Origin of the sequence: Nonomuraea spiralis (assembly GCF_014648435.1) — a bacterium.
Taxonomy (GTDB): Bacteria; Actinomycetota; Actinomycetes; order Streptosporangiales; family Streptosporangiaceae; genus Nonomuraea; species Nonomuraea spiralis.
In genome coordinates, this window is sequence record NZ_BMRC01000032.1 from 1 (window position 1) to 103,464 (window position 103,464).

At 71.8% G+C, this 103,464-nt stretch carries 86 protein-coding genes; 42 read left to right on the top strand and 44 right to left on the bottom strand.

Translation table 11 applies throughout. From position 1 onward, the window contains the following. Positions 1 to 294 (bottom strand): DUF3105 domain-containing protein (locus tag IEZ27_RS44735; protein WP_189652818.1); only part of this gene is annotated, 294 nt, incomplete at its 3' end. Positions 295 to 375: 81 nt separating this feature from the next. Then, the gene (locus IEZ27_RS44740; RefSeq protein WP_189652819.1) at positions 376 to 816 is read right to left on the bottom strand and encodes a hypothetical protein; all 441 of its coding nucleotides are present in this window, start codon (positions 814 to 816) and stop codon (positions 376 to 378) included. A gap of 40 nt (positions 817 to 856) precedes the next feature. Between IEZ27_RS44740 and IEZ27_RS44745 the strand changes: the two genes are divergently transcribed. Beyond that, positions 857 to 1,342, top strand: a complete 486-nt coding sequence (locus tag IEZ27_RS44745; RefSeq protein WP_189652820.1) for an HXXEE domain-containing protein — start codon at positions 857 to 859, stop codon at positions 1,340 to 1,342. A gap of 51 nt (positions 1,343 to 1,393) precedes the next feature. On the opposite strand, the gene IEZ27_RS44750 is transcribed toward IEZ27_RS44745, so the two are convergent. Continuing rightward, entirely contained in the window at positions 1,394 to 2,329 is a 936-nt protein-coding gene (locus IEZ27_RS44750; protein ID WP_189652821.1) for a M56 family metallopeptidase, read from the bottom strand. After that, on the bottom strand, positions 2,326 to 2,682 hold the full coding sequence (locus IEZ27_RS44755) for a BlaI/MecI/CopY family transcriptional regulator (protein ID WP_189652822.1): 357 nt from the start codon (positions 2,680 to 2,682) through the stop codon (positions 2,326 to 2,328). The genes IEZ27_RS44750 and IEZ27_RS44755 overlap by 4 nt, the downstream gene beginning before the upstream one ends. Positions 2,683 to 2,829: 147 nt before the next feature. On the opposite strand from IEZ27_RS44755, the gene IEZ27_RS44760 reads away from it, so the two are divergent. Beyond that, entirely contained in the window at positions 2,830 to 3,450 is a 621-nt protein-coding gene (locus tag IEZ27_RS44760) for a YczE/YyaS/YitT family protein (protein ID WP_229824909.1), read from the top strand. Between the two features lie 3 nt (positions 3,451 to 3,453). Here the strand turns inward: IEZ27_RS44760 and IEZ27_RS44765 are convergent, their stop codons facing one another. Next, positions 3,454 to 4,056, bottom strand: coding sequence for a hypothetical protein (locus tag IEZ27_RS44765; RefSeq protein WP_189652823.1), 603 nt, complete (start codon positions 4,054 to 4,056; stop codon positions 3,454 to 3,456). Positions 4,057 to 4,119: 63 nt separating this feature from the next. Then, on the bottom strand, positions 4,120 to 4,290 hold the full coding sequence (locus IEZ27_RS44770) for a hypothetical protein (protein ID WP_185845174.1): 171 nt from the start codon (positions 4,288 to 4,290) through the stop codon (positions 4,120 to 4,122). 209 nt (positions 4,291 to 4,499) lie between these two features. On the opposite strand from IEZ27_RS44770, the gene IEZ27_RS44775 reads away from it, so the two are divergent. Both IEZ27_RS44775 and IEZ27_RS44780 read left to right on the top strand, forming a co-directional pair. After that, positions 4,500 to 5,060: an RNA polymerase sigma factor gene (locus tag IEZ27_RS44775; protein WP_125645509.1), complete on the top strand. Its 561-nt coding sequence runs from the start codon at positions 4,500 to 4,502 to the stop codon at positions 5,058 to 5,060. Further along, the gene (locus IEZ27_RS44780) at positions 5,057 to 5,734 is read left to right on the top strand and encodes a hypothetical protein (RefSeq protein ID WP_189652824.1); all 678 of its coding nucleotides are present in this window, start codon (positions 5,057 to 5,059) and stop codon (positions 5,732 to 5,734) included. The genes IEZ27_RS44775 and IEZ27_RS44780 overlap by 4 nt, the downstream gene beginning before the upstream one ends. 286 nt (positions 5,735 to 6,020) lie before the next feature. On the opposite strand, the gene glpK is transcribed toward IEZ27_RS44780, so the two are convergent. Together glpK and IEZ27_RS44790 are read right to left on the bottom strand one after the other, a co-directional pair. Further along, positions 6,021 to 7,532 carry a glycerol kinase GlpK gene (gene glpK / locus IEZ27_RS44785; protein WP_189652825.1) on the bottom strand — a complete coding sequence of 504 codons (1,512 nt, stop codon included), beginning with the start codon at positions 7,530 to 7,532 and terminating at the stop codon, positions 6,021 to 6,023. 21 nt (positions 7,533 to 7,553) lie between these two features. Beyond that, complete coding sequence (locus IEZ27_RS44790) at positions 7,554 to 8,399, bottom strand: MIP/aquaporin family protein (RefSeq protein WP_189652826.1); 846 nt, start codon at positions 8,397 to 8,399, stop codon at positions 7,554 to 7,556. A 70-nt stretch (positions 8,400 to 8,469) separates the two neighbouring features. Here IEZ27_RS44790 and IEZ27_RS44795 point away from each other — a divergent pair, with 70 nt between their 5' ends. After that, positions 8,470 to 10,152, top strand: coding sequence for a glycerol-3-phosphate dehydrogenase/oxidase (locus IEZ27_RS44795; protein ID WP_229824910.1), 1,683 nt, complete (start codon positions 8,470 to 8,472; stop codon positions 10,150 to 10,152). 17 nt (positions 10,153 to 10,169) lie between these two features. Here the strand turns inward: IEZ27_RS44795 and IEZ27_RS44800 are convergent, their stop codons facing one another. The 3 genes from IEZ27_RS44800 to IEZ27_RS44810 all read right to left on the bottom strand — a co-directional run bounded on the left by IEZ27_RS44800 (position 10,170) and on the right by IEZ27_RS44810 (position 13,747). After that, positions 10,170 to 11,156 carry a S66 family peptidase gene (locus tag IEZ27_RS44800; protein ID WP_229824911.1) on the bottom strand — a complete coding sequence of 329 codons (987 nt, stop codon included), beginning with the start codon at positions 11,154 to 11,156 and terminating at the stop codon, positions 10,170 to 10,172. After that, entirely contained in the window at positions 11,157 to 12,314 is a 1,158-nt protein-coding gene (locus IEZ27_RS44805; protein WP_189652828.1) for a ThiF family adenylyltransferase, read from the bottom strand. 152 nt (positions 12,315 to 12,466) lie between these two features. Next, positions 12,467 to 13,747 (bottom strand): MFS transporter, encoded by a 1,281-nt coding sequence (locus IEZ27_RS44810; RefSeq protein ID WP_189652829.1) that lies wholly within the window; start codon positions 13,745 to 13,747, stop codon positions 12,467 to 12,469. A 145-nt stretch (positions 13,748 to 13,892) separates the two neighbouring features. Between IEZ27_RS44810 and IEZ27_RS44815 the strand changes: the two genes are divergently transcribed. Then, on the top strand, positions 13,893 to 14,411 hold the full coding sequence (locus IEZ27_RS44815) for a hypothetical protein (RefSeq protein ID WP_189652830.1): 519 nt from the start codon (positions 13,893 to 13,895) through the stop codon (positions 14,409 to 14,411). A 78-nt stretch (positions 14,412 to 14,489) separates the two neighbouring features. Here the strand turns inward: IEZ27_RS44815 and IEZ27_RS44820 are convergent, their stop codons facing one another. The 5 genes from IEZ27_RS44820 to IEZ27_RS44840 are packed head-to-tail and all read right to left on the bottom strand — an operon-like array spanning position 14,490 to position 18,211. Then, positions 14,490 to 15,215 (bottom strand): sensor histidine kinase, encoded by a 726-nt coding sequence (locus tag IEZ27_RS44820; RefSeq protein ID WP_189652831.1) that lies wholly within the window; start codon positions 15,213 to 15,215, stop codon positions 14,490 to 14,492. Beyond that, positions 15,212 to 16,051 carry a hypothetical protein gene (locus IEZ27_RS44825; RefSeq protein ID WP_189652832.1) on the bottom strand — a complete coding sequence of 280 codons (840 nt, stop codon included), beginning with the start codon at positions 16,049 to 16,051 and terminating at the stop codon, positions 15,212 to 15,214. The genes IEZ27_RS44820 and IEZ27_RS44825 overlap by 4 nt, the downstream gene beginning before the upstream one ends. Next, positions 16,048 to 16,887 (bottom strand): ABC transporter ATP-binding protein, encoded by an 840-nt coding sequence (locus tag IEZ27_RS44830; RefSeq protein WP_189652833.1) that lies wholly within the window; start codon positions 16,885 to 16,887, stop codon positions 16,048 to 16,050. The genes IEZ27_RS44825 and IEZ27_RS44830 overlap by 4 nt, the downstream gene beginning before the upstream one ends. Continuing rightward, positions 16,884 to 17,687, bottom strand: coding sequence for a zf-HC2 domain-containing protein (locus IEZ27_RS44835; RefSeq protein ID WP_189652834.1), 804 nt, complete (start codon positions 17,685 to 17,687; stop codon positions 16,884 to 16,886). Before IEZ27_RS44835 ends, IEZ27_RS44830 begins: the two co-directional genes overlap by 4 nt. Further along, entirely contained in the window at positions 17,684 to 18,211 is a 528-nt protein-coding gene (locus tag IEZ27_RS44840; protein WP_229824912.1) for an RNA polymerase sigma factor, read from the bottom strand. Before IEZ27_RS44840 ends, IEZ27_RS44835 begins: the two co-directional genes overlap by 4 nt. 94 nt (positions 18,212 to 18,305) lie before the next feature. Here IEZ27_RS44840 and IEZ27_RS44845 point away from each other — a divergent pair, with 94 nt between their 5' ends. Then, positions 18,306 to 19,277, top strand: coding sequence for a nucleoside hydrolase (locus tag IEZ27_RS44845; RefSeq protein ID WP_229824913.1), 972 nt, complete (start codon positions 18,306 to 18,308; stop codon positions 19,275 to 19,277). On the opposite strand, the gene IEZ27_RS44850 is transcribed toward IEZ27_RS44845, so the two are convergent. From IEZ27_RS44850 to IEZ27_RS44875, 6 genes are all read right to left on the bottom strand, one after another. Next, positions 19,228 to 20,151, bottom strand: coding sequence for an ABC transporter ATP-binding protein (locus IEZ27_RS44850; protein WP_189652837.1), 924 nt, complete (start codon positions 20,149 to 20,151; stop codon positions 19,228 to 19,230). The genes IEZ27_RS44845 and IEZ27_RS44850 overlap by 50 nt on opposite strands. Then, the gene (locus IEZ27_RS44855) at positions 20,151 to 21,092 is read right to left on the bottom strand and encodes an ABC transporter ATP-binding protein (protein ID WP_189652838.1); all 942 of its coding nucleotides are present in this window, start codon (positions 21,090 to 21,092) and stop codon (positions 20,151 to 20,153) included. The genes IEZ27_RS44850 and IEZ27_RS44855 overlap by 1 nt, the downstream gene beginning before the upstream one ends. After that, a complete protein-coding gene (locus tag IEZ27_RS44860; protein ID WP_125645478.1) occupies positions 21,089 to 22,054 on the bottom strand; it encodes an ABC transporter permease in 966 nt (321 codons plus the stop codon). The genes IEZ27_RS44855 and IEZ27_RS44860 overlap by 4 nt, the downstream gene beginning before the upstream one ends. Further along, positions 22,051 to 22,968: an ABC transporter permease gene (locus IEZ27_RS44865; RefSeq protein WP_125645476.1), complete on the bottom strand. Its 918-nt coding sequence runs from the start codon at positions 22,966 to 22,968 to the stop codon at positions 22,051 to 22,053. Before IEZ27_RS44865 ends, IEZ27_RS44860 begins: the two co-directional genes overlap by 4 nt. A gap of 34 nt (positions 22,969 to 23,002) precedes the next feature. Beyond that, positions 23,003 to 24,640 (bottom strand): ABC transporter substrate-binding protein, encoded by a 1,638-nt coding sequence (locus IEZ27_RS44870; RefSeq protein ID WP_229824914.1) that lies wholly within the window; start codon positions 24,638 to 24,640, stop codon positions 23,003 to 23,005. A gap of 78 nt (positions 24,641 to 24,718) precedes the next feature. Next, the gene (locus IEZ27_RS44875) at positions 24,719 to 27,238 is read right to left on the bottom strand and encodes a collagenase (protein ID WP_229824915.1); all 2,520 of its coding nucleotides are present in this window, start codon (positions 27,236 to 27,238) and stop codon (positions 24,719 to 24,721) included. Positions 27,239 to 27,392: 154 nt separating this feature from the next. On the opposite strand from IEZ27_RS44875, the gene IEZ27_RS44880 reads away from it, so the two are divergent. Continuing rightward, positions 27,393 to 28,349, top strand: coding sequence for a LysR family transcriptional regulator (locus IEZ27_RS44880; RefSeq protein ID WP_189652840.1), 957 nt, complete (start codon positions 27,393 to 27,395; stop codon positions 28,347 to 28,349). Between the two features lie 8 nt (positions 28,350 to 28,357). Here the strand turns inward: IEZ27_RS44880 and IEZ27_RS44885 are convergent, their stop codons facing one another. From IEZ27_RS44885 to IEZ27_RS44900, 4 genes are read right to left on the bottom strand one after another with little or no spacing between them, the layout of a single operon-like run. Further along, positions 28,358 to 31,354: an alpha-mannosidase gene (locus IEZ27_RS44885; RefSeq protein WP_189652841.1), complete on the bottom strand. Its 2,997-nt coding sequence runs from the start codon at positions 31,352 to 31,354 to the stop codon at positions 28,358 to 28,360. Positions 31,355 to 31,378: 24 nt separating this feature from the next. After that, positions 31,379 to 32,257, bottom strand: coding sequence for a carbohydrate ABC transporter permease (locus IEZ27_RS44890; protein WP_125645468.1), 879 nt, complete (start codon positions 32,255 to 32,257; stop codon positions 31,379 to 31,381). Position 32,258: 1 nt separating this feature from the next. Beyond that, on the bottom strand, positions 32,259 to 33,131 hold the full coding sequence (locus IEZ27_RS44895; protein WP_125645466.1) for a carbohydrate ABC transporter permease: 873 nt from the start codon (positions 33,129 to 33,131) through the stop codon (positions 32,259 to 32,261). Positions 33,132 to 33,138: 7 nt separating this feature from the next. Then, positions 33,139 to 34,428: an ABC transporter substrate-binding protein gene (locus tag IEZ27_RS44900; protein ID WP_189652842.1), complete on the bottom strand. Its 1,290-nt coding sequence runs from the start codon at positions 34,426 to 34,428 to the stop codon at positions 33,139 to 33,141. 99 nt (positions 34,429 to 34,527) lie between these two features. Between IEZ27_RS44900 and IEZ27_RS44905 the strand changes: the two genes are divergently transcribed. The 3 genes from IEZ27_RS44905 (at position 34,528) to IEZ27_RS44915 (ending at position 39,311) form a co-directional block, all read left to right on the top strand. Next, a complete protein-coding gene (locus tag IEZ27_RS44905) occupies positions 34,528 to 35,553 on the top strand; it encodes a LacI family DNA-binding transcriptional regulator (RefSeq protein ID WP_189652843.1) in 1,026 nt (341 codons plus the stop codon). A 105-nt stretch (positions 35,554 to 35,658) separates the two neighbouring features. Next, positions 35,659 to 36,894, top strand: a complete 1,236-nt coding sequence (locus IEZ27_RS44910) for a glycoside hydrolase 5 family protein (RefSeq protein ID WP_189652844.1) — start codon at positions 35,659 to 35,661, stop codon at positions 36,892 to 36,894. Between the two features lie 14 nt (positions 36,895 to 36,908). Continuing rightward, on the top strand, positions 36,909 to 39,311 hold the full coding sequence (locus IEZ27_RS44915; RefSeq protein WP_189652845.1) for an endo-beta-N-acetylglucosaminidase: 2,403 nt from the start codon (positions 36,909 to 36,911) through the stop codon (positions 39,309 to 39,311). Positions 39,312 to 39,351: 40 nt separating this feature from the next. Here the strand turns inward: IEZ27_RS44915 and IEZ27_RS44920 are convergent, their stop codons facing one another. The 4 genes from IEZ27_RS44920 to IEZ27_RS44935 form a co-directional block, all read right to left on the bottom strand. After that, a complete protein-coding gene (locus IEZ27_RS44920) occupies positions 39,352 to 41,343 on the bottom strand; it encodes an ABC transporter ATP-binding protein (protein WP_189652846.1) in 1,992 nt (663 codons plus the stop codon). Between the two features lie 12 nt (positions 41,344 to 41,355). After that, positions 41,356 to 42,264, bottom strand: a complete 909-nt coding sequence (locus IEZ27_RS44925; protein ID WP_189652847.1) for an ABC transporter permease — start codon at positions 42,262 to 42,264, stop codon at positions 41,356 to 41,358. Further along, entirely contained in the window at positions 42,261 to 43,223 is a 963-nt protein-coding gene (locus IEZ27_RS44930; RefSeq protein ID WP_125645453.1) for an ABC transporter permease, read from the bottom strand. The genes IEZ27_RS44925 and IEZ27_RS44930 overlap by 4 nt, the downstream gene beginning before the upstream one ends. A 67-nt stretch (positions 43,224 to 43,290) precedes the next feature. After that, the gene (locus tag IEZ27_RS44935) at positions 43,291 to 45,102 is read right to left on the bottom strand and encodes a peptide ABC transporter substrate-binding protein (protein WP_189652848.1); all 1,812 of its coding nucleotides are present in this window, start codon (positions 45,100 to 45,102) and stop codon (positions 43,291 to 43,293) included. A 220-nt stretch (positions 45,103 to 45,322) separates the two neighbouring features. Between IEZ27_RS44935 and IEZ27_RS44940 the strand changes: the two genes are divergently transcribed. The 15 genes from IEZ27_RS44940 to IEZ27_RS45010 all read left to right on the top strand — a co-directional run bounded on the left by IEZ27_RS44940 (position 45,323) and on the right by IEZ27_RS45010 (position 68,591). Next, on the top strand, positions 45,323 to 46,471 hold the full coding sequence (locus IEZ27_RS44940) for an ROK family transcriptional regulator (protein ID WP_189652849.1): 1,149 nt from the start codon (positions 45,323 to 45,325) through the stop codon (positions 46,469 to 46,471). Positions 46,472 to 46,489: 18 nt separating this feature from the next. After that, complete coding sequence (locus IEZ27_RS44945) at positions 46,490 to 47,956, top strand: M81 family metallopeptidase (RefSeq protein WP_189652850.1); 1,467 nt, start codon at positions 46,490 to 46,492, stop codon at positions 47,954 to 47,956. A 121-nt stretch (positions 47,957 to 48,077) separates the two neighbouring features. Next, positions 48,078 to 49,868 (top strand): S1 family peptidase, encoded by a 1,791-nt coding sequence (locus IEZ27_RS44950; protein ID WP_189652851.1) that lies wholly within the window; start codon positions 48,078 to 48,080, stop codon positions 49,866 to 49,868. A 136-nt stretch (positions 49,869 to 50,004) separates the two neighbouring features. Beyond that, positions 50,005 to 50,394 (top strand): VOC family protein, encoded by a 390-nt coding sequence (locus IEZ27_RS44955; protein ID WP_125645443.1) that lies wholly within the window; start codon positions 50,005 to 50,007, stop codon positions 50,392 to 50,394. Between the two features lie 213 nt (positions 50,395 to 50,607). Continuing rightward, complete coding sequence (locus tag IEZ27_RS44960) at positions 50,608 to 50,814, top strand: cold-shock protein (RefSeq protein ID WP_055509312.1); 207 nt, start codon at positions 50,608 to 50,610, stop codon at positions 50,812 to 50,814. A gap of 179 nt (positions 50,815 to 50,993) precedes the next feature. Further along, complete coding sequence (gene asnB, locus IEZ27_RS44965) at positions 50,994 to 52,808, top strand: asparagine synthase (glutamine-hydrolyzing) (protein WP_189652852.1); 1,815 nt, start codon at positions 50,994 to 50,996, stop codon at positions 52,806 to 52,808. Between the two features lie 16 nt (positions 52,809 to 52,824). Then, a complete protein-coding gene (locus tag IEZ27_RS44970) occupies positions 52,825 to 53,718 on the top strand; it encodes an SseB family protein (protein ID WP_189652853.1) in 894 nt (297 codons plus the stop codon). Next, a complete protein-coding gene (locus tag IEZ27_RS44975; RefSeq protein WP_229824916.1) occupies positions 53,685 to 54,119 on the top strand; it encodes a hypothetical protein in 435 nt (144 codons plus the stop codon). Before IEZ27_RS44970 ends, IEZ27_RS44975 begins: the two co-directional genes overlap by 34 nt. 97 nt (positions 54,120 to 54,216) lie before the next feature. Next, complete coding sequence (locus IEZ27_RS44980; protein ID WP_189652854.1) at positions 54,217 to 54,612, top strand: YbaB/EbfC family nucleoid-associated protein; 396 nt, start codon at positions 54,217 to 54,219, stop codon at positions 54,610 to 54,612. Continuing rightward, a complete protein-coding gene (locus IEZ27_RS44985; RefSeq protein ID WP_189652855.1) occupies positions 54,609 to 54,965 on the top strand; it encodes a hypothetical protein in 357 nt (118 codons plus the stop codon). The genes IEZ27_RS44980 and IEZ27_RS44985 overlap by 4 nt, the downstream gene beginning before the upstream one ends. Continuing rightward, complete coding sequence (locus IEZ27_RS44990) at positions 54,962 to 65,341, top strand: WXG100-like domain-containing protein (protein WP_189652856.1); 10,380 nt, start codon at positions 54,962 to 54,964, stop codon at positions 65,339 to 65,341. The genes IEZ27_RS44985 and IEZ27_RS44990 overlap by 4 nt, the downstream gene beginning before the upstream one ends. A gap of 52 nt (positions 65,342 to 65,393) precedes the next feature. Continuing rightward, positions 65,394 to 65,918, top strand: a complete 525-nt coding sequence (locus IEZ27_RS44995) for a hypothetical protein (protein WP_189652857.1) — start codon at positions 65,394 to 65,396, stop codon at positions 65,916 to 65,918. Continuing rightward, the gene (locus IEZ27_RS45000; protein WP_189652858.1) at positions 65,911 to 66,462 is read left to right on the top strand and encodes a hypothetical protein; all 552 of its coding nucleotides are present in this window, start codon (positions 65,911 to 65,913) and stop codon (positions 66,460 to 66,462) included. Before IEZ27_RS44995 ends, IEZ27_RS45000 begins: the two co-directional genes overlap by 8 nt. Positions 66,463 to 66,583: 121 nt before the next feature. Continuing rightward, positions 66,584 to 67,699: a family 2 encapsulin nanocompartment cargo protein terpene cyclase gene (locus IEZ27_RS45005; protein ID WP_189652859.1), complete on the top strand. Its 1,116-nt coding sequence runs from the start codon at positions 66,584 to 66,586 to the stop codon at positions 67,697 to 67,699. A gap of 37 nt (positions 67,700 to 67,736) precedes the next feature. Further along, complete coding sequence (locus IEZ27_RS45010; protein ID WP_125645425.1) at positions 67,737 to 68,591, top strand: geranyl diphosphate 2-C-methyltransferase; 855 nt, start codon at positions 67,737 to 67,739, stop codon at positions 68,589 to 68,591. A 1-nt stretch (position 68,592) separates the two neighbouring features. On the opposite strand, the gene IEZ27_RS45015 is transcribed toward IEZ27_RS45010, so the two are convergent. From IEZ27_RS45015 to IEZ27_RS45030, 4 genes are all read right to left on the bottom strand, one after another. Beyond that, entirely contained in the window at positions 68,593 to 69,399 is an 807-nt protein-coding gene (locus IEZ27_RS45015) for an MBL fold metallo-hydrolase (protein WP_189652860.1), read from the bottom strand. A gap of 41 nt (positions 69,400 to 69,440) precedes the next feature. After that, a complete protein-coding gene (locus IEZ27_RS45020; RefSeq protein WP_189652861.1) occupies positions 69,441 to 70,631 on the bottom strand; it encodes a 4-hydroxybenzoate 3-monooxygenase in 1,191 nt (396 codons plus the stop codon). Between the two features lie 69 nt (positions 70,632 to 70,700). Then, entirely contained in the window at positions 70,701 to 71,882 is a 1,182-nt protein-coding gene (locus IEZ27_RS45025) for a cytochrome P450 (protein WP_189652862.1), read from the bottom strand. A 14-nt stretch (positions 71,883 to 71,896) separates the two neighbouring features. After that, the gene (locus tag IEZ27_RS45030; protein ID WP_189652863.1) at positions 71,897 to 73,348 is read right to left on the bottom strand and encodes an MFS transporter; all 1,452 of its coding nucleotides are present in this window, start codon (positions 73,346 to 73,348) and stop codon (positions 71,897 to 71,899) included. Positions 73,349 to 73,474: 126 nt separating this feature from the next. Between IEZ27_RS45030 and IEZ27_RS45035 the strand changes: the two genes are divergently transcribed. The 6 genes from IEZ27_RS45035 (at position 73,475) to IEZ27_RS45060 (ending at position 79,378) form a co-directional block, all read left to right on the top strand. Next, positions 73,475 to 74,212, top strand: a complete 738-nt coding sequence (locus IEZ27_RS45035) for a TetR/AcrR family transcriptional regulator (RefSeq protein ID WP_189652864.1) — start codon at positions 73,475 to 73,477, stop codon at positions 74,210 to 74,212. A gap of 37 nt (positions 74,213 to 74,249) precedes the next feature. Continuing rightward, positions 74,250 to 74,609: an arsenate reductase family protein gene (locus tag IEZ27_RS45040; protein WP_189652865.1), complete on the top strand. Its 360-nt coding sequence runs from the start codon at positions 74,250 to 74,252 to the stop codon at positions 74,607 to 74,609. A 105-nt stretch (positions 74,610 to 74,714) separates the two neighbouring features. Continuing rightward, positions 74,715 to 76,088: a CBM96 family carbohydrate-binding protein gene (locus IEZ27_RS45045; RefSeq protein WP_229824917.1), complete on the top strand. Its 1,374-nt coding sequence runs from the start codon at positions 74,715 to 74,717 to the stop codon at positions 76,086 to 76,088. A 1-nt stretch (position 76,089) separates the two neighbouring features. After that, on the top strand, positions 76,090 to 77,292 hold the full coding sequence (locus IEZ27_RS45050) for an MFS transporter (RefSeq protein WP_189652866.1): 1,203 nt from the start codon (positions 76,090 to 76,092) through the stop codon (positions 77,290 to 77,292). Beyond that, positions 77,289 to 78,299, top strand: coding sequence for a TolB family protein (locus IEZ27_RS45055; RefSeq protein WP_189652867.1), 1,011 nt, complete (start codon positions 77,289 to 77,291; stop codon positions 78,297 to 78,299). Before IEZ27_RS45050 ends, IEZ27_RS45055 begins: the two co-directional genes overlap by 4 nt. A gap of 23 nt (positions 78,300 to 78,322) precedes the next feature. Then, on the top strand, positions 78,323 to 79,378 hold the full coding sequence (locus tag IEZ27_RS45060; RefSeq protein ID WP_308427353.1) for an aldo/keto reductase: 1,056 nt from the start codon (positions 78,323 to 78,325) through the stop codon (positions 79,376 to 79,378). On the opposite strand, the gene IEZ27_RS45065 is transcribed toward IEZ27_RS45060, so the two are convergent. Both IEZ27_RS45065 and IEZ27_RS45070 read right to left on the bottom strand, forming a co-directional pair. Next, positions 79,375 to 80,247, bottom strand: coding sequence for a patatin-like phospholipase family protein (locus IEZ27_RS45065; RefSeq protein ID WP_189652868.1), 873 nt, complete (start codon positions 80,245 to 80,247; stop codon positions 79,375 to 79,377). The two genes, IEZ27_RS45060 and IEZ27_RS45065, sit on opposite strands and share 4 nt — an antisense overlap. 59 nt (positions 80,248 to 80,306) lie before the next feature. Then, complete coding sequence (locus tag IEZ27_RS45070) at positions 80,307 to 81,146, bottom strand: NmrA family NAD(P)-binding protein (RefSeq protein ID WP_189652869.1); 840 nt, start codon at positions 81,144 to 81,146, stop codon at positions 80,307 to 80,309. A gap of 255 nt (positions 81,147 to 81,401) precedes the next feature. Here IEZ27_RS45070 and IEZ27_RS45075 point away from each other — a divergent pair, with 255 nt between their 5' ends. From IEZ27_RS45075 to IEZ27_RS45090, 4 genes are all read left to right on the top strand, one after another. Continuing rightward, positions 81,402 to 82,097, top strand: coding sequence for a response regulator transcription factor (locus IEZ27_RS45075; RefSeq protein ID WP_189652870.1), 696 nt, complete (start codon positions 81,402 to 81,404; stop codon positions 82,095 to 82,097). An 89-nt stretch (positions 82,098 to 82,186) separates the two neighbouring features. Continuing rightward, positions 82,187 to 82,783 (top strand): NADPH-dependent FMN reductase, encoded by a 597-nt coding sequence (locus IEZ27_RS45080; protein ID WP_189652871.1) that lies wholly within the window; start codon positions 82,187 to 82,189, stop codon positions 82,781 to 82,783. Between the two features lie 11 nt (positions 82,784 to 82,794). Then, the gene (locus IEZ27_RS45085; RefSeq protein ID WP_189652872.1) at positions 82,795 to 83,787 is read left to right on the top strand and encodes an ATP-binding cassette domain-containing protein; all 993 of its coding nucleotides are present in this window, start codon (positions 82,795 to 82,797) and stop codon (positions 83,785 to 83,787) included. Continuing rightward, positions 83,784 to 84,626: an ABC transporter permease gene (locus IEZ27_RS45090; protein ID WP_189652873.1), complete on the top strand. Its 843-nt coding sequence runs from the start codon at positions 83,784 to 83,786 to the stop codon at positions 84,624 to 84,626. The genes IEZ27_RS45085 and IEZ27_RS45090 overlap by 4 nt, the downstream gene beginning before the upstream one ends. A gap of 90 nt (positions 84,627 to 84,716) precedes the next feature. Here the strand turns inward: IEZ27_RS45090 and IEZ27_RS45095 are convergent, their stop codons facing one another. From IEZ27_RS45095 to IEZ27_RS45115, 5 genes are all read right to left on the bottom strand, one after another. After that, on the bottom strand, positions 84,717 to 84,908 hold the full coding sequence (locus tag IEZ27_RS45095; RefSeq protein WP_189652874.1) for a hypothetical protein: 192 nt from the start codon (positions 84,906 to 84,908) through the stop codon (positions 84,717 to 84,719). A gap of 161 nt (positions 84,909 to 85,069) precedes the next feature. Continuing rightward, positions 85,070 to 85,393: a hypothetical protein gene (locus tag IEZ27_RS45100; protein ID WP_189652875.1), complete on the bottom strand. Its 324-nt coding sequence runs from the start codon at positions 85,391 to 85,393 to the stop codon at positions 85,070 to 85,072. Next, entirely contained in the window at positions 85,390 to 85,536 is a 147-nt protein-coding gene (locus tag IEZ27_RS45105) for a hypothetical protein (RefSeq protein ID WP_189652876.1), read from the bottom strand. Before IEZ27_RS45105 ends, IEZ27_RS45100 begins: the two co-directional genes overlap by 4 nt. Before the next feature lie 90 nt (positions 85,537 to 85,626). Continuing rightward, the gene (locus tag IEZ27_RS45110) at positions 85,627 to 88,959 is read right to left on the bottom strand and encodes an ATP-binding protein (RefSeq protein ID WP_189652877.1); all 3,333 of its coding nucleotides are present in this window, start codon (positions 88,957 to 88,959) and stop codon (positions 85,627 to 85,629) included. 48 nt (positions 88,960 to 89,007) lie between these two features. Beyond that, a complete protein-coding gene (locus IEZ27_RS45115; RefSeq protein WP_189652878.1) occupies positions 89,008 to 90,204 on the bottom strand; it encodes a cytochrome P450 in 1,197 nt (398 codons plus the stop codon). Between the two features lie 139 nt (positions 90,205 to 90,343). On the opposite strand from IEZ27_RS45115, the gene IEZ27_RS45120 reads away from it, so the two are divergent. The 3 genes from IEZ27_RS45120 (at position 90,344) to IEZ27_RS45130 (ending at position 93,749) form a co-directional block, all read left to right on the top strand. Further along, positions 90,344 to 91,861, top strand: a complete 1,518-nt coding sequence (locus IEZ27_RS45120) for an FAD-dependent monooxygenase (protein ID WP_229824918.1) — start codon at positions 90,344 to 90,346, stop codon at positions 91,859 to 91,861. A 32-nt stretch (positions 91,862 to 91,893) separates the two neighbouring features. Continuing rightward, a complete protein-coding gene (locus IEZ27_RS45125) occupies positions 91,894 to 92,853 on the top strand; it encodes an NAD-dependent epimerase/dehydratase family protein (protein ID WP_189652880.1) in 960 nt (319 codons plus the stop codon). 146 nt (positions 92,854 to 92,999) lie between these two features. Continuing rightward, a complete protein-coding gene (locus tag IEZ27_RS45130; protein ID WP_189652881.1) occupies positions 93,000 to 93,749 on the top strand; it encodes a sulfite exporter TauE/SafE family protein in 750 nt (249 codons plus the stop codon). A gap of 26 nt (positions 93,750 to 93,775) precedes the next feature. Here the strand turns inward: IEZ27_RS45130 and IEZ27_RS45135 are convergent, their stop codons facing one another. Continuing rightward, the gene (locus tag IEZ27_RS45135) at positions 93,776 to 94,495 is read right to left on the bottom strand and encodes a hypothetical protein (protein ID WP_189652882.1); all 720 of its coding nucleotides are present in this window, start codon (positions 94,493 to 94,495) and stop codon (positions 93,776 to 93,778) included. 206 nt (positions 94,496 to 94,701) lie between these two features. Here IEZ27_RS45135 and IEZ27_RS45140 point away from each other — a divergent pair, with 206 nt between their 5' ends. Beyond that, positions 94,702 to 96,267 (top strand): cellulase family glycosylhydrolase, encoded by a 1,566-nt coding sequence (locus tag IEZ27_RS45140; protein ID WP_189652883.1) that lies wholly within the window; start codon positions 94,702 to 94,704, stop codon positions 96,265 to 96,267. A 64-nt stretch (positions 96,268 to 96,331) separates the two neighbouring features. Here IEZ27_RS45140 and IEZ27_RS45145 read toward each other — a convergent pair whose 3' ends face one another. Beyond that, positions 96,332 to 96,910 (bottom strand): TetR/AcrR family transcriptional regulator, encoded by a 579-nt coding sequence (locus IEZ27_RS45145; protein WP_189652884.1) that lies wholly within the window; start codon positions 96,908 to 96,910, stop codon positions 96,332 to 96,334. 145 nt (positions 96,911 to 97,055) lie between these two features. Here IEZ27_RS45145 and IEZ27_RS45150 point away from each other — a divergent pair, with 145 nt between their 5' ends. Together IEZ27_RS45150 and IEZ27_RS55180 are read left to right on the top strand one after the other, a co-directional pair. Continuing rightward, positions 97,056 to 98,585 carry an MDR family MFS transporter gene (locus IEZ27_RS45150; RefSeq protein ID WP_221762635.1) on the top strand — a complete coding sequence of 510 codons (1,530 nt, stop codon included), beginning with the start codon at positions 97,056 to 97,058 and terminating at the stop codon, positions 98,583 to 98,585. 173 nt (positions 98,586 to 98,758) lie between these two features. After that, positions 98,759 to 101,662 carry an ATP-binding protein gene (locus IEZ27_RS55180; RefSeq protein ID WP_189652885.1) on the top strand — a complete coding sequence of 968 codons (2,904 nt, stop codon included), beginning with the start codon at positions 98,759 to 98,761 and terminating at the stop codon, positions 101,660 to 101,662. On the opposite strand, the gene IEZ27_RS45160 is transcribed toward IEZ27_RS55180, so the two are convergent. Continuing rightward, positions 101,659 to 103,464: M28 family peptidase (locus IEZ27_RS45160; RefSeq protein WP_229824919.1), on the bottom strand; the 1,806-nt coding region annotated here is incomplete at its 5' end. The two genes, IEZ27_RS55180 and IEZ27_RS45160, sit on opposite strands and share 4 nt — an antisense overlap.

Sequence of the window (103,464 nt, forward strand, 5' to 3'; positions counted from 1 at the left end):
GATGCCGCAGTTCTGCCACTCCGGCGCGTGGTCACCGCCGACCGGCGGGGCCTGCGGGTAGCTGACCGCCTTGTCGGTGTGAACGCGGCTGCTCACGTTGATCGCCTGGACCTCGTCCAGGGACCGGCCGGCCCGGTCGGCCAGCACGAACGCCGTGCCCGCCGCGGCCACCCCGGCCGCCACCACCACCGAGGCGCTGATCATGACGACCCGGCGCCGGCGCTCCGCGCGCCGCTGCTCGGCCTGCAGCGCGGAGAGCCGCTCCTTGAGCGTGCCCTCGGCGTTCTTGCCCATCCGCCTACCTCCGACCACGTGCTTCTCGCGTACGTAACTTCTACAGCACGTAGAATATGGGAGCCATAAGTACGCGTCCCATCAGCGATCGGCCGCCGCGACCTCCCGGTACAGGTAGCCGGTCGCGATCGCGGTGATCTCGCCTTCCAGATCCGCGGCTTGCACGGGATCGCCGCTGAACCGGTGGACGAGCGACTCGATCATGGCGATCACGAACCGCGCCCGGCGTTCGGGATCGCCCGGCGACAGGTCCGGGTCGGCGCGCAGCAGCCGCGTCACGGCGGCCACCGCCTCGCCCTCGACCTGCCGGAAGCGGGCGAGCAACTCCTGCGGCCGCGGCGCCTGCTCGAACAGCACCTGGTGCAGCCGGGGATCCTCGGCGTGCATGCGCACCAGCGCCCGGGTCAGCTCCGGCACCCACCGGCTCGCCGGCCGCGGCTCGGCCAGCACCTCGGCGATCCGGTCCGTCGTCCCGGACGCGTAGCCGTGCCGGCTGAAAACGCGAGCTGAGGAATTCCTCATATTCTAGCCGCTCCTTCACCAAACCCCCGGGAGGTATCCCATGACGATGTCCGACGCCCGCCCGACGACCCCGCCCGTCCTCGCGGTCCTGCCGTTCCTGCTGCCGTACGGCGTCTACGTCCTGCACACCGTCGAGGAGCTGCCGGGCTTCGCCGACTGGGCCACCCGGCACTTCGGGCCGGAGACCACGAGCAACTTCGTCTTGTACCACGTCCCGCTGATGTTGCTGGTGCTGGTCTGCTCCTGGCTGGCCATCCGCCAGGAACGGCACGGGGCCTGGGTGGTGCTGGCCACCGCCTTCCAGTGGCAGTTCGCCGTCAACGCGCTGTTCCACCTGAGCACGTGGATCATCCTCGGCGAGTACTCGCCGGGCGCGGTCACCGCCGCCGTGGTGTCCCTCCCGGCCACCGCCTGCTACCTGGTGTGGTTACGGCGCACCGACCGGGTCAGCCCGCGCCAGATCGCCCTGGCCCTGGTCATCGGCACCCTCATCGCGGCCGCCGCGATCGGCTTCCTGTTCCTGTGAGGCCCGCGCGGCTTCCTGTGCCGCCCACGCGGCCGGCTCGGCGGCACATGCCTAGAGCGTGACGCACACCACCGGCGCGACCAGCACCGCCAGCGGCCCGCTCAGTTGCAGGACGGCCGCCGCGTAGACCACCGCCGGCACCCATCCGGGCCGGCCGCGACCGTCGAGCAGGCGCTGCAACCGCTCCACCACACCGGCGTCGGCCAGGGCGAACGTGCCGCTCGCCGCCGGGCCGGTGCCGCCGGCCGCCATGCGGACCAGGGCGCGGGCCAGCGGCAGCTCCCCGTGCGCCCGGCAGGCGTGGTCGTCGGCGATCATCTCCAGCAGCACGGCCACCGCCTGCCGCGCCGTACGGGCCGAGGGCAGCCAGGAGAACGCGTGCGACAGCGCCACGAAGGGCAACATCGCCAGGTGATGCCGCCCGCGCGCGTGGGCCCGCTCGTGCCGCAGGACGGCCTCCAGCTCGGCCGGGGTCAGCGTGTCGAGCGTGCCCTTGCTCAGCACGATGCGCCGCCGCCGGCCCGGTACGCAGTAGGCCAGTTGCCCGTCCACAGGCAACACGAAGGCGTCGTACGCCGGAAGGTGGTCGGCCACCAGGTCGATCAGCAGCCGTTGCCGACGCCGTTCCTGGACGGTCCGCCTGACGACGCGCGCTGTGTGGACGGTCAGCCAGCTCAGCAGGCCCACCGACCAGGCCAGCGCCAGCAGGTGCACCGGGCCGAGACCGTCCAGCCCGTGGCCGCCGGCGATCTGGCGTACGAGGGTGTGCATGCCGTGCGGGAACACCGCGGCCAGCGGCGCGACGGCGGCCACCAGCCCGAGGCCGACCGCCCCCAGCCCGGCCCCCAGCCCGATGGCCTGCCACAGGACGAGCGCCGCGCGTGGGCAGCGGTGTGCCCACGACGCTCCGGCCAGCGCGCGGGCGGCGCGGTCGCCCAGCGTCAGCGGCAGCAGGGCCACGCCCGCGGCGACGAACCAGGCGATCACCGCGTGGATCCGCTCTGCCCCTCCAGCGCCTCGCGCAGGGCGGCGGCCACCTCGGGCGTCACCGTGCCGACGAACCGCTGCACGGCCGCGACCACGTCGCCCGCCTCGTCGAGCGCCGCCCGCATGGTCTCGGCGACGAGCACGTCCTTGCTCGCGGTCGCCTTGTACAGGTGGGCCCGGCCGACGCGCTCGCGGGAGACCATGCCCTTGTTCGTCAGGCGCATCAGCACGGTCAGCACCGTCGTGACGGCGGGACGGGACGGCAGACCGGCCGCCAGATCGTGCGCGAACACGCCCTGTGGCTGCCGCCACAGAGCTTCCATGATCGACCGTTCGAGGTTGCCGAGCTGCATCTCACCCTCCTCGCGCCTTCTACCCCAGGTAGAAGGCTACTGCCTGCGGACGCGGGCTCGGCAACCGTCAGGAGCGGGCCTCGCTGCCCCTGGACATCTACGGCGTCATGGCCGACATGAGCCTGCCGGAGCTACACCGGCAGTCTGGTGCGGCGCTGGGTGACGTACGGCGCCGGCATCTACCTGTTGACCCTGGGGGTGAGCCCGGCCATCAGGGCCGGCATCGGCATCTCCCCGCAGAGCAGCCTCACCCGCACGATGACCCTGGTGTTCCCCTCGGTCAGCCAGGGGACGTTCAACTTCGTCCTCGAACTCCTGATGCTGGGGCTGACGTATCTCGTCCTGCCGAGGGACTTCAAGCTCAGGAACTTCCTGGCGCTGATCCCGGCCCTGGTCCTGGCCACGTTCCTCGACCTGAACCTGATGCTGACGAGCTGGATCGTGCTCGACGCGGACGTCGCCAAGTTCCTCCTCCTGGTGCTCGCGGACGCGACCCTGGCGTTCGGCCTGTTCCTGATGATCCGCGCCAATCTGGTGCTCATGCCGATCGACATGTTCGTCAACACGGTCTTCAGGCGGACGGGCTGCAAGTGGGGCAACATCAAGACGGTCTTCGACTGCACGCCGCTGGTCGTCTCGGCGGCGATCGGCCTGATCTTCCTCGGCGCCCCGAACTTCATCCGTGAGGGCACCATCATCAACGGCATCCTCGTCGGGCAGTACATCAAGCTGTACTTCTTCCTGTTCAAGAAGTTCTCCCGGAGCTGACGCTCATCCGCCGGCGGCGGGCCGCGCGAGACGTTCCAGGACCGGCCGGCGGCGGTGGCCGGGGATCCGGCAGGCGTCCATCGCGCGGCCTAGCAGCGCGCGGTCGAACCCGTGCGCGCCCAGGTGGGCGATGAGCGGATCGGACCGGTCCGGCCGGTCCCGCAGGAGTTCCGTGGCCAGCCGGAGCTCCAGCCGGACCGCCGGCACCTGGTGGGAGCCGCAGGCGATCAGCACGTGATGCCGCCACGGCCCGGCGCCGACGCATTCCAGGGCGTCGGAGTCGGTCTGCCGCTCGACGGTGCTGAGCTCCACCTCGACCCCGTTCACCACGTACCTGGTGAAGAACTGGGCGGATGCGGGCATCCATGACGCGGCATGCGGGCACGGGAACGACGACAGCGCCGCGGCGAAGGCCCGCAGATCGTCCCGGTCGGCCAGCAGGATGTCGATGTCCCCGGCGGGCAGCGGCACGCCCTGGAGGAGCGCGGCGGCCGTGCCGCACACCCGGTAGGGCACGCGGGTGCCGGCGGCTTCGAGCGCGTCGAGCGTCATGGCCAGTGTGGCGGTCGCGTCCGCCCGGTCGAGTGATCTGGTGTCGTGGCCCATGCCGGTCAACATAGTGATCGCGCGGGCGCTCGCGTCAGGGGTCGGGGAGAGCCGGATCCGGCGCTAGTCCTTGTCCCGTTCGTGCAGGAACTGGGCGATGGAGACCCAGGAGTCGGCGAGGCGTTCGAGCCGTTCCATGAGCGCCAGGTCCGTGATCGTCTCCGCGTTGTAGAGGAGACGGGCGGCGTTCGCGATGGCGATGTCCACCGTGGTGGTGACGTCTGGCTGGTTCACCGTGTGTTCCGTCCGTCTTGCTGCTCGGGGGTGGCCGGCGGCTTGGCGCGGCATGAGGAGCATAGGCCACGGTCACGCCGGGTGTCCTCCCGGTTTCGGCTCCCCCTCGTCTGTACGGACCCGCGGCCGGCCGTCCGTCCGGCGGCTCTCATAACGTTTTCCCGGCCACTTACCAAGAAGGGATGTAATCGACGAAGGGAGCACGGCCGGTGCGTCTCAGACAGGCGGGCATCGCTACGGACACGGACGCCTTCGAAGCGTTCTACCGACGCCATGTCGACGCGGTCACCTCGTTCCTCGCGCGCCGGGTCGACGACCCGCACACGGTCGCCGACCTGGTGGCCGAGGTGTTCGTCGCGGTGCTCGACTCCGCCCACACCTACCGGCCCGGCCGCGGCAGCGAGATCGCCTGGCTGTACGGCGTGGCCCGCAACGCCCTCTCGGCAGAGCGGCGGCGGGCGTTCAAGGAGACGAGACTGGCCGGTCGGGTCGGCGGACGAAGACCGCTCGACTCCGACGACATGACCGACCTCGTGGCCAGGATCGATGCCGAGAACCTGGCCAGACGGGCCTTCCTGGCCATGGCCGGACTGCCCGACGGTGATCGCGCGATGCTCGAACTGGTCGTCATCGACCAGCTCACGATCGGCGAGGCGGCCACCGCCCTGGGCATCCGGCAGGGAGCCGCCCGCGCCAGGTTACATCGCGCCCGCCACGCGCTCAGAGACACACCGGAGATGGCTCCCTTCGTCCTGGAAGGAATCCGATGAACTTCAGGGAGAACGTGCTGATGGAACTCAAGGCCGAGATCGAGGCCCGCAACGGGGTGCGACGCCGTACCAGGCGGCGGCTGTTCATGGGAGCGGCGGTGGCCGCCGTCGCGGCCGCGGCGGCCGTCGTCACGCCGTTCCTCAACGGCTCGGACGCCCCGGCGTACGCGGTCACCAAGAACACCGACGGCACGATCACGTTGAAGATCAACGAGCTCAGGGACCCCGTCCAGGTGGAGAAGGACCTGGCGGCGGCCGGCCTGGCCGCGGACGTCTCGTACCTCAAGCCCGGCACCCGCTGCGCCCCCGACCGCGGGATCACCGACTCCGGCCCCACCTTCACCAAGGAAGAGCTTGAGAGCAAGGACCCCGCGGTCCACAAGCGGATCAGGGAGGCGATCGAGAACTCCCCCAACGCGAAGGCGCTCCAGATGCGCGACGGCCAGGTCCGGATCAACCCGCGGCACATCAAGCCGGGTCAGACCGCCGTCATGGAGTTCATCGAGAACGGCGACCGGACCTCGGGGCCGGAGCAGCCCAGGGCCCTGTGGGAGTTCGGCGGATACCTGGTCAACGGGCCGGCCAAGCCCTGCAAGGTCGTGGACGACCCGTCCTGGGACAAGCTTCCCGACCCCAAGGAGCACCCCGAGGCGTACCCGCCGGCCGGTAGCTGAGCGATCGTGACGCCGTGACCGCCATACCGCGGATGGCGGTCACGGGCCCGGGACGGCGGGCTGAAGGGGAACGAAAGCGTATCCATAGCGGCGTCGCCTAGCGTCGTGACGGTCGCCGCGCGGTAGCCGGGGCGGCTGAACCGCCGGCCCGGGGCGGTGGACGGGGGTGCGGACGGGATGGCCGGCCACTGGGGCGCCGGCTTCTCCGAGGTGCCGAAGGACGCCGGCGACGGCTCGGCCCGGCGGCCCCTCGGTGCGCTGCGGCCCGGGGGTCCGCCGGGGGCGGTCAGGTCTCCCAGTCGAGAGTGCGGCTCACCGCGCGTTTCCAGCCCGCGTACCCCTTCTCGCGCTGCTCGTCGTTCCACTCCGGTTCCCAGCGCCGGTCCTCGGCCCAGTTGGCGCGCAGTGCGTCGGTGTCCTTCCAGTAGCCGACGGCCAGCCCGGCGGCGTACGCGGCGCCGAGCGCGGTGGTCTCGGCCACCACGGGACGGCTGACAGGCACGCCCAGGATGTCCGACTGGAGCTGCATGCACAGGTTGTTCGAGGTGACGCCGCCGTCGACCTTCAGCACGTCCAGCACCACTCCGGAGTCCTGCTGCATGGCCTCCACGACGTCCCTGCTCTGGTAGCAGATGGCCTCCAGCGTGGCCCGCGCGAGATGGGCATCCCGGTTGTAGCGGGACAGGCCGACGATCGCGCCGCGCGCGTCCGGCCGCCAGTACGGCGCGAACAACCCCGAGAACGCCGGGACGAAGTAGACCCCGCCGTTGTCGGCCACCTGCCTGGCCAGGTCCTCGCTCTGGGCGGAGGTGCGGATGATGTGCAATTGGTCGCGCAGCCACTGCACGGCCGACCCGGTCACGGCGATCGAGCCCTCCAGCGCGAACACGGCCGGCTGGCCGGCGAACTTGTAGGCGACGGTGGTGAGCAGGCCGCGCTCGGAGCGTACGAGCTCGGTGCCGGTGTTGAGGAGCATGAAGTTGCCGGTGCCGTAGGTGTTCTTGGCCTCGCCCGGCGAGAAGCAGACCTGGCCGACGGTGGCCGCCTGCTGGTCCCCGAGGATCCCGGTGATGGGCACCTCGCCGCCGAAGGGGCCGTACGCGGTGGTGCTGCCGTACGAGGGCGGCTCCGAGGACGGGCGGATCTCCGGCAACATCTCGCGCGGGATGCCGAAGAAGGACAGCAGTTCGTCGTCCCACTCCAGCGTCTCCAGGTCCATGAGCATCGTGCGGCTGGCGTTGGTCACGTCGGTGATGTGCACGCCGCCGCGCGCGCCGCCGGTGAGGTTCCACAGGGTCCAGGTGTCGGTGTTGCCGAAGACGGCCTCGCCGCGCCCGGCCGCCTGGCGTACGCCGTCGACGTTCTCCAGGATCCACTGGATCTTGCCGCCCGAGAAGTACGCGTCCGGCCGCAGGCCCGTCTTCCTGCGGATGACCTCGCCGCGGCCGTCCCGCTCGAGCTGGGCGGCGATCTTGTTGCTCCTGGTGTCCTGCCACACGATCGCGTTGCAGTACGGGCGGCCGGTGCGCGGGTTCCACACGACCGTGGTCTCGCGCTGGTTGGTGATGCCCACGGCGGCCAGGTCGGTGTCGTGCAGGCCGGTGCGCTGGAGCGCGGTCTCGATCACCGCCGAGGTCCTGGTCGAGATCTCGATCGGGTTGTGCTCCACCCAGCCCGCCCTGGGGAGGATCTGCTCGTGTTCGAGCTGGAACTTGCACACTTCCAGGCCGTTGTGGTTGAAGATCATGAAACGGGTGCTGGTGGTGCCCTGGTCGACGGCCCCCACGAAATCGGGCATGGTCGTTCTCCTCCGTTCGGGTCAGACGCGGCCCGCGTCCTCGATGTCGGGCTCGGGCTCGGGGAGGAACCGGGCGATCATCAGCTGGTAGAGCCCGGCGCCGGTCAGGCCGCCGATCAGGGGGCCGATGACGGGCACCCAGAAGTACAGGTCTCCGTACTGGTCCCGCCAGGCGCCGGAGTAGCCGGTCAGGAAGCTGGCCAGGCGCGGCCCGAAGTCGCGGGCGGGGTTGATCGCGTAGCCGGCGTCGGCGCCCCAGGCCATGCCGATGGCGACGATGAGCAGGCCGATGACCACCGGGCTGAGGTTGGCGCTGGGCGCGAGGTTGTGCGAGTCGGACAGGGCGTACAGGACGAACATCAGGATGGCGGTGCCGATGATCTGGTCGCGGAACCCGCCCCACATGCCCACCGGCAGCGTGCCGTTGCCGGGCAGGGTGGAGAAGACGATCTGGGTCTTCAGGGTGTGCTCGGGGTCCGTCATGTTCAAGACCTCGGTGTAGTTCCAGCGCACCAGCAGCGCACCGACGAACGCCCCCGCCGTCTGCGCCAGCGAGTACGGCACCACCTTTGCCCACGGGAACCCGCGGAAGGTCGCGAACGCCAGCGTGACGGCCGGGTTGAGGTGCGCGCCGGTGATCCGGCCCGCGACGTAGACGCCGAGCGCGACGCCGATGCCCCACGCCCAGGCGATGCTGTCGTGGTCGCCGACGCCGGCCGCGACCACCTGCGCGACCACGCCCACTCCGAACAGGATGAGCACCATCGTCCCGGCGAACTCGGCGATGAGCTCGCCGGTCAGTTCCAGCCGTTTGAGACGTTCGACCACTGCTGCCCCCGCTTTCGTGGTGTCGGCGTTGTGTGCCATTCCCCGAACCGGGAAACGTATACGGATCGTGAGCGTTTGCACACAAAGTGTTTTCGGGGGACGAATGAACATGACCGGGGCGATGGACGCCAGGAATCGGCAGGCCGCCATCGACCGGCTGGCCGGGCAGTCCTTCGACGTACTCGTGATCGGCGGCGGCGTGACCGGGGCGGGCGCCGCGCTCGACGCCGCCTCCCGCGGGCTGCGCGTCGCGCTCGTGGAGAGCCGCGACCTGGCGGCCGGCACGTCGAGCAGGTCCAGCAAGCTGATCCACGGTGGGCTGCGCTACCTGGAGCAGTTCGACTTCAAGCTGGTCCGCGAGGCGTTGAAGGAGCGCGACCTGCTGGTCTCGCGGCTGGCGCCGCACCTGGTCAAGCCGGTCACGTTCCTGTATCCGCTGCAGCACGGGCTCATCGAGCGGCCGTACGTGGGGGCCGGGCTGACGCTGTACGACACGCTGGAGGGCATGCGCCGTCCGATGCCGCGGCACCGGTACCTGTCGGTCAAGGAGTCACGCCGGATGGCCCCCGGGCTCCGCGCCGACGCGGTGTCCGGCAGCATGATCTACTTCGACGCGCAGGTGGACGACGCCCGTTTCACCCTCGCACTGGCCCGTACGGCCGTCGCGCACGGCGCCGTGGTCGCGACCCGGGCGCGGGTCACCGAGATGCTGCGCGACCAGGGCAGCGAACGGGTCGTCGGCGCGCGCGTGCACGACGAGGAGACCGGCCGCGACCTCGACGTCAAGGCCGACTCCGTGGTGGTGTGCGCGGGCGTGTGGACCGACCCGGTCAACGCGCTGCCCGGCTCCGCCCCGGCCGGGTTCAAGGTCAGGATGTCGAAGGGCGTGCACGTCATGGTGCCGGGCGAGGCCATCGCCTCCTCGACCGGCATGATCATCCCGACCGAGAAGAGCGTTCTGTTCATCATCCCGTGGACGCGGCGGCGCTGGATCGTCGGCACCACCGACACCGACTACGAGGGCGACCGGGAGGAGCCGGTGGCCACCGGCGAGGACATCGACTACATCCTCGGCCACGCCAACGCGGTGCTGGCCCGGCCGCTGACCCGCGACGACGTGGTGGGCGTCTACGTGGGGCTGCGCCCGCTGGTGGCGGCCGACGAGAGCTCGGCGACCACCAAGCTGTCCCGCGAGCACGTCGTGGACGTGCCGATGCCGGGACTGGCCACGATCGCCGGGGGCAAGTTCACCACGTACCGGGTCATGGCCAAGGACGTGATCGACGCCGCGCTGGAGGGCTTCGACGTGCCGGAGTCGGTCACCGACCGGCTGCCGCTGATCGGCGCGGACGGGCTGCCGGCGGTGAAGGCGTCCGTACGGCGCCTGGTCCAGGACCACGACGTGGACGCCGACGTCGTGAACCATCTCGTCCACCGCTACGGCACGCTCGCGCTGGAGGTGCTGGCCCTGGTCGACGAGGACCACTCGCTCGGCGAGCCGCTGGTGGAGGGGTGCCCGTGGGTCAAGGCCGAGGTCGTGTACGCCGTCACGCACGAGGGCGCCCTGCACGCCGAGGACGTCCTGTCGCGGCGGACCCGGATGCTGATCGAGGCGATCCCGCCCGCGCTCGACGCGGCCCCCGTGGTGGCGCGGCTGATGGCGGGGCTGCTCGGCTGGGACGAGGGCCGCGTTGAGGCGGAGGTGGCCCGCTGCCGGACCCTGATCGAGGCCGAGCTCAAGGCGCTGGCCGAGGCCACGGCCCCGCGCGAGGAGGCCGTCGCCGCGTCCTGACGGCCACTCGCCGCAGGTCAGTGCTGGAGGATGGTCAGCGACGGTTCGGGGGTGACCGTCAGGCGGGCCCGCCCGCCGATCGGGAACGTGGCCAGCGGGTGGGTGTGGCCGACGTCCACGTTGGCCAGGACGGGCACGCCGCCGAGCGCCGGCTGGTCGGCGACGATCCGCTCCAGCAGGGCCCGGGTCATGCGGCTGGCCTGCTGGAACCGTCCGATCACCAGCCCGCGCACACCCTCCGCGCCCGGGAGCTGGAGCAGCGAGGTGAGGTTACGGGCGAAGGTCGCCGGATGCGACTCCAGGTCGTCCTCGACGATCAGCAGCGCACCGTCGAGCGAGGGCATGTACGGCGTGCCCTGCAACAGGTTGAGCGTGCACAGGTTGCCGCCGACGACGTGCCCCTCGGCCGCGCCGGGCCGCAGCGCCCACCACCCGTCACCGGGGATCGGCTCACGCTTGTCCTGGTCGAGGAACCACAGGTCGTCGGTCCAGTACGCGGCCGCCGACAACTCGACCGGCGCGGTGCCGAACAACACCGAGGTGAACCACTCCAGGGTCTGCTCGAAGTGGTCCCGCATCCCGAACGTCGACCAGTGGGGCCCCGAGTACGTGACCAGCCCGGCGCGGGCGAGGGCCGCGTTCTGCAGGGCGGTGATGTCGGAGTAGCCGCACAGGATCTTCGGGTTGGCCCGGATCAGCTCCCAGTCCAGGTACGGCAGGAGCTGGTTGCAGTTGTAGCCGCCGATGACCGTCAGGACCGCCGCCACGGACGGATCGGCGAAGGCGTCGTGCAGGTCGGCGACCCGGGAGGCGATGGGGCTGGAGTCGAAGGCGTCCCGTTCGTCCACGTGGCGGCCGTAGGTGAGGGTCAGGCCGAGGTCGGCGAAGCGGGCGTCGATGAGGGCGGTGTGGTCGTGCTCCACGACCATCGCGCGCGAGCAGGCCGGCGCGACCACGCGGACGGTGTCGCCCGCCCTGAGCTTCGGAGGGAAGATCACATCCATCTAGCGAAGCATAGGCGAGCCGGCCTCCGCCTCCTGCCACACCTCGAACGAGGCCAGGTCGGCGCCGTCGCCGCAGACCGGGCACCCGTCCGGGTCGCGCGGCCACTGCGACATGACCTCCAGCTCCCCGGTCTCGAAGTGCACGTCGAGCTGCCTGCCGAGGGCGATCGGCTCGGCATGGCCGGTGACCAGCCGGACCGCCTCGCCGCTGATCAGCGACGCGACCAGGGCGATGTGCGGGGCGAACGCGATGGTCACCCGGCCGTGCTCGACCCGCAGCGCCCCGGCGAGCTGCGACAGGTAGCTCGGGTCGGCCCGCGAGTAGTACAGGTGCAGGCAGTCCATGCACCCCGTCCGGTGCGGCCGGACCGAGAACAACCGCCCCCGGGTGACGAACGAGCCCCCGCAGACGTACGGCACGCCCTCCTTGACGCAGCCCGCGTTCACCCGCCGCTGGGCGACGAACGGCGGCTCGTCGATCGCGCAGATCGCCACGTCGGCGCCCCGGACGAGCTGGGCGACGTCCGCGGCCGACTCGATCCTGCGCTGCACGGCGGTGAACTCGACGTCGGGGTTCACCTCCTTGGCCACCCGCGCGGCGACGGCGGTCTTGTACGAGCCGAGGTCGCTCTCCCGGTAGAGGAACTGCCGGTTCAGGTTGCCCAGCTCGACCCGGTCGTAGTCCACGGCCGTGATCCTGCCGAAGCCGGCCGCGAGCAGCATGGGCAGGATGTAGGAGCCGCCGCCGCCCAGCCCGAACAGCACGCAGTGCGCCACGCGCAGCCTGTCCTGCGGCTGCTCGCGGGCGGCGGACAGGCCGGCGTAGTGGCTGAAGTAGTTGACGTTGCCCTGGTAGCGGCCCTCGTCGTAGGGGGTGGGGCGGGCGTACTCAAGGAAGCCGCGCCCGTCCAGGTCGCGTACGGCGGTGAGCACGTCGTCCACGCCGATGCCCGGGTGCGCCCGGCCGACCTCCTCGGCGACCTCGCCGAGCGGCCGGGTGCCGTCGAGCGCCTCGACGAGGGTCCAGAGTTGCCCGTACGGGTCGGTGAAGTCCACGGTGACGCCGGCCTGGGCGCCGATGCGGAAACGTGTGCCGTCCAGGCGGTACACGGGGTAAATGGGCTTGACGCGAATGTGTCTGTCCAGAGAGATGGTCATCGTCGTTCGTCCTTGTTCGCCGTCGGTTCGGAAATGGCCGGACGGGCATCCGGGGGGCGGCCGTTCCCCCCGGATGCCCGGAAACTGTCTGCCGCTCAACGCGGGTCTACCGTCGGACTCAGAAAACGATCCAGCTCACCTCGACCGGCGCGTCAGTGCCCAGGTCGCTCATCTCGTACGTCATGTGATTCACCTCCCTTCGCGAATGCCCGGACCGGCCCGGAGACGAGGCCGGCCACACCCGCCGCGGCCACGAGCACGGCCCCGAGGAGGAACACCGTCCTCGGTCCGGCCGCGGAAGCCATGAGTCCCGCGAGCAGCGCGCCCACGGGGAAGATCCCGAACGAGGCCACCAGCAGCGCCCCGGACACCCGCCCGCGGACCGCCGCGGGCAGCGTGGTGTGCACGACGGTGATCAGCAGCACGTTGCCCGCCGCGTTGGCCGCGCCCGCGCCGAGGAAGAGCGCCGCGGGCCACACCTGGCCCCCGACCAGGCCGACCGCGCCGAGCAGCGCGGCCTGCGGCAACATCAGCAGGACCGCCGCGCGCACCGGGTTACGCGGGGCGCGCAGTACGCCCGCCGCGACGCTGCCCGCGAGCGCGCCGAGCCCGAAGGCGCCCAGCACGATCCCGTACGCGGTGGAGAACGTCGCCGGCGCGCTCTCGTGCAGCAGCGCAGGCAGCCCGACCTCCAGGATCCCGGCGAACCCGAGATTGCCGACGGCGGCCACCGTCAGGATGACCCTGAACAGCGGGAACCCGCGTACGACGGCCCACATCCCGGCTCCGCTGCGGCCCTGCTCCCGGCGTGCCAGGTCCGGGCGCGGGCGGACGAACCAGAGGGTCGCGACCGACACCACGAAGGAGGCCGCGTCCACGGCGAGCGCGGGCCCCGGGCCCAGCCGGGCGACGAACACGCCCGCGACCACCGGCCCGGTCAGCGCGACGGCCTGCGCGGTCGCGTAGTTGCGGCTGTTGGCCGTCTGGACCCGCGACTCCTCGACGACGTCGGGGATGACGGCGAAGTTCGCCGGCAGGAAGGCGCCCCCGGCCAGGCCGAGCACCGCCGTGGCCGCGCCCAGCGCCCACAGCCGGTCCTCGCCGTTCCAGGCGAGGGCGCACAGCAGGCCGGCGGCCGGGGCACGGACGACGTCGGCCGCCAGCATGACCGGCCTGGGCGTCCAGCGGTCCGCGACCGGGCCGCCGAGCAGCAGGCCGAGCAGCCGGAAGACGCCGTAGACCGTCAGCACCGTTCCCAGGGCCGCGCTGCCGTGCCGCGGCAACACGATTCCCGGAAGGGCGACGACGAAGAACTGGTCGCCGAAACCGGAGAATCCCTGCCCGGCGACGAGCAAGGCCAAGGAGGACACCGGGGAACGGCGCCGCCCGCTGCCGCGCTCGGCGGGAATCGAGTACTTCGACGACTGGCTCACGAAATGTAGGGCGTTCCATCATGTTCCGGGGCCGTTCCACCGACTGTCACGGGATCGGCCCTTTGGGGTGCGCGGACGTCCGGGCGGCGCGCCGGATGTGGGGAACTCCGGGGTGAGGTCCGTCCTGGCGCCTAGGGTGTTTGCCATGGTCAAGTGGCTTGTACTCCTGCTGGCTTGCGCGTTGACCGGGTGCGCCGGTCCCGTCGGGACGGCCGGGCGCACGTCCTCGCCGGCCCCGCCGGCCGCGTCCGGGCCGGCGAGCACGGCGCCCGAAGGCGCGGGCGCCGCCGGGGCCCCGGACAGCGCCGCCGAGGCCCCGGACAGCGCCGACGGCGACCGGTTCAGCGCGTGCGCGGACGCGCGGTGCGAGGTCAGTCTCGCGGCGGGCGACGTGCTGCGGTTCGGGCGGCGCTACGGGATCTCCCGGTTCGCCGTCGAAAGCGTCCGGGGCGACAAGGTCACGTGGGAGGCGAACTTCACCTCCGGCGGGAACATGAGCACCCAGGGCGAGCAGGGCGGCTCGTCCAGCTGCCGGTTCGACGGCTCCCGTGGCTGCTCGGGATACATCCGGGGTGTCACCACGCTCACCCTGAACGACGTCATCCTGCGTTTCCTGTCCTTCGACGAAGGTCGCGCCGTCGTACGGGTGACGCCGAAACAATGAGCGCCGGGCGGCGTGCCCACGATGCGGCCCGATCGCGCTGACCGGCCTCGGCCTGCACCAGGCGACCGGGGACGAGCTCTACGACTCGCCGGGCAGCGTGCTGATCGGGATCCTGCTGGTCGCGATGCAGGCCATGTCCGCGGTCGAGGAAGGGCGGGGGCGGGGGACGCGGGCGGGTGGGTGCGGGTCCTGGAGCATCGCCCTGATCTCCTGGCCGATCGTGTCCATGGCGGCGCTCAGGTCGCGCAGCAGCCGGTCGGCCACGGCCGGGTCGGTGCGCAGGCCGGAGGTGGCCCGGTCGACCGTCCCGGCCAGGTCGCGCAGGGCCGTGCCGAGCCCTTCGTGCAGGTCGCGGTGGAGGCGGCGGCGTTCCTCGTCGCGGATGGCCAGCACCCGTTCCCTGGTACGGCGCAGGTCGGCGGCCACCGCCACGGCGTGGGCGGCGTCGGCGACGTACGGGGTGATCGCGTCGAGCGTCCGCGGGTCGGCGGGCGGGCCGATCAGCAGGCGGCCCACCGTACGACCGTGCCACGTCAGCGGTACGTCGTGGACCGCCGTACGCGGATCGCCCGCGGTGATCCGGGAGCCGGCCACCTCCACGGCGACGCCGTCGGCCGGCAGGCCCTCGCGTACCAGCTCGACCACGGCGGCCAGCGCGGCCTGCGGGCCGGTCGAGGAGATGGCCTCCTGAAGGCGCCGCCCCAGCGCCTCCGGCCCGCCGGCCGGGCGCCATCCCCGTACACAGGCGCCGTACAGGCGGGCGAGCAGGCGGCGCACCCGTGCCGGCGTGGTGGGGGTGCTCACGGCAGTTGCCGGAGGCCGGCCACCGTCGCGAGCACGACCAGCGCGGCGCCGAGCCCGAGCCAGACCCAGCGCCGCCGGGAGTCGCGGGTCATCGCCAGCGCCCCGGCGCCCAGGCCGAGCGCCAGCAGGTAGAGCGCGTGCCAGGCGGGCGACCCGAAGATGAACCCCACACCCTCCAGGTACGGCGGCGGCCCCCAGAGGGCGAACTCGACGTAGAAACCCAGCAGGGTCAGCGACGAGTCCACCGGCTCCACGACCCGGCTGACCGTGACCAGTACGAGCATCACCAGGACCGGCGCCCCCGGCCAGGGCAGCCATCGGGCCACGGCCACCCCCAGCAGGCAGGCGCCGAGCACGCACAACGGCCCCGCGCCGATCTCATAGACGCTCGGGAACCGCTCCAGCTCCACGTCCGCGAGCGTGTAGACGCCTGCCAGGATCGCCTGGACCGCGCAGGCCAGCAGGAACGGCCCCAGCCCGGCCAGGCAGGAGGCCGCCGTGCGCAGTTCGCGGCCGACGGGCGTGGCGGCCAGCATCTCGTCCGCGCCCGCACGCCTGGAGGCCGAGGCGGTGAGCGCCGCCGCGAAGAAGACCGGCACTCCCCAGGGGAGCACGAGCCCGTTGGTGAGCGCGCTGTAGGCGGGTCGCGGCGCCCATTCCAGGGTGGCGAGGGTGAGCAGGTACAGGGCGAGCCCTGTGATCGCGAGCGGGTGCAGCATCAGCCGCAGGGCCTCGGCCGCCGCGAGCGCGCGCAGCGGCCGTACGGAGGCGCCGCCCTCCAGCGTCTCCGGTTCCAGGGCATCGGGGTCGTGCGACGTCCGGGGGGCGAGGCTCATGGGGTCGGCTCCGTGAGGTGGTCGGCGAGCAGCAGCAGGTATCCGTCCTCCACGGTCGGGTCCGCGGGACGGGCGGTCTCCGGTACGGGGCCGACGCCGCGGTACAGCCCGTCGCCGGTACGCCGCGCGAGCCCGCCGGCCTTCTCCGGCGACACCCAGACCCGCCCCTCGGCCAGCGCCCGCAGCTCCCCCGGCGTGCCCGCGAACGCGCACCGGCCCGCCTTCAGCACGGCGACCCGGTCGCAGAGGGCGGCGACGTCCTCGGTCTGGTGGGTGGACAACACGACCGTCCGGTCCTGTCCGAGGCGGGCGATCAGCTCGCCGAACGACAACCGCTGCTCCGGGTCCAGCCCGGCGGCCGGCTCGTCGAGCAGGATCAGCTCCGGCTCGCCGAGCAGGGCCTGGGCGATGCCGAGCCGCCGCCGCATGCCGCCCGACAGGGTGCGTACGCGCCTGCCGCCGACGGCGGTGAGCCCGACCTCCTCGATCACCCGGCGCACCTCGTCGTGCCTGGAGCGGCGGTGTGTCATCTCCTTCAGGATCGCGACGTAGTCGACGAACTCGAAGACGGTGAAGCCGCGCTGGAAGCCCGGCTCCTGCGGCAGGTAGCCGAGCCGCCGCCGGATCTCCAGCCGGTCGGCGCCCGGGTCGCGGCCGAGCAGCCGCAGCTCGCCGCCGTCGGGCGCGAGGACGGTCGCGAGGACCCGGATCAGCGTGCTCTTGCCCGCGCCGTTCGGGCCGAGCAGGCCGGTGACCCCCTTGCCCGCGGTGAGGGTGAGCCCGTCCAGGGCCCGGCTGCGGCCGTAGGTCTTCACCAGGCCGACTGCCTCGATCATGAGAACTCCCTGCGGCGGACGGCGAGCAGGACGACGGACACGACGGTGACGGCCAGATATCCGGCCTGTCCGGCGGAGCCGAACATGACCAGGTCCGGCGCGCGCACGTTGGTGGCGACGACCGCGGCCACCCAGGGCACGGTCACCGCGACGGCGCAGCGGCGCGGGTCGTACCGGCTGGACAGCGCCAGCGTCAGCGAGGTGAGGGCGAGCGAGGGCAGCAACCACGCGGCCGCCGTCCAGCCGCCGCCGGGCAGGCTCAGGCCGGCCGCCAGCGCCAGCACCGACGAGGACGCCAGCACGGCGGCGGCCCGCATCAACATCAGCCGGAACATGGAGTACGGCGCGGCCAGCCCGATCTCGTAGGCCGGATCGCCGTCCCGCCCGAAGGCCACGGCGACCCCGGCCACCGGCACGATCGGGGCCAGCGTGAGGAACGTCAGCAGCCCCCACCGGGTCGTCTCCCCCGAGGCCAGCGCGGCGAAGAACAGCGCCACTGCGCTGGCCGCCAACCACGGAAGCCGCAGCGAGGCGGCGGCGCCCAGCAGCCGCGCCGTGGACTCGGGCACGCCGAGCGTCCGCAGCAGCCGTTCGACCGGGCGGGGGGCGGGCGCGTCCACGGTGTCGGCGATCTCATCCCAGACCCGGTCCAGGCGGGCCTTCGGGACCTGCGCGGCCAGCAGGGCGCGGCACCGCGCGCAGGCGAGCAGGTGGGCCTCGACGGAGGCGGCCGGCGTCGCGGGCAGCTCGCCCACGGCGTACGCGGCGGCCATGCCGTCGTCCATGTGCCAGGTGCTCACGCCAGTTCCTCCCTCAGCAGCGCGCGGGCGCGCATCATCCGGGTCTTGACCGTCCCCACCGGGATGCCGAGCAGCCGTCCGGCCTCGCGGGTGGTCAGTCCGTCCAGCACGGTCGCCTGCACCACGGCGCGCAGCTCCGGGGAGAGCTGGTTCAGCGCCCGGCCGAGCTCGCCGTACTCGATGCCGAGCAGCACCTGCTCCTCGGCGGAGACCATGACCTGCTCGTGGGCGGGCAGCACCGCCGCGGGGCGGCGGCGCAGGTGGTCCAGCAGGCGGCGCACGCCGATCCCCCAGATCCAGGCGGCGACCTCGCCGCGCCCCTTCCACGTGCGCGCGGTACGCCAGACCGCGACGAAGGTGTCCTGGACCGCCTCGTCCACCACGGCGGGGTCGGCGCAGCGGCGGGTGAGCCGGAGGATCAGCCAGGGCGCGTGCCGGGCATAGAGGACTTCCAGCGCACGCCGGTCGCCGGCGCCGACGGCCTCCAGCAACCGGGCGTCCTGCCACGTCTCGTGCTCGCTCACGGGAGCCCGTTCATCGGTGTCATGCCTCTCTGTCGCATCCTTTCGCTCCGGCGGTTCACGAACCGGGATGCGCGTTTCACCCGACAAGGGGGATATGAGAGGAAAAGTACTGGCGGCGCTGACCACTATGGCCCTCGCGGCGGCCCTGGTCTCGTGCTCGGGGGGCACCCCGCTCGACGCGCCGCCCGGCACGGGCAAGGTCATCGTGGACGCCGACATGGGCGAGCTGAACGACGACGCCCAGGCTCTGTTCCTGCTGGCCGCCGCGGAACAGGTGGACCTGCTCGGCGTCACCACGGTGGGCGGCAACACCTGGCCGGAGGAGGGCACCGCGTACGCGCTGCGCCAGCTTGAGCTGATCGGCAGGGCCGACGTCCCGGTGGTGACCGGCGAGACGAACGTGCCGGCGTCCCGGGCGGGTTACGTCGGCGCCCTGGAACGGCCCCGGCCGGCGTCCCCCCGCGCCCTGGCCACCCCGCCGCACGGCGGTTACGCGGCCGGCGGGCCGACGCCGGGCGGCGCCGCCGACTTCATCGCCGGGCAGGTGAGCCGCCATCCCGGCGAGGTGACCGTGTTCGCGCTCGGCCCGGCGACCAACCTCGCCCGCGTCGTACGCGACCACCCCGAGGCGGTCCCCCTGATCAAGGAGGTCGTGTACCTCGGGGCCGCCGACGAGAACACGGAGTTCAACCGCTGGTTCGACCCGGCGGCCTCGGCGGCCGCGTTCGCCGCGCCGTTCCCGCGCCGGCTGGTCGTGACGCTGGAGGCGGCCGACCGGATCGGCATGGACCGCGAGACCTACGAGCGGGTGGTCGCCGGCCCCGCGACACCGGTCCGCACGCTCTTCAAGGAGCTCCAGGGCCCGCTGTTCGCGAAGGACGCCGGGCACCGGCTGCCCGTCTGGGACGCCGTGGCCGCGGCGGCCTTCCTCGACCCCGGCGTCGTCGCGGACGCCGACGGCCGCACCGTACGCGAGGTGGACCAGGACCGGTTCTGGGACCTCTACGCCGGGCTGCTCACTCCTCCGGGAAGTGGCAGCTCACCTGCCGCCCCCGCACCGGCGTGAGCACCGGCGCCTCGGTACGGCACAACGCCTGCGCCTTCGGGCAACGGGGATGGAAGGTGCAGCCGGGCGGCGGCGCGAGCGGGCTGGGCGGGTCGCCGAGCAGGACGATACGCTCCCGCGCGGCCTCCACCTCGGGATCGGGCACCGGCACGGCCGACAGGAGCGTACGCGTGTAGGGGTGCGCGGGGTCGGAGTAGACAGTGGCCGAGGAGCCGGTCTCCACGATCCGGCCCAGGTACATGACGGCGACCGTCTCGCACATGTGCCGCACCACCGACAGGTCGTGCGCGATGAACAGGTAACCGAGCCCGAGGTCGGCCCGCAGGTCGGCGAGCAGGTTGACGATCTGGGCCTGGATGGACACGTCCAGTGCCGAGACCGGCTCGTCGCAGACGATCAGGCTCGGGCGGGAGGCGAGGGCACGGGCGATGCCGATCCGCTGCGCCTGGCCGCCGGAGAACTCGTGGGGGTAGCGGTCGGCGTGCTCGGCGTCCAGGCCGACGAGCCTGAGCAGCTCGACGACGCCGTCCCGGTCCACGGTCCGGCGCGGCCCGGCGACGATCTGCCGCACGGTGTGGCGCGGATTGAGCGACGCGAACGGGTCCTGGAAGATCATCTGTAGCCGGCCGCGCATCGGGAGCAGGGCCCGCGGGCCCAGGTGGGTGATGTCCTGGCCGTCGAAGGTGACGGTCCCGCCGGTGGGTTCGAGCAGCCGGACGATCATGCGTCCCGTGGTGGACTTGCCGCAGCCCGACTCGCCGACCAGCCCGAGGGCCTGGCCTTCCGGCACGTCGAAGCTCACGCCGTCCACCGCCCGGACCCCGTGCCCGCGGCGTCCGGGGAAGGTCATCCGCAGGTCCCGTACGGAGAGCATCAGTGGTCGGCTCCTTCCAGATGGCACGCGACCCGGTGGGGATCGCCCGCGAGCGGTGGGCGCGTGGTCGCGCACGTGTCCAGGGCGGCGGGGCAGCGCGGATGGAACCGGCACCCCGGCGGCGGCGCGAGCAGCGAGGGCGGCGCCCCGGCGATCGCCCTCAGCCGGGTACGGCCCGGGTCCGCCCCCGGCACCGAGTCCAGCAGCGCCCGCGTGTACGGATGCAGCGGCCGTTTGAAGATCTCCCTGGCCGGCGCGTGCTCCACGGTGCGGCCGCCGTACATGACCAGGACGTCGTCGGCCATCCGCGCCACCACACCCAGGTCGTGGGTGATCAGGACCACCGCGAGCCCCCGCTCGCGCTGGATGCGCGCGATCAGGTCGAGGATCTGCGCCTGGACGGTCACGTCGAGCGCGGTCGTCGGCTCGTCGGCGATGAGCACGCCCGGTTCGCAGGCCAGCGCCATCGCGATCATCACCCGCTGCCGCATGCCGCCGGAGAAGCGGTGCGGGTGTTCCCCGGCGCGCCGCCGCGGCTCCGGGATGCCCACCTCCGCCAGCATCTCCACCGCCCGCTCGCGCGCCACCCGCCTGCTGGTACGCCGGTGCAGCCGGTACGCCTCGGCGATCTGCTCCCCCACCGTGAAGAAAGGATGCAACGACGACAGCGGATCCTGGAAGATCATCGACACCGCGCTGCCGCGCAGCCGGCGCAGCCGTTCGGCCGGGGCGCCGACGAGCTCTTCCCCGTCGAGCTCGATCGACCCCGCGACCGTGGCCCGGCGGTGCAGCCCCAGCAGCGACAGCGCGGTCACGGACTTGCCCGACCCGGACTCGCCGACGACGCCCAGCGTCCGCCCCCGCTGCACGCCGAACGACACGCCGTCCACGATCCGGACGTCGCCGAAGCTCACGGACAGGTCGCGTACGGAAAGGATCACGAGTACCTCACCCTGGGGTCGATGACCGCGTAGACCAGGTCCACGAGCAGGTTGGCCAGCACGATGAAGAAGGCCGCGAGCAGCGTCGTGCCGAGGATCACCGGCTGGTCGGACTTGACGATGCCGTCGTAGGCCAGCCGGCCGATGCCGGGCAGGCCGTACACGGTCTCGGTGATCATCGCGCCGGCGAGCAGGCCGCCGAGGTCCATGCCGAAGACGGTGACGACCGGGGTCATGGCCGCGCGCATGCCGTGCTTGGCGACGACCGTCCGCTCGTGCAGGCCCTTCGCGCGGGCCGTCCTGATGTACGGCTCGGCCATCGTCTCGATCATCTGTGCCCGGGTGAGCCGGGCGTACATGGCGGCGTAGAGGGCGGCCAGCGTCACCCAGGGCAGGATCAGGTTGCCGGCCCAGGCGGCGGGGTCGTCGGTGAGCGGCACGTACGCGGGGTACGGCAGCAGCCCGGTCACCCGTACCACCAGCAGGAGCAGCACCATCGCCACGAAGTAGACCGGCAGGGACGCGCTGGTCAGCGTGGCGATCATCAGCGTCCGGTCCAGGACGCTCCCCCGGCGCAGCGCCGAGACCACCCCGACCGTGACGCCCACGGCCAGCCACAACAACGCCGCGCCGATCGCCAGGGACGTGCTGGCGCCGAGCCGGTCGATCAGCAGGTCCCAGACCGGCAACGCGTTCTGGTAGGAGAAGCCGAGGCAGGGCACGTGGCAGCCGGGGCGGCCCGCGACGATGCCCACGACGTAGCCGCCGAACTGCTCCCACAACGGCCGGTCCAGGCCCATCTGCGCGCGCACCTCGGCGACCCGCTCGGGCGTGCAGGTCTTGCCGCACGCCTGGACGGCCGGGTCGGACGGCAGCACGTAGAAGATCACGAAGGTCACCGCGCAGATCACCAGCAGCACGCCGGCGACCGCGAGGGCCCGCCTGACCAGGTACAACGTCACTGCGCCGCCCCCTTGGGGTCGATGGCGTCGCGCAGGGCGTCGCCGAGGAGGGTGAAGGCGAGCACGGTCAGGAACAGGCAGGTGCCGGGGATGAGCAGGTACATGGGGTCGACCTCGTACCAGAGCATCGCCTCCTGGATCATCTGCCCCCACGACGCGGTCGGCGGGCGCACCCCGACGCCGAGGAACGACAGCGCCGCCTCGGTGCCGATGTTGGCGGGCACCGCGAGGGTGGCGTACACGAGGATCGGCGCGGTGATGTTGGGCATGATCTCGCGGAAGACGATGACGCCGTTCAGCGCGCCGCCGACCCGGGCGGCGTCCACGTACTCGCGGTGTTTGACGGAGATCGCCTGCCCGCGCACGATCCGCCCGATGTACGGCCAGCCGAACCCGCCCATCACGCACACGAGCAGGACCATGCGGTCGCCGTCCGGCAGGACCGAGATGAGGGCGATCATGAAGATCAGGCTCGGGAACGACATGAGCAGGTCCATGGTCCGGCTGATCACCGCGTCCGCCCAGCCGCCGAGGTAGCCGGCCAGCAGGCCGAACACGGTGCCGAGCAGCACCGACACCAGAGTCGCCAGGGTGGAGATGAGCAGCGAGACGCGGGCGCCGTACACGATGCGGCTGAACACGTCGCGGCCGTTGACCGGCTCGACGCCGAGCCAGTGCTCGCCGCTGACGCCGCCCAGCACGCCCTTGGGCACGCCCGCCAGCTCCTGGTCGATCGCGGCCGGGTCGAAGGCGTCCGGCGGCCAGCCGTTCACCTTCGTCAGCAGCGGCGCGGCGAGCGCGACCAGCACCAGGACCGTCACCACGACCAGCCCGAACCGGGCGGCCGCGCCGCCCAGCAGGCGCTTCCTGACCAGCCGGGCGGGCGGGCTCGCGGCGACGACCGTCGCCGTCATGTCCGGATCCGCCGGTATCCGGGGTAGCCGTTGCTCACTTCTGCTTCACCTCCAGCACGGCGAAGTCGAGCTGCCCGGACCAGACGGGATGGCCGACCGCGCCGGCGATGTCCTTGCCGACCAGGATCGGCTTGCGGTCCCACGCGTACGGCACCGCGGGCGAGGACTGCATGATCTGCCGGTCGAGGTCGATCCAGGCGGTCTCGGCGGCCTTCGGGTCGCTCATGGCCTGGATCTCGTCGATGCGCTTCTGCACGGCCTCGTCCTTGAACTGCCAGACGTTGCCCGAGTTGCCCTTCTCGACGATCGTGCGCCCGTCGAACAACAGCGGCAGGAACGTCGCCCCGGACGGGTAGTCGGGGCACCAGCCGTAGGTGAACAGGTCGGGCGTCTTGGCGGTGTCGCCGACGGTGTCGTAGTAGACCGAGGGATCGACGGGGGTGAGCACGACCTCGATGCCGGCCCGCTTCAGCGACGCCTGCACGGCCTCGCCGAGCGCCTTGTCGCCGGTCGAGATCGTCATCTTGACGTTCAGCCCCTTGCCGCCCAGCAGGGCCTTGGCCTTCTCGACGTCCCCACCGGGCGGGAGCCGGAACACGTCCTGTGCCGTGCCGCCCGACAGGGCCGGCGGCAGGTAGGAGGTGGCGATCGAGGTCATGGCCGGGCCGCCCGCGGCGGTCTGGAGTGCCTGCTTGTCCAGGGCGAAGTGCACCGCCTGCCGGGCCTTCGGGTCGTCGAAGGGCGGCTTGGAGGTGTTGAATCCGATCATGTCGGTGCACCCCGACATGGCGTTGACCAGGCGCGACTTGACGTCGGGGCGCGGCAGGATCTTGGCCAGGCTGGCGGCGCTGACGTCGGTGTAGGAGATCGAGGAGGCGTCCTCGCCCCTGCTCTCGATGAGCCGGTCGTCGATCACGCCCTGCCGCAGGCCCTGCTTGACCACGATGCGGTCGGGCGCGGCCTTGCGCACCTGGTCGGTGGCCGCCGACCAGTGCGGGTTGCGTACCAGGACCATCTCCTTGCCCCGGTCGTACCGCTCGATCTTGTACGGCCCCGAGGAGAAGGGCCGGTTGTCGTACTGCGCCCCGGCCTCCTTCGCGGCCGGCACGGGCGCGAACGTCGGCAGCGTCACCGTGTAGGAGAACTCGGCGACCGGCCGCTTGAGCCGGAAGACGATCGTCCGGTCGTCGGGGGTCTCGATCGAGTCCAGGTGCTCGCCCTTCAGCGGCCCCTTGTAGTCGGCGGCATCGGCCAGGTAGAGCTGGGCGTAGTTGGGGCCGCCGGGCAGTTCGGGGGCGAAGGAACGCTCCACGTTGTACTTGATGTCCTTCGAGACGACGGGGGTGCCGTCCTCGTACTTGACGCCCTCCTTGAGGGTGAAGGTCCACACCTTGCCCCCGTCGGAGGGGGTGCCCAGGTCGGTGGCCAGATCCGGGACGATCTCGTGGCTGCCTGCCTTGAAGGTGGTGAGGGTGCGGTAGATCAGCCGGATGCCGAAGTCCATCTGGGGCATCGTCCAGTTGCGGGCCGGGTCCAGGTGGGAGAAGTCCTGGTTGGACAGGATCGTCAGGGTCCCGCCCCCGGCCGCCGCCGGTGCGGCGGCCTTGCCGCCGCCGCCGCAGGCCGCCACGCCGAGCAGGAGCCCCGCAGTCAACACGTTACGGAGAGTCACGGATCACTCCAGTGAGGTGAGGAGTCCCGGACCGGGACCGGCGGGAGGGGGCTCGCCGGTCCCGGCACCCGGGGGGGTCTAGTACTCGGTCTTGACGGTCGCGCCGGAGAAGGCCTGCGCGGCGTGGAGGCTGATGTAGTTGTAACCGGCGGGCGGGTTGTTGATCACCAGGGTCTCGGCGTTGCCCGACGCGGTGGAGCGCTGGGTGTAGGCCGAGGTGGTGGCCCAGCTCGCGGCGTTGTAGTAGAGGTCGGCGTTCCCGGTGCCGCCGGAGGCGGTGATGGTCAGCCGGGCCGTGCCCGCGGGCAGGTAGATGTAGAAGTAGGCGTAGTTGCCCTGGGTGGCCGACACGTTGCTGCGCTTGCAGTTCTTGTCGAGGACGCGGGTGTCGGAGGCGGTGCACTCCGGCGTCGAGCCGCCGCCGGTCGACACCGTGACCTGCCGGCTGGCCGTCGCGCCGGCGCCGCCGTTGTCGGTGACCGTCAGCGTGACCGTGTACGTGCCCTGCGCCGCGTAGGTGTGCGACGGGTTGGCCGTGGTGGAGGTGGCGCCGTCACCGAAGTCCCAGCGGCGGGAGGCGATGGTGCCGTCGGAGTCGGTGGAGGTGTCGGTGAAGGCGGCCGTGAGGCCGCTGGTCGTGGAGGTGAAGGCCGCGGTCGGCGTCTGGTTGCCGCCCCCGCCGCCCGAGCAGGCCCCGGCCGCGCAGGCGGTGAGCCAGGTGTTCCAGTCGGAGTCGTACCGGCTGCCGATGGTGCTGGTCAGGAAGGTCCTGGCGGTGCTCCACGCGCCGGTCCGGTACGAGCCCAGCAGCGTCGCCACGTCGGCCGCGTGCTTCTCGAACATGTAGCGGACGGCCAGGTAGCCCCACCGGTAGATGCGGGTGGTGTCGTGGTCGTAGGTCGTGTTCCACAGCGTGCTGAGGGCGTACGTGCGCTTGCCGGCCTCGGTGATCGCGGCGTCGTAGACGACCTTGCGGTAGGAGTAGGAGACGTACTCGGCGAAGCCCTCGATCCACCAGATGGTCGGCGTGCTCACCCCGGCGTTGAAGTCGCCGTACATGTCGAAGCGGCCGTCGAGGTAGTGGGTGTACTCGTGGTTGAGGTTCCAGATCTGGAAGTCGGGGCGCAGCCACTCGGCCTCGTAGGCGATGAACCTGGGCTGGTTGCCGGCGGCGGCGGGGTTGCCCTCCAGGTACATGCCGCCGTTGTTGGTGTCGATGCCGAACATGGCGCCGGCATAGGTCTGGTAGTCGGTGCTGGAGTCGAAGACCACCACTTCGAGGGTGGTGTTGTTGTCGCCCGAGACCGGGCCGGTGTCCTTGACCAGGTTGTGGAAGAAGGCGTCCTGGTTGGCCAGGCTGGAGCAGGAGGCGGCGAGCTGGGCGGCCGTGACGTCCTGGGCGCGGATCCTGATGCTGGCGCTGCAGGTGTGGGTGATCGGCAGCACGCTGGCCGCCAGGCGGTTCGCCAGGTCGCAGGTGCCGTAGTAGGAGCAGTTGGCCTTGTCGTAGGAGTCGGTCATCTCGGCCACGCCCACCCACAGCGGCGCGGTGGCGCCGGTCATGGCGCTGCGGCCGAGCAGGCTCTTGGCCAGCGGCCGGACGGTGGCCTGCAGCGCCGCGTGCTGGAGGAAGCGGCCCAGCTCGCGCCCTGCGTTGGAGGCGAGGTAGGAGCGGTCGGTGCCGAGCAGGTTCAGGTGGTTGGTGGCGAAGGAGTTGAGGCTGTCGAGGACGCTGCGGTCGGACTGCACGGCGCTGACGAAGGCGGGCACCTGGTGGCCGCGGAACAGCACGGTGTAGACGTTGTTGACCGCGTTGAGCATCCACCACGACGCGTCGTAGGAGCTGTTGTAGCCGTCGAGCAGGCGCTTGACCACGTACAGGTAGCGGTCGTTCTGCTCGGCGCTGTCGATGAGGGTGACGGCCTCCGACAGCACCTCACCGTTGGCGTCGCTGACGGTCCAGGCGCGGGAGCTGCCGAAGAAGGCGTCCAGGCCGGACCGGATCGCGGTGGTGAGCGCCTGGCCGTACGTGCCGACGTCGCCGGAGTAGTACCAGTGGACGTAGTAGCCGGCGCGCAGGTAGAGGACCAGTTGCGCCGTTCCGGTGGTGTTGTCGCCGGGGTAGCTCGCGGAGTTGTCGCGCAGCGCGTAGGCGACGCTGGACATCTGCGCCTCACGGAAGGCGTAGTAGGCGTCCGTGCCGGTCAGGTTGAACAGGGTGTTGACGCAGTCGGTCGTGCTGGACTTGATCTGCTGGACGAGCGCGCTGCCGGTGCGGCTGGTGAAGTCGGAGACGTTGCAGGCGGCCGCCGCCGCGGCGACGCCCTTCCGCGCCGACGGCCTGGCGTGCTCCTGCTGGGTGGCTGGTTCGTCGTAGTCGCGGCGCAGGGCGTCCTTGGCCGCGGGTTGCGGCGCCCGGTCACGGGTGTCGAGTGCCGTCTTGCGTACGTGGGGCGCGTCGTCGTCGGTCACCCTCGTGAGCGAGGGGGCCGGCGGGGGTTCGGCCGCCGCGTTCGCCGCCGTGGCGGCGAAGGGCGACAGGAGGGTGAGGGCGGCCAGCGGGGCGATCAACCGCCAGCCTGGTAGGACCTTGCGCACTAGAACCTCCGGGGGGTATCCGCATGGATGCGAGGTCGGGTATGAGTGTGCGGTCGTTCCGGAGGGCGTGGTCATACGGCGCCGCATAAGTGTTGCCTATGGAGCATCCCGAATACGTCGCCAACAGCCATCACATGTCACATAATTCTGGGCTATGGACCTGGATCTCCGGCATCTCCGAATGGTCTGTACGATCGCCGAGGCGGGCAGCGTCACCAAGGCGGCGGCACGCCTCGGGCTGTCCCAACCGGCGATCACGACCCAGCTCCGCAAGATCGAGGAGATGGTGGGCGGCGACCTGTTCACCCGCAGCCGGAACGGCGTCGAACCCACCCCGCTCGGCCGCCAGGTCATCGCCCGCGCGCGGATCGTCCTGTCGGAGATCGACTCGCTCTTCGGCGACCTGCACGACGCCAACCCGGCCGTCTCCGGCCTCCGGCTCGGATGCAGCCATCTGGCCTGCGTGGCCAGCGTCGTGGACCGGGTCGGCGAGGCGTTACCCGGCCGGTCGATCTCCCTGCGCATCGAGCCGTCCAGCGCGCAGCTCGCCGACGCGCTCACCCACGGCCAGCTCGACGCCGCGCTCATGGGCATGATCGAGGGGTTCGACATCACCCTCACGCCGCCGGTGGTCACCCGCACGCTGGTGCCCAGGTATCCCATCTTCGTGGCCATGGCGGCCGGCCACCCGCTGGCCGAGCACCCCGAGGTGCACCTGTCCGACCTGCGGAACGAGCGCTGGATCAGCCCGCCCGGCGCCGACGACGGCTCACTCGCCGCCCTGCGCGCCGCCTGCCGGGCGGCCGGCTTCGAGCCGGACGTGCGCTACGACGCCCCCAGCGGGGCCGGCCGCCCGCTGGTCGCCGCCGGGCTCGGCGTACGCCTGGTCGATCCGACCTGGCCGGTGCCCGAGGGCACCGCCGTACGGCCGCTGGCGGGCGAGCCGCAGGTCGGGCACCTGGTCATGGCCTGGCGCAGGGACCTGATCGGCCTCGACGCGGCGGCGGCCATCTACCGCGGGCTCGCCGCCGCCTTCGAGGATCACATCGATGACAACCCCATCTTCCGCCAGTGGTGGGACGCGCACCCGGGCACCCATCCCCTCCGCTGACGGGTGCTTCAGCGCGCCAGCCGCAGGGTGACCAGCTCGAACGGCCGCAGCGTCACCCGGATCGACCGGCCGGGCCGCTCGGGCTCGGCCAGCGGGCGTTCCAGCAGGTCGGTCACGGTCACCGAGCTGACGGGGAAGCCGGCCGTGAGCGTGGCCGCGGCCCGGCCGCCGCGCGACTCGTGGAAGCGCACGACCACGTCGCCGCTGCCGTCGTCGGCCAGCTTGACCGCGGTGATCACGACCGCGTCGTCGTCCACCGTGACCAGCGGGGCCACCTCGGCGCCGCCGGTCAGCACGCGCTCGGGCAGGTTGACGAACCAGCCCTCGCGCACCGCGTCGCCGATCGTCGCCCCGGGCAGCAGGGCGTGCCGGAACGTGTGCCTGCCCTGGTCGGTCTCGGGATCGGGGAAGCGGGGCGCGCGCAGCAACGACACCCGCAGGGTCGTGGTGGTGCCGCCGTCCTCGCGTACGGCACGGGTCACGTCGTGGCCGTACGTGGAGTCGTTGACCACGGCCACGCCCCAGCCCGGCTCGTCCAGGTGCACGAACTTGTGGTTGCACGCCTCGAACTTGGCCGCCTCCCAGCTCGTGTTGGTGTGGGTGGGGCGGTAGGCGTGGCCGTACTGGCTCTCGGAGGCGTAGCGCTCGGCGCGTACGTCGAGGGGGAAGGCCAGCTTGAGGAACTTCTCCGTCTCGTGCCAGTCGACCTCGGTGGCGATGTCGACGCGCCGCTCCGCCAGGGAGATCACCTGCGTGACGGACGAACGCCCGAAGGAACGGGTGACGCGGACCGAACCGGGCTCCGCGCCGGCCGTCACCTCGTCGGCGGCGGTGAGGTCCACGACCGTGTTGCGGTAGAACTCGTCCACGTCCCAGGCGTCCCACATGTTCGGGAAGTCCTGGTGGAGCTGGAGCAGGTTGGCTTCCTGGCCGGGCGGCAGGGTCTCGCGCCCGGCCCCGAGGTCGTAGGCGGAGACGATCAGGCCGCGCCCGTCGACCTGCACCCGCAGCAGGCCGTTGTCCAGCACGTAGCCGCCGCCCTCGCGGGGTTCCCTGCTCGTCGCGGCCCCCGGTACGGCCGGGCCCGCGCCGCCGGCGGGCACGCCGTTGCGGGCGTGCGGGGAGGCGTTGAAGACCAGCTCCCGGGAGCCGTCCCCGGCCAGGGCCCGCTGGGCGTCGGCGATCAGGCCGGTCAGCTCGTCGGCCAGCGCCGCGTAGGTGTTCCTGGCCTCGCGGTGCACCCACGCGATCGACGAGCCGGGCAGGATGTCGTGGAACTGGTGCAGCAACACCGTCTTCCAGATGCGGTCGAGCCGCTCGTACGGGTAGGGCGCGCCCGCGCGTACGGCGGCCGTGGCGGCCCACAACTCGGCCTCGCGCAGCAACGACTCGCTGCGCCGGTTGCCCTGCTTGGTCTTGGCCTGGCTGGTGAGCGTGGCCCGGTGCAGCTCCAGGTAGAGCTCGCCGACCCAGACCGGCGGGCTGGGGTACTCGGCCTCGGCCTTGGCGAAGAAGTCGGCCGGGGTCTCCCAGGTGACGGTGGCCGAGCCCTCCAGGTCGCGCAGCCGGGCGGCCTTGGCCACCATCTCGCGGGTGGTGCCGCCGCCGCCGTCGCCCCACCCGGTGGGGGCTAGCGAGTGGCGGGCGACGCCCTTGTCCTTGAAGTTGCGGGCGGCGTGCGCGATCTCCCTGCCGTTCATCGAGCAGTTGTAGGTGTCCACCGGCGGGAAGTGGGTGAACACCCGCGTCCCGTCGATGCCCTCCCACAGGAACGTGTGGTGCGGGAACGTGTTCGTCCGGCTCCAGGAGATCTTCTGCGTGAGCAGCCGCTTCGAGCCCGCCGCCTTGATGATCTGCGGCAGCCCGGCCGCGAAGCCGAACGTGTCCGGCAGCCACACCTCCTCGTTGTCGACGCCGAACTCCTCGATGAAGAAGCGTTTGCCGTGCACGAACTGCCGGGCCATGGCCTCGGAGCCGGGCATGTTCGTGTCGGACTCCACCCACATGCCACCGGCCGGTACGAACCGCCCGGCCGCCACCACCTTGGTCACCTTGGCCCACACCTCGGGCCGGTGCTCCTTGATCCACGCCCACTGCTGGGCCTGCGACATGGCGAACACGAACTCCGGCTCGTCGGCCAGCAGCGCCGTCATGTTGGCCGCCGTACGGGCGACCTTGCGGACGGTCTCGCGCAGCGGCCAGAGCCAGGCCGAGTCGATGTGGGCGTGGCCGACGGCGCTGATCCGGTGGGCCGAGGGCACGGCGGGCGCGGACAGCACGCCGGTCAGCACGGCGCGGGCCGCCCCGGCGGTGGCGTTGACGTCCTGGAGGTCGATCGTGTCCAGGGCGCGGTCGATCGCCCGCGTCAGCTCCGAGCGGCGGCCGCTGTCGGCGGGCAGCTCGTGCATCAGCTCCCCGGCCACCTCCAGGTCGAGGATCAGGTTCCAGACCGTCTCGTCGAAGACGGCCAGGTCCATGCGCACCAGCCGGTACTGCGGCTCGCTGCCCGCGGTCTCCTTGTCGCCCAGCGGGGTGGGCACGAACGGCTTGTAGCCGAGCACGACCGGGTTGGAGGCCGCCTCGATCCGCAGCTCGACCTCCTCCCCGCCGGCCACCGGCGAGCCGACGCGCACCCACTGGTTACGCGGGTTGAGCCCCTTCACGGGTGTGCCGTCGGGCAGGTAGACCAGGCCCTCGCACTGGAAGCCCGGCATGTTCTCGTCGAAGCCGAGGTCGAGCACCGCCTCGACGGTCCGGCCCGCCCATTCCTGCGGGACCGTGCCGGTGACCGTGAACCAGCTCGTGCCCCACGGCGCGCCCCACGCGGCGCCGGCCGCGATCGGCTCGGCGGGCGCGGTCAGCCCTTCGGCGACGGGTACGGGCTCGCCCGGCGCGTGCCAGACACGTACGTCCATCGGCACGGACTCGGGGTAGACGGCCGGGCGCAGGCGTTCGTCCAGCACGCGCTTGAGACGGGCTTCGACCAGTGTGCGGTCGTCATGCATCGGAGAGCTCCCTAGAGGTGGGGGTCAACCCTTGATCGCGCCTTCCGCGACGCCCTTGAAGAAGAAGCGCTGGAGGGACGCGAACACGATCACGATCGGCAGGAAGGAGATCATCGTGCCCGCCGCGATCAGGCGGGGGTTCGCCGTGAACGTGCCGTTGAGGTACTGCAGGCCCACGGTCAGCGTGTAGTGGTCGGGGTCGTTGAGCACGATGAGTGGCCACAGGAAGTCGTCCCAAGCACCGATGAACGCGAAGATCGTGATCACACTCAGCATGCCACGGACGTTCGGAAGTCCGATATGGCGCAACCGCTGCCATGCGGTCGCCCCGTCGATGATCGCGGCCTCGTCCATCTCGGGCGGGATCGAGCTGAACGCGACCCGCATCAGCAACACGTTCAGCATGCCGATCGCGCCGGGCAGCGCCACGCCCGGCAGCGTGTCGGCCAGGCCCAGGTCGCGGACGATCACGTACTTGGACACGATCGTCACCTCCTCCGGCAACACCAGTGTGGCCAGGAACGCGCCCAGCAGCAGCTTGGCGCCCCGGAAGCGCAGCTTGGCCAGCGCGTAACCGGCCAGGGTGGCGCCGATCGCGTTGCCGGTGACCACGATGGCCGCCACGACCACGGAGTTGGCCGCGTACGACCAGACCGGGATCGTGCGGGCGACCTCCACGAAGTTGTCCAGCGTGGGCCGCTCGGGCAGGAACGTCGGCGTGCTGGTGTAGATGTCCTCGCTGAGGCTCTTCAGCGACGTGGACAGCTGCCACAGGAACGGCGAGATCGTGATCGCCAGCACCAGCAGGAGCAGCGTGTACCGCAGCGCCCGCTCGCCCGGCGAGACCGTGTTGAACGAGCCCCCGCCCCGGCGGCGGCGGTGGGCCGGATCGGTCCGTGCCACGTCAGGCCGCCTTCCTGTCGAGCCGCAGCAGCAGGAGCATCGGGCCGATGGTGATCACCAGCAGCACGATGCTCAGCGCGGAGGCGTAGCCGAGGTGGCCGGAGAAGCCGCGGCTGTACATCTGGATCAGCATGACCACCGACATGTCGCGCCCGCCGGGGCCGCCGGTGCCGTTGGACAGCACGTACAGCTCGGAGAACACGCGCAGCGCCGACACCGACACCAGCACCGAGACCAGCAACATGGTGTTGCGCACGCCGGGGACCGTGACGCTCCAGAACCTGCGGATCGCGCTCGCGCCGTCCACGGCGGCCGCCTCGTGCAGCTCGCGCCGGACGTTCCCGAGGGCCGACAGGTAGATGATCATGTAGTAGCCGAGGCCCTTCCACACGGTCAGGCTGATCGCGCTGAACAGCAGCAGCCACCGGTCGGTCAGGAACGGCACCGGCGCCGCGATCACGCCCAGCCACTGCGCGAAGCCGTTGACCAGGCCCCGGTCGTCCAGCAGCCAGCCCCAGATCAGCGCCACCACCACGGCCGAGGCCACCACCGGGGTGTAGAAGGCGGTGCGGAAGAACATGATCCCCGGCAGCCGCTTCTCCACGAGGATCGCGATCAGCAGCGGCAGCATGGTCAGCAGCGGCAGGCAGACCAGCATGAACACGACGCTGTTGACCAGCGCGTCCACGAGCTGGTCGTCGTTCAGCACCCGTTCGGCGTTGGCCAGGCCGGTGAAGTGCCCGCCGCCGAGCGGCTTGGCGTTCGTGAACGACAACACGACCGTGTTGATCGAGGGCCAGACGTTGAACGCCACCAGCCAGACGGCGGCGGGCAGCACCAGCAGCCACGGCGTGAACCAGCGGCGGTGGGTCATCCGGTGCTCAGCTCTTGAGCAGTTCGTTGCACTTCGCCACCGACTTGTCCAGCGCCTCCTTGGACTCGGTCTCGCCGCTGATCGCCGCCGCGAACTGCTGCCTGACGTACTTGCTCATGGCCTCGGTGACCTCGTACGGCTGCAACACCTTGGCCTTGGCCAGCGAGGTGAACGCGGTGACCTTGGCGTCGCCGGAGTTCGTGCCGTCGCTCTTGCTGAAGAACGGGTCGGCGGCCGACGCCTTGGTGCTGGGGAAGATGTTGACCAGGTGGGCGAAGGCGGCCTGGTTCTCGGCGTTGGTCACCCAGCGGGCCAGGGCCAGCGCGGCGGGCAGGTTCGCGGTCTTCCTGGAGACCGACAGGCCCTGGACGTACAGCGGGGGCACGTCCCACACCGGCGAGGAGACCACCTTGGGGGCCAGCGTCGGGTTGTCGGTGGCCAGGCTCGTGATGTAGTTGCCGCCACCGGTGGTCCAGGCGACCGTGCCCTCGTTGAACAGCTTGGCGTTGCCCGAGTACGTGTCGGTCAGCACGTCGCGCGGCAGCAGGCCCGCCTTGAACGCCTCCCGGTAGCGGTCGAGCACGGCGACGGCCTCGGGGGTGTTGAAGACGAAGCTCTGGCCGTCGTCGGAGAGGATCTTGACGCCCTCCTGCGTGAGGTCGCCCAGCTCGGGGCGGCGGCTCATCAGGTAGACCTTGCCGCCGGACTTCTCCTTGACGGTCCTGGCCTGCGCGATCAGCTCGTCCAGGCCGGTCGGGGGCTTGGCGGGGTCGAGGCCGTACTTCTTGAGCAGTTCGGAGTTCCAGTAGTTGACGTCGGTGTTGAGGTACCAGGGGTAGCCGTAGACGCCGGTGTGGCCGGAGAAGCGGTAGGCGTCGACGCCGCCGGGGACGTACTCGGCGGCCAGGTCGGCGTCCGCCTGGCCCACGTCGAGTAACAGGCCCTGTTTGACCAGGGGCAGCGCGAAGTCCGGCGGCAGGTTGGTGACGTCGGGCAGAGTTCCGCCGGCCGCCTGGCTCAGCACCTTCTCGGAGTAGCCCTCGCCCGGCTGGTCGAGCCATTCGACCTCGACGCCGGGGTACTTCTTCTCGAAGGCGTCGATGACGCCCTGGACGTAGTCGGTGAACTTGGGCTTCAGCGCCCAGGTCTGCAGGCTCACCTTGCCCTTCACCTCGCCGGTCAGGCTCGCGCTGGGCACGGCCCGGCCTTGGTCCGGACCCTGCTCCGCGCCGCCGAGCCCGCAGCTCGTGACGATCATCGTGGTGGCCACGGCCAGTCCTGCCCAGTACCTTCGCATGAAGCACTCCTTCTGGGAACTAAACCGCTCTAGTTGCGGGACTATCCACCGGGCTACACTGCGGTGTCAATAGTTGAGACGAACTCGTGAGGAGCCACCGTGGGCCGACCGACGATCGCCGACATCGCCGAACGGGTCGGGGTGTCCAAGGGCGCGGTGTCGTTCGCACTCAACGGCCGTCCCGGCGTCAGCGAGGCGACCAGGGCCCGCATCCTCCAGGCCGCCAAGGAGATGAACTGGCGGCCGCACAGCGCGGCCAGGGCGCTCGGCGGCTCCAGGGCGGAGGCGGTGGGCCTGGTGATCGCCAGACCGGCCAGCACGCTGGGCGTGGAGCCGTTCTTCGCCCAGCTCCTGTCGGGGCTCCAGGCCCGCCTGTCGGCCCAGTCGGTGGCCATGCACCTGCTGGTGGTCGAGGACGTCGAGGCCGAGATCGAGGTCTACCGCGAGTGGGCCTCGGCCCATCGGGTCGACGGGTTCATCATGGTCGACCCGCAGGTCCGCGACCCGCGCATCGACGCGCTCCAGGAGCTGGAGGTGCCGGCCGTGGTGCTCGGCGGGCCGGGCCGGCACGGCTCGCTGTCGAGTGTGTGGGCCGACGACCGGGAGGCGATGTTGTCGGTGGTCGACTACCTGGCCGCGCTCGGCCACCGGCGTGTGGCGCACGTGGCCGGGCTGCCGCGCTTCCGGCACACGCAGCGGCGGATGCGGGCGCTGCGCGACTCCGTGCGCAGGCTGGGGCTGGTCGAGGCGGTGTCGGTGCCGACCGACTTCAGCGACGCCGAGGGCGCCGCCGCGACCAGGGCGCTGCTGTCGCGCGGGCGGCGGCCCACCGCGATCGTCTACGACAGCGACGTGATGGCGCTGGCCGGGCTGGGGGTGGCCGGGGAGATGGGGGTGCGCGTGCCGGACGAGCTGTCCATCGTGGCCTTCGACGACTCGGTGCTGACCCGGGTCACGCATCCGGCGATCACGTCGTTGTCGCGGGACACGTTCGCGCTGGGCGGGCAGGTGGCCGAGGTGCTGCTGGAGCTGATCGCCGACCCGGGGCGGCCGCGCGACCTGAAGACCGCCACGCCGCGCCTGGTCGTCCGCGAGAGCACCGCGCCGCCGTCCCGCGACGCCTGACCGCGTCCCGGGCGGGCCGCGGCGCCCTCCTTGGAGCGGTGTCTTGGCAAGCTGACTAAACCGATTTAGGGTGCGGGGAGATCGAATCGACTCCTCGGAGGACGTGTGCCCTTCCCCTTGCGTTTCGGCGCCAACTACGTGCCCGCGGAGGGCTGGTTCTACAGCTGGCTCGATTTCTCGGCCGACGCGGCCCGCCGCGACCTGGCGGACCTGGCCGGGATCGGCCTCGACCACATCCGGATATTTCCGGTTTGGCCGTGGATTCAGCCCAACCGCGCGCTCATCCGGCAGCGTGGCGTCGACGACGTGCTCGCCCTCATCGACATCGCCGCGGAGTTCGGCCTGGACGTCTGCGTCGACCTGCTCCAAGGCCACCTGTCCAGCTTCGACTTCCTGCCCTCCTGGGTGCTCACCTGGCACCGGCGCAGCCTGTTCACCGACCGCGACGTCCGCGACGGCCTGGCCGCGTACGTCGACCGTCTCGCCCGCGAGGTCGCCACCCGCGACAACGTGTTCGCCGTGACGCTGGGCAACGAGGTCGACAACCTCTTCCCGGCCAACGGGACCACCCCGGACGCGTCCTCGGCGTGGGCCGCCGAGCTGGTCGAGGTGGCCCGTGCCGCCGCCCCCCGCCTGCTCGTCCTGCACTCCCTCTACGACGCCGCCTGGTACGACCCCGGCCACCCCTTCCACCCGGCCGACACCGTCGGCCTCGGCGACCTGACCACCGTGCACTCGTGGGTGTTCAACGGCGTGTCCGCCCTCGACGGCCCGCTCGGCCCGGCGACCGTCTCCCACGCCGACTACCTGGTCGAGCTGGCCGCCGCCACCAGCGCCGACCCGGCCCGCCCGGTGTGGCTCCAGGAGGTCGGCGCACCCGCCCCGGACGTGCCGGCCGCCGACGCGCCCGCGTTCGTCCGCGGCATGCTCGACCTGGTCACCGCCAACCCGGCGCTGTACGGCGTCACGTGGTGGTGCTCGCACGACCTCGACCGCTCGCTGGCCGACTTCCCCGAACGCGAGTACGACCTCGGCCTGTTCACCGTCGACCACCGGATCAAGCCGGCCACTCGGGAGCTGGCCGCCGTGATCGCCGAGCACCGCCGTACCGGCGGGGCCCGGCAGGGGGACGGCCCCGGACGCAGGCCCGCGCTCGTCTGCGAGGCCGACCTCGCGGCCGAGCCCGGACGGCGCGGCGAGGTCGCGCCGGGCAGCCCCTTCCACGCCGAGTGGGTACGGCTGCGCCGGTCCGGGCCCGTGGCCATCGTCACCAAGGCCCGCAGCGCGGACACCGCGCATCTCGAAGCTCGGGGGATCGACACCGTCCTGACCCAGGCATGAGACAAGGAGCTCAGATGCCACGCAGGCTGTTATCCACCTTGTGCGCGGCGGCCTCATTGGCCGCGGCGCTGGTCGCGGGCCCGGCACAGGCCGCCGCGGCGCCGGGCGGCCAGCCGTACGCCTCCTACTGGTACCCGGACACCATCCTGTCCTGGGACCCGGCCACCGACCCCGACGCCCGGTTCAACCGCTCCCGGGTGCCGCTGCGGCCCCGGATCCAGGACCCGGCGCTGAAGGCCAACACGAACGCCCGCGCCGGCGAGGGCCGCATCGCCTCGCTGGTGTCGTTCGGCCCGACCTCGAACAACCCGTCGCAGGGCTCGTCCGACCCGAACTACTACGCCTTCGGCTATTGGCAGTACGTCGACACGCTGGTCTTCTGGGGCGGCTCGGCGGGCGAGGGCCTGATCCTGGCCCCCAACCCCACGGTGATCGACGCCGCCCACCGCAACGGCGTCAAGGTGTACGGGACGGTCTTCTTCCCGCCCACCGCCTACGGCGGCCAGATCCAGTGGGTGCGCGACTTCGTCCGGAAGTCCGGCTCCTCGTACGTGGTGGCCGACAAGCTCGTCCAGGTGGCCCAGCACTACGGTTTCGACGGCTGGTTCGTCAACCAGGAGACCGCGGGCGGCGACGCGGCCCTGGCCACCGAGCTGCGGTCGCTGATGAAGTACGCGAGGGCCAAGGGCCCGGTCGAGTTCATGTGGTACGACGCCATGACCGAGAGCGGCTCGGTCTCCTGGCAGAACGCCCTGACCACGGCCAACGACGCCTTCCTGGCCGACCCGGCCAAGGTGTCCGACTCGATGTTCCTGAACTTCGGCTGGTCGGCGGGCGGCCTGGTCTCCTCCCGCGACCGGGCCAGGTCGCTCGGCCGCAGTGGGTACGAGCTGTACTCGGGCATCGACACCGAGGCGAACGGCTACGGGACGGGCGTGTCGTGGGACGCGCTGTTCCCCGCCGGGCAACCGCACGTCACCTCGCTCGGCCTCTACCGCCCGGAATGGACGTGGAAGTCCTCCTCCGGCCGGGACGACTTCCGCGCCAAGGACGCCCGTTACTGGGTCGGCGCCAACGGCGACCCGTCGAACACCTCGACGTCGTCCTCGTGGAAGGGCCTGGCCACGTACGTCGCGGAGTCCAGCGCGATCACCGCGAAGCCCTTCGTGACCGGGTTCAACGCGGGACAGGGCGACTTCTACAACGAGGGCGGCGTACGGGTCGGCACCGGCGGCTGGAACAACCTCTCGCTCCAGGACGTGCCGCCCACCTACCAGTGGCTGGTCTCGTCCGCCGGGACCAGGCTCACGCCCTCGATCGACTTCGGCGACGCGTACGAGGGCGGGTCGTCGCTGCGCCTGCGGGGCCGCCTGGACTCCGTCAACACCGTGCGGCTCTACCAGACGAAGTTGCCGGTGGCCGCCGACACCAAGCTGTCGGTCGTGTTCAAGGCCCCGGCGGCGGGCGCGACGAACCTGCGGGCGGCCGTCGCCTTCACCGACGCGCCCACCACGTTCACCACGTTCGACCTGGGCTCGGCCGCGGGCGCCGGGTGGGAGCGCCGGACGCTCGACCTGTCCGCGCACGCCGGGAAGACGATCGCCCAGCTCGGTCTCCAGACCACCGGCGACAAGGACGCCTACGACATCCGCGTCGGCCAGCTCGCCGTGTACGACGGCGCGGTGGACGTGCCGCCCGCGCCCACCGGCGTGACCGTGCTCGGCTCGACTGACGTGTCGGCCGCCCGCAAGTCGCTGCGCCTGTCCTGGACGGGCTCCGGACAGGTGCACCACTACGCCGTCTACCGCCGCAACCCCGACGGGACGCGTACGTACCTGGGCGGCACGCCCAACGACTCCTACTTCGTCCCGCAGCTCGACCGGGTGGGCGCCGAGACCTCGACCACGATCGACGTCGAGGCGGTCTCCCCCGAGCACGGCCGCTCCCCCGCCGCCTCCACCACGGTCACCTGGGGCGGCGGCGGCCCCGGCGAGAGCAACCTGGCGCTCGGCCGGCCCGCCACCGCCTCCGGCCAGTGCAACGCGGACGAGGGCCCGGCCAAGGCCGTCAACGGCACCGTGAACGGCGGCAACACCGACAAATGGTGCGCCCTGACCAGCACGAAGTGGCTGGAGGTGGACCTCGGCTCGGCGAAACAGCTCACCCGGTTCGTGGTCAAGCACGCCCAGGCCGGCGGCGAGCAGGCGAGCTGGAACACCCGTGACTTCACCGTCCAGGTCCGCTCGTCCGCCTCGGACCCGTGGACGACGGCGGTCACGGTCACCGGCAACACCGCCGGGACCAGTACGCACCCGGTCACCGCGACCACCCGGTACGTGCGGTTGAACATCACCAGGCCCACGCAGGACTCCGACCCCGCGGCCCGGATCTACGAGTTCGAGGTCTGGGGCTCCTGACCGGAGCCGAGGTGCCGGCCCGCCTGCCCGGGCCGGCACCTCAATCCGCCGTCCGCAGCGGGAAGTGGCAGGCCACCTGGTGCGCGCCGCCCGCCAGCGGCGGTTCGGTCTCGCAGATCTCCTGGGCGAGCGGGCAGCGTGTCCTGAAGCGGCAGCCCGTGGGCGGGTTCTGCGCGCTGGGCAGCTCGCCCTTGATGGCCACGCTCGTACGCGGGGCCACGCCGGGCTCGGCGGACGGCACGGCCTCGATCAGCGCCTGCGTGTACGGGTGCCGGGCGGCCCTGACGACGTCGCGGGCGGGCCCGACCTCGACGAGCTTGCCCAGGTACATGACGCCGATCCGGTCGGACATGTAGTCCACGACGGACAGGTCGTGGCTGATGAACACGTACGACAGGCCCAGCTCGCGCTGGAGGTCCCGCATCAGGTTGAGCACCTGGGCCTGGATCGAGACGTCGAGCGCGCTGACCGGCTCGTCGCAGACGATCAGCCGCGGCTCCAGGGCCAGCGACCTGGCCAGCCCGATGCGCTGGAGCTGGCCGCCGGAGAACTCGTGCGGGTACCGGTCGAGCACCCGTCGGGGCAGTCCCACCTGGTCCAGCAGGGTGCCGATGCGGGAACGGCGGGCGGCCCGGTCGCCGGCCTGCTGGATCTCCAGGGGTTCGGCCAGGATGGAGTCGACGCGCATGCGGGGGTTCATGGCCGCGTAGCTGTCCTGGAACATGAGCTGGACCCGCCGGTGCATGCGGCGGCGGGCACGCCGGTCGAGCGTGGCGATGTCGGCGCCGTCCACCACGATCTGCCCGGCGGTCGGCTCCTCCAGTCCGACGATCAGCCGGCCCACTGTCGACTTGCCGCAGCCCGACTCGCCCACGAGCCCGAAGGTCTCGCCGGGGAGCACGTCGAAGCCGACCCCGGCGACGGCGCTCACCTGCGGGGCCTTGCGGCCCAGGGAGCCCGCGCCGTCGTAGTTCTTGACCAGGTCGCGCACGGACAGGATCGGCGTGGCCCCCGCCTGCGGCCCGGACCGGTCCGCGACCGGCGCGGCGGCCTCGGCCCGCGCCCGGGGCTGGAGCACCGGGTGCAGGCAGGCGTGCTGGTGCTCGCCGGCCGACAGGGTGACGTCGGTCGTACGGCACTCCTCGGTGGCGAAGCGGCAGCGGGGGGCGAACCGGCATCCGGTCATCGGCCGGGACAGGTCCGGCGGCAGGCCGGGGATGCTGTAGAGCGCGCCGCCGCCGTGGTCTGCCGCGCCGGGCAGCGACTCCATCAGGGCCTCGGTGTAGCGGTGGCGCGGCTGCCGGAACAGCTCGGCGGTGGTGGTGGCCTCCACGACGCGGCCGGCGTACATGACGGCGACCCGGTCGGCGCGGCTGGCGATCACGCCCAGGTCGTGGGTGACCAGGATGACCGCCATCCGGAACTCCTCGCGCAGGTCGTCGATGAGTTCGAGGATCTGGCGCTGGGTGGTGACGTCGAGCGCGGTGGTCGGCTCGTCGGCGATGAGCAGCCGGGGCGAGCAGACCAGGGCCATGGCGATGACGACCCGCTGGCGCATGCCGCCGGAGAGCTGGTGCGGGTAGGAGTCGGCGATCTTGTCGGGACGCGGCATCCCCACCCGCCGCAGGATCTCGATCGCCCGCTCGCGCGCCTCCGCCTTGCCGACGCCCTGGTGGATCCGGAGCGGCTCGGCGACCTGGGCGCCGATGCGCATCGTGGGGTTGAGCGAGGTGAGCGGGTCCTGGAACACCATGCCCATCTCGACGCCGCGGATCCTGCGCATCTCGGCGGGCGGCAGGGACAGCAGGTCGCGGTCCTCGAACAGGATCTCGCCGCCGACGACGGAGCCGCCGGACGGCAGCAGGCCCATGATCGACAGGGCGGTCATGGTCTTGCCGCTGCCCGACTCGCCCACGATGCCGAGCGTCTCGCCCTGCCGTACCTCCAGGTTGACGTGGTCGAGGGCGTGCACGACGCCGTGGCGCAGCGGGATGTCGGTGCTGACGTCGCGCAGGCGCAGCAAAGGGCTCATGTTCCGTTCCTCCTAGCGCCGCCGGAGGCGGACCTCGAAGACGTCCCTCAGCCCGTCGCCGATGAAGTTGAAGGCGAGGACGATGAGGATGATGGCGATCCCGGGCGGGTACAGCAGCCACCAGTAGCCGCTGTAGGTGTTGGCGAGGCCGTCGGAGAGCATCCCGCCCCAGTTCGCCGCGGGTGGCGGCACGCCGAGGCCGAGGAAGGACAGGTACGCGACGTACAGGATGGCGTCGGCGACCTGGAACGTGGCGTTGACGATCACGGTCCCGATGGCGTTGGGGATGATGTGCCGCCGTACGGCCCTGCCGCCGGTGCCGCCCATGGAGCGCATGGCGTGGACGTACTCGCGCGAGCGCAGGGTCAGGGCCTCGCCGCGGACCAGCCGGGCCGGGCCCAGCCAGGCGAACGCGCCGATGATGAGGATGAGCATCGGCACGGTCGGCGTGACGATGGTCGCCATCAGCATGAACAGGAACAACGACGGGATCGACATCATCGCGTCGACGACGCGCATCATGGCCGCGTCCACCCAGCCGCTGGTGAAGCCGGCGATGGCGCCCCAGATCGTGCCCACGATCGTGGCGAGCACGCCGGCGGCCAGTCCGACCACGATGGACGTCTGCCCGCCGAGCAGGAGGCGGCCGAGCTGGTCGTAGCCGACGCCGTCGGTGCCCAGCGGGTGCCCGGGAGTGCCGGGGGCCAGGTAGACCGAGGCGAGGTCGGTGTGCACCTGGTCGGTCCGGTAGAACAGCGGGCCGAGGAAGCACAGACCGCCCAGCACCACGAAGATGACCAGGCCGACCAGGGCGAGGCGGTTCTCGGCGAAGACCGTCAGCGCCTGGCGCCACTGGCCGCGTACGGGCGCCTCGTCGGCGGGGACCGGCGTGCCGGCCGCCTCGGCGTTGGCGGCGGTCATGAGCGGGCCGCCGTCCTGAGCCGTACGCGGGGGTCCACGGCGGCGTACAGCAGGTCGGCGAGCAGGGCGCCGAGCACGGTCGCGACCGCGATGATCAGGGTGACGCCGAACAGGATCGGGAAGTCCCGCTTCAGCGCCGCCTGCCAGAAGAGCTGGCCCATGCCGGGGTAGTTGAACAGGGCCTCGACGACCAGGGCGCCGCTGAACAGCGCGGGCAGGTACATCCCGAGCAGGGTGATGACCGGGAACAGGCCGTTGCGCAGCGTGTGCCGGGCGACGACGCGCGCCTCCGACAACCCCTTGCTGCGGGCGGTGCGCACGTAGTTCTCGTTGAGGTTGTCGACCATCGAGGAGCGTACGTACCGCGAGTAGACGGCGACGGTCACGATGGCGAGCGTGATGGTGGGCAGGACGAGCCCGGCCGGGTCGGCGAGCACCTCGCCCAGGGTGAACCCCTGTGAGGCCTCGGGCGGCAGGACCGGCCAGACCTGCGAGAAGAGAATGATCATCATGAGACCCATGAAGAAGATCGGCGTGGCGTAGGCCAGCAGCGACAGGGTGGTGATCGTGTAGTCGGGCCACCTGTTGCGCCGCATCGCCTGGACGACGCCGAGCGGGATGGCGACGACGACGGCCAGCATCGTCGAGAACAACGACAACACCATGGTCTTGGGCAGCCGCTGGCCGATGGCCTCGGCGACCGACTGGTTGAGCTGGAAGGAGTAGCCGAGGTCGCCGCGCAGGAGGCGGCCGATGTACATGGCGTACTGCTGGATCCAGGGCCGGTCGTAGCCCATCTCGTGGTCGAACGCCGCGAGCTGCGCCAGCGTCGCGTCCTTGCCGAGGGTGGCCCGCGCCGCGCCGCCCGGCAGGAGATGCAGGATGACGAAGGTGATCATCGTGACCAGCACGACGATGATCAGGGCCTGGCCCAAGCGGGTGATCAGATACCGGGCCACGCGGGGCCCCTCCTTGTTCCGGGGATTCCGGCGGCCCCCGCACGGGCCGCCGGAGTCGGGGACGGTCTCAGCTCTTCCAGGACCAGTCCTGGAAGAACATGTTGTTCATCGGGTCCTGCGTCACGCCTTGGAGCCCGGAGTTGTACGCCGAGATCTGGTAGACGGGGTTCGGCATCCACAACACCGGCAGGTCCTGGGCCAGACGGTCGTTGTACGCCTTCAGCGTCGCCTCGTCGTCGGAGAACTGGGTGGCCTCGATGAGCTTGTCGGACTCGGCGTCGCTGTAGCTGCCCAGGTTGACCGGGGCGCCGGTGGCGAACAGCCGCTCGCCGCTGGGGAAGGCCGGGTAGTACCAGCTGCCCTGCGAGCCGAAGTACGACATGTCCCACGAGCACTCGGAGTCGGATGACTTGCACGCCGGGGTGACCGCGACCGAGTCCGGCACCTCCTTGATGGTGAGCTGGATGCCCAGCTTGGCCATCTGCGACTTGATCTCGGCGAACATCTTGGTCGTCGCGGAGAAACCGGTCTGGCTGGTGACGGTGAAGGCCAGCTTCGCGCCGGACTTGATGCCCTCACCGCACTGGTCGGCGCCGGTGCCCGGCTTCTGGCAGGTCGTCTCGCCGTCGGGGGTCACCTGCCAGCCGTGGCTCTCCAGGAGCTGCTTGGCCTTGGCCGGGTCGAAGGGGTACGCGCAGCCTTCGCTGGATCCGTTCGTGCCGGGCTTGGCCGGGACGGGACCGCAGGTCGGGGCGGCCATGCCGGACCAGATGGCCTTGCTGATGGTCGGCTGGTCGATGAGCGACTGCAGGGCCTGGCGCAGGTAGAGCTGCTTGAACAGGGGGCCCGAGGCGGGGTTGTTGAAGTTCAGCTGGAGGTAGGTGATGGACCAGCCGTACCAGGGGGCGATCTGGTAGCCCTTCGACTCCAGGTACTTCTGCTGCGACAGGTTGGCCGGCGGCACGTAGCCGTAGTCGATCTGGCCCGCGCGCAGCACGTTGAACTCGGCGTCGTCGCTGGTGAAGGGGCGCAGCGTGACCGTCTTGAGCTTCGGCTTGTCGGAGCCGGAGTAGTTCGGGCGGGCGGTGAGGACGACCTCGCCGTTCGGCACGTACTTCTCCAGCTTCCACGGGCCGCTGTTGACCTGCCACAGCTCGTTGGTCGCGTACGTCTTGGGGTCCTTCGACGCGGCGGTGAGGAAGTCGAAGACCTTCTTGGCGCCCTCGGGCGTGGTGTCGAGGTCGCTCACCTTGCCCGTGGCCGAGTCCTTGTCCCAGACGTGCTGGGGCAGCGGCACGATGCGGTTGAGCTGGTTGCCGACGAACCATCCGGTGTTGTACGTCTTCGTGGTCGTCAGGGAGAAGGTCTTGTCGTCCTTCACCTTGAACTCGGCGATGTTGTCCGGGAAGCCGCCTTCGCGGTAGGACGCCCACTTGTCCTTGTTCGCGGTGACGAGGTTCCACCAGAACTGGATGTCACGGGTGGTGACGGGCTTGCCGTCGGACCACGTGTTGTCCTTCAGGGTGATCGTCAGCGTCTTGCCGCCGTCGCTCACCTCGGGCGGTCCGGCCATCGAGCGCTCGGGGTCGATGTTGTACTTCGCCGTGCCGTCCAGCAGGTACTCGTAGACGTGGCGGTACTGGGCGGAGCCGAAGATGACGTTCTCGCCCTGGGTGAAGCCGGGTGCCGAGATCGGCAGGATCCAGTTCGGGGTCCTGAGGGCGACGGTCACGCCGTCCTTGCTCTGGCCCCCGCTCTGGGCGCCTTTCTGCGCGCCGCCGGCGGACCCGCTGCACGCGGTCAGCGCGAGCCCGAGGGCCAGCACGCCCGCCAGGGCGCCGGTGCCGCGGAGCCCGCGCCGGTGGAATCTGCTCCCCATGGGATCTCCTCGGTTGACGTCGCACGGCGCCCTGCGCTTACCGGGGGGCCTGGTGCGTTCAATGCGGAGAATGTATAGATGGTCCTGCACGAAGTCAACGGAAATAATTCGCTTTGTTCGCTTACTTCTTTCGGTTTAGAGTCGAAGTCGCCGGTGCCTCATGATGGGGCTCTGTTGCGACGACGGGCCTGCCGGGGAACCGGCCTGAAGGAGGAGCGGCATGCCGGAGCCATCGAGTCCCGCCAACCTGCGTGAGCAGGCACTCAGCCTCTTGGCGAGTGGCGCGGCGACCTCGCGCGCCGACCTGGTCGAGACCCTTCAGGTCGCACCCTCGACCGTCTCCAGCGTGGTCCGGCGGCTGCTGGAGGAGGGCACCATCCTGGAGGAGGGCGTGGGCCGCTCCACCGGCGGGCGGCGCCCGCGCATCCTGCGCCTGCGCGATGTCCAGGGCGCGTTCGCGGTGTCGGAGCTGGGTGCCCAGCACGCGCGCGTCGGCCTGTGCACGCCCGACGGCCGGCTGCTGGCCGTACGGGAGATCGCCACCGACATAGCGGACGGGCCCAGCCAGGTCTTCGACGCCATCGGGCAGGCGTACGAGCAGCTCATCATAACCAAGGCCCCTGGTCAGCCGCTGCTCGGCATCGGCGTCGCGCTGCCCGGCCCGGTCGAGTACCCGCACGGCCGGCTGATCGGCCCGGCCCGGATGCCCGGCTGGAGCGGCTTCGACGCCCAGACCCACCTCAGAGAACGTTTCGGTGTGCCCGCGGTCGTCGACAACGACGCCAAGGCCGCCGCCCTCGGCGAGTACGTCACCCGCGGCCGCGACACCAGCGACATGATCTACGTCAAGGCCGGCACCGGCATCGGCGGCTGCCTGGTCAGCGGCGGCCAGATCTACCGCGGCGGCCGCGGGCTCAGCGGCGACGTCACCCACGTGCGCGTGGCCGACAGCGGCGAGCGCGAGTGCTCCTGCGGCAGCCGCGGCTGCCTGGAGACCGCGGCCAGCGGCGCCGCGCTGGTCCGCCAGCTCAAGGACCGCGGCCTGCGGGTGAGCACCCCGCGCGACGTCATCGCCGCCACCGTCGACGCCGAGCCGTCCGTCGTGACCCTGGTCCGCCACGCCGGCGGCCTGCTCGGGGTCGCCCTGTCCGGCCTGGTCAACTTCCTCAACCCCGACGCCGTCGTCATCGGCGGCGCGCTGTCCAGCCTCGACGTCTACGTGGCCGCCGCCCGGAGCATGCTCTACAAGCGCTGCCTGCCGTCCATGACCCAGTCACTGTCCATCGAGGCCAGCGCCGCCGGCCCGGACGCGGCCCTGATCGGCCTCGGACATCTCGTGCGCGCCTCGGCCGACGTCCGTCCTTCCTAGGCAAGGAGTCCCCCGCCCGTGTCCCGTCCCCTCCGCGTCGCCGTCGGCGGCGTGCACATCGAGTCCAGCACCTTCTCCCCGCACCTGAGCACCGCCGCCGACTTCGAGGTCACCCGCGGTGAGGCCCTGCTGGCGCGGTACGACTGGCTCGCCGAGCCGTGGGCGGCCGACGTCGAGTGGATCCCGCTCGTCCACGCCCGCGCCCTGCCCGGCGGGGCCGTGGCCAGGGAGACGTACGACGCCTGGGCCGCGGAGATCGCCGCCGGGCTGGCCACGGCGGGCCCGGTGGACGGTGTCCTGCTCGACATCCACGGCGCGATGAGCGTGGTCGGGCTGGAGGACGCCGAGGGCGACCTGGTCACCGTCGTCCGCTCGGTGACCGGCGGGGCGCCGTACGTCTCCGCGGCGATGGACCTGCACGGCAACGTCTCCCACCGTTTCTTCGACGGCTGCGACCTGCTCACGTGTTACCGCACCGCGCCGCACGTCGACGTCTGGGAGACCCGCGAGCGCGCGGCCCGCAACCTGGTCGAGGCCCTGCGCCGGGGGCAGCGCCCGCACAAGGCCCTCGTGCACGTGCCGATCCTGCTGCCCGGCGAGATGACCAGCACCCGCGTCGAGCCCGCCAAGAGCCTCTACGCCCGCGTGCCCGAGATCGAGGCCAGGGACGGCGTCATCGACGCGGCCATCTGGATCGGCTTCGCCTGGGCCGACGAGCCCCGCTGCCAGGGCGCGGTCGTCGCCACCGGCACCGACGCCGCCGCCACGGCCGAGGCAGCCCGCGAACTGGGCGAACGCTTCTGGGCGGCCCGCGACGCGTTCACCTTCGTCGCGCCCACCGGCTCGATGGACGAATGCCTCGACGAGGCGCTGACCGCGGTCAAGGACCCGGCCCGGCGCCCGTTCTTCATCAGCGACTCGGGCGACAACCCGGGCGCGGGCGGCGCCGACGACGTCACCTTCGCCCTCGAACGTATGCTGGCCCGCCCCGAGATCGCCGGCGGCTCGGTCCGCGCGGTGTACGCCTCGCTCGTCGATCCCGAGGCCGTGGCCCAGGTCGCCGGCCTCGCGCCCGGTTCGCCGGTCAGCCTGCGCGTCGGCGGCCGGATCGACGCCCGTGAGCCGGGGCCGCTGCCGATCGAGGGCGTGCTGGAGGCGGTCGCCGACGATCCCGACGGCGGCCGGTGCGTCAGCGTGCGGGTGGGCGGTCTGAGCGTGTTCGTCACCTCCCGCCGCATGCAGTACCGCGAGCTGGCCTCCTACGCCCGGCTGGGCGTCACCGTGGACGCGGTCGACCTGGTGACCGTCAAGATCGGCTATCTTGAGCCCGAGCTGTTCGACGCGGCGGGCGACTGGCTGCTCGCGCTGACGCCGGGCGGGGTCGACCAGGACCTGCAACGCCTGCCGTACGAGCGGCTGGCCCGGCCGGTCTTCCCCCTCGACCGCGACTTCGAGGCCGACCTGACCGTGGTCACCTCACCGTAGGCGCGGCCGTCCCGTACGCCTGCGGCGGGCTTGGAAGAGCACTCCCAGTCGGCTCCAAGCCAGGAACAAGAGGGCTGACTCATCATTTCCGCCTGTGAGCGGATATTTCAGGAAGAGGCTGATGAGGGTCGCCGCGGGTGCGGCGGTCGTCGCGGCGGTCATGCTGCCGGCGTTGCCGGCAGCCGCCGACGACTCCCCCGACGAGCGGCCCGACGTCCCGGTCGGCACCTGGCTGGCGGCACGTACGCAGCCCGCGGTGCAGCTGACCAGCTTCACCTACACGGCGACGGTGTCCGTACCGTCCAACACGATCAACGAGGTGGCCTACAACCAGATCGTCCAGGAGGCCGTCACCGCCGTGCAGTCCGGCAAGATCTCCTCGGACGAGCGCAGCATCGGCAAGTGGGTCTTCCAGCAGATCGCGGCCAACGTGGACACCTACGTGTCCTCGACCACCCCGATGCGTACGGTCGAGGCCGAGGTCGGCGGCATGTGCACCGGCTGGTGGGTCACCCCCGACGGGTACATGGTCACCGGGGCGCACTGCGTCCAGATCGGCGAGACCGAGCTGAGCCAGCTGTTCGCGCAGCAGGCGCTGGCCAAGTTCAACAAGAAGGACGCCAAGGAGATCATCAGCGGCCTGGGCGACCTCAGGAACGACGAGGAGATCGTCAAGCTCGCCCAGCAGATCTACGTCACGTTCAACTCGACCCACATGCAGCTCAGCAATCTCAAGCAGAGCCTGTCGGTCATGCAGAGCCTGCCGGGCGGCGGCGTGGACAAGACGGCCAAGGCGGTCCCGGCCGAGCTGGTGTCGGTGGGCGAGAGCTACCCGGGCAAGGACTTCGCGCTGCTCAAGGTCAACGGCCAGCAGAACCTGCCGACCGTGCCGCTCGGCGACGACGCCGACGTGCGGACCGGTGACACGCTCTACATCAGCGGCTTCCCCGGCCTGGTCACCAACACGCCGTTCTTCAGCCTGGAGTCGAAGCTGGAGCCGGCGCTGACCGAGGGGCCGTACAACGCCAAGCGCACCACGCAGACGGGCGTGCCGTACATCCAGACGCAGGCGCCGTCGTACCACGGCAACTCGGGCGGACCGGTGTTCAGCAAGGACGGCAAGGTCATCGGCATGCTGATCGCGGGCACGGTGAGCGAGGGCGGCGAGGCCTCGGAGAGCGAGAGCTTCGTGCTGCCGGTGGGCATCATCAAGGAGAAGCTCGGCGAGAAGAACGTCAAGCCCGCCCAGGCCGTCACGACGACCCGGTACAACGAGGCGCTCAACGACTACTTCCGGCGTTACTACTCCGCCGCGCTGCCGAAGTTCCGTGAGGTCCAGGCGCTGTTCCCGAACCACCCGTACGTCGCCAAGTACATCAGCGAGTCCCAGCAGGCGATCTCCGCGGGCAAGGACGAGACGCCCAAGCCGATCCTGATGTGGGTGCTGATCGGCGGTGGCGTGCTGCTGCTCCTCGTGCTCGCCGCGGTGCTGGTCAAGGTCCTGCGCGGGCGGCGGACCCGGCCCCCGGCGATCATCTCGCCCCAGCCCGGGTACGGCGCGGTGCAGCCGCCCCCGTGGCAGCAGCTCCCCGCGGGTCAGGCCCAGCTCTCGCCGCCGGTCCAGCCGGCCCATGGCGCGTACGGGCACAGCGGCCCCGACGGCTACGGCTCCGACGGCTACGGGCCCGGCGGGTACGGGGCGGGCGGTTACGCCGCGGGCCCGTACGGATCGGCGCCGGACGCGCAGTTCCAGCAGCCCCCGCACCCGCAGCAGGGCGGCGACCAGACCCGGGCCGTGCGCTACGGCCAGTTCGCCCCGCCCTCGGACCCCAGGTCCGGACAGGTCGCGGACCTGGAACGGCAGGTAGCCGACCTCCAGCGCCGGCTCGGCGACCAGCCCCCGAACTCCTGACCGGGCCCGCGTGAGCCCAGGTCCCGCCAGACACGACAGGATGCGCGGCCCCGGAACCCCGACGGCGGGTTCCGGGGCCACGCCATGTACCCGGCCGGTCCGGGCCGCGGCGCCCGTCGCGGCCTACGATGACCTCGTGGACGTGCTGAGCAGCCGCGTGCTCCTGCGGCCGAGCGACCCCGTACGCAGCCGCCGCTTCTACGCCGACACGCTCGGCCTGGCGGTCTACCGCGAGTTCGGCCCGGAGGACGATCCGGGCGTGGTGTACTTCCTCGGCCAGGGATTCCTTGAGGTCGCCGGGCGCTCCGACGCCCCCGCGACCGGCGGCACGCTGTCGATCTGGTTGCAGGTGCGCGACGTCGGGCGCGAGGAGGAGCGCCTGCGGCAGGCCGGCGTCACGGTGTTGCGGGAGCCGCGGCTCGAACCGTGGGGCCTGATCGAGATGTGGATCGCCGATCCCGACGGCCACCGCATCGTCCTGGTGGAGGTGCCGTCCGGCCATCCGCTGCGCCGCGACCCGCGGTGAGGGCCTCGCGTTTGCGTCCGGCGCGAAGCGTGTGCTAATGTTGGTCACGTTGCAGTTGTGGTACCCATAAAAGACTTTGTGCGCACCTGAAAGGGCTGGATCTTCAGGTGCGTTTTTGTTTTCCGGTCATCTCCGGGGTGGGCTCATCGCGGCGACACGGGAATCCGCGCGGTGCGGATTCCGTCTCTGCACGTCATCTGAAGGAGAACCGATATGGCAACCGGTACCGTGAAGTGGTTCAACTCCGAAAAGGGCTTCGGCTTCATCGCCCAGGACGGCGGCGGCGCCGACGTCTTCGCCCACTACTCCAACATCGTCTCCAACGGTGGCTACCGTGAGCTGACCGAGGGCCAGAAGGTGGCCTTCGACGTCGTCCAGGGCCAGAAGGGCCCGCAGGCGGAGAACATCGTTCCCGCCTGACGCCACGCAGCCCGCATCTGGGCCCGCACCTCTCCGGGGTGCGGGCCCAGACTGCTTTCCGGGCCCCTTGGTCGGGTATGGACCGATCAGCCCCGCACGGTTATGTTGCGAGAGCGTCAAGCATGTTGTCAGACGGACGCCGAGGAGCACCAAAAGACATCGTCTGAGAGGACCCTCGCATGTGCGGCATCGCCGGATGGGTCGACTTCGACCGCGACCTGACCACCGAACGGGCCACCGCCCTCGCCATGACCGAGACCATGAGCTGCCGGGGCCCCGACGACCAGGGCCTCCACCTCGACCGGCACGCCGCGCTCGGCAACCGCAGGCTCGCCGTCATCGACGTCGAGGGCGGCCACATGCCGATGGAGGCCGAGGGCCTGGCCGTCATCACCTACAGCGGCGAGGTCTACAACTTCGGGGAGCTGCGCGCCGAGCTGGCCGCCAAGGGCCACCGCTTCCGTACGAGGGGCGACACCGAGGTCGTGCTGCGCGGCTACCTGGAATGGGGAGAGGGCCTCGCCGACCGGATCAACGGCATGTACGCCTTCGCGATCTGGGACGAGCGCGAGCAGGAGCTGCTGCTCATCCGCGACCGTATGGGCATCAAGCCCCTCTTCTACTACCCCCTGCCCAACGGCGTGCTGTTCGGCTCCGAGCCCAAGGCGATCCTGGCCAACCCGCTGGCCCCGCCCGTGGTCGGCCTCGACGGCCTGCGCCGGCTCCTCAGCCTGGGCAGCCTGCGGCAACGCTCGATCTACAAGGGCCTGTTCGAGCTGCCGCCCGGCCATCTGCTGCGGGTGGGCCGGCACGGCACGCGGCTGCGCCGCTACTGGGCGCTGGAGGGCCGCGAGCACACCGACGACCTCGACACGACCGTGGGCACGGTACGCGAGCTGCTCGACGACATCGTCGGCCGGCAACTGGTCTCCGACGTACCGATCTGCACCCTGTTGTCCGGCGGCCTCGACTCCAGCATCGTCACCGCGCTGGCCAGGACGCACGGCCCGATCCGCTCCTTCGCCGTCGACTACGCCGGTTACGCCGAGAACTTCCAGGCCGACGAGAACCGCGGCGACCCCGACCGGCCGTTCGTGCGGATGCTGGCCGACCATGTCGGCTCCGAGCACACCGACATCGTCCTCGGGCCGGAGGAGCTGGCCGACCCGAAGCTGCGGGCCGCCGTCGTCCGCGCGTGGGACGCGCCGGGCTTCGTCGGCGACCTGAACACCTCCCTCTACATGCTGTTCCGCGCCATCCGCGAGCATTCGACCGTGGCGCTGTCGGGCGAGTCCGCCGACGAGGTGTTCGGCGGGTACGCCTGGTTCCACCTGCCGGAGACGGTCAACGCCGACACGTTCCCGTGGCTGGCCATGGTGATGCGCGAGCAGCAGCCGACCGACATCCTGGACAAGTCGCTGGTCCGGCGGCTCGACCTGGACGACTTCACCGCCGACGGCTACCGTACGGCGCTGGCCGAGGTGCCCCACGTGGACGGCCAGGACGCCCGCGAGCGGCGCATGCGCGAGATCTGTCACCTGCACCTCACCCGCTTCCTGCCCTACCTGCTCGACCGCAAGGACCGGATGAGCATGGCCGTCGGCCTGGAGGTACGCGTGCCGTTCTGCGACCACCGGCTGGTCGAGTACGTGTTCAACACCCCGTGGTCGATGAAGACGTTCGACGGCAGGGAGAAGAGCCTGCTGCGCGCGGCCGGGGCCGACCTGCTGCCCGAGCCGATCGTGCGGCGGGTCAAGGCGCCGTACCCGGTGACCCAGGACGTCGGCTATGAGGAGGCGCTGCGCGCGGCGCTGCGTGAGGTGGCCGCCGACCGCGACGCCCCGGTCCTGCCGCTGCTCGACCCCGAGGCCGTCCGCGCCGCGACCTCGGGGTCGTCCGACAAGATGACGACCACGATGACCAGGTACGGCCTGGAGCTGGCGCTGGATCTGAACGTCTGGCTGACCTCCTGCGGCGTGCGCCTGGAGGTGTAGCGGGCAGACTGGGCGGATGACGTCCAGTGATCATCTGCCGGCCACGCCGTTCGAGGAACAGTTGTGGGCGGCCCGCGAGGACGGGCACGACGCCCTGTGCCTGGGCCTGCTCCGCGACGCCGACCTGGCGTTGCCGATCACCGCCGCCGCGGCGGCCGGAACCGAGCCGCCCACCTGGGCGACGGCCGCCGACTCCGCCCGTACGTGGGTGGTGGCGTTCACCTCGGTCGAGGCGATGCGGCTGGCGACCGGCGGCGCCGCCACCCACTGCCGGATCGTCTCGCCCGCCGAGCTGGCGGCCGGGTGGCCGGACCCGCGTTGGGGGCTGGCGATCAATCCGGGGCTGGGGGCCTCCTTCCTGCTGGAGCCGGGGACGGTGGCCAGGCTGGCGGTGCCCACGCTCGTCCAGGACCTGCTGCTCGCGCCCGGGTCGGGGGTGCCGGTGGTGCAGAAGCTGCTGTCGCCGTCCGACGTCGGCGACCTCCTGGCGGCGGCCGAACCGCGCGTCTCCGGCTACTGCCACCACGCCCTCGACGTCTCGCACATCGCCACGCCCGCCGTGCTCGCCGACGCGCTGGGACAGCCCGGCATGCTGACCGAGAGCGGCTCGCTGAACATCCTGCGCTGGCATCCCGTCGGCCTCGACCTCTACCGCACCCCGTACGGCGGGCGCGACGAGGACGGCCGGGACGCGGTGGCGGGCTGGGTGGTCGAGGAGCCGCCGTTCGTCGGCATGGGCCTGGTGCCCAACGTCGACCAGGTCATCCGCGAGTACAAGGTGTACGGGGTCGGCCTGCCGCACGGCGCGGAGATCTGGGAGCTCACCGTCGACGGCACCGAGCACCGGCGCGCGCTCTACCACGGCGACCTGCGGCGATGGCTGCTGATCGGCCGGAGGGCGGCGGCATGACCTGGCACTTCTACCGCGCCCGCTGGCAGGGCGCCGACTACGTGGCCAGCCCCGAGCCGCACGCCCTGGAGCTGTGGGTACGCCTGCGCCTCACCGAGCCGGCCGACGGCTTCGAGGAGGCCGAGCCCGGCTGCCACGTGCGCACGGTGCCGGTGACCGAGGTCGAGTCCCTCCAGTTCGTGACCACGGAGTGCACGTGGCGGGGGGAGTCGTTCCAGGTGCACGACGAGCGCGACGCCCTTCTCCTGCTCGAATACCTGGGCGGGTCCGCGCCCGCGGCGCTCGCGCTGGGGCTGGAACGCGTCGAGCGGGGTGTGTACCGGGCGTGGGTCCCGCGGGCGGAGGTGGCCGACCTACGCGAGCAAGTTGTGCCAATAAATCCGACACATAGCCATTTTTGATGATTGGCTCTTGTCTCCTGTTGTTCATGTGACAGAAACTGGCCTGATAGGTGCACGTGACGTAAGAGACATGCGGCGTGGGTTTGGCGGGGGTGTCATGGATTCTCCTGACGTGGCGGGGATGCGGGCGTATGCCGATGAGCTGCGGGACATGTTCCGCCACATCGAGGACGCGGGTGTGGAGGTGCACGCGCTGGCCAAGGCCGTCCAGGTCACCGAGACCTCTCGGGACGGCCTGGTGTCGGTGACGGTCGGCTCCCGCGGCGAGCTGATCCGGCTCGACATCGACCCGCGCATCTACCGGCGCCCCGACGCCCGCCACCTGGCCGACAGCATCGCCGAGACCGCCCAGCGGGCCACCGAGCGCGCGCAGGAGCGCGTCGCCGAGATCTTCGAGCCGATCATCCCGCGCGAGGACTTCCAGGCGCACCTGGACGGCGACCTCGAAACCATCATGGCCCGGCTCGCCGAGCGCATGGGAGGCAGCCGATGAAGCCCTGGAACGGCACCCAGATCATCAAGCCCGTCGTGGACTCGGGCATCTCCCAGTGGACCACCATGGCCGAGGACTGGGAGACGCAGTCGGAGCGGCTGATCGCTGCGGTCGTCGAGGCGCTGGCCGCCGCTCCTTGGGGCGGCGGCGCCGAGGGCGAGGCGTTCAGGAACAGCCACCTCCAGGGAGACGGCCCGAACCGCATGCTCAACCAGTGCGTCGACCTCTCCAGGCAGATCACCGACGCGTGCGGCAGGCTGCGCGCGAGCATCGACAACACCCTGGGCACGGACGCCGACATCGAGAGCGATCTCAAGGCGCGGGAGGCCAAGGCGCGGGAGGCCAGGGCGTGACGCACAGCGGTACCGGGCCTCAGGGGACCACCGCTCAGGAATCGTCGGGGCAGACGTCGGCGGAGCCTGCGGTCCAGATCGACCGGGACGTCCAGCCGGTCTGGGAGACCGAGGTGCTGCCCGACTGGGTGTCCAACTGGCTGCTCCCGATGTTGTCGGCCGGGCAGAAATGGCCCGGCGCGAGCGAGAGCGGGATGTCCAAGCTGGCCCTGGCGTACGGGGACCTCGCCGTCGGGGTGGTCGGCACCGCGCCGCGCGCCGGCGGGGCCGTACGCGCGGTGGCGACCGGCTGGTCCTCCCCCGCCAGCGCCGACTTCGTCTCCCGCGCCAAGTTCCTGTACGGCCACGAGGCCGGCATGGCGGGCGTGGCCGGGAACTCGGAGTCGTTCAAGAGCCAGGCGCACAACTTCGCGGTCGAGACCCAGTACTCCAAGATCTCCGTCAACGTGGCCTTCTGGATCACGGTCGTCGCCATCGCCATCGCGCTCCTCGTCGCCTTCTTCACCGCCGGGTCCTCCACGGCGCTCATCGGCCCGTACGCGGCCGCGGCCCGCGCGGCGATCAGCCGGATCCTGGTCAGGCTCGCCATGGTCGGCGCCCGGCAGCTCGGGGTCAGCCGGCTGGCCAGGGTGACCACGCTCAGCGGCGCCACCGGGCGCGGCGTCATCACCAGGCTGCTCGGCTCCTCGATCGGCCGCGAGCTGATCGAGGAGATCGGCGAAGAGTTCTTCATCGACGCCGCCACCCAGTACCAGCAGATCCAGATGGGCACCAGGAAGGACTGGGACTGGAAGAAGTCCCGGGCGGCGATCATCGGCGCCGGCAGCGGCGCGCTCGCCGGCACCGCGCTGGCCGGGCCCATGTCCAACGTCACCCGGCACATGCCGGGCTTCCCCGGCCGCGCGATGACCACCGGCCTGACCAACACGATCGCCTCCCCGTTCGGCAGCGTCATCGCCAACCGCGTGGTGTACGGCGAGTGGGAGAACCCGTTCACGGTCGACTCCATCATGGGCGGCTTCATGGGCGGCGCCGGGCGTACCGGGTCGATCAGCCCGTTCAACCCCGAGGTGTACACGACACTGGCCAACCCGGTCACCGCCCTGGCCTCGGCGTACGACACCGCGGCCCGTACCGACGCCGCCCGTGCGGGAGGCGGCGACCCCGGCGCCGGAGGCGGCAACCCGCCGGGCGGCGGCCCGGCCCCTGCGGGCGGCGGTCCCGTCCCCGGCGGTACGGTGCACACCGGCGCGCCGGCCCCCAACCAGAACGACGACGTCAGGCGCGGCGCCCCGCCCTCGTCCGCCACCGACCCGGACGCGACCCCGCGCCGTGGCTCCAACTCGCGCGACAACCGGCAGGACGACACCAACCGGGAGCCCCGGGCCGACAACACGAACGACAACACGGACGACACGGCGGACGACAACGACACCACGCCGCAGACCCCCGACCAGCAGTCGAGGGGGAACCGCACCCCGCAGAACGCCCCCGACCCGACCCAGGACGACTCCCAGGCCCCCGACCCGGCCCAGAACGACTCCCAGCAGGACGACTCCCAGCAGGACACGGGGGACAAACAGCCGTCGGGCAACCGCACCGCGGCCCCCGATGCCCAGACCACCGCGGACGACTCCAACCGGCCCGCCACCCCGGACACGACGGACGACACCGCCGGCCCCGACATCTCCCAGTCCCAGGACGACCAGCAGAACCCCCAGCAGGACGACCAGCAGGACCCGCAACAGACCCCCCAGCAGGACCCGCAACAGACCCCCCAGCAGACCGCCCAGCAGGACACGCAGCAGGACAACCGTCCCGGGCCGGCCCCGGCGCAGCAGGCGGACGGTCCCGCCACCCAGTCGGCCGCCGCCCCCGACGACGCGCCGCCCACGCCCGTCCCCGTGATCGTGCGGGCGCGTACCGCGCTGATGGACTCGCTCACCGTCGACTTCCCCGGCGCGGTCGTCGGCCCGAACGGCGACCTCCTCATCCCCACCGCCGACGGCGGCGTACGGGTGATCCGCGCCGCCACCATGAGGCGCGTACGCTCCGCCCTGGACGCCCGCGCCGAGCAGGTCACCGACGCCGACGAGCTGCAGGCCGAGGCCACCGCGCTGGTGATGCTGGCCGCGCAGATGGAGGAGACCCGGCAACCCGCCACGAGCAGGCCGGGCACGGTCACGTCGAGGCCGGTCCCGGGCACCAGGTACGTCGCCGACGCCCGTCCGGGCACCCAGTTGCAGCCCGAGGAGGTCCACACCGGGGCCGACGCGGTGCGCCCGCACCACTTCCAGGGCCAGGGCGTCGTCTCGGTCACCTGGTCGGCCGACGGCACCACGCTCATCGTCCGCACCCAGAACAACGGCACCCACTACTTCCGCCCGGTCGTCGGCAACATGACCGAAGGTCTCATGGGCGAGACCGAGCTTTCGAGGAACAACAGCGAGCGCCGCCCCCACGTCGTGCACTTCGCGCCCGGCATGGACCCGAGCCAGGTGTCCCGGGTCTGGCTGCACGAGATCACCGACACCCTGCAGAAGACGCAGGAGACCGGTACGGGCAGGCGGCGCGGCTTCCTGCGCCGCAGGCAGACGACCAGCGAGCCCACCCAGGACATGTGCGCGCAGGCCCAGCTCAACGAGCTGGCGTTCATGGCCGAGCAGTGGCGTCAGGCGAGGACTCCGCAGGAGCAGCGCCTCCTCGCGCTCGACATCGACGGCGTGTCCCGCCAGCTCGCCGAGCGCGGCCACACCCCGCCGCTGCCGCCCTGGGCCCCGGCGCAGGCGTCCCGGCCGACCCAGGCGGCGCCGTTGCCGAACGCGCTCCCGACGCAGGAGGAGCTGCCGGGCGTCATCGACGCGCTCAAGCGGGCCGAGCAGGCGCTCAAGGATCAGGTCGCGGCGAAGCGCAAGACCGCCGAGGAGGCCGGCGAAGCGGCGGCCAAGTCTCGGATCGAGGCGCGCAAGGCGGACCGCCAGCTCGACCAGGGCCACGAGGAGCGGGCCCGCAAGGCGCGGCAGGAGACCCGCAACCATCGCGCCACCCAGCAACGGCACACCAGGATCGCCGACGCGTACGAGGCCGCGCTGCAGGAGGCGACGCGGGCGCGGCAGGAGTACGAGCAGTTGCTCATGGCGAGGAGGCAGATCGGCCGCCCCCAGGCGCGCGGCGAGGTCAGCATCGAATTCACCGTCGCCAGGCTGGCCGCCCAGGCCACGCAGCACCACGCCGCCTACCTCCAGGCGCTGGCCGAGGCGCTGCCGCAGGAGATCAGCCTGGCCGGGGCCCAGCCGACGGGCCGGCTGGCCCACCTGTCCGCCCTCACCACCGCCGTCAACACCATGCTGAAGAACAACGGCGTCCAGCAGTCGTTCACCGCCAACGAGCTGGAGCAGGCCATCCGGGCCGACTTCCACAAGGCCGTCTCCCCCGACGGCCTCGTCCTCCAGGTGGGGCAGCACGGCAAGGCGGCCGAGGTACGGATCAAGCTGTCGCTCGCCGACCTGGTCGAGGTGATCGATCCGGCCATCAAGGGGTCGGAGATGATGGTGGGCCTGTTCTTCCAGGCCGCCCGTACCGCCTCGGCCGGCCAGGCGGGCAGCTTCGGCCTGTCGATGGGCTTCGACACCACCGTCCTGGCGAAGTTGTTGCCGGAGGACAACGTGCTCAGGACGTTCGGCGAGCTGTTCGGCGTCGGCCTCGGCGCCAGCCTCGGGCGCAACTGGTCGACGGGCGGCGGGGCCGGCATGTACGCCCAGGGCGGCTCGGTCTCGGACAACCGGAGCGAGTCGCTGCTGTTCGACGCCGCCGCCACCTGGACGGTCGATATCCGTACCGGCCAGGACAAGAACTGGCGCGGCACCACCGTCGTCGACACCGGAGCGCCGGGCGACCCGGCCGGCCAGCGGTTGTGGTTCTCGCACTCCGTCACCGACCAGCCGGCGCGCAAGCTGGCCAAGATCCCCGGGCGCATGCGGGGCGCCGAGATGCCGAACGTCATCGTCCAGAGCATGAGCAACCTGGAGGACGCGCTCGACCTGCTCGCCACGGCGCTCGGCGGCGACTACGCCGAGGTCGGCACCGCGCCCCGGGACGCGCTGCGCTCGTACGTCACGCAGGAGCTGCCCCACCGCCTGCGGACCGCCGTGAACGGCGGTCTGGAGCGCGTCTTCACCAGGGACGGCAAGCCGCACGCCCGGGTGCGCGCCGAGAGCCGGGTCGTGCTGGTGGCCTCCACGCCGGTGGGCGGCGCGACCTCCGAGGAGTGGGAGGAGGAGGTGCTCGTCGACTTCGTCGGAACGCCGGGGGGCGCCTCGACGGGCGGCTCACTGGAGGGCAATGTCTCGGCCGGGTTCAAGCATCCCGCGCTCGACGGCGTGGACCTCGGCGAATACGAACCCTCGATCGGCCCCAAGGTCAGGGGGGCGAGGCCGTCGTCACGGTCGTACTCGGCCACCGCCAACAAGCAGGCGATCCATCCGAGCGTGCACCGCAAGACCAGCCCCAAGCAGAGCTACCGGCTCATGGTGGTGACGACCTTCACGGTCGAGGTGGTCGGCAAGCCCCCCGTCACCCTGAAGCCCGTGCTCAGCGAGGTGTTCGCGGACATGCGGGAGTCGGCCGCCTACCGGTTCGGGCTGCCCGTGGACAGCGAGGCGCTGGTCTACAAGAACGGCCAGCCGGTCACCGACGCCAAAGGCAACCACGTCCTGCGCGGCGACCCGAGCACCGACCCGCCTCCCGGCCGCAAGCCGGAGCTGCCCGAATGGCTCGGCGACGGGCCGGGGCAGATGCGCGGCGCGGGCCCGGCGCTGGTGCAGGAGATCGAAGGGCTGGACAAGATCCGGCAGGACGTACTGAAGGAGCTCGCCGAACGCGGGATCATCCCGAAGACCGTGAACGGCGTGCCGCAGTACTCCTCCAACGACCTCACCCGCGCCAGCCAGATCCTCAACGAGCAGGAGGTCATGGAGCAACTGTCGGAGCACCGGATCCGCTCCGCCTACGACACCCTGGCCCAGGACGGCATCGTGCTCGACCTGACGCTGCAGGGTCTCAACTCCGCCCCCGAGCACTACATGCTGCGCCTGTCGCTGAAGCAGGACTTCAACCAGTGGAGCTATGTCGGCCACACCGACGCGCAGACGGTGGTCAACCTCGACATCGGCTCCGACACCTCCGCCCGCGCCATCGGCAAGTCCAGGACGTACAGCGGCGGCGCGTCGGTCAGCGAGAGCGACGGCCCGAACGAGGGCCAGGACGGCCTCAGCCACGACGCCGGCGTGAACGGCGGCGGCAACCGGACCCGTTCGGTGGGCTCCAGCGCGGGCGGCACGGTCAACGTCGTGACGCTGCAGGAGAGCAACGGCCCGGTCGCGATCTTCTCGCTGTCCCACGACATGACCGTCGACCTGCTGCACAACGGCACGACGACGGAGATCTCCAGCCACAGGGGCTCGGCCCAGCTCGTGTTCGCCGCCGACCTGCTCCCCTCGACGAAGCCGACGCCGCCCGCGCGGCTCGGCCGGATGTCCCCGAAGCTCCGGGCCAAGGCTCGGCTGCTGCACATGGACGTGGGCCAGGCACTGGACGCGGCCCGCCGGGTGTTGCCGCGCGGCATGACCGCCGACTCGGTGGCCTTCCAGCACCTCATGTCGTTCCTGAGCGTGCGCAACCTGGTCGCCCATCCCAAGCTGCTGAACAGGCCGCTGACCACGGACGTCGCGGTCCGGCCCGAGCACGGGACGACGCGCTCGTCGTTGTCGGTGTCCGGCGAGGTCGGCGAGACCGAGGTGCTGGGGGTCGTCGACCAGGTCACGGGCGAGATCCTGTTCGGGCTCGGCAGCGCCGGGATCTCGTGGGGCGGCTCGTCCGGACTGTCGACCGGCGCGTCGGTGAGCGGCTCCGACCTCGACGGCGGCGGCACGTCCAGCGACGGCGTCTCGGTCACGCCGTTCTCCCGGTCCGGCGGCACGTCCGAGTCCAGCTCGATCCTCGACATCTGGGGCAGCGAAGAGCTGACGATCGAGTTCGGCCGCCAGTACATCCTGCGCAGCACCGTCGATCTCACCCTCACCGGCTCCGAGAGCTCCGAGAACGGGTTGCCGACCGGCGAGCGGATCCCGGTCACCAGTCCCTCGACGACGTCCACGACCGGCACCGCGCTGTTCACGATCTCCGAGTTCGACGCGCTGCTGATGTACGCGGAAGGCGACCTCGACCTGCCCTCCCACCTGGTCGCGGACGCGGTCGAACGGTTCCTCAACGGCAGCCTGACCCTCGACAGGAGCCTCGCGGTCCCGCTGCTCCAGCGCTACGTCCTGGACATGGCCCAGTCGGGGACCACCAACGAGTACACCGACCGCCACACCCCGCAGGCCCTGCTGCCCAAGATCAAGGAGGTGACCGGGCTCTACACCCCCGCCGCCGGGAGCCCGCAGCAACAGCTCGACCTGGCCCTGGGCCACGCCGCCGACCAGCTCGAACGCTCCAGGGACGTGGTGCTCGCGCCCCCGTACGACCGGACGGTCGGCGCCAGCTCGTCCGAGTCGCTGAGCCTGACGGACGAGAACGGCAACCCGGTCGACATCATCGACGCGGTCAGGAGCGCGGTGCAGGACGCCGTGCCGGGCGCGCTGGACGGGAGCCCGACCCTCGGCGAAGAGCTGAACGTCGACTTCTCCAGCGACGCCGCGCTGATCCACGTCGTCGACATGTGGTCCAGCCGCGGCTTCGAGCGGAGCTACCACGTCCAGCAGGGCCCGGAGATGACGCAGGCCGAGGAGGTGACGGTCAGGGTACGCCTCGAACCCGTCGGCAATTCGCGCCGGGCCAGGTTCCTCAGCAGGACCTCGCAGTCCGGGGTCATCGGCCAGCACTACCGGTACACCGATCTGTCGCATTCGGAGTCGTACAACGGGTCCTACTCCGTGGGCCTCGACCAGAGCGCGAACGGCCAGGGCGACGGCCAGGGCAGCGGCCTGTCCACCGACCGTGGACGCGGCTACTCCGGCTCCACCAACCACCAGGGCACCCGGCTCCAGCGGATCGGCCTGTTCCTCGGGCTGACCCGGGTGGAGCAGCAGATGAAGCTGGTCATCGAGGTCGAGCGCAGGCCCGTACGCGCGGGCAAGGCCCCGGACGACGGCAAGGTGATCGCCGGTGTCAGGGCGGCGGCCAACGCGCTCCGGGGCAGGCCGCGCACCGCGCCGCCGGTCACCTACGACGCCACGCTGGTGCGGCGCATCCCGACCGGCATGACCAGGCCCGCGGCCGAGGACCCGGGGCCGGTCGTCATGGCCGCCGACCCCCGGCAGGCCGAGCTGCTGCCCGGCTACTACACGCAGGCGTTGTGGGAGGACCCGAACAGGCCCAGCCTGAGCGAGGTCATCACCAACCAGCTCACCAAGATGCTGGGCGCCGCGGCGGTCCAGGAACGCCGTCCCGAGCTGGTCAGGCGGCTCTCGGTGTCGGGCCTGCTCACCGCCTTCGAGCGGATGACGGGCCCCTTGGGCGAGCCGATCGTCAGGGTGTCCAGGCAGAAGTTCAAGGACCAGGGCGTGACGGTCACGGTGCACGCCCGCACGTCCGACCTGACCATCGTGGCCGGCCCGTACGACGGCGAGAAGGGCCAGGTGGACCGTAAGGCCGACGCCCAGAACGTGACGGTCTCCCGCGGGCGGACGACCCCGGTGGGCTGGGGCGGCAACATGTCAGACGGGGTGTCCGGGCTCAACGGCGGCGTCCGGGGCGGGGAGCAGACGTCCGACAGCGTCAGCGACCACCACGGCGCCCGCCGCGAACGCAGCATGTTCGAGAAGGGCAAGCTGTACACGGTCCGCCTCCGGGTGGACTACGACGTCGACTACCAGTACGTCGCCCGGCTGCGCGACGGCAACGAGCATCCGGTCGGCGACCCCGTCCACATGCCGAACGCGTCGAGCGGCGAGGTGGACGTGATCATGTTCGGCGAGGAGATCGAGGAACTGCGCGCCCGCATGGAGTCGAACGTGCGCCTCGCGCCGCCGAGTCCCGGTGGGCCGGCGCCCGCGACGTACACGTTCGTGCCCGACTCCGCGAATCAGGGGCCGATCCAGACCCTCCAGGAGGCCCGCCTGGCCGCCCGCGAGCGCGGCGAGGTGACCCAGGTGGCGGTGTGGGAGCCGGACGGCGTCCACCGCTTCCGCGCGATGCCCGACGGCACGCTGTACAGCGAGACGCCCGACGGCGGCTTCGCCGACGCGTTCGCGAGCCTGGCCCCCGAACTCCTGGACGCGGCCCAGGACGTCGGCCTCGACCTGCGCGACCTGTTCATGAACTCCGGCACGCCCGGCACCTTCACCGACCAGGTCCAGGCCGCGCTGAAGGCCCTCGACGCCCTTCCCGCGCCCGCCGCACCGGCCTGGCCCGCCCCCGCGACCGATACCGGCGGGCAGCCGGCCCCGGTGGGCGGCAGCGTGGCGCAGGGCGTGACGCCGGCCGCCGGGATGCCGTCGCCCGCGATCGAGAACACGCCGTTCAGCAGGTCGGCCCGTCCCGAGGGCGTGCCCGACCTGACCATGGACGAGCTGCACGAGCAGCCCGTCTCCGCCGTCGATCTCGGCGGCACCGCCGCCCACGTCGGCTGGACCGGCGAGAACGAGCTGACCCTCCAGTTGCCGGGCGTGCCCGACCAGCACGTACGCGTGCTGATCGAGGACCCGGGCCAGGGCCTGAACGCGCTCACCGAGCCGCGCGCGGGCACCCCCGAGGACCCGCACCTGCTGCGGATCTCGGGTCGCGTGCACCCCGACCTGGTCTCGTCGATCCTGGTCCACGACCTCTCGCACGTCGCCCAGACGGCGACCGCGACGGCGGCCGGCATGCCGCAGGGCGTGATCAGGACGTCCCCGAACGGCGAGCACACCGAGGGCACCGACCTCTGCCTGCTCCCCCGCCTGGACGAGCACACCCACCTGTCCGGCAAGTGGCACGCCGCCACGGACCCGGCCACGCGGGAGCACCTGGCGGCGGCGATCGACGCCCTCGCCGAGGACATCCGGCAGCGCGGCCACACCCCGCCGCCCCCGCCCTGGGGCACCGGCCCCCGGGCGCCGGCCGCACCGGCCGCGCAGGAGCCGCAGAGCCGGATCGCCCGCCTGCTCAACGGCGGCTCGGCCACCGGCCTGGACACCTCGCCCCACGGCCTCGGCAAGCTGGCCGGGATCGCCGGCGTCTCCGCCGTGACCCCGGCCGCCGGCGCCGCGGCGAACCCGGCGGCCCCGCCCGTCGGTCCGGCCGACACGTTCACGGTGACGACCCCCGAGGGTTCCTTCACGCTGACCCTGGCCGAGGCCGCCCCTGGCGCCACCGAGGTGACCGCCGAGCCGGCCGCCCCGGGCAACCTGACGCTGCGGGTGCCCGCGGCCGACGGCCCGCGCGCCATGACCGCCGTCGCCGAGCACGTGGCGGCCCACGCCGCCGCCCTTCCCGGCCGCCCGGGAGCGGCCCGGTCCTCCGACACCGGTCAGAACCGGCCCGCGCCGGCCGAGGCGGCGGCGCTGGCGCGGCTGCGCGGCCTGGCGCTGGCGGTCGACGACGCCGGCCCCTTGAGGTCGCGGGCCGAACGGGCGGCGCTGCAGGCGGAGGCCCGCCGCCTGGGCCTGACCGGCGACCAGCAGGGCGCGCCCTCCAAGCTGGTGGAGCTGGCCCGCACGGGCGACCTCACCCCCGAACAGGTGACGGCCATCCGCGGCCACGCCACGCTCCCCGAGATGGCCGCCGCCGGAGCCATCGGGCGGGCCGCCGCCCTCATGGGCGCCCGCGTCCACCCGCACGGCCCCGGTCTCCTGGACATCGTGCTGCCCGGCCGCGCGCCCATCACCGTCGAGGTACGGCGGCCCGGCTCCGGCCCGGCCGACCCGGCCGTGCTGACCTACGAGGTGGACCCCGCCCGTACGGTCGGCGCGAACGAGCGGGCCGCCGCCGCGACGGCCGCCGCCGCCGTGGCCCGCGCGCTGGGCCTGTCGCCCGCCGACGGCCAGGAGCTGGCCGAGCTGCAGGAGGCGGTACGCCAGGTCCGTGCGGCCACCGACAGGCAGCGCCCCGGCCGGCTGGGCGTGCTGTACGACCTGGTCACCGAGGCCCGTCCGGAGGTGTTGCGGATGCTGCCCGACCAGGTGGCCGCCCAACTCGCCACGCTGGCCGAGGGCCGACGCCCCCGCGACCTGCCGGCGAGGCTCGACCGCCTGCGCACGTTGGCGAACGCGACCGGCTGGCACCTTCCCGAACCCGAGTGCGTGTGCCCGCCGGACGGCCCGTGCGCGTGCGGCCTGCGCCGGGACGGAGCCGAGCCGGTGACGCTGCCGACCGGCCCTGAGGCGGTGGCGGTGTGACGTGCCCGGCCGTACGGTCGGGCATCATGGGACTCCCGAGGAGAGGACGGCAATGGCTTTCGCGGTGGCCCGTACGAGGGACGAGGCCCATCTCTACTTCGACCTGCACCCCTGCGAGTGCGGGTCGGCCGACACGACCTGGCGCAACGGGCTGGTCGATGTCGAGGGTGAGCTGGTCAACCGCTATTTCGGCGAGTGCGAGGAGTGCGGCACGCCGCGGGAGTTCCTGTTCGGGCTGCCTGAGCGTCCCGTGCTGCCCGACGGGTTCCCGACGTTCGGCGGCGCGGAGCCGTCGGAGCTGCTCGACGCGGGCGAGTGGTTGTGGGTGGCCGACCTGACGGCGGGCGACGTGCCGGTGCACGACCGGGCCGAGGCCCTGCGCGCGCTCAGGATCGCCGCGGCGGCGGTGGAGGAGGTCGTCAAGTTCGTGCCCGCGGGCGCGGACGCGGTGCCCGGCGACGGGTTCTGGTCCGAACGCGGGCAGGGGATGCACGCCACCGAGACGGGCAGGTTCCAGCTCGACCGGCTGCTGGTCGTCCGTGACACCTACCAGCGACTGGCGGCCGACTATGCCTGAACACGGTCTGGGCCGCTCGCTCGTCGAGGCGTACGTCTACATCGACCTGGTGGCGTACGACGGCATGCCGGGCGCCTCCCGCGGCGCCACGGTGGCGCAGGACGACGAGGGCCTGCGGGTGCGCCTCGGCGACGTGGAGGTCCTGGTCCCCTACGAGGACGAGAGCGCGGCCAGGGAGACCGGCGTGACGTTCGGCACCGGCCTGTCCGAGCTGCTCGACCCCGGCCAATGGGTGCTGATCGCCACCACGTACGCCAGCCGCGCCCTGGAGGAGGGCCTGTTCTACGCGGTGGGCCCGGCCGACCCGGCGCGCTTCGACAGTGTCGCGACCGGCTGGCGCTTCGCCGCCGACGCCGTGGCCGAGGCGCTGAAGTTCTTCCCGCCGGGAGCCGCCGAGCTGCCGCCCGACGTGTTCTGGAGCGGCCTCGGCAGAGCGGTGCGCGAGGACGAGCCCGAGCGTCTGACCAGGGCGAAACTGGAGAACGACCTGGCCTTCTACCGTCAAAGCCTGGACGACTTCCAGCGTCTGCACGCCAGACCCTGACGGCCAGAGTGCGCCTTCCGGAGGGTAAGGCTCTCATTACTGATTGGCTACTCTACTTTTAGTAGCGCAATAACTACTTTCGGTAATGTCCTCCTGCTCTCCTTCAGGGAAGAGGCGCGCCATGCCCGAGTACGCCGCGGCCTCGCGGCTTCCGACAGGTCCCACCGGCCTGGGAACCTCCGCGCTCCACCTGCCGGTCCCCGGGCCGCCCCCGGGACCGCCGCCCGCGCCCCGGCAGCTCCTCGCCCCCATCCCCTACGTCGAGCGCGAGTGGGGCGACGGTTCCTACCCGCCCCTCTACTGCCCCGAGACGGTCCGCGACGATCCGGCGCTCGGCGCCGAGGTCGACCGGCGGCTCGTGGCGTGGGCCGAGAAGGTGGGCCTGCACGCCGGGCGGATGGACGAGTTCGCCGCCACCGGGTTCGGCCGGCTGGCGATGCTCTCCCACCCCGACAGCGACGACCCCGACCTGCTGCTGGTCGCCGCGCAGATGAACACCGCCTGGTGGGCGGCCGACGACTACTACGCCGACGAGACCGACCTCGGCGCGACCCCCACCGAGCTGCCGCCCCGCCTCGCGCTCGTCATGTCGGCGATGGACCCGCCCCCGCCCGCCGGCGTCTACACCGAGCGGCTCGAAGAGGCGATCGAGGCCGACCCCGTGCTCGTCTCCCTGCGCTCGGCCACCGACCACCTGTCCCGCCACGCCACCCCGTCCCAGGTCATGCGGGCCTGCAACACCACCTTCCAGATGTACGTGAGCTGGACCGCCTACGCCGCCTGGCGCTACCTGGAGACACCGCCGCCCGTCTGGCGTTACCTCGCGGCCCGGCAACACGACAGCTTCTACACCTCCATGACCCTCATCGACGTCGTCGCCGCGTACGAGCTGACCGCCAACCTGTTCTACGAGCGGCGTTTCCACACCGCGCTCATGCAGGCCGGCACCGCCAGCGTCATCGTCAACGACATCCACTCCGCCGAGAAGGAGGCGGCCGACGAGCTGCCCGACTCCAACGTGGTCCTGCTCATCGCGGACGAGGAGAAGTGCTCCATCCGCGAGGCCACCGAGCGCGCCGTCGTGTTGCACAACGACTTCGTCAAAGGCTTCGAGACCAGCCAGCGCGAGCTCGCCGCAGTCCCGTCCGCGGAGCTGCAGCGATTCCTGCGCGGCGCCCAGGGCTGGATGGCCGGCTGCCTCGAATGGCACGGCACCAGCAGCCGCTACCACTCATGACGACCGGCCGCCCCCGGCCGGAAAGGAGCTCTACCGCGTGACCGTCAACACCCAGTCCCCCGTCCTCACCAGCCACTACCAGCACTCCGTCGCCAGCTACTGGAACACCGAGAAGAACCCGGTCAACCTGCGGCTCGGCGACGTCGACGGCCTGTATCACCACCACTACGGCATCGGCGAGGTGAACTGGACGGTACTCGACGGCCCCGAGGAGACCCGCGAGGAACGCGTCGTCAAGGAGCTCCACCGCCTGGAGACCGCCCAGGCCGACCTGCTGATCAGCCACCTCGGCCCGCTCGAACCCCACCAGCGGGCGCTCGACGCCGGCTCGGGCCGCGGCGGCACCAGCCTCCTGGTCAACATGCGCCACGGCTGCGAGGTCGACGGCGTGTCCATCTCCGAGTCGCAGGTCGCCTTCGCCAACGAGCAGGCCAAGAAGCGCGGCGTCGACGACAAGGTGCGCTTCCACTTCCGCAACATGCTGGAGACCGGCTTCGAGACCGGATCGTTCCAGGCGAGCTGGAACAACGAGAGCACCATGTACGTCGAGCTGTCCCTGCTGTTCGCCGAGCACTCCCGGCTGCTGCGCCGCGGCGGCCGGTACGTGTGCGTCACGGGCTGCTACAACGACGCCTACGGCCTGCCGTCCCGGGCGGTCAGCCAGATCAACGCCCACTACATCTGCGACATCCACCCCCGCAGCACGTACTTCGAGCAGATGGCGGCCAACCGTCTCGTCCCGGTCAGCGTCGTCGATCTCACGCCGGCCACGATCCCCTACTGGGAGCTGCGGGCGCGTACCCATCTCGCCACGGGCATCGAGCAGTCCTTCCTCGACGCGTACAAGAACGGCAGCTTCCAGTACCTGCTCATCGCGGCCGACCGCGTCTGATTCACTTCGCCGTCGCGGCGGCCAGTTCCCACGGGTCGTGGGCCGAGAAGACGCTCACCTGGTCGCCGTGGTCGCGTACGAGCTCCCGTAGCCGGGCCTGGGTGCCGAGCCGCAGGTCGTGATGGACCTCCGAGCGGGTCTGCACGACGTCCATCAGCGGGTGGGGGTGCGGGTCCGGCTGGAGCTCCCGATGGTAGTAGTAGGCGTCGCCGCAGTGCAGGAGCCAGTGTTCTCCTTCCCTGACGGCGACGCCGGTGTGTCCGGCGGTGTGCCCGCCGAGCGGGACCAGCCTGATGTCCTCAGGCAGGCCGTCGAGCTCGATCGAGGTGAAGCCGAACCAGTCGTCGTTCGGCTGCTGCGGCGTGTAGGTGACCCAGTCGGGGCCGTGCGCCCAGTGGGCCGGGCGGTAACGGGAGCTCGGCGGCCCGGCCAGCGCGGCCTCAAGCTCGGCGGCCAGCAGATGCACCCGCGCGCCGGGGAAGTCCGGCAGGCCGCCGCTGTGGTCGACGTCGAGGTGGGTGACGATGACGTGCCGGACGTCCGCCGGCCGGTATCCCAGCCGGGCGATCTGGCGCACCGCCGTCTCCTCCTCGGCGAGCGCGGGTTCGACGAATCGCACCCAGTCGGCGTCGAGCGTGCCGGCCGGGTCGCGTACGTCGCCGAGCCCGAGCCCGGTCTCGATCAGCACCAGGCCGTCGGCCGGGGTCTCCACCAGCAGGCAGTGGTTCACCGCGGGGGCGGCGGGCGGGCCGTCGTAGGTGGCTTCGATCGTCCGTACGGAACCGCAGTTCAGGTGGTGAATTCTCATGACCACGATGATGCGACTTGAACTGTGGTTCAAGTCAACTCTCAGCCGCCCGCCATCAGGTCGCCGAATGCGCGGGCGGCCGGGCCCGAGGTGAACAGCCGGTCGAACCGCGCCCTGGCCAGCCGCCGGCGGAACGGCCCGGCCAGCGTCTCGTCACCGGCCTCGTGGGTCATCTCGGTCATCCAGCGGGAGAACTCCTGGTGGTTCCACACCCGTTCGAGGCAGGTGGCGGAGTAGGCGGCCAGCGGCTCCTCGTCCCCGTCGCGTACGGCGGCCCGCAGCGCGTGGGCCAGCACGTCGGCGTCGGCGACCGCCAGGTTCATGCCCTTGCCGCCCATGGGGGTGATGATGTGGGCGGCGTCGCCGACGAGGAAGAGCCGGCCGTAGTGCATGGGATCGACGACATGGCTGCGCATCTCGACGAACACCTTCTCGCCGATCGGGCCGCCGGGCAGGTCGCCGTCGGCCAGGCGCAGCCGCAACTGGGTCCAGATCCGCTCGTCGGGCCAGTCGGCGGCGGTGTCGGCGGGGGCGCACTGGAGGTAGAAGCGGCTGGCCCGGGGGCCGCGCGGGAAGTGGGCGGCGAACCCGTGGGTGGTGATCGCCATGAGCGGGTAGCGCGGCGGCGGGGCGTCGGCGAGGATCGTCAGCCAGCCGATGCCGTGGTCGTAGGAGTAGGTGGTCAGGGCGTGCTCGGGCACGCTGACGCGGCTGACGCCGTGGTGGCCGTCGCAGCCGGCGACGTAGGAGCAGGCGATCTCGTGGGTGATCCCGTCAGCATCGCGGTACGTGACCGTCGGCGACGGCCCCCCGACGCCGCGCGGGGTCACCTCGGCCGCCTCGAACCGCAGGTCGCCGCCGGTTTCCACGTAGTGCGCGAGCAGCCTGCCGACGAGCACCTGCTGCGGCACGAGACGGCCCAGCCTGCCCTCGGTGAGCGTGGGGACGTCGAGGAAACGCTGCTCGCCGTCGACGCGGAACTCGACCTTGGTCTCCTGCGGCATGCCCGCCAGGACGACGTCGGCCAGGCCCCACGACTCGAAGACGCCGGCGCCGCGGTGGTCGAGGATCCCGGCGCGCTGGCGCTGCTCGACGTACGGGCGGCTCTGCCGTTCCAGCACCACGCATCCGACGCCGGCCTGCCGGAGCAGGTTGGCCAGGGTCAGGCCGGCCGGACCGGCTCCGATGACGACGACCTCGGTGCTCTCTCGCCTGCTGGTCTCCACAGACATGGCGGCCCTTTCGGCTCGGTGACGCGCGGTGGTACCCGGCCAGGATGATCACGATGATAACCCGCGCTCTCACCACCGGACCGGGAGACTGAGCACCCCGTGGACGTCGGTGCCGGCGCGTACCGGCACCTCCTCGGGCGGGACGGCCAGGCGCAGGCCGGGGAACCGGGTGACGAGCGCGGGGAAGGCCGCGCGCATCTCCACCCGGGCGAGCTGCTGGCCGAGGCACTGATGGATCCCGTGGCCGAAGGCCAGGTGGCCGGCGGCATCGCGGCGCAGGTCGAGGCGGTCGGGGTCGGCGTACTTGCGGGGGTCGCGGTTGGCGGCCTGGATCGACACGACGACCGACTCGCCCGCCCTGATCAGGTGGCCGCCCAGCTCGACGTCTTCCAGGGCGGCGCGTACGCCGGTGTGGGCGATGGACAGGTGACGCAGCAGCTCCTCGACGGCCTGCCCGGCCAGGCCCGGGTCGGCGCGCAGGGCGGCGAGCTGGGCGGGGTCGCTCAGCAGCGCGTACGTGCCGAGCGCGAGCATGTTGGCGGTGGTGTCGAGCCCGGCGGCGAGTAGGAAGGCGCCGATCCCGGCCAGTTCCCCGTCGGTGAGGTCGCCGGTGATCAAGTCGCTGAGCAGGTCGTCGGTTGGCGCGACGCGCTTGGCCTGGACCAGGCCGTGGATGTAGCCCTGCAGCTCGGAGTAGGCGTCCATCTGCTCCTGCTCGTCGGCGTCCACGCCGGTCAGCGCCGCGGCGTGGCGCTGGAAGGCGTCGCGGTCGGCGTACGGGACGCCGAGCAGTTCGCAGATCATCAGCGCCGGGACGGGCTGGGCGAAGGACCGTACCAGGTCGGCGGGTGGGCCGAGGCGTTCCATGGCGTCCAGGTGGTCGGCGGTGATCTGCTCCGCCCGTTCGGTGAGCTGGTTCATCCTGCGGACGGTGAACCTGCCGGTGAGCAGCTTGCGGTAGCGGGTGTGCTCTGGGGCGTCGATGCCGGTGAGGTCGCCGGGCGGGGCGGTCATGAGCGGGCCCAGCACGGCCGTCGGGTGGTGCAGCAGCTCGTAGCGGGAGCTGAACCGCCGGTCCGACAGCACGGCCCTGACCTCCGCGTGGCCGGTCACCAGCCAGCCCCGGTGTCCGTCGGGGAAGGCCAGCCGGGTGACGGGTGCCTGCTCGCGCAGCTCCGCCAGGCCCTCGGGCGGGTCGAAGGGGCAGCCGGCCGGGCGGGTGACGGGAAGGGTGACGGGGGTGTCGTTCATGGTGGTTCCCTTTCTCAGTGGGTGACGGTGAGGGACGGTTCCTGCTTCCGGCCGCCGCGCATGACGACCAGGGCCAGGACGGCGGCCGCGACCACCCCGGCCGTGCTGATCGCGAAGGCGGAGGACATGGCTGCGGTGAAGGCTTCGCGGGCGGAGTCGGCGAGAGTGGCGTCGCCGAGGGCGAGCGCGTCACCGATCGAGCGCCGGGCCGCCTCGGGCGCGCTCGCGGGCATGGCCCCGGTGTAGGCGCCGGCCAGGACGCTGCCGAGGACGGCGACGCCGAGCGCCGCGCCGGCCTGCTGGATGGTGTCGTTGAGCGCGGAGCCGACGCCGGCGTGCTCGGGCGGGATGGTGCCCATCAGCGCGGAGATGGCCGCCGGCATCGCCAGGCCGCCGCCGGAGCCCAGCAGGAACAGCGCCGTGCCGGTGAGGAGGATGCCGCTGCCGGGCGAGACGGCTGCCAGCAGGCCGAAGCCGGCGGCGATGACGAGGAGCCCGGTGACGATCAGGGGCCGGTTGCCGAGCCGGGTGCCGAGACCCGCGCCCACGCCGTTGAAGATCAGCGAGGCGACCGCCATGGGCAGGAAGGCGAGGCCGGCCTCGGTCGGCGTGTAGCCGAGCACGAACTGCAGGTACTGGGTGAGCACGAGCAGCAGCCCGCCGTTGCCGATCTGGACGAGCGTCAGGGAGAAACTGCCGCCGCTGAACGTACGGTTGCGGAACAGGGCGAGCGGGACCATCGGGTGCGGCGTGCGCAGCTCCCAGACCACGAAGGCGGCCAGGGCGAGCACGGTCACGGCCAGGGCCGGCCAGGACACGCCGTGCGGCAGCTCGATGATCGTCCACACCAGGGCCGACATGCCGGTCGCCGACAGGATCGCGCCCAGCGGGTCCGGCCTGGTCCAGGGGCCCTTGGACTCGGGCATCAGCAGGAAGGAGGCGACGATCGCGAGCAGCACGACCGGCACGTTGATCAGGAACACCGCGCCCCACCAGAACCAGGCGATCAGCGCGCCGCCCAGCACCGGGCCGCCGACCAGGCCGAGCATGGCGACCGCGCTCCAGGCGGCCATCGCCTTGCGGCGTTCGGCCTCGTCGAACACGGTGATCAGGATCGACAGCGTGCTCGGCATGATCAGCGCGCCGCCGACGCCCATCACGGAACGGGCCAGCACGAGCTGGGCCGGATCGCCCGCGTAGGCGGCCAGCAGGGAGGCGGCCCCGAAGAGCGCCAGGCCGATGACCATCACGCGGCGCCGGCCGTACCGGTCGGACAGGCTGCCCGCGGTCAGCAGCAGGGCGGCGAAGATCAGGATGTAGCTGTCGAGGATCCACTGGATGTCCTGGGCGTCGGCGCCCAGGTCCGCCGCCAGGGGCGGGATCGCCACCGTCAGCACCATGTTGTCGACGACCAGCACCAGCGTGCTGAGGCACAGCACCACCAGGATCAACCAGCGGCGTGTCATTGGGTTCTTCCCTTCGCTCGCGTACGACGTTCTCTAGACGCGCACACTGTACGCATGCGAGAGAGATGTACGCAAGATGGGTGTTCGCGGATGCGTACAGTGTGCGCGGTGCGTTAGTCTGGGGGCATGCCAGCGTCGAAGCCGCCCGTCCCCTCGGTCTGGATCCGTCAGCGCGTGCAGCGGGAGCGTCCGGCGCTGAGCCTCGACCGGATCGTGTCCGAGGCCGTCCGGCTGCTCGACGAAGAGGGGCTGGAGGCGCTGAGCATGCGCAGCCTCGGCACCCGGCTGGACGCGGGCGCGACCTCGCTCTACCGCCACGTCGCCAACAAGGACGAGCTGATCGAGCTGGTCGTCGACGAGGTCTACGGCGAGCTGCGCGTCCCCTCCGCCGAGGAGGCGGCCGGCTGGCGCGACGGGCTGGCCACGTCCGCCCGGAGCCTGCGCGCGGTGATCCTGCGCCACCCCTGGCTGGCCTCCGTGCTCGGCCAGGCCGGGCTCACCAACCTGGGGCCCAACGTGATGCGCCGCTCGGAGGACCTGCTGGCCCTGGTCCACGGGGCCGGGTTCGCCCCCGGGGAGGCCGACCAGGCGGTCAACACCCTGCTCGCGTACGTGATCGGCATGACGGTCAGCGAGGCGGCGTACCTGTCGATGCTGGCCCGCAACGGCCAGACCGAGCAGGAATGGCTGGACACCGTGCGCTCGACCGCCGAGCAGGCGATGGAGGAGCATCCGCGGATGCGGGCGGAGTACGCCGTCAAGGGCTACGGCGACCCGCGGCGCGCCCGCGAGGAGGACTTCACCTACGGCCTCGACCGGGTGCTCGACGGCCTGGAGGCCCGGGCCGCCTCATCGGCCGCCTGACCCCGTCAGGCCATGCCGGCGTGAGAGCCTCGGCGTCATGGAAATCTGGATCAACCCCGACTGCTCCAAGTGCCGCTCGGCCCTGTCGATCCTCGACGCCGAGGCGGCCGACTACACGGTCCGCCGCTACCTGGACGACCCGCCGTCGCCGGACGAGCTGCGGGCCGTCCTCGCCAGGCTCGGGCTGGAGCCGTGGGACATCACGCGTACGGGCGAGCCGATCGCGGCCGAGCTGGGCCTCGGCTCCTGGCCGCGCGACCCGCAGGCCCGCGAGCGCTGGATCGACGCGCTGGCCGCGCACCCGATCCTGATCCAGCGGCCGATCATCACCGCCGACGACGGTCACGCCGTGATCGGGCGCACCGAGCAGGCCGTACGGGACACGCTGCCCGGGTGAGCGCGGCCCGCCTGCCGTTCACCTTCCCGACGCCTGCCGCTCCGCGGGTGCTCACCGGGGCGATCTATCGTCCGGGTGCCCCAGCAGGCGTATGAGGAGCAGGCGATGTTCAGGCGCAGACCCGTCACCGCACTCACCACGGCCGTCCTCGTCTTCGCGGCCATGACGTTCCCCGAGGTGGCCGCGCAGGCCGCCACCTCCACGTTCCAGCCCGTCGCCGACACGTACGTGGACGGCAGCGTGACCGGCACCAACTACGGCACCTCAGGGCAGCTCGGCGTGGACAACTCCCCGGCCAAGCGCATGTTCCTGAGGTTCACCGTGTCCGGGGTCTCCGGGCCGGTCGGCTCGGCCAAACTCCGCGTGCACACCGACGACGTGAGCGGCGCCGAGAGCGACAACGGCGGCCTGTTCCGCGCCGTGAGCAGCACCACGTGGTCCGAGACCGGCACGACCTGGAACAACCAGCCCGCGATCGACGGCGCCACCCTGGGCTCGCTCGGCGCCGTCTCGGCCGGCGCCTGGTACGAGATCGACGTGACCTCGTACGTCACAGGCAACGGCACGTACAGCATCGCGGTCACCTCGGCCAGCACCGACGGCGCGGACTACGACGCCCGCGAGAGCGGGACGGCCACCGCGCCGCAGCTCGTCGTGACCTCCGGCAGCACGCCGCCGCCCACCGGCGACGTGCTGGTCGGCGCGGGCGACATCGCCGACTCGGGGGCCGGCGACACCGCCACCGCCGCGCTGCTGGACGGCATCCCCGGCACGATCTTCACGCTCGGCGACAACGTCTACGACAACGGCACCGCGGCCGAGTTCTCCACCTACTACGGGCCGACCTGGGGCCGCCACAAGGCCCGGACCCGTCCGGTGCCCGGCAACCACGACTACAACACCTCCGGCGCGAGCGGCTACTACGGCTACTTCGGCTCGTCGGCGGGCGACCCGAGCAAGGGCTACTACTCCTACGACCTCGGATCGAGCTGGCACGTGATCGTGCTCAACTCCAACTGCTCGGTCGTGAGCTGCTCCTCGACCTCGGCCCAGGTCACCTGGCTGAAGGCCGACCTGGCCGCCGGCGGCAGGCCGTGCACGGTCGCCATGTGGCACCACCCGCGTTACACCTCCGGCGCCAACCACGCCCCGAACAGCTCGGTCGCGCCGTTCGTCCAGGCCCTGTACGACGCCGGCGCCGACCTGATCCTGACCGGCCACAACCACCAGTACGAGCGTTTCGCCCCGATCAACCCGGCCAACCAGCTCGACACGGCCAGAGGCATCCGGCACTTCGTGGTCGGCACCGGCGGCGCGAGCCACTACGGCTTCGGCACGATCCTGGCCAACAGCGAGGTGCGCAACAGCGACACCTACGGCGTGCTCAAGCTGACGCTGAGCGCGAGCAGCTACACCTGGCAGTTCGTGCCCGAAGCGGGCAGGACGTTCGCCGACAGCGGCACCACGAACTGCCACTGACATGTACCTGGCCTCTCTCGACAGGGGAAGGGTCGCCGGGGGCCGGGTCGGCGCGACGGTGCTCGCGCTCGGCTCGGTCAGCCTGATCACCGACGTGTCGTCCGAGATGGTGACCGCGATCCTGCCGCTGTACCTCGTCGCCGGGCTGCAGTTCAGCCCGGCGGCGTACGGTGTGATCGACGGCGTCCACACCGGCGCGACCGTGCTGCTGCGGCTGGCCGGCGGGTACGTCGCCGACCGGGTCGCCCGGCTCAAGGCCGTGGCCGGGCTGGGCTACCTGATCTCGGCGCTGGCCAAGCTCGGGCTGCTCGCGGCCGGGGCGTCCGGGCCGCTGATCGGGCTGGCGATCACGGTGGACCGGGCGGGCAAGGGCCTGCGTACGGCGCCGCGCGACGCGCTGATCACGCTGGCCACCCCGCCCGAACGGCTCGGCCGCGCCTTCGGCGTGCACCGGGCCATGGACGCGACCGGGGCCTTCCTCGGCCCGCTGGCCACGCTCGGCGTGCTGGCGGTGACCGGGCAGGCGTACGGGCCGGTCTTCATGACGAGCTTCTGCGTGGGCCTGCTCGGCGTGCTGGTCCTGGTGCTGTTCGTACCGGCCGACCGGACGCCTGCGGTCCCGCGGGCGGCGCGGCCGGAGGGGGTGAGCCTGCGGGCGGCGGCCCGGCTCGGACGGCGGCGGCTGCTGCCGGCCGCGTGCCTGCTGGGCCTGGTGACCGTCGGGGACGGTTTCGTCTACCTCGTGCTCCAGCGCCGCACCGAGCTGGGCGTCGGCTGGTTCCCGCTGCTGGCGGTCGGCACCAGCCTGGTCTACCTGGCGCTGGCCGCGCCGCTCGGCAGGCTCGCCGACCGCGTGGGCCGCCCGCGCGTCGTGCTCGCCGGTCTGGGCTGCCTGGCCGCCGTGTACGTGTTGTTGTGGAGCCCGCTCGGCGGCCTGCCGCTCGTCCTGCTCGTGCCGGCGCTCTACGGCGCCTTCTACGCGGCGACCGACGGCGTGCTCATGGCGGTGGCCGGCACGGTCTTCCCGGCCGGGCTGCGGGCCACCGGGATCGCGCTGGTGCAGAGCGGTCAGGCGGTGGCGTACCTGGGGTCGTCGGTGCTGTTCGGGCTCGCCTGGCAGCAGTGGGGCGCCGGTACGGCGTGCCTGGCCGCCGCGGCGGCGGCCCTGCTCGCCCTGCCCCTGATCGGAAGGGCATTGAGATGAGGACGCTCGGACTGCGCGGACGGCTGCTCGTCACGGCGCTCGCGGCGGTGTTGCTCGCGGCGTCCGCGACCGGGTACGCGCTGCTCGGCGAGGACCCGCCCGCGCCCGTCAGGTCGGCCCCGGTCGCCGACCCCGCGCTGATGGTGCTCACCAACGGCCGCCTGTCCACGGTGTCGGCCGCCGATCCGGGAGGGCCGCGCCAGGTGACGGACACGGCCTGCGACCGGGTGTTCGCGGCGGCCGGGACCGTGGCGTGCCTGCGACCGGTCGGCGCGCTCAGCGCCACCGGCCTGGTCGTCATGGACGACCGCCTGCGCACCCGCAGGACGGTCCCGCTCACCGGCTTCCCCAACCGGCTGCGGGTGTCGGCGGGCGGCCGCATGGTCGCCTGGACGATGTTCGTCGACGGCCACTCCTACGCGACGACCGGCTTCTCGACCAGGGCCGGGATGCTCGACACGCGGACGGGCGAGGTCGTGGACACGCTGGAGGACTTCGCGGTCGTCCGGGACGGGCGGCCGTACCGGGGGGCGGACGTGAACTTCTGGGGGATCACCTTCGCCGCCGACGAACGCCGCTTCTACGCCACCATGTCCACCGGCGGTCACCGGTACCTGGTCGAGGGCGACGCCGGGGCGCGGACCGTACGGACCGTGCGCGACAACGTGGAGTGCCCCTCGCTGTCCCCGGACGGCACCAGGATCGCCTACAAGTCGGCGGTGGACGGCGACCCGGCCAAGGGCTGGCGGCTGTCGGTGCTCGACCTGGCCTCCGGCCGCGTCACGCCGCTGGCCGAGCGGCGCAGCGTGGACGACCAGGCCGTCTGGCTCGACGAGCGTACGGTCGCGTACGCGCTGCAGACGCCCGACGGAACGAACGACACCTGGTCGGTCCCGGCGGACGGCGGCGGCGCGCCACGCCTGCTGGTCCCGGGCGCGAACTCCCCCGCGCCGCTTCCGGGTACCCCTCAGGCCGTCCGGAGCGCCGCGGCTCTTGAACTGGAGTGAACTCCAGGTCCTAGAGTCGCTGAATGACCATGCGCTACCGCATACTCGGCGGCACCGGCATCGAGGTGAGCGTCCACTGCCTCGGCGCGATGATGTTCGGTTACGTCGGCAACCCCGACCACGACGACTGCGTACGCATCATCCACGCGGCCCTCGACCAGGGCGTCAACTTCGTGGACACGGCGGACATGTACTCCGCAGGCGAGTCCGAGGAGATCGTCGGCAAGGCGTTGAAGGGGCGCCGCGACGACGTCGTACTGGCCACGAAGGTGCACTTCAGGATGGGTGAGGGGCCGAACAGGAGCGGCAACTCCCGGCTGTGGATCATGAAGGAGGTCGAGCAGAGCCTGCGGCGGCTCGGCACCGACTGGATCGACCTGTACCAGATCCACCGGCCCGACCACACGACCGACATCGAGGAGACGTTGTCGGCGCTGACCGACCTCGTGCGCCAGGGCAAGATCCGGGCGTTCGGCTGCTCGTCGTTCCCGACGGCGGAGATCGCGCAGGCTCAGCACGTCTCCGAGCGGCGGGCGCTGCACCGCTTCAGGACCGAGCAGCCGCCGTACTCGCTGCTCGCCCGCGGTGTCGAGAAGGACCTGCTGCCCTTGTGCCGTCAGTACGGCATGGGCGTCCTGACCTGGGGCCCGCTCGCCTCGGGTTTCCTGACCGGCCGCTACCGCAAGGGCGGCGCCATCGACCTGACCACCGGCCGGGCCGCGATCACGCCCCACCGCTTCGACCCGTCGATCCCGGAGAACGCCGCCAAGCTCGACGTCGTCGAGAAGCTGGTCGAGCTCGCCGGCGATCTCGGCTGCACGCTCCCCCAGCTCGCCGTGGCCTTCGTCGCGGCGCACCCGGCGGTCACCTCGGTGATCACCGGGCCGCGCACGATGGAACAGCTCGACGACCTGCTCAAGGGCGCCTCACTCACGCTCGACGACGCCGCGCTCGACCGGATCGACGAGATCGTGCCGCCGGGGACCGACCTGTATCAGCCGAACGTGTGGCAACCGCAGGCGCTGGTCGATCCGGCCCTGCGCCGCCGTCCGCTCGCCGAGCGCGCCGCGGCCGGCTAGGTCCACAGGCTGTGGACGACGGCGGCCACGCGCCGGCCCTGCTCGCGGCCGGCGTGGGCCGTCGGTGACCGTACGGAGGGGTCGAGCGGGTTGGGGCCCATGGCCGCGACGGCTCCTTCGTCCGGGCTGACGATCTCGACCGCGGAGCCCTGCCCGCGCAGCTGGGCCACCTCCTGTTCGAGCGACGGCCAGGGGGAGGCCGGCGCGCCCGGCGGTTGCGGCGACACCACCAGGACCCGCTCGAAGCCCGCGGCCAGGTCCGCGTTGTCGCTGGAACGCACGCCGCCGTCGACGTAGCGGCGGCCCTCGATGGTGACCGGCGGCCAGATCCCCGGCACGGCACAACTGGCGGCCACCGCGTCCACGATGTCCACGCCGGACGCGCCGTCGAACAGGCGCGGCTCGCCGGTCTCCGCGTCCACCGCGACCAGTACGAGGGGGCGTACCGGCCAGCCGGCCTCCGGCAGGCGCGAGGCCACGGCCGCCCGCCGCTCCGCCTCGGCGACCGTGGGGGCCTTCAGCGCCCAGGCGCCGATGCGGCGGCGCAGCTCGGCATGGTCCCGGGCGCCCGCCAGGATCTCCTGGAGGGCGCCCGGGAAGGAGGCCACGTCGAACACCGCGGGGATCTCCCTGGCCTGCGACGCGGGATCGACCTGCCGCTGGAACAGCTCCTCGGTGGTCAGGCCGCTGCGCGCCTGAGCGCCGACCGCCGATCCGGCCGAGGTGCCCACGATCAGGTCGGCGTCCCGTACGTCGACGCCCTCGTCGGCCAGCCCGGCCAGCACGCCGGTCGCCCAGGCGATGCCGGCCACGCCGCCGCCGCCGATCACCAGGGCCCGCCCGCGGTCAGAAGCTTCAATTCTGTCCATGAGGCTCATTTTCTCCCCATCAGCGACAAAGCGCGCGTCCCAGCAGGCATGCGCCGCCCTCAGCCGGCGAGGAAGTCGGCCGCGTGGTCGCGCGCCCACGAGCGGAACGTGCGCGCGGGCCGTCCCAGCAGCTCCTCGACGGTGCCGGTCACCCGTTCCGGGGTGTGCGTGAACGACTCCCACGCCCTGAGCCTGGCCTCGACGAACGCCGGGTTTCCCCAGGCGGCCGTCAACTGCTCGCGGGCGATCTCCGGCGGCAGGTCCTCCCAGCGCACCTCGCGGCCGATCGCCTCGCCGATCGTCCGCGCCAGCTCCTCCTGGGGGATCGACTCGGGGCCGGTGATCACGTATTTGGCGCCGTCGTGGCCGGGGGTGGTCAGCACGTGGGCGGCCACGTCCGCGATGTCCCGCTCGTGGATCACCGACCGGGCGCCCTTGCCGTACGGCAGGCGTACCACTCCGGTCCGGATCTGCGGGGCCCAGGCCAGGGTGTTGGTCGCGAAGTCGATGGCCCGGACGAACGTCCACCGCGTCCCGGACTTCCTGATCAGCCGTTCGATCTCCTGGTGGTAGATCGTGGCCGGCTCGCCGTCTGCCAGGTCGGCCACGTCCGCCGACAGGTACGCCACCCGTTCGGCCCGCTCGGCCACCGTCGTCACCACACGGGGATCGACGGGGATGCCGGGCCACATCAGGTACACCCGGTCCACACCACGCAAAGCCTGCTCGACGGTGTCGAAGGAGGCCAGGTCGCCGCGTACGGGCTCGACCCCCTCGGGGAGCACCGCCCTGGCCGGGTCGCGGACCAGCGCCCGTACCTCGTGTCCCGCCTCCGCCAGGGAAGAAACGACATGTCTGCCCACGTTGCCGGTCGCGCCGGTCACCAGAATTCCACTCATGGGGGGAGCTTAGACCTCAATCGCAGTGTAGGTCTATTCATTGAACCTTCTCCTCCGGGTGATTGTCCCTTCGATCCGGGTAGCGGGGGTCACGGTGATCGCGCTTCAAGGGATGCGAGGGGCCCGGCTCCCAGCCGGGCCCTTCCGCTGTTCCGGCGCTTCCGGCTGATCCCTGACCGCTGTTTCACCGGCCTCACATCCGATTCACAAGCGGTCCTCAGACAAACCTCATGCACGCCCGGCATCGTCACGGGTATGCCTCCGACCAGTCCGACCGCCGCCCCGGCCCTCACGTCCCGACCCGCGCGCGGCTCGTACGCCGTCCTCGTCGTGGACGAGCCCCCGCTCGGCGAGCACCTCTCCCGTGCGGCGGGCCGCTGGGACGTGCGCTGCCTGCGCGGCGGCGAGGCGGTCAAGGCGGTACGGGGGTTCCGTCCCGACGCGATCGTCCTGGATGTCACGCGCGGCGGCCGGCTCCTGCCCCGGCTGCGGGCCGTGCTGCCCGGCGTGCCGATCCTCTTCCTGACCGCGCTGGACTCCCTGCGCGACCGGCCGGCCGGGCTGCGCGCGGGCGCCGACGACTACGTGACCAGGCCGTTCAGCGTGGACGAGGTCGTGATCAGGCTGCGCGGCCTGCTGCGCGACGCGGGTGCCGCGCTCGCCGTCGGCGACCTCACCCTGGACCAGGAGACCCACGAGGTACGGCGGGCCGGCCAGGAGATCAGGCTGACCCCGACCGAGTTCGAGCTGCTGCGGCTCCTCATGCGCCATCCCGGGCGGGCGCTCAGCAAGGCGCAGATCCTCGACCGCGTGTGGGCCTACGACTTCGCCGGCCAGGGCAACATCGTCGAGCTGTACATCTCCTACCTGCGCCGGAAGATCGACGCGGACCGCCGTCCGATGATCCACACCCTGCGCGGCGTCGGCTACGTGCTCAGACCGGCCGCGTGACGACCGGCCCGCTAGATCTCATCTAGCGGGCCGTCTAGCGCCTCCTGGGTGAGCGCCCGCAACGGGCGGCACTGCGAGGGAGGCGGACGATGACCAGCAATGACGACACCGTCGGTGGACACTCCGTGCCGCTCCGCCTCGCGGTGATCATCGGAAGCACCCGCGTCGGGCGGGTGGGCGAGAAGGTGGCGAGCTGGTTCGCCGGCCGGGCGCGCGCCCGGCCCGACCTCGCGGTCGACGTCCTCGACCTGGCCGACTACGCCTTCCCCGGCTGCTACCCCGAGCAGAGCACCCCCGCGATGCGCAGCTTCACGGCGGCGATCGGCGAGGCCGACGCCTTCGCCGTCGTCACCCCCGAGTACAACCGCAGCTTCCCGGCCTCGCTCAAGCAGGCGATCGACTACGCCTACGACGAGTGGCAGGCCAAACCGGTCGGCTTCGTGGCCTACGGCTCGGGGTCCTCCGGCCTCTACGCGGTCGAGCAGCTCCGCACGGTCTTCTCCGCCCTGCACGTCGTGACGATGCGCGACTGCGTCGGCCTCGACCTGCTCGGCGCGGACGTCGGCGGCGGCGAGCCGTACGACACCGACGACCGCGTGCGCGCGGTCGCGGCCCTGCTCGACCAGCTCACCTGGTGGGGCCGGGCGTTGCGCGACGCCCGGCGTGCCCAGCCCTACTGCTCATGAGAGGAACACCCATGCCCGACCTGGCGATTCAGACCTCCGGCCTGGTCAAGGTCTTCGGCGACAACCGCGCCGTGGACGGCCTCGACCTGGAGGTGCCCGCCGGCACCGTCTACGGCGTGCTCGGCCCCAACGGCGCCGGCAAGACCACCGCCGTGCGCATGCTGGCCACCCTGCTCAGACCTGACGGCGGCGAGGCCACCGTCTTCGGGCACGACGTGGTGCGCGAGGCCGACACCGTGCGCGGCCGCGTCAGCCTGACCGGCCAGTACGCCTCCGTGGACGAGGAGATGACCGGCGCCGAGAACCTGATCCTGCTCGGCCGCCTCCTCGGCCACCGCAAGCCGGCCGCCAGGGAGCGGGCGGCGCAACTCCTGGAGGCGTTCGGGCTGAGCGAGGCCGCGGGGCGGCAGGTCAAGACGTACTCGGGGGGCATGCGGCGGCGCATCGACATCGCCGCCAGCATCCTCAACACCCCTGACCTGCTCTTCCTCGACGAACCGACGACCGGCCTCGACCCGCGCAGCCGCAACCAGGTCTGGGACATCGTGCGCATCGTCGTCGCCCACGGCACCACCGTGCTGCTCACCACCCAATACCTGGAGGAGGCCGACCGCCTGGCCGGCCGCATCGCGGTCATCGACCACGGCAAGGTCATCGCCGAGGGCACACCGGGCGAGCTGAAGTCGTCGGTCGGCTCGGGCTCGGTCCACGTACGGCTGCGCGACCCCGGCACCCGCCCCGAGGCCGAACGGCTGCTGGCCGCGACCCTCGACGCGCCCGTCTACCTGGACGCCGACCCGGTGTCGCTCACCGCCCGCATCACCGGCCACGGCCGCGAGGCCGCCGCCGCCGAGCAGGCCTCGCGCGCGCTCGCTCGCCTGGCCGAGGCCGGGATCGTCGTCGACGACTTCTCCCTCGGCCAGCCCAGCCTGGACGAGGTCTTCCTCGCCCTCACCGACCACCCCGCCACCGAGCCCGCGACCGACCAGGAGGCCGCAGCATGAGCACCACGACCGAGACCGCGACGACCTACTCCCCCGCCGCCGACGTGCTCGGCACCGTCCTGGCCCCCGGGGCGAAGCCGCCTCGTCCGAGCGCGTGGTCGGCGTCGGTCACGTTCGGCTGGCGGGCCATCCTGAAGATCAAGCACGTGCCCGAGCAGCTCTTCGACGTGACCGCGTTCCCGCTCATGATGACGTTGATGTTCACGTACCTGTTCGGTGGCGCGCTGGCCGGCTCACCGACCGACTACCTGCAGTTCCTGCTTCCCGGCATCATGGTCAGCAGCGTCGTGATGATCACCATGTACACCGGGGTCGAGGTCAACAAGGACATCGAGAAGGGCGTCTTCGACCGGTTCCGCACCCTGCCGATCTGGCGTCCCTCGACCATGGTGGGCTACCTGCTCGGCGACATCCTCCGCTACACCATGGCCTCGACGGTCATCCTCGCCGTGGGCCTGGTCCTGGGCTTCCGTCCGCAGGGCGGGGTCACGGGCGTACTGGCCGGGATCGTGTTGCTGCTCGGGTTCTCCTTCGCCTTTTCCTGGGTGTGGACGATGTTCGGCCTGCTCATGCGGAGCGAGAAGTCGGTGATGGGGGTCAGCATGCTGGTCCTGTTCCCCCTGACCTTCCTGAGCAACGTCTACGTCGACCCGGCGACGATGCCCGGCTGGCTGCAGGTGTTCGTCAACGTCAACCCGATCACCCGCCTGGTGGCCGCCGTCCGCTCCCTGATGGCGGGCACCCCGGACGTGGGCGAGCTGACCTGGGTCCTGGTCTCCTCGGTCGTCCTCATCGCCGTCTTCGGCACCCTGACCATGCGCCTCTACAACCGCAAGTGACCCCGACCTGCGACCCACCCCCGCGGAGCGGACGCGAAGAAGGCCCCGGCCCTTCGCGTCCGCTCCGCTCGTGTGCGGGCCTTCGCCGGGTCAGCAGAAGTGCTGGGCGCGGGTGGCGAACTCGGTGGTGGAGAGGAGGACGTCGTGACCGTGCGGCTCCGGCTCCCGGTACTCCGTGATGATCACGCGCCCCGGCCGGACGTTCTTCCTGCTCTCCCCGGTGAAGACCACGTCATAGAGGCGTACGTTCCGCTTCGCGTCGTACGCGGCCGTCCGCACCACGCGAAGACCAGGGTCAGCCTGCCCTCGGCGTTGACCGTGACTCCGGTCATGCCCCCGGAGCTCGGGGTGGTCGGGAACGGCAGGCATCCGGTCGCGGCGGCGAGTGCGAGGACGGCGAGCACCCTCCGCACCGCGCGGCTCCCGATCGCCCCACGGGTTCGTTACGAGGTGTGCCGGTCCGGGTGTTCGTCGTCGACGCATCTGCACGGTACGGCCATCAGGGTGCCGGCCGCCCGGTCCACGTGCATCACCCGTCCCGCGCCCAGGCAGATGCGGCAGCCGAGCACGTCGGCGATCCAGTTGTCCTGCCACACCTGGTGCTTCCAGCCCGGAGGCGGGCTGTCCGGCGGCTCGCCGTGCGCGGCGGCCTCGTTCCGGCTGCTGACGTGGCCCAGGCCGGCGCAGAACCGGCAGGCGAAGAACAGGTCGCCGAATCGCAGGCCGCGACGGCCCTGGCAGTCGGGGCAGGTGATGCGATCGCTCACTTTCGCCCCGTCCCGCCGCGCGACTCGTACGACGTCCACGCGGCCCGCCGTTCGCGGTCGCCGTTCCGGTGGATGCGTTCGCCGTCGGCGCCCGTGCGGGTGACGCAGAGGGGGGCCTCGTTCTGGTCGTCGTCCTTGGCCATGCCCGGGACGGTACGCCGATCACGGATGGTATGTCTCTAGCCTGCGCAGAGTGATGAGTGTCTCCTGTGTTGCCAGACGCCGGAGCCGGGTCACAGGCGCCAGGTGATGGCCTCGGTGGGCTGGTAGCGGCAGGCGGCGCCGGTGGAGACGGTGGCGCGGAGGTGGGCGGCCAGCTCGGGGTGGGTCTGGGTGAGTTTGCGGAGGGTGTCGCGGATCCTGGCCGTCACCGTCTTGCGGGCGCGTTCGGCTTCGTCGCCGAGGCGTCGGGAGCGGCCTCCCAGGCCGGCGGCGGTGCGCAGTTCATCCAGCAGGGCGGCTCGTTCGCGGTCGTAGTCGGCCGCGCGGTCGTCGTCGCCGCGTTCGGTCGCACGGTCGATCTCCTCGTCGAGGAGGGACAGGCGGTGGCGGTAACGCGCCTTGGCCTCCTCGTCCAGCACGGCGTCGCCGCCCATCTGGCGGGCGGCCAGCACCACGTCGCCGCCCTCGGGGGCGAGCAGGTGTACGGCGGGGATGTCGGCGCCGGGGTGGCTGAGCAGGTTGTGGAGGTCGCGCAGGCCCTTGGCGTCGGGCATGTGGGCCACCCGGCCGGCGAACCCGAGGGTCCAGACCTCGCCGTCCTTCCGGAAATCGCCTGACATCGGACCGCCCTCATGCGCTGTGCCACCTCTCGCGTCGCCCTGCCCGGACGGCTTTCCGGGGCCGCGGGCCGGGGGCGAGAGGCGTACAGAGGGCGGCCCGAGGCGGCCGGCCACGGCGGCGTCGCGACCCCCGGCAGCGGCACCGCCATCGGGGCGGGCAGCCTCGTCGGCCTCAGGACCGTCACCAGGTGCGGCGGAGAGGGTTTGGCGGTCGGTGGACGGCTGCGGGAGGGAGTCGAGGACGTGGAGCATGCCCAGTTCGGTCGCCTCGCGGCGGACCTCCGCCAGCAGGGAGGCGGCCCGGCCGTGATCGCCGGGGGCGGCGCGGCCCAGGAGGGCCTCGGCCAGGTGGGCGCGGGCCAGGACCGACCACGGGCGGGCACGCATGCGGTCGGCCGACCGGTACGCCTGCGTGAACCCCTCGACCGCCTCCTCCCACCGGCCCTCGGCCAGGTCGAGCAGCGCGATCCACAGGTCGTAAGGCCCGCTGATGTCCCACCCGTAGTAGGACACCACCCACAGCCCCCGGTACGGCAGCAGCGCGGCCCGCGCCCGCCCGGCCAGCTCCGGGTCACGGGTGGCGGCGGCCAGCTCGGCCTGGAAGCGCAACCACAGCGGCTCGGTCATGCGCTCGGCCGGCTCGCCGGACTCGTGGTGGCGCAGCGCGGTGCCGACGTCGCCCGCCTGGAGGGCGGTCAGCGCCTCCAGCAGGCCCCGGTCGGGGTGGCTGCTGGACCTGAGCCTGCGCAGGACGTCTTCCTGCTCCTCCACCTTGCCCTGGAGCCAGAAGATCGCCCAGCGGTGGTGTTCGAGCATGACGTCGAAGTCCTGGTGGGTGCGGTCGAGCGACAGCCCGGCCATCAGCTCCTCGGCCTCGGCGAAGCGGCCGCCGAGCGCGGCGACGATGCTGGCGTCGACGGACGTGGTCAGGTTGAGGTGGGCGTCGTCGGTGTCGCGGCCCCTGGCGGCGTAGTCGTGGAACTGGGCGAGGTAGCGCGGGTCGCCCTCCTCGATCATGGCCACCCAGCGCAGGGCGGACGCGTAGTGTTCGAGGTCGTGGTCGGAGGTGCGCCGGGCGACGTCGAGCAGCTCGCCGGTCAGGGCCACGCGCTCGCCCGCGGTGCCGGGGCCCCAGATGATGTCGTGGTGGACCCACAGGCTGAAGGTCAGGGCGTCGTCGTCGCCGCCCTTGCGGGCTTGGGCGGCGAGGTGGAAGACCAGGTCGCTGGCCAGGCGGTCGTCGGGTACTGGATGGCCGACGAGCTCGCGGTGGGCCCGGCGCAGCCGGGCGAGTGACTTCTCCTGGCCGTACTGGGAGCGGAAGACCAGCGCGACGCGGGCGCTCAGCTCGGGGTCGTCGAGGCCGGCGGCGAGCGAGCCGGCCTCCTCGAAGAGGCCGCGCGCCTCGTCGGGCGCGCCGCGGTGGCGCAGCTCCCGGCCGAGCTCCAGGCAGATCAGCGCGCGGCGGCGGGGGCCGGCCGCGGCGCTCACCTCGTAAGCGCGGCGCAGATGGCCGAGCTCCTCCTCGCTGGCGAGGCGGCCGCGGGCGGCGCGGGCGGCGGCGTGGAGGAGGTCGATCGCGCGCTCGGGGGCGACGCGGTCGCCGGCGAGGTAGGCGTGTCCGGCCAGGTCGCTCGGCAACACCCGGCGGGCCAGGTCAGGGGTGCCGTCGAGGGCGCGCACCACGGCGGCGTGCAGGTCGCGTACGTCGGCGACGGCGTCGTAGAGGGTCTCGCGGACGAGGTCGTGGGCGAAGGCGAACCGGCCGCCGCCCTTGGTCACCACCAGTTTGGCGATCACGGCGAGCTCAAGGAGGCGATCGACGTGCGCGACGGGGGCGGCGACGGTGGCGGCCAGCACCTGGCGGTGGAACTCGCGCCCGAGCACGGCCGCGGCGGGCAGCAGCTCCGACACCGGACGCGGCAGCAGGGACAGGCGGCGCAGCAGCGCGTCGCGGACGCCGGGCGCGACGGCCGTGGCCGAGCCGCCGCTGCGCCACAACCGGGCCGTCTGCTCGACGAAGAACGGGTTTCCGCCCGTACGCACGTGGACCTCGGCCACCAGGTCGGCGGGCGGGTCGTGGCCGGCGGTGCGGGCCATGAGGGCGCCGACGCCGGCCTGGTCGAGGCCGGTGAGCGTGATGGAGGTGGCCTTGGCGACCAGCGGCGACAGCAGGTCGCGCAGCGGGTGGTCGACCGGCTCGACCTCGGCGTCGCGGTAGGTGCCGATGAGCAGCAGGCGCTCGAACCAGGTCTGCCGGGCCGCGAACTCCAGCAGCCTGAGCGAGGCGGGGTCGGCCGCGTGGAGGTCGTCGATGACGATCACGAGCGGGTGGTGCTGCGTGAGGGCGACCAGGGCGGTGGTGACCGCGTCGTAGATCTGGAACGCGGACACGGACTCGGCGTCGGCGGCGGTGACCTCAAGGTGGGGCTGGGTGGCCGCCGTCTCGCCGAGGAGAGTGGCCAGGCTGCCCCCGGCCGCCCGCTCGGCCTCGGCCCACGCCTCGGGGGCGGCCGAGCGGCGCAGGGCGCGCAGGACCTGGACCCACGGCCAGTAGCCGGGGGCGCTGCCGGAGTCCCAGCAGGCGCCGCCGACCACGAGCGCGCCCCTGCGCCTGGCCTCGGCGGCGGCGCTGGTGACGAGCGTGGTCTTGCCGATGCCGGCCTCGCCGGTGACGAGGACGAGCCCGCCGTGGCTCTCGATCACCCTCGAGATCTCGGCACGGAGCAGCGCGGCGGGGTGATCCCTGCCGATCAGCTCGTGTGGCGTCGCTTCGCTGGGCATGACACTCGCACGTTATCCGCCGCCACCGACAAATCGTGTGACGCGCCGCTACCAGGCGACCTCCATGGCGGTCAGGCCGTAGACGACGTTGTAGGAGCGGAACTCCGGGGTGGCGTCGGTCACGCGCAGGCCGGGGAAACGTTCGAAGAGCGCGGGGAAGGCGATCTTCATCTCCATCCGGGCGAGCGGCGCGCCGAGGCAGTGGTGGACGCCGTGGCCGAAGGCGACGTGGCCGGGGGCGCCGCGGGTGATGTCGAGGGTGTCGGGGTCGTCGATGAAGCCGGGGTCGCGGTTGGCGGCGGGCAGCGAGCACAACACCATCTCGCCCGCGCCGATGGTCCGGCCGCCCAGCTCGACCTCGGTGGTGGTGTACTTGATGGTGCCCGAGTGGACGATGCTGAGCCAGCGCAGCAGCTCCTCCACCGTCGCGTCGATGCGCTCGGGCTCCTTGCGCAGGAGTTCGAGCTGTTCGGGGTTGCGCAGCAGGGCGAGCGTGCCGAGCGAGAGCATGTTGGAGGTCGTCTCGTGCCCGGCGAGCAGCAGCAGGTTGCCGATGCCGACGAGCTCGCTGGTGGTCAGGTCGTCGCCGTGCTCGCGTATGAGCATGCCGAGCAGGTCCTCGCCCGGGTCGGTGCGCATGCGGGTGACCAGCTCGCGCATGTACGCCCGCGACTCGAAGTTGGCCGCGATCCGCTCCTCGACCGGCAGCGCCAGGTTCAGCATGCGCCCCGTACGGCTCTGGAAGTCGGCCCGGTCCTCGTACGGGACGCCGAGCAGCTCGCAGATCACCAGCGACGGGATCGGCAGCGCGAACGACGACACCAGGTCGGCCGGGGAGCCCGCGGCCTCCATGGCGTCGAGGTGCTCGTCGACGATGTCCCTGATACGGGGTTCCAGCCGCCTCATACGCCGGATCGTGAACTCGGGCGTCAGCATCCTGCGCAGCCGCGTGTGCTCGGGCGGGTCCTGGCCGAGGAGGTTGCCCGCGCGCAACTCGGCGAGCTGCTCCTCGGTCAGCTCGGGTGCGCCCGGCATGCGCGCGGCGCCCTGCCTGGCGAGCTTGAACCGTTCGGCGTCGCCCAGGACCTCTCGGACGTCGGCGTACCGGGTCACCATCCAGGCCTCCAGGCCGAGGAGGACGTCGATGCGCTTGACGCGTTCCTGGTCGCGCACCTCGCCCAGCTCGGGGGCCGGGTTGAACTCCACCCGCCGCATGTGCAGCGGCACCGCCGAGGACTCAGTCATGAAACGACGGTAACAAGTCCGGGGGCCGTCCTCTAGATCGTTCCCGATCGGTGATCAAGCCGATGGTTTCGGGCAGCTTGACGTGGGAGGCGCGGCGCTTGGAGTATGCCCATGATCAACGTGAGAAATGGGAGCAAACGTGCGCCAGACCGACATACCGGTGTTGATCTCCGGAGGCGGGCCCGTGGGGCTGGCGACGGCCGTGGAGCTGGCCCATCACGGGGTGCGCAGCATGGTGGTCGAGCCGCGCGAGAGCGTGTCGTGGCTGCGTCCGCGCGCCAAGACCACGTCGGCGCGATCCATGGAGCTGCTGCGCAGGTGGGGGCTGGCCGAGACGCTGCGTGCCCGTTCGCCGCTCGCGGTCTCCTGGTCGGACGCGGCGGTGTTCACGACCGGCCTGCTCGGCCGCGAGATCACCAGGATCGGCGGCTGCTTCGGCCTCGACCTGACCGGCTCCGACCTGGCCGCCGAACCGGGCCAGCAGGTGCCGCAGCCGATCGTCGAGGAGGTGCTGCGGGAGGCCGCCGGTGACGCGCTGCTCACCGGCTGGCGGGTGGCCGGCCTGCGCGAGGACGCCGACGGCGTCACCGTGGACCTGACCTCCGCCGCGGGCGACACCCGCGAGGTACGCGCCGCCTACGTCGTGGGCTGCGACGGCGCCCGCAGCGTGACGCGCGAGGCCATCGGCGCCCGCTACGAGGGCAGGCAGGACGCCAGGCCCAACTTCAACGTCGTCTTCCGCGCGCCCGGCCTGGCCGACCGCGTCCCGCACGGCCCGGCCGTGCACTACTGGGTGCTGAACCCGGCCCAGCCCGGCATGCTCGGCCGCCTCGACCTGGAGGACCTGTGGTGGTGCATCGCCCAGGGCGTCCCGGCGGCGGGCACCGACCCCGTACGCCTGGTGCGCAACCTGGTCGGGGCCGACGTCGAGGTCGAGATCCTGGCCACCGACCCGTGGACGGCGCGCATGTTGCTGGCCGACCGGTACGCCGGCGGCCGGGTGTTCCTGGCGGGCGACGCCGCGCACCAGAACCCGCCCTACGGCGGCCACGGCTTCAACACCGGCATCGGGGACGCGGTCAACATCGGCTGGAAGCTGGCCGCCGTACTGAGCGGATGGGCGCCGGCGTCCTTGCTGACCAGCTATGAGGCCGAACGCCGGCCGGTCGCGGCGGCCACGATCGAGGCGGCCGCGGCCAACATGGCCACGCTCGCCCCCGAGCTGGCCGATCCCGCGCTGATGGGGTCGGAGCCGGAGTTCGAGCGGGTGCGCCCGGCGGTGGCCGAGGCGGTGCGGCGGACCAAGGACAGCGAGTTCCACAGCCTGGACCTGGTGCTCGGGTACACCTACGACGGGTCGCCGGTGGTGGCCGGCGGGTGCGGTGAGCGGCTGCCGCACCGGTGGCTGGCTCCCGGCGAGTCGCTCTACGACCGGCTCGGGCCCGCGTTCAGCCTGGTGGGCGACCTGTCGTCACCGGAGGCGAAGGTGCTGGTGGAGCGGGCGGCCGAGCTCGGCGTGCCGCTGCGCGAGGTGGACCTGCCGGACGCGCCGGGGACGCTGGCGCTGGTACGGCCCGACCAGCACGTCGCCTGGCGCTCGTCGGCGCCCGGGGACGCGGCCCACGCCCTGGACCTGGCGGTCGGCCGCCCGTCCTGAACCCGGGCTCCGGGGCGGTCTAGGCTGGGCGCATGCGTGCAGTGGTGATCGGGGCGAGCGGGCACATCGGCACCTACCTGGTCCCGCGCCTGGTGGACGCGGGACACGACGTGGTCGCGGTCAGCCGGGGCAAACGGGAGCCGTACACACCGCACGGCGCGTGGGGGCGGGTCACCACCGTGGTCGCCGACCGGGAGGCCGAGGAGGCCGAGGGCACGTTCGGACGGCGGATCGCCGAGCTGGAGGCCGACGTCGTCGTCGACCTCATCTGCTTCACCGAGGCGAGCGCCCGCCACCTGGCCGGCGCGCTGGCCGGGCGGGTCCGGCAGTTCCTCCACTGCGGCACGATCTGGGTGCACGGCCCGAGCACCCGCGTCCCGACGACCGAGGACCGCCCGAAACGCCCCATCGGCGAGTACGGCCGCCAGAAGGCCGCCATCGAGGCGTACCTGCTCGATCTTGCCGCGCGTACGGGATTTCCCGCCACGGTGGTCCATCCCGGGCACATCACCGGCCCCGGCTGGATCCCGGTCAATCCGGCGGGCAACCTCGACCCGGCCGTCTTCCAGGCGCTGGCCGACGGCGCGGAGGTACGCCTGCCCAACCTGGGCATGGAGACCGTCCAGCACGTCCACGCCGACGACGTCGCCCGGCTGTTCGTGGACGCGCTGAACAACCCGGCCGCCGCCAGGGGCGAGAGTTTCCACTCGGTGGCCGTCACCGCTCTGACGCTGCGCGGTTACGCCGAGGCGGTGGCGGGCTGGTTCGGCAGGGAGGCGCGGTTGTCGTACCTGCCGTGGGAGCAGTGGCGGGAGACGGTGTCGGAGCGGGATGCCCGCGTCACCCACGACCACATCGCGCACAGCCCCCACTGCAGCATGGAGAAGGCCGGACGCCTGCTCGGCCACCACCCCCGGCACACCTCGCTGGAGGCGATCTCGGAGGCGGTCGACTGGCTGTTCAGGGCGGGCACGCTCAGCGGGCCTCGTTGACGCGGCGGTCCCGCACTCTGACCTGGGGTTACGATGAGCGGGAGCGCGGCGGGCCGTCCACGGGCAGCGTCGGCGGGCTCTCGCTACCGTCTCAAATGACGAAACGTTTCATCTTATAAGATAAGACTGTTCTAGAGTCACCCGCCATGACACCTTGGGAGACGGCCGCGGTCCTCGCGGCCGGCATCGCCGCCGGGGGCATCAACGCCGTCGTCGGATCCGGATCGCTGATCACGTTCCCGACGCTGCTGGCCGTCGGGCTGCCGCCGGTCACGGCCAACGTCTCGAACAACATCGGCCTCGTGCCCGGCGGCGTGACCGGCGTCATCGGCTACCGCGCCGAGCTCAGTGGTCAGCGCGGCCGGCTGCTCCGCCTGGCCTCGGCCTCCGCGCTGGGCTCGCTGATCGGTGGGCTGCTGCTGCTCAACCTGCCCGAGCGTACGTTCACCGGGGTCGTCACGGTGCTGATCGGGTTGTCCTGCGTACTGGTCGTGGCCCAGCCCAGGATCAGCCGGCTGCTGGCCAGCCGCCCGCGCACGGCGCACGGCGGCCCCTGGTTGTGGCTGGGCGTGCTGGCCGCCGGCGCGTACGGCGGTTACTTCGGCGCGGCGCAGGGCGTGCTGCTCATCGGCCTGCTCGGCATCTTCCTCGACGAGGAGCTGCAGCGCGTCAACGCCGCCAAGAACGTGCTCTCGCTCGTGGTCAACTTCACCGCCGCCGTCCTGTACACGCTGGTCGCCGACGTCGACTGGTGGGCCGTACTGCTGGTGGCGCTCGGCTCGACGATCGGCGGGTTCCTCGGCGCCCGGGTGGGCCGCAAGCTGCCCGCGCCGGTGTTGCGCGGGGCGGTCGTCTGCATCGGCGTCGCGGCGATCGTCAAGCTCCTCGCCGCCTAGCGGTCACGGGCGCCACCTGGCCGGATCTAACCGGCCATCCCCACGAAGAACGCGACCGGGACCAGCGCGAACGTGAGGGCGAGCGCCCACCAGCGGGGCGCGGGTCCCGTACGAAGCGCGGCGACGCCCATGGGCACGAGGGCGACGGCGAGTCCGGCCAGCGCGACCAGCGCGATCGGGTCGCTGCTGCCCTTGAGCACGCCGAGCGGCAGCCCGGCGGCCAGGGCCAGCGCGACGCACCTGGCCACGCCGAGCGGCCCGGCCCCGAAGGCCCTGGCCCGGAAGGCCCCGACGGCGAGCACGACCCAGCCGCCCATGATGCACACGTTGACCGCCTTGAACACGTGGAACGCCCCATACGTGGCGGCGACGACCCGCTGGGCCTCCTCCGGTCCGAGCGCGTCCACGAGCTGGAAGGCCAGATGGCTCACCCCGGCGTGGAACACCCTGCCGAACAGTCCCAGCATCGCCAGCACCACACCCCACCTGGCCAGGGCCGGACGCACGGCGCCGATCACACGGCCGAGCGCGGTCACGGCGGGCCACAACAACACGACGCCGGCGGCGTACAGGCTGTAGGAGAGCACCATGCGGCCGGGGTCGGCGGCGTAGGCGGCGAGCTGGCCGGGGAAGAAGTCGTCCGCGCCGGAGCGGGCGAGGACCCCGGCGAGCAGCAGTGCCGGGCCGAGCACCAGCCCGGCGCCCTCCGTCCAGCGCCCGGGGACGGTGATGTGCGTGATCGTCATGCCTGCCATTCAAGTGACGGGCGCGTCCGGGCACATTGGCGCAGGCGCGAGAGCCCGTACTACACCTGGCACCACCTCCCTTCCGCGGGCATGAAAGTTTCAGGCGTTCCCGCAGGTCAGGACGGGTGAGCGAGGCCCTCTCATTGACGTGCCCGACGCGGCGTCCGAGCATGACGCCGCGTTCCCCCTCCTCGAAAGGGCACTTCATGCAGACCTCGAAGGCGGCGCTGACCGCCCTGGCCGCGGTGGTGGCCGGAGCGGCTGTCGCTGTCGCGCTGACCACCACCCCGGCGGGCGCGGCGACCGGCACAGGGACCGGCTACCTGCACACCAGCGGCAACAAGATCCTCGACAGCACGGGGGCGACCGTCCGGCTGACCGGGATCAACTGGTTCGGCATGGAGACCGACAACAGGACCTTCCACGGCCTGTGGTCGAGCAATCCCTGGAAGAGCCAGGTCGACAAGATGGCCTCGCTGGGCTACAACACGCTGCGGGTGCCGTACTCGAACGACGCGCTCAAGCCGGGCGCCACCGCCACCGGCGTCAACGACTACGTCAACCCCGACCTGGTCGGCCTGTCCCCCATGCAGATCCTCGACAAGGTCGTGGACTACGCGGGGAGCAAGGGGATGCGCATCATCCTCGACCGCCACCGTCCGACCGCGGCCGGTCAGTCCCCCCTCTGGTACGTCAGCGCCACGCCGGAGAGCACCTGGATCAACGACTGGAAGTCCCTCGCCCAGCACTACGCGAACAACCCCACGGTCATCGGCGCCGACCTGCACAACGAGCCGCACGCCGAGGGCACCAACCCCGCCGCGACCGGCGCCTGCTGGGGCTGCGGCGACCAGACCCGCGACTGGCGCCTCGCGGCCGAGCGGGCCGGGAACGCGGTCCTGGGCGTCAACCCCAACTGGCTGATCTTCGTCGAGGGCGTGAGCTGCCCGAGCGGCGGACTGTCCAACATCTGGGACAACGATCCCAGCAACGACGAGGACTGCGGCTGGTGGGGCGGCAACCTGTCGAAGGCGGGCCAGTACCCGGTGCGGCTCGACGTGGCCAACCGCCTGGTCTACTCCCCGCACGAGTACGCCACCTCGGTCTATCACCAGACCTGGTTCGACGCCCCCGACTACCCGGCGAACATGCCCGCCATCTGGGACAAGTACTGGGGCTACCTGTACCGGCAGAACATCGCGCCGATCATGCTGGGCGAGTTCGGCACCACGCTGGCCTCGAACGTCGACAAGATCTGGCTCCAGGAGCTGATGAAGTACATGGGGACCGGGGTGAACGGCATGTCGTTCACGTACTGGTCGTGGAACCCGAACTCGGGTGACACCGGTGGCATCGCCAATGACGACTGGACCACGATCAACCAGGCCAAGCAGGACATTCTGCAGCCGTATCTGATCCCGCCGGCCGGGGGTGGGGGCAATCCCACCGCGTCGCCGACGCCCACGGTGAACCCGCCGGGGCAGTGCACGGTCACGTACAAGCAGACCAACGCCTGGCAGGGCGGCTTCCAGGGCGAGGTGACGGTGAAGAACACCGGCACCGGCACGATCGGCAACTGGACCGCGGTCTGGACGCTGCCCTCGGGGGTCACCCTGAACAACGCCTGGAACGCGGTGGTGACGGTCTCGGGCACGACGTGGACCGCCAAGGGGCCCGACTGGGCCAGGAACCTGGCGCCGGGGGCATCGGTCGCGATCGGCTTCACCGCCAACGGCCCGGCCGCCACCCCCACCAACCCCACCTGCTCCTGAGCCCCTCACCGTCGCCCGCCACCACCCCCCGGTGGCGGGCGACGCCGGGACGTGCCGGGGACGGTCAGGTGAAGGGGTGGGAGATCTCGTTGAGCATTTCGGTCATGACGGCCTGGAGCGAGCGGGACTGGCGTTCCTCCACCCACAGGTGTGAGCCGAGGCGCAGCGCCGTGAGGAAGGCGGCCGCCATCACCTGGGGACGCACCGGGCTCTCGCGCTCGGAGATCGCCTGGGCCAGGTCGCGTTCCAGCGCCGCGTGGTTGGCGAGTTGCCGGGCGAGCAGCGACGGGTGCCGCTTGGCCAGGCGGGCGCGTACGGCCCACTCCCGCGCCGGCTCGCCCACCTCCGCGAACACGTCGTCGATCGCCCCGCACAACGCCTGCCAGGCCGAACGGCCGGCCGGCTGGGCGCGCACCTTCTCGACCAGGTCGCGGATGCGCTGCTCCTCGCCGTAGAGGACGGCGTCCTCCTTGCCGGCGAAGTAGTTGGAGAACGTGCGGCGCGAGATGTTGGCCGCGTCGGCGATGGTCTCGACCGTGACGGCGTCGAGCCCGTGCTCGCCGACCAACCGCATCGCCGCCTCGTGCACGGCCTGCCGCGTCTCGGCCTTCTTGCGCTCGCGCAGCCCGCCGGTGCTGTCCATGATGCGTTCAGCCTACAGTCCGGGAATATATGCTCAATGCGCAAACTTTCCCATTGGGCATTGTTTCTCGACGCAGAGGAGACCGCGCGTGAGCGCACCGACGGCACCGGCCGCACCACCAGGCCAGATGAGCCACCGGCAGATCATGGAGGCCCTGAGCGGGCTGCTGCTCGTCCTGTTCGTGGCAATGATCAGCGGCACGATCGTCTCGGTCGCGCTGCCGCAGATCATCGGCGCGCTCAACGGCACGCAGTCGCAGTACACCTGGGTGATCACCGCCTCGTTGCTGGCGTCCACGGCCTCCACCCCGATCTGGGGCAAGCTGGCCGACCTGTTCAGCAAGAAGCTCCTGTTGCAGATCTCTATCGTGATCTTCATGGTCAGCTCGGTGGCCTGCGGCTTCGCCCAGGACACCGCCCAGCTCATCGCCTTCCGCGCCCTCCAGGGCCTCGGCATGGGCGCGTTGCAGGTGCTGGTCCAGGTGATCATCGCGGCGATGATCAGCCCGAAGGACCGGGGCAAGTACAACGGCTACCTCGGCGGCGTCATGGCCGTCGCGACCGTGGCCGGGCCGCTGCTCGGCGGCCTGATCGCCGACACCTCCTGGCTCGGCTGGCGCTGGTGCTTCTTCGTGGCGGCGCCGTTCACCGTGATCGCCTTCTTCCTGCTGCAGAAGACCCTGCGGGTGACCCACGTACGGCGCGAGGGCGTCAAGGTCGACTACGTCGGCGCCACGCTGATCGCGCTCGGCGTGAGCGTGCTGCTCATCTGGGTGACCTTCGTGGGCAACTCCTTCGACTGGCTGTCCTGGCAGACCGCCGTGATGGTGCTCGGCGGCGTCGCCGTCCTGGCGATCGCGACCTGGGTGGAGACCGTGGTCAGGGAACCGGTCGTGCCGCTGCACGTCATCCGCCGCCGTACCCCGGCGCTGGCCATCCTGGCGAGCCTCGCGGTGGGCATGGCGATGTTCGGCGGCTCGGTCTTCCTCGGCCAGTACTTCCAGATCGGCCGCGGCTACAGCCCGACCGAGGCGGGGCTGCTGACGATCCCGATGATGCTCGGCGTGCTGCTGTCCTCGGCGATCTCCGGGCGCATGGTGTCGCGGAGCGGGAACGTCAAGCCGTACATCGTGACCGGGGCGATCGTGCTGACCGTCGGGTTCCTGGTGTTGTCCACGATGGACCACGAGACCTCGCTCGTGCTCATCGCCGCCGCGATGGTCCTGGTCGGCGCGGGGGTCGGCATGTCGATGCAGAACCTCGTCCTCGCGATCCAGAACACCGTGCCGCTGCGCGAGCTGGGCGCGGCCAGCGGGGCCGTCACGTTCTTCCGCTCGCTGGGCGGCACGGTGGGCGTGTCGGTGCTCGGCGCGGTGCTGGCCAACCGGGTCGCGACCGGCATCACCGAAGGGCTGGCCAAGGCGGGCATCGACCCGGCCAAGGCGGCGGCCGGCGGCAAGAGCACGCTCAACATCGCGGCGCTGCCCGAGCCGTTCAAGGGCATCGTCCGGGCCGCGTACGGCGACGCCACCGGGCACATCTTCCTCATCTCCGCGGGCATCGCGGTGGTCGGCGTGATCGCCACCCTGTTCCTCAAGCCGACCAAGCTGCGTGACAGCGTGGACCTGGCCGAACCCGCTCCGGCGAACGACGACAAGGCGCCCGTGGCCCCCTGACGGGCCCGGCCGTGCAGGGCATGGCGGCCGGAGGCGCCGGGGCCCATACTGTGGTCATCGGCGCCACCGGGAGCCGGGCCCGGCCGGAAACCAGAGGGTTGACCCGCGCTGACCCGTGGTGGATAACAGTATTCCGACAGGGGGAGTAAACCTGCACTGTTACGGAGACCCCGATGACAAGCCTGGCTTCTCCTGGGTTGGTCGGGCGTGACGCACAGTTACGCTCGCTCACCGACGCCATCACCGGACCACCGGCCGTCATCCTCGTGCAGGGCGAGGCGGGCATCGGGAAGACCCGGCTGGTCAGGGCCGCGCTCGACCTCCTGCCCGACGGCGACCGCACGGTCCTGATCGGCCACTGCCACCAGATCCGCGAGCCGTTCCCGTACGGCCCGGTGTTCGACGCGCTGCGCCACATCGGCGGCGCGCTGCCGGAGACCGGCGCGCTCAACCCGGTCACCGGCGCCCTGCGCGGCTATCTGCCGGAGCTGGCCGGGCATTTGCCGCCCGCGCCGTCGCCGCCGCCTCTGGACGACCCGCGCGCCGAGCGCCACCGCCTGTTCCGCGGGGTGCACGCGCTGCTGGACGCGGCGGGGCCCGCGGTGCTGGTGATCGAGGACCTCCATTGGGCCGACGACGGCACCCGCGACCTGCTGCGCTTCCTCACCGACCAACCGCCTGCCGGACTGGCGCTGGTGGTGACGTTCCGCAGGGAGGGGCTGCCGGTGCCGGGGCTGCCGTTCGGGCACGCGTACCGGCGGCCGCCGGGGGTGCGCAGCGAGGTGATCTCGCTGACGCCGCTCGACGTCGAAGGGGTGCGCAGCCTGACCGGGGCCCTGCTCGGACGTTCGGCGCTGACCTCCGACTTCGTCACGAAGCTGCGCGACCGCACGGCGGGGGTGCCGTTCGTGATCGAGGAGGTGGTGCGCTCGTTGCTCGACGACGAGGGCCAGTTACTCGGCGGCGAGGAGGAGCCGGAGGTCCTGGAACGCATGGCGGTGCCGCTGCTGCTGCGCGAGGCGATGGCCGAGCAGCTCACCGGCCTCTCGCCGGCCGCGCTGCACGCGGTGCACGCCGCCGCCGTGCTGGGGCTGCCCGCCGACGAGCAGCTCATCGCCGCCGTCTCCGGCCACCCCCTGGGCGACGGGCTGAGCCAGGCGCTGAAGGCCGGCGTACTGCTCGAACACCAGGACAGCCAGTACGGTTTCCGCCACGCCCTCGCCCAGCAGGCCGTCTACGACGCGATCCCCGGCCCCGACCGGCGGCTCACCCACCAGCGGGCGGTGACCGCGCTGTCCGCGCTCGACCCGCCGCCGCTCGTCCAGCTCGCCCACCACGCCAGGCGGGCCGGGGACTTCGACTCCTGGCAGCGCCACGGCTCGGCGGCGGCCGACCACGCCGCCGCCATCGGCGACATCCCGCTCGCGGTCGAGGTGCTGGCCGGCATGCTGGCCGACCCGAAGCTCCCGCAGGACGCGCGCGGCCCGCTCGCGCTGCGGCTCAGCCGGGTCGCCGCGATCGGGCTGTCCTACCGGCGGGTCGTACGGTCGCTGCGCCACCTGCTGGCCGAGGACTTCCTGTCCCGCCAGGTACGCGGCGAGGCCCGGCTCAACCTGGGCGTGTTGCTGTCCAACCAGGCGGGCGTGGTCGCCGCGGGCCGCCAGGAGATCCTGCTCGCCCTCCCCGACCTCCAGGACCGGCCGAGCCTGGCCGCCCGCGGTCTGGCGCTGCTGGCGATGCCGGCGTGGGGCGGCGAGCCGCTGGCCACGCACGAGGAGTGGATGAACCAGGCGGAGAAGCTGCTGGCCACGGTCGAGGACCAGGACCCCGAGCTGACCGCCGCCGTGCACGCCAACAAGATCAGCCTGGCCATGATGCTGGGCTCGCCGGACGCGTTCGAACTGGCCGCGACGCTGCCCGCGAACGACCCGTCGGCGGCCGTGCGCAGGCAGGTGGCGCGCGGCTACTCCAACCTGTTCGACGCGGCCATCGCGCTCGGGCACTACGCGGCGGCCGAACGCTTCGCCGACCAGAGCAGGCGCATCGCCGAGGAGACGGGCGCGCTCTATCCGGTGTTCCTGGTGGAGATGTCGTCGATCAGGCTCGCCCTGCTGACCGGCCGCTGGGAGGGGCTGCGGGAACGGGCCGTCGCGGCGGTCGAGATGACGCCCGAGGCGCCGCTGCTGGCGGTGGACGCCCGGCTCGCGCTCGGCATGCTGGCCCTGGCCAGGGGTGAGTGGGAGGAGGCCGCCGAGCACCTGGTGGCGGCGGGGGTCAACGACGTGGAGTCGGGGTTCCTGCCGGTCACCGCCGTGGCCTCGGGCGGCCTGATCGAGCTGCACCTGACCCGCGACTCGCCGCACGAGGCGCTGGCCGAGGCCGAGCGGGGAGTGGCCAGGCTGCGGCGCAAGGGCATGTGGGTGTGGGGCGACCAGCTCGTGCCGCCGGCCGTGGCGGCGCTGCTCAAGGCCGGGCGGGCGGAGGACGCCGCCGAGCTGGTGGCCGAGTTCGCGGCGGGCATCGAGGGCAGGGACGCGCCGTCCGCGCACGCGGGGCTCGACGTGGCGACGGGCGCGCTGGCCCTGGACCGGGGCGCGTACGAGGAGGCGGCCAGGTGTTTCGCCAGAGCGCGGGCGGCGTACGAGGCGATGCCCCGGCCGTACAGCGTGGCGCGGACGGCCGAGTCCGAGGCGGCGGCGCGGTTGTCGATGGGCGACCGGGCGCGGGCCGCCGACCTGATCGCGGACGCCTGCGAACGGTACGCCGGTCTGGGCGCGACCCACGACGCCGCCCGCTGCCGCCACCTGCTGCGCGAGATCGGGCCGGGCAGCGCGCCGCGCAGGGGCAGGAAGGGCCGCAGCGGGGTGTTGTCGCCGCGGGAGGCCGAGGTGGCCAGGCTGGTCGCGCTGGGCCGGACGAACCGGGAGATCGCCGAGGTGCTGTTCCTGTCGCGGCGGACGGTGGACACGCACGTCGCGCGGGTGCTGCAGAAACTCGGTGTACGCACCCGCAACGACGTGAAGGAGCCCCGGCCGGATGACCGGCCGGGGCCCCCTGCTTCGGAGTCCGACGGTTAGACCGTGATGCTCCAGGAGTCCAGGAAGCCGGTGTCACCGGCGTAGACGTCCTCGATGTCGAGCGTCCAGGTTCCGGCGGCCTGCTGGCTGACCGGGACCGAGAAGGTCCTGGTGCCGTACTGCGTGCAGGTGGTGCCGCCGTAGGCGTCGACCACGTACCAGGTGCCGTTCGGGCCGCGGAGCCAGATGTCCAGGTCCTCGGCGCAGGTGTGGCTGATCGTGATGGAGACCTTGACCGGGGAGGCCGCGGTGCCCGTCGCGGTGGAGGTGATCGAGCTCTGGGTGTTGGAGTAGTCACTGATCTGGTAGTCGGTGTCGTTCGTGAACGTCCGGCCACCCGAGGTGCCCTGGACGGTCAGCGCGTACGACGTGGTGTGCGTCGCGGTCTCACCCGTGCCGGTCACGGTGACCGTGTAGGCACCCGCCGGGGTGGTGGGCGAGGTCGCGATCGACAGGGTGGACGAGCCGCCCGACGTGATGCTGGCCGGGCTGAACGAGGCCGTGGCGCCGGTCGGCAGGCCGCTCGCGGACAGGTTCACCGTCTGGGCGGTCCCGTTCGTGGTGGTCGAGCCGATGGTCGTCGTGGCGGTGGAGCCGGCCTGCACCGTGCCGGAGCCGGGGTTGGCCGAGAGCGAGAAGTCACGCGGCTGCGTGGTCCCGCCGACCGCCTGCTTCCAGATGGCGTACGCCGCGGCGTCGGCCGCCCGGTCGAGGACGGTGTCGTTGATGTTGGAGGTGGTGTCGCAGGAGGAGTGGTAGCAGGAGTCGTAGGCCCGGTTGGCCGTGCCGCCCCACTTGGTCGCCTGCGCCGAGGTCTTGATGGCGCTCGCGCCCGCCGCCACGCCCGAGCTGGCGATGCCCGCGTTGCGGAAGGAGGCGTCGTCGGAGCGGTTGGCGCCCTCGGTGTTCTCCTCCGGCTGCAGGTTCAGCTTGTCGTAGAACTCCTTCAGGAAGGACGCGCCCGTGGTGGTGATGTTGTTGATGAAGTAGCCACCGTTGGTCGAGCCGACCATGTCGTAGTTGTAGTAGACCTTGATCTTCGACCGGTCGGCCGAGCTGAGGGAGGCGACGTAGGCCTCGGAGCCGTTCAGGCCCTGCTCCTCGTCGGTCCACCAGCCGAACCGCACGTGCTTGGTGAGCGTGGGGTTCTTCTGGGCCAGGGTCAGCGCGACCTCGAGAAGGGTGGCCGAGCCGGAGCCGTTGTCGTTGATGCCCGGTCCCGCGGACACGCTGTCCAGGTGGGCGCCGGACATGATGACCTGGTTGGCGTCGCCGCCGGGCCAGTCGGCGATCAGGTTGGGGCCGGCGCCGCTGGTGCAGTAGGAGACGCTGCAGGTCTGGCGGGTCACGGTGTACCCGGCCGCCTGGAGCTTCTGCTCGACGTAGGAGACCGACTGCAGGTAGCCGTTGCCGGTGGACCTGCGGTTGCCGCCGTTCGCGGTGGCGATGCTCTGGAACTGCGACAGGTGCGTCTTGACGTTCGCGACGCTGACGTCAGGCGGGTCCTGGTTGCCGGGGCCGCCGGTGCCGACCGTCAGGGTGTACGTCGCGGTGTGCGTGGTCGAGCCGGTGCCCGTGACGGTGATCTGGTAGGTGCCCTGCGCCGTGGAGGCGCCGACCGACAGCGTCAACGCCGAGGAGTTGCCGGAGGTCACCGAGGCGGGGTTGAAGCTCGCGGTGGTGCCGCTGGGCAGTCCAGTGGCGGTCAGGTTGACGGTCTGGGCGCTGCCCGAGGTGGTCTGGGTGTTGACCGTGGTGGAGGCGGTGCCGCCCGGCTGGGCGCTGCCGGAGGAGGAGCTGAG

Excerpts from the sequence above, each read along its gene's own strand:
- IEZ27_RS44740 (WP_189652819.1), bottom strand. The coding sequence starts at position 816 with ATGAGGAATTCCTCAGCTCGCGTTTTCAGCCGGCACGGCTACGCGTCC.
- IEZ27_RS44745 (WP_189652820.1), top strand. The coding sequence starts at position 857 with ATGACGATGTCCGACGCCCGCCCGACGACCCCGCCCGTCCTCGCGGTC.
- IEZ27_RS44755 (WP_189652822.1), bottom strand. The coding sequence starts at position 2,682 with ATGCAGCTCGGCAACCTCGAACGGTCGATCATGGAAGCTCTGTGGCGG.
- IEZ27_RS44765 (WP_189652823.1), bottom strand. The coding sequence starts at position 4,056 with ATGGGCCACGACACCAGATCACTCGACCGGGCGGACGCGACCGCCACA.
- IEZ27_RS44780 (WP_189652824.1), top strand. The coding sequence starts at position 5,057 with ATGAACTTCAGGGAGAACGTGCTGATGGAACTCAAGGCCGAGATCGAG.
- glpK (WP_189652825.1), bottom strand. The coding sequence starts at position 7,532 with ATGCCCGATTTCGTGGGGGCCGTCGACCAGGGCACCACCAGCACCCGT.
- IEZ27_RS44790 (WP_189652826.1), bottom strand. The coding sequence starts at position 8,399 with ATGGCACACAACGCCGACACCACGAAAGCGGGGGCAGCAGTGGTCGAA.
- IEZ27_RS44795 (WP_229824910.1), top strand. The coding sequence starts at position 8,470 with ATGACCGGGGCGATGGACGCCAGGAATCGGCAGGCCGCCATCGACCGG.
- IEZ27_RS44800 (WP_229824911.1), bottom strand. The coding sequence starts at position 11,156 with ATGGATGTGATCTTCCCTCCGAAGCTCAGGGCGGGCGACACCGTCCGC.
- IEZ27_RS44805 (WP_189652828.1), bottom strand. The coding sequence starts at position 12,314 with ATGACCATCTCTCTGGACAGACACATTCGCGTCAAGCCCATTTACCCC.
- IEZ27_RS44815 (WP_189652830.1), top strand. The coding sequence starts at position 13,893 with ATGGTCAAGTGGCTTGTACTCCTGCTGGCTTGCGCGTTGACCGGGTGC.
- IEZ27_RS44825 (WP_189652832.1), bottom strand. The coding sequence starts at position 16,051 with ATGAGCCTCGCCCCCCGGACGTCGCACGACCCCGATGCCCTGGAACCG.
- IEZ27_RS44830 (WP_189652833.1), bottom strand. The coding sequence starts at position 16,887 with ATGATCGAGGCAGTCGGCCTGGTGAAGACCTACGGCCGCAGCCGGGCC.
- IEZ27_RS44845 (WP_229824913.1), top strand. The coding sequence starts at position 18,306 with ATGAGAGGAAAAGTACTGGCGGCGCTGACCACTATGGCCCTCGCGGCG.
- IEZ27_RS44850 (WP_189652837.1), bottom strand. The coding sequence starts at position 20,151 with ATGCTCTCCGTACGGGACCTGCGGATGACCTTCCCCGGACGCCGCGGG.
- IEZ27_RS44865 (WP_125645476.1), bottom strand. The coding sequence starts at position 22,968 with ATGACGGCGACGGTCGTCGCCGCGAGCCCGCCCGCCCGGCTGGTCAGG.
- IEZ27_RS44880 (WP_189652840.1), top strand. The coding sequence starts at position 27,393 with ATGGACCTGGATCTCCGGCATCTCCGAATGGTCTGTACGATCGCCGAG.
- IEZ27_RS44885 (WP_189652841.1), bottom strand. The coding sequence starts at position 31,354 with ATGCATGACGACCGCACACTGGTCGAAGCCCGTCTCAAGCGCGTGCTG.
- IEZ27_RS44895 (WP_125645466.1), bottom strand. The coding sequence starts at position 33,131 with ATGACCCACCGCCGCTGGTTCACGCCGTGGCTGCTGGTGCTGCCCGCC.
- IEZ27_RS44900 (WP_189652842.1), bottom strand. The coding sequence starts at position 34,428 with ATGCGAAGGTACTGGGCAGGACTGGCCGTGGCCACCACGATGATCGTC.
- IEZ27_RS44915 (WP_189652845.1), top strand. The coding sequence starts at position 36,909 with ATGCCACGCAGGCTGTTATCCACCTTGTGCGCGGCGGCCTCATTGGCC.
- IEZ27_RS44920 (WP_189652846.1), bottom strand. The coding sequence starts at position 41,343 with ATGAGCCCTTTGCTGCGCCTGCGCGACGTCAGCACCGACATCCCGCTG.
- IEZ27_RS44925 (WP_189652847.1), bottom strand. The coding sequence starts at position 42,264 with ATGACCGCCGCCAACGCCGAGGCGGCCGGCACGCCGGTCCCCGCCGAC.
- IEZ27_RS44935 (WP_189652848.1), bottom strand. The coding sequence starts at position 45,102 with ATGGGGAGCAGATTCCACCGGCGCGGGCTCCGCGGCACCGGCGCCCTG.
- IEZ27_RS44940 (WP_189652849.1), top strand. The coding sequence starts at position 45,323 with ATGCCGGAGCCATCGAGTCCCGCCAACCTGCGTGAGCAGGCACTCAGC.
- IEZ27_RS44950 (WP_189652851.1), top strand. The coding sequence starts at position 48,078 with ATGAGGGTCGCCGCGGGTGCGGCGGTCGTCGCGGCGGTCATGCTGCCG.
- IEZ27_RS44960 (WP_055509312.1), top strand. The coding sequence starts at position 50,608 with ATGGCAACCGGTACCGTGAAGTGGTTCAACTCCGAAAAGGGCTTCGGC.
- asnB (WP_189652852.1), top strand. The coding sequence starts at position 50,994 with ATGTGCGGCATCGCCGGATGGGTCGACTTCGACCGCGACCTGACCACC.
- IEZ27_RS44970 (WP_189652853.1), top strand. The coding sequence starts at position 52,825 with ATGACGTCCAGTGATCATCTGCCGGCCACGCCGTTCGAGGAACAGTTG.
- IEZ27_RS44975 (WP_229824916.1), top strand. The coding sequence starts at position 53,685 with ATGGCTGCTGATCGGCCGGAGGGCGGCGGCATGACCTGGCACTTCTAC.
- IEZ27_RS44980 (WP_189652854.1), top strand. The coding sequence starts at position 54,217 with ATGGATTCTCCTGACGTGGCGGGGATGCGGGCGTATGCCGATGAGCTG.
- IEZ27_RS44985 (WP_189652855.1), top strand. The coding sequence starts at position 54,609 with ATGAAGCCCTGGAACGGCACCCAGATCATCAAGCCCGTCGTGGACTCG.
- IEZ27_RS44995 (WP_189652857.1), top strand. The coding sequence starts at position 65,394 with ATGGCTTTCGCGGTGGCCCGTACGAGGGACGAGGCCCATCTCTACTTC.
- IEZ27_RS45000 (WP_189652858.1), top strand. The coding sequence starts at position 65,911 with ATGCCTGAACACGGTCTGGGCCGCTCGCTCGTCGAGGCGTACGTCTAC.
- IEZ27_RS45005 (WP_189652859.1), top strand. The coding sequence starts at position 66,584 with ATGCCCGAGTACGCCGCGGCCTCGCGGCTTCCGACAGGTCCCACCGGC.
- IEZ27_RS45015 (WP_189652860.1), bottom strand. The coding sequence starts at position 69,399 with ATGAGAATTCACCACCTGAACTGCGGTTCCGTACGGACGATCGAAGCC.
- IEZ27_RS45020 (WP_189652861.1), bottom strand. The coding sequence starts at position 70,631 with ATGTCTGTGGAGACCAGCAGGCGAGAGAGCACCGAGGTCGTCGTCATC.
- IEZ27_RS45025 (WP_189652862.1), bottom strand. The coding sequence starts at position 71,882 with ATGAACGACACCCCCGTCACCCTTCCCGTCACCCGCCCGGCCGGCTGC.
- IEZ27_RS45030 (WP_189652863.1), bottom strand. The coding sequence starts at position 73,348 with ATGACACGCCGCTGGTTGATCCTGGTGGTGCTGTGCCTCAGCACGCTG.
- IEZ27_RS45035 (WP_189652864.1), top strand. The coding sequence starts at position 73,475 with ATGCCAGCGTCGAAGCCGCCCGTCCCCTCGGTCTGGATCCGTCAGCGC.
- IEZ27_RS45040 (WP_189652865.1), top strand. The coding sequence starts at position 74,250 with ATGGAAATCTGGATCAACCCCGACTGCTCCAAGTGCCGCTCGGCCCTG.
- IEZ27_RS45045 (WP_229824917.1), top strand. The coding sequence starts at position 74,715 with ATGTTCAGGCGCAGACCCGTCACCGCACTCACCACGGCCGTCCTCGTC.
- IEZ27_RS45050 (WP_189652866.1), top strand. The coding sequence starts at position 76,090 with ATGTACCTGGCCTCTCTCGACAGGGGAAGGGTCGCCGGGGGCCGGGTC.
- IEZ27_RS45055 (WP_189652867.1), top strand. The coding sequence starts at position 77,289 with ATGAGGACGCTCGGACTGCGCGGACGGCTGCTCGTCACGGCGCTCGCG.
- IEZ27_RS45060 (WP_308427353.1), top strand. The coding sequence starts at position 78,323 with ATGACCATGCGCTACCGCATACTCGGCGGCACCGGCATCGAGGTGAGC.
- IEZ27_RS45065 (WP_189652868.1), bottom strand. The coding sequence starts at position 80,247 with ATGGACAGAATTGAAGCTTCTGACCGCGGGCGGGCCCTGGTGATCGGC.
- IEZ27_RS45070 (WP_189652869.1), bottom strand. The coding sequence starts at position 81,146 with ATGAGTGGAATTCTGGTGACCGGCGCGACCGGCAACGTGGGCAGACAT.
- IEZ27_RS45075 (WP_189652870.1), top strand. The coding sequence starts at position 81,402 with ATGCCTCCGACCAGTCCGACCGCCGCCCCGGCCCTCACGTCCCGACCC.
- IEZ27_RS45080 (WP_189652871.1), top strand. The coding sequence starts at position 82,187 with ATGACCAGCAATGACGACACCGTCGGTGGACACTCCGTGCCGCTCCGC.
- IEZ27_RS45085 (WP_189652872.1), top strand. The coding sequence starts at position 82,795 with ATGCCCGACCTGGCGATTCAGACCTCCGGCCTGGTCAAGGTCTTCGGC.
- IEZ27_RS45090 (WP_189652873.1), top strand. The coding sequence starts at position 83,784 with ATGAGCACCACGACCGAGACCGCGACGACCTACTCCCCCGCCGCCGAC.
- IEZ27_RS45105 (WP_189652876.1), bottom strand. The coding sequence starts at position 85,536 with ATGGCCAAGGACGACGACCAGAACGAGGCCCCCCTCTGCGTCACCCGC.
- IEZ27_RS45110 (WP_189652877.1), bottom strand. The coding sequence starts at position 88,959 with ATGCCCAGCGAAGCGACGCCACACGAGCTGATCGGCAGGGATCACCCC.
- IEZ27_RS45115 (WP_189652878.1), bottom strand. The coding sequence starts at position 90,204 with ATGACTGAGTCCTCGGCGGTGCCGCTGCACATGCGGCGGGTGGAGTTC.
- IEZ27_RS45125 (WP_189652880.1), top strand. The coding sequence starts at position 91,894 with ATGCGTGCAGTGGTGATCGGGGCGAGCGGGCACATCGGCACCTACCTG.
- IEZ27_RS45130 (WP_189652881.1), top strand. The coding sequence starts at position 93,000 with ATGACACCTTGGGAGACGGCCGCGGTCCTCGCGGCCGGCATCGCCGCC.
- IEZ27_RS45135 (WP_189652882.1), bottom strand. The coding sequence starts at position 94,495 with ATGACGATCACGCACATCACCGTCCCCGGGCGCTGGACGGAGGGCGCC.
- IEZ27_RS45140 (WP_189652883.1), top strand. The coding sequence starts at position 94,702 with ATGCAGACCTCGAAGGCGGCGCTGACCGCCCTGGCCGCGGTGGTGGCC.
- IEZ27_RS45145 (WP_189652884.1), bottom strand. The coding sequence starts at position 96,910 with ATGGACAGCACCGGCGGGCTGCGCGAGCGCAAGAAGGCCGAGACGCGG.
- IEZ27_RS45150 (WP_221762635.1), top strand. The coding sequence starts at position 97,056 with ATGGAGGCCCTGAGCGGGCTGCTGCTCGTCCTGTTCGTGGCAATGATC.
- IEZ27_RS55180 (WP_189652885.1), top strand. The coding sequence starts at position 98,759 with ATGACAAGCCTGGCTTCTCCTGGGTTGGTCGGGCGTGACGCACAGTTA.